Genomic DNA, 115,093 nt, shown 5'->3' with positions numbered 1-115,093 from the left:
ACTATTTTTAAGGGTAACAGTTTCCCTCCTAATAAGGAGGGAGTAAGGGAGGTGTAAAACCGTTTTCTTCAAACTTAAAATACAGTCCTCAATAGCTCTATATAATCAATTGATTTTCCTTATTAGAGTGGAGGCTCTTGCGAAATAGATTTTGCAGCAACATAAGCTCCAGTCCAAGCATTTTGAAAATTAAAACCTCCAGTAACCGCATCAATATTTAATACTTCACCTGCAAAATAAAGGTTTTTAATAAACTTGCTCTCAAAAGTTTTAAAATTGACTTCTTTAAGATTCACACCTCCGGCAGTTACAAATTCTTCTTTAAAAGTACTTTTCCCGTCAACATTAAAAACTGCTTGTGTTAATTGACTTGCCAAACTTTCTAATTGTGACTTATTTAAATCTGCCCATCGTGTTTCCTCATTTATATTGGACGCTAAAACCAATTTATGCCATAGCCGTTTTGGAAGTTCAAATTGTGTTGATTTGAATACTGTTTTTTTTGCTAAGTCTCGTTTCAGTGTTTTTAAAATTGCTAAACAATCTTCAAAAGACTTTTTAATAAAATTTATTTCTATCTGAAATTTGTAATTTCTCTTTGCTAACTCTAAAGCACCGAAAGCAGAGAGTTTTAAAATGGATGGCGCACTCATGCCCCAATGCGTTATTAGCAAAGGGCCTTCACTCCATAAATCGGTTTCCAAAATTTTTACTTCAACATTTTGTGCTACAACTCCCGGAATATCTTGTATCCGCTCATCTTTAATATTAAATGTAAATAATGAAGGAACCGGTTGTGAAATAGTATGCCCTAAATATTCTATAAGTTTCCAGATTTTCGGGTTGCTTCCAGTTGCTAATAAAACTTTTTTAGAAGAAAAATTATCTTGTGAGGTTTCTATATGAAAAACTTCTTTTTCTTTTGAAATAGACTTCACCGAGTGATTATATAATACCTCTACTTGATGCTTTTCAGCTTCATTTAAAAAACAATCGATGATAGTTTGTGATGCATTGGTTACAGGAAACATTCTCCCGTCTTCTTCAGCCTTAAGTTTAACCCCTCGTTTTTCAAACCATTCAATAGTATCACCTGTCATGAATTGATGAAAAGGTCCTAATAATTCTTTCTCACCTCTTGGGTAATTCTGAACCAATTCTTGGGGAATAAATTCTGCATGCGTCACATTACACCGTCCACCACCAGAAACTTTTACTTTGGCCAACCCTTCTTTCCCACGTTCTAATAAGGTTACTTTTAAACTCGGGTTTTGCTCAGCTATATTTATTGCAGCAAAAAAGCCTGCAGCTCCTCCGCCTATAATTATAACGTCTTTATGAATCATATCCTATCGGGGAAATCTGAAATCATCCCATCTACGCCGTAAGACTTTATTCGCTTTATGGGGTTTAAGTTGTTTACAGTATAAGCAATAACTTTATAATCCTTTTTTAATTCCTCAACAATCTCTTGGGTTAACATAGTGTAATCTGCATGTATAGCCACAGCTTTTACAGTTTTAGCAAAATTAACAGCAGTATCTATATTAGTTTCGGTAAGCACGCCTAAAGGTATTTTATCATTTATTTTATGGACAACTTCTAATAAATCTTTTTGATAACTTGAAACTATGATGTTATTATATTCCCAACCCTTTTTTTCAACAAAAAAAGCTATTAATCTACTCGCCTCTTTTGCTGTATCTTGTCCTTTTAACTCAATATTTAACAAACACTTGTTATTTACAAAAGTTAACACTTCTGACAAGGTTGGAATTTGGCAATGGCCTTTAACCACAAATCGTTTTAGTTCTTTAAGCGTGTGTTTTGAAATTTCACCAGTACCGTTCGTCATTCTATCTAAAGTAAAATCATGAAAGACCACCAACTGTCCAGAAGCGCATCTATGCACATCTATTTCAATACCATCAACACCTAACGCTATTGCTTTTTTAATAGACTCTAAAGTATTTTCGGCCATATGCCCTTTGGCTCCTCTATGGCCTATTTTTAAAACAGGTATATTCATTGAAAAAAAATTAATAAACTTAATAATATCTGTGTAAATTTAGCATTATAAATTTTGACTACCTAAATGAATAAACTTCTAATTTTACTTTTTTTGATTGTTTCTACTTGCGATACTGGAAATTTAAACGTTATAGCAGACTTACCAAAAACCCTTAATGAAGTTTCTGGAACTGAAACAACACCAAACACAGACTGGGTTTGGATGCAAAACGACGGTGGCAACAAAGCCATAATTTATGCTGTAAATAACAAAGGAAACATTAAAAAAGAATTAAAAATTAATGCTAAAAATATTGACTGGGAAGACTTAACATCTGACCAAAATGGCAACTTGTATATAGGTGATTTCGGAAATAACCTCAACATACGTAAAAATTTAGCCATTTTAAAAGTTAGTGTTGATTCACTAAAAAATAAAGGTAATATTAATATTGAACGTATTTCATTTAAATACCCAAATCAGACAAAATTTCCGCCTAAAAAGAAAAGTATGCATTTTGATTGTGAATCATTTTTTCATTTTAATGATAGCTTATATTTATTTACTAAAAGTCGTGTAAAAAACGATTTTGGAAAAACGCACTTATATAAAATTCCAGCAAAACCAGGAAATCATGTTGCTGAATTTATCAGTTCTTTTAACTCTTGTAACGGTTTAGGCTGTTGGATTACCTCGGCAGATATTAGTAATGATGGTAAATCTGTCGCCATTCTTTCTCCAAAATCTGTTTTTGTATTTACAAAATTTACTAATGATGACTTTTTTAGCGGAACAGTAAAGCAATATGATTTTACTTTTGAATCACAAAAAGAAGGTGTTTGTTTTAAAGACAACCAAACATTATATATTACTGACGAAAAAGCACATGGCGAGGGTGGAAATCTGTATGAATTTAAATTAGACTAAAACCCAAAACCAACTTTAAAAGCTAAACGCAAACCATCATCACTATTAAAAGCTGACAAATTAAACGTTGCCATTTGAGCTAGATTAGCAAAAACACCACCACCTATAGAGGTATTCCATTTATCTGAATCTTCAGCATCTAACCAAACTCGCCCATAATCAACACCTCCATAAATACCAATATTAAGTGGCAGCAACCCAGTTTTTACTTTGCGTAAATTTAAACGTAAATCGGTAGTTTGCACAAACGCATTTTTACCTGTAAAGCGTTCATTTCTAAAGCCACGCAAGCCATTATTTGCCCCAATATTTGCTGCTTGATAAAACTCAAAATCATCACCAAAAATAAGATGCGCTTTAACCTTTGTTGCAAAAACCAATTGGCCGCTTGCATCTATTTTATGATCAAATGCTAAATGTGGTATTAAATACCCAAAGCCTTTATTAGAACCTGTATTACTCTTATATCCTAGTGTTATACCTGTTTCCATACCTAATGTTGGAAATGCTGGGTTGTCTTTATTATCATACGTGTAATTTGCTTCTGTGCCAATAAAATCGTTGCTCTCTTCAATATTATTCCCTATTAATGTGTTGATAAAACGTCCTTCTGTTTTATTAATTTCATAAGACTCATATGAAAATCCAAATCTAAAACTAGCTCCTAATCGTCCTCGCCAAACAATGGATGGTTTAAATGAAAATTCTCGCAGTTTAACTCTATTATAATCTAAACCAACATCTAAACCATCATCCTCTTCAGATTCAGGATTTGATGTTTCATTTCCATATCCAAAGAAGTTAACTGCATAATTTGGGCTAGTAAATTTAGTTTGTAACCCAATATTTAAATTACGTAATGCTCCAACAAATTCAACATCATATCCAAAATCAAAACCATTAGTTGCAAGATAATACGAAGCTGCTAGTTTATGCTTAGATGTAAACGGGTTTCTAACAAGTCCATGACTCAAATAAGTTGCCGATGTTCCAAATTTAATACCATCATCTGGGTTGGCTCCTATAGTAGGAATGATACTAAATGTCTTACTTTTTAATTTCTTATAATCATAAACATTATTCGTATAATTATCGTTTAACTTTTTACCGCCCTTGTTAGTAAGGAATGTGTTTTTCTTGGATTTATAATCAAATATTTTAATACGATTACCGTTTTGTATATCATATATATCATTGTTTTGCCCTCCAATTAAAAAAACTTTTGTTAAGTTTTCTCCTGTACCGAAAACTTTAAATACATCTTCATCATCTAATCCATAAATCCATATTTCTTTAGTTTCATCATGGTTAAAATAATGATCGTAAAACACATCTGCTTTTTCTCCATCCTTTATTCTATAGCCTTTAATCCTTGTTACATTACCATCTCTTTTAATTTCAAAGTAATCATCTTTATTAGTCCCTCTTATCACAGAATAATTTACCATAATATCATAATAGCCGTCCGATATAAGCTGTAGGTTTGCTCTTCTGCCTTTTAACTTTCTTTTAATATCCTCAATATCTGCACCTTGTACTTCTTTTGGGAATAACTTAAAGGCGTCATCTATAACATCATCTGTAAGACCATCCACAATAATCTTAACTTGCTGATTCCATACACCCCTATCAGATTGATTTATCAAGGCCATATCTAACGGGTACGGCTCTAAATTAAAACCTACTAAATGATTAAGTTCTTCTTCATAAGACTTTAATAATCTCGCTGTTGATATAATTGAAGTACCAATACCAAGTAAAAACCCATCTCCCATAATTGAAAATGCTTGATCTCTATCCCTTGGTACCGGTCTGTAAACTGTTTGTCCATTTTCTTTAAATTTTGCCCAACGCCATTGATCTGTATGTCTATCCCAATCACCAATAAGCATGTCAAATAATCTAGCTCTTATGTAAAATGCTTGATCAACTATAATATCTTCATCCTTATTAATCTTAGAAAGCATTTCATCGGTGCTTATCATTTCATCAGAAAAACCAAAACTTGCTTTATCACCATGACCATCAGAAGTACGTTCTTCAATCATATACAATTCATCTCCAAATTCAGAATTAAATTGTTGAAGGGCATTTTGTTTTGGCACATAATATAGGGTTGGATTTGTATGATAAACATCTACGGCGTCTGACAACTTTCCAATTACGAAAGGCGCATAAGGGTGAGCTCCAGTAAACACGTCCATAACCAAGTCTTCAGTATAAGTATTATCAAACTGCCCTTCAATATATTGGTCTAAAAATAGCGTTGTTTGTAAATATTGTAGCGCTTGTTTCTTTAAGGCTCTCATGACATACTCGCGCCCTTGATTATCTTTTAATCTCAACGACTTTGATTGATGACCGCCACCTTTCCTTACTGGCTTAAGCCCACCTAAAAGCGTATCAAGATTTACTGTTGGCACAGTTACTTTTGTGCTGTAAACATCTCTATATCTTTCGCCCCAAAAAAACTTATATAAATTACCTTTAGTTGTTTCTTCTTCTGTATAGACAGAAGCTGTTTTTGTTTTTTCAAAATTAGAAGGATAATTAACAATTTCTTCTTTTTCATCTTGAGGTAAAACTTCGGTACTAAATACTTCTTTTTTGTCATCGGAAGAATAAAACTGAACAAAAGAAGACCCATCTTTATAAACACTTAATTTTGCATAACCAGGTGAAGCATAAGAGAATTTTCCTCCTCCAACGTTTCTTGTAGCCGTTAATTTGGATCCGGATCCGCTAATAATTTGAGGTATATTGTCTTGAACTAAGTATTGTAAGTTATGCTCATGGCCAGAAACGAATATTACTTTATCATTCTCTTGTGATAACGTAACTAACCTTTTCTTAAACTCATTATATATAGGGTTTTGAATATCGACGGTACTTAAACCTGCAGAATGTCTTAAAACATTTTTTAGAGTTCCTAAAACTGGTAATGGTGTCATGTGGCTCCCAAATGAATATTGTCCGCCATGGCTCCCATTGCTAAACATTGGATGATGCAATGCAATAATGGTAGTTTTATCCCTAGCTTTTTTTATTTCTCCTTCTAATTCTACAAAAAACTGAGTTCTTGTTTTAATATCACATTCATCATTAATGGTGGGATGCGTATCCCAATTTGTTAAATACCATTCAGAATCAATAATAATCAATACAACATCATCAGAAACTTTTACACGTCTTATCGGGCAACCATTTTCAGGCAAAAATGTGTTTTTCCCAAGCCTGTCTTCAATATATTTTTCTTGACGTTTAAGTCCTTTTAAGCCATTACTATACCAATCATGATTTCCAGGAATAAAAATAGTACGCCCTTTAAAATCTTTAGCTACATCTGTTTGTACATTTAATTGATGCTCTGCAAAGGCTCTTCCAGACTCACTTTTCTTTGGTAAGCCCTTCGGATAAATATTATCTCCTAAAAATATAGCAGTACTATTTTTAGTAGCTTTATCTAACTCCTTTTTAAAATCTTTTAATGCCTGAGTCATTTCTCCTTCCGAAGAATTACCTGCATCACCCATTAAATAAAAAGTATGTTCAACTTTTTTATCTGGGACTTCAATGGGTTTATAATTGTCTGTATATTGTGCTTTAAAAGTTGCACAAGAATTAATAATTAGGGCAAGAAAAAATAATGAGAGGGATAGTGCTTTTTTCATGTATGTTGGTTTTGTAAGAAAAATAAAGATAAGCAAATATATCTAAATTACAAACGAGATTACTTTTAAGACCTGTTTTTGTTACTTACTTATGGCATACATTTTGTATCCTTTTAAAATATATACTATATTAATGGAGTAATTTTTTTTAATATGAAAACCCTCTCTATATCAACATTTCACATTACATTTTTTATCTTACTATTTTGCACATCTGTTTTTTCTCAAAATTCATTTGCAACTTGGGAAGAAAATTACAATAATGGCATTAATGCTATAAATAGCAAGAACTATAAGGACGCTATATCTTTATTACAGCATGCTTATACTTTTGCTAAAGACACATTTGAAAAAAACAGTGAGGATTTGGGTATTAATGCATATTATTTAGGATTTACATACCAAAAAACGTCTGATTTTAAAAATGCAGTTAAGTACTATTTAGAAAGTTTAAATATAATTGAATCAAATCAAGGTAAAGATAGTGTAGATTATATTAATTTAACATCAAGAGTTTCTTTAATGTATCAAAAATTAGGTAAATATGAAAATGCTTTAAAATATAGAGAATCAGCAAACTTAGCGATCAAAAAAAATTATGGAGAAAAAAGCAAAGAATACGGAAAAGCGCTAAGCAGTTTAAGTCAAATTTACTATTATCAAGGTAAATATGATTTGGCAATACCAATTCAAAACCATGTCCTATCTCTTTATTCTAATCAAGACAAAAAAAGTATAGAATATGCTATAGCCATCTACACCATGTCTCTTTTGTATAGCGGTATTACTGAATATAACAAAGAAATAAAACTATTAAACCAGTTTATAGAAATTTTAGGAGAAGATCATAAAAACACCATAGACGCTTATAATAATTTATCCACAGCCTATAGTAAACTTGGTGATTATGAAAATAATTTAAAAACTTGCCTAAAAGTAATTAAAAACACACCTGAGAATGATCAGAACTATCCAACTAGGTTATTGAATTTAGCCTATGCTTATGGTATGCTAGGAGAGTTTAACAAATCTTCAGAAATTTTCAAAAAAGCAATAGAATCCTGTCGCTCTATATATGGTTCTGAGCATCAAAAATATATTGAAATCATTGATGCCTTTGGTCAACACAACTATAATCAGAAAAACTTTGAGGCTGCTAAAAAATTACAAGAGGAAGCTCTTCTTATATTTTTAAAAGTATTTGATGAAAACCATCCTAAATATGGATTCTATTTAAACAACTACACCAATACATTATTAGCTTTAAATCAATTTGATAAAGCTATAGAATTGATGAAAAAAAATATTACAATTTCAGAATCGAACTTAGAAACTGAAAGCGAATCTTATTATAGAAAACAATTAACCTTAGCCCAAGCCTATAATAAAATTAATGAATACAATAAAGCGCTAGCAATCCTATCAATTTATACTAAAAAATTAAGGTCAAAACTAGGCAGCCTTCATCCAGATTATGGAAATATGTTAAAGACCTTAGGAGAAACTTATTTTGGCTTAGGAAAAGTGGAAAAAGCGATTCCAATCATTGATTCCTCAAATCAAATACTTATTAGTCAAATAGACAAAGTGTTCAAATTTAGGAGTGAAAAAGAAAAACAAGCCTTCTTAAAAACCGTCAATAAAACTTTTGATGAAATACAATCTCTGGCTTTTAAACTTAACAACCCTAACAACCTTTTAAATGATATAAATCTAAACAATCAAATCATGTTAAAGGGATTATTACTAAATAGTTCAAAAAGCATCCTCACAAATTTATCTTCACTCGGCGACACCCTTATAAATAATAAAGTTCAAACCTACAGATCATTAAAAAACAACTATTCAAAAACTCTAAGCTTACCTTTCGAAGAACGTATTTTAGATATTGACAGTTTAAATGAACTAATAAATATTAAAGAGGGCGAACTTGTAACGATACATAATAAAAGGTTTGATGAAGAAAATAATTTCTTAAGTGATTGGAAAACATCCCAAGAAAAATTAAGAGATGATGATCTGGCCATTGAGTTTTCACATTTTGAACTAACCTCAAACAATAAATTAACCGACAGCATTATGTATGTTGCCTATTTATATAAGACTAATTGGGAATCATCAATTATGCTTCCCTTATTTGAAGAAAAACAATTGAGAAATATTACTCAAGGTACATCTCCGAACCAACTATATAATTCTATTGACTTATTTGATTTAATATGGAAACCTATAGAGGAATATACAAGAACTTCAGGCAATATTTACTATTCTCCTAGTGGTATGTTAAATCAAATTTCAATAGCAGGAATAAAAAGGGATAGCAATTCTACTTTATCGAATCAGTATAACTTAATTCAATTAAGCAGTACTGAGGTTTTATCGAAAGGACAAACTGAACCTCAAACTACAAATACACTATTTATGGGGGGAATAACTTATGACTATTCCGAGTTAACAGAAAGTGTTGCAGACTCAAGCTATGCTTATTTAAATTCAGAAATTTTAGTAAATAGTAGAGGAACAAAAACCAGAGGTGAAAGTTGGGACTCTTTACCTGGTGCAATGCAAGAAATAGAAACCCTAAACAAACTTTTCAACTCTAATAACAAAACAAATCATATTTTATCAGGTGAAAATGCAAACGAATCTGCATTTAAAAAACTAAGTGGTAGTAGTCCAAAGGTTCTGCATATTGCGACACATGGTTATTTTTATGAAAACATAGAATCTAAACCTCAAAACAGTTTTAATTTGAGCACTGAAGACAAATATCGTTTAGCTGAAGATCCTTTATTGCGCTCAGGACTTATATTAGCTGGCGCCAACTATTCTTGGAAATACGGATACAACCCTAACGAAGAAGAAGACGGTATTTTAACAGCTTTAGAAATATCAAACATGGATTTATCTAATACAGATATGGTTGTATTGAGCGCCTGCGAAACCGGTTTAGGTTATATTGATGGTAGCGAGGGCGTTTATGGCTTACAACGCGCTTTTAAAATGGCTGGTGTCAATATTATAGTTATGAGCTTGTGGAAAGTACCAGATTTCGAAACTGCAGAATTCATGAATTTATTTTACAGTAATTGGTTAGTTATTAATAATGTAAAAGAATCATTTAACGAAGCACAACTCACCATGCAAACCAAATATAGTACCGAGCCTGAAAAATGGGCAGCTTTTGTGCTGTTTGAATAACTTAGAACGTAGTTAATAGAAGTTCTAATACGCTTTATCGAGATTAAAAGAATACTATAGTATAAAGTTTGTAGATTTTATAAAACTTTAGTATGTTTAATTTAAATCTCTCTCTAATTCCTATATAAATAGCATTGTTATTGTTTTTTAACACCCTCTAGGATTCCCAAAATCTGCTCCTAATTTAGTCTTGTTTGTGGTATTAATAATTAATAGTATGAAAAATAAATTACACTATTTAGGATACACTTTCATTATTTTTATTTTTGGAATAATTAATACAAATGCTCAAATCTGTGATGCAGGACCAGATAGAACTTTAGAATGTATAAATAATGGAGTAACTGTAAACTTAGATGATCTTTTGGCTGATGCTGGTAAAAATGATACTAATAGTAATAGTTCCAAAGTATTTAGTAGGAGATGGGTACTTAAATCTGCTCCACTAAGCCCAAGAGGTCCACGTCGTATTCCTCCAGTGGAAAATGGCGACAAAGTAGATTTCCCTAATACAGGAGCAGGTCCTGAAGAATACTATGTTTTTGAATATACAGTATCAGATGATGGGTGTACAGACACATCTGAAATTACAATTTGTGTTTTAGGAGATGAGGCAGCTAGCTTTAACGAAAGCTCATTATATATATGTGAGGATGAAACAGTTACAAATAAAGATGAATTATTTAACGCATCTCCTTTAAATGAGATAAGAGATTTTTTTGGCTATTGGGAAGATGCTGACAATAATGAGCTAACTGAATCTTCTTTCCCATTAGGAGAAGGAGCTTATACTTATTTTGATAGTAGTGGAAATATTAATGACGTCCTTGTTTATGAAATACCTTGTAGCAATAAAGATATTAATTTATCCTTTGCTAATGCACAAAACACAAATGATGGTGTTAACGATTATTTTGAAGTTGATGTAATGATACAAACCATTAACTCAACTGGTAGTTTTAAATTACGTGATGGTAAATTATTTTTTCAATATAATGTTGCTGCTTTTGGTGAATATGTTAACGCAAATGACAGAATTGAAGTTACCCAACCAGATGGATATATTGCAGGGCAATCTAGTGATTCAGACCCAAGTAAAAAAAATTATTATGAGTTTAAAACTTATGATAATACAAACAATGGAAGTGTTAATAGAGTTTCATGGGGGTTTTCTGGTTATTTCACTTTGACGTCGAACAACGTAAATGAAACGCCAAAAAAATTGTGTCATTTAAAAATAAAATATGTTGATGCAACAAAACTTCCACTATTTACTTATGAATCAAATGGCATTTACGACGATCAATTTCGTGAATATTCTACAATCTACCCTTTTAATAATGGTAGCATAAGTAACGATTCTTTTGATAGTAACGGGGCAACATTATCTGATAATGATTTCGAAATATTAACAAACATTTCGTTATTTCCTAACCCAACAAAAAATACACTTTACACAAAAGGAGATATTTCTAAAATAAAAACTATACATATTTATTCTATAACAGGAAAACATGTTATGACTATTAAAAATAGTTTTGAAGAAATAAATATATCTCGTTTAGAGACTAGTATCTATTTTGTTAAACTTAACACAGAAAATACTTCAAAAACTTTTAAAATAATTAAAAAGTAGAAATAAGTGAGATTTCTGTTTAAAGAGTAGCTTTTTGTTTTATTTGAATAACAAAAAAAGTATTTAATAGACTTTCTCTACACTTTATCGATATTTAAAAAATATATTAATACTTAATTTGTACATGTCTTAATTCTTTAGTAGGTTTAACTTTATAATTCCCTGTCACCTAAATAAATAGCACAATTTTTGTTTTTTAAAACAAACCCTAGGGCCCTCAACATCTGCTCCTAAATTTAGTCTTGTTTGTGGTATTAATCATTTAATCCTATGGCAAATAAAACTCTATGCTTTTTAATTATTCTTCTAGGAATATTTAATACAAACGCACAAATAACATCATATCCTTATGTAGAAGATTTTGAAGCTGGTGAAGCTGGTTGGACGCCTGGTGGCACAAATTCAAGTTGGCAACTTGGGAATCTTGACGCTCCTTTTCTTGTTTCAGATGCACCTCTAAAGTATGCCCCCTTCGGTAAACGTGCTTGGATTACAAATGAAAATGGATTATATAATAATAATGAAAATAGTTGGGTACAGAGCCCAGTATTTGATTTATCTTCATTAACCACCCCATATATTCAATTAAAAATATGGTGGGATTGTCAAACAGGAAGTGACGGTGCTGTATTGCAATCATCAGTTAATTCTGGAGCTTCTTGGCAAAATGTAGGTGACATATCCCAAGGTACTAATTGGTTTAACAATGCAAGTATCTCTTCAAATCCTGGAGGTCAATCTAAAGGGTGGTCTGGAGAAAAAGATCAATTCGACCCTCTCTTATCAAAAGAATCTTTAGGTTGGGTTACCGCAATCTTTCCTATTTCAAACCTAACAGGTGAGAATAATGTTGTTTTTAGAATTGCTTTTAGCTCTAACAACACTATTGCAGGACCTGGTGTTGCTTTTGATTATATACAAATATCCAACACATCATGTTATGCTGGTGACAATTTTAAACCCGCAGACACTTATGCTAGACTACCAGGTCTTCCAGATTTTAACAGTCCCACACCGGAAATTGTTACCCTACCATTTTTTGATAACTTAAATACGTTGCTAGATGCTCTAATAGCAGAGTCCAGTAAAAGTAGAAACAGCAAAGTTAACAGTAGAAAATTCGTATTTAAAAAAGGTCCAAAGCGTGTTTTTGTTAAGGATGATGGCGATATCGATTTCCCCAATACAGGTCAAGGCCAACAGCAGGAGTATGTTTTTGAATATACAGATTCTGATGTCTCTTGTAATGGCATAAAAGATGTAGCCTTTTTGATACTAAAAGTTGGAGGAAATGATTATGGAGGAACAAACATAGAAGAGCAAGCTTGCGTTATTACTGATACTGAAGGCGTACAGGTAGCCAATGATCTTTATGATATTTTAAGCCTTGAAGCCATAAGATGTTATGAAGATCTTGATCAGGGCTTTTGGTATGAGATTAGCGGTAATAACGAAATACCACTTTCTGGATCTCCTCCTTCGAGTACTGAAGGAATGTTTAAATATGAAGGCTGTAGCAGTAACACGGCTATTATAACTATTACTACAGAAAATAATTGCACAGCAAAAGACCTTGGTTTTAGTTTTGATAATGCTATAAAATATTCTGACGGTTCAGGTTATTTCTTTGAAGTAGATGTTATGATGAACACTAATAATTCTGGCACTTTTAAACTAGGTTCTGGCAAACTACATTTTAGTTATAACACAGAAGCCTTTGGTGAAAATATAAATTTAAATGGGAATTTTCAAGTTATTAATGATGGTGGTATAGTTGAACAATCTATAGACAGTGACTCTGCTAAAGGAATTTACGGAGGCTTTTCAACTGAAGATGTTTCTACATCAGTTGTATCTTGGAGTTATTCACAAATTTATAGTTCATCAACTTTTAGTAATGATAACATAAATGGTAGCCCTACAAAATTATGTCGGTTGATACTAAAATATCAAGACGAAAGTAAAGACCCAATGCTTATGTTTCAATCTGATTACCCTCTAGACAATCAATTTTCTAGTGCTTGTGGACCTCAGGCAGGAGGGCCAACTGAATTTTCTGATTGTGAATCAGGCGAATCAGGATTCAATATAATAAATGATAACTTTAACAGTACTATTTCTCAAATAACATTATCAAATACAGAACTTCGATTAGTTTCAAAATTTTTATTGTATCCAAACCCAACAAAAAGTATATTGAATCTTAAGGGTGATATAACAAAATTAAAAGGTATAGATGTTTATTCTATTACAGGCCAACACATTATGTCTATTAAAAAAGATTTTGAAAAAATAAACATATCACATTTAGAACCAAGCATCTACTTCATAAAACTTAATTCAGAAAACGCCTCAAAAACTTTTAAAATAATTAAAGAATAAATACAGCCATTTATTGACAAATTTTATAAACTTCGCAAAGTGTTGTACGTATTTCACTTCTGCTTAAACCTTCTTGTTTTAAATAAGCAATTATTGGCTTAATGTCTTTATTTAAGGACTTAAACTCTGCTTCTGTTATTAAATGAAAACTATAAAAAGTTGTTTTTTTAAGGCTTTGATACTTATTTTCAGTTATGGCCCATTCATAACTGTGGTCTGCTTTCAAAAGAGAATCGTTAACCAATATAGTCAACGAAGTAGCCGGCGTACCTAAAATAGTTGTTTTATTTGTATTTATATCTTTTAGAATTAGATAATAATTTTTTTCTTTTCCTTCTTTTTTATTCCATTTAAAAGACACTTCTGCACCAATTACTTTTGCACTATCTACTGGGTATAACATTAGTAAAGCTTCGTCTCCTCTGTAAACAACTCCACTTCTACTTCTATTATCTACAACACGATTTGTAAACTTTCTCCATGTATAACTTAAAAATGTCTTCATATAGGGCTTAGTAGCTTCTATTACTGGAACTTCTAAAAGTTTAGAATGTGAATAGCTCCCTATTTCATCCAAAATATACTCATTACCTTCTTTATTTATAAAATGTACAACATCATTGTTATTTAAAGTTAAAAGAGCCTCTTTTTTGATAAGCATTCCCCTAGTGATCGGTTTTATAGAATCATTTATTTCTAAATATGGAATGCCTTCAAATTTATTAACATAAAATTGATCTTGCGAAAATAAATTTAAAGTAAATGCAAAAATCAATATAGATAAACATGCTCTTTTTATTTTACATATGTTTTCCATTTCCATTTTTTTCGATTTTTCTTAACGTATCTAACTAAATGTTTATAATACTTTACATAACTCCCCGCAAATAGTGTTCCAATAATTATTGGCACAATTTCAAAAGCTAAACCGTACTTAAATAACAAAAGCGCTAAACCTACTAAAACAATTGAAAACACAAATAAAAGAGTATGCTTTCTTGTTCTATAACTAACCTTATACTTCTTATCCATTTTTATTAAAAGCATAGTTGTAAAATACATTGATATGAAGGTGAGTATAGCCACCCAGAATAAAGGTAGCTCAAAAATAAAATCATCATTAATAAGCATGTTTATAATGTTAGCATGAATCACTGCTCCATACATATCTTTATCACTCTTACCAACTAGGTGTTTATTTAATGGTGTAAAAAACTTATCTTCAATATCAAATTCATTCCCAACTGGAACCCCTAAATAACCAACAATAACAATTTTATCTTTTAAAAATGGCGTGTTTTCATAATCTAAAAAGTCATCAATATCAAGTGTTATAAATTTGTCGTAGTCTCCATAATACTTTATAATCCTTTCTTTTTTTAATTTCTTATCATAATCATATACGTCCCACTTGTCTCCTAAATATTGTTTAGCTACTTGAGCTCCAAACGACATATAATCTAGCTCCTGAGAAACACCAACAAACTTACGTATAACATAGTTATAGGGAACAATATTAAAATTGAAGTTTACATACCCCTCTGTATTCCCATTTTGAAAATAAGAATGATTCTCTTTTATATTATTATCAACAATATTAAATGCATTGACAATTTTATTACTCTTTAGTGCTTTTGATAAAATAGAATCTGAAAAGGCTTCTTTTTTTTCTTCAAAAATCACATCTATCCCTATTACTTTTGGGTCTTGTTCAATAATTTTCTCTAAAAGGACTGCTAGTATATCTCTATCACGATGTTCTACATTAAAAAGTATTATATCCGTGTTAATTTTATCATTAGGCTTAAACCTTTCTGAGTAGTAAATATCATATAAGTTAAAATCTGTAAGTGCTTGAACAAATGGATTAAAAAAAGTAATGTTCTTTATTGTAAATATCAAGATAAGAACTAAAACACAACTAAGTATAGTTGATAAAAAGGAATCTCTAACTAAGAGTTTTGTCTTTTTTTTCATATTAAAATATAACTCAATATAGGGAATATTTTGAGTATTTAAAACTAAAAATTAATTCCACAACAAGAAACCACGTTCTGTCCAATATAATTCAGGGTTAACTTGAGATGCTTTTAATAGCTCTAATTCTTCCAAAGTAAAACTAAAATTTAAAGCTTTCAAATTTTGAGTTAATTGTAATTTGTTTGACGCGCCACTAAGCACATAAGTTGGCTGTAAACTATCCATTACAAAGCGCAAAGCAATAGCATCAAAACCGACTTCATACTTTTTTGATAATTGATTTAAGATTTTATATGCTTCAGAATAATGCTGAAAATTTTCATTTTGAAAAACGCGACCATTTGCCAAAGCTTCCTTAATAATCACTTTCTTTCCTTGTTTTAAAATAGCTTTTAAAATTGAAAAAGTAGATTGTTCGAAAATATTATAAGTTACCTGAAAACTATCAAATAATAATTCATTCTCTACTGAAACTTTTAACGCAGCGACAATCACCTCTTTTTGGTTTGAACCGCTCGTTGTGATTCCAATATGCAACCCTGTTTCCTTTTTTATTTGGGACAATTGATTTAAAACAGTTTCATTTTCTAAAATACCACTTTCAAAAGTTTCTGAATGCACTTGGTAGTATTTTAGTTTTGGAAGCATTTGCTTTGAAACTTGCCATTGTTCTACCAACTTTTTTAAAGAATGTTCTTTTACTTCATGTTTTCCTTCAAAACCTAACTCCCAATTAGCTACATAAGTATACCCCCATTTTGTACCTAAAACCACATCTGAATGACTATTTACATCATTCCATTCCTGTAAAAAAGCTTCGCCTTTTCCATAAGATGGTGCTGTATCGAAATACCGAACTCCCAATTTATAAGCTTCATTTAACACAGAAAAGGTGTTCTTTTTGAAGGCTTCTTCAGATTTATCAATCGAATTATCTGTTCTAATATTTATATATTCTGGTCTGCCTAAAGCTGCTAAACCTAATCCTATTTGTGTTTTCGAATTCTTTTTCATTAATCTATAACTTCTGTTTCAATAATTATATCGGATATTAATGTTCTGTGTACTGGACATTTTGAAGCAATCTCTTTTAATTTGGCTTTTTGTTGTTCATCCAAATCACCGACAAATTTTAATCTTTTTTGAAGATGGTCTATTCTTGTTGGTTTATCAACATCCAACATTAAATCGTCACTGTGCTTTTTAGAATAGGTAATATAGGCGTAAACCTCTTGTAAATCCCATTTTTTGCGTTGTGCATACATTTTTAGAGTCATAACCGTACATGCGGCTAATCCTGCACTTAAATAATCGTAAGGCGATGGCCCAAAATCGTCTCCTCCAATACTCGCAGGTTCATCTGCTATAAAATTGTGTTTTTTAGTTTGAATTGATGTCGTAAAATTATCTTCAACTAAGTTCAAATGCGCTACAAGTTGTTCGCCTTTGGTCTCTAACATAGTATTATCTTGCTGTTCAAAATAACGCTGTACCCAAGTACCAATCATATTCCCAACATACATACTATCTTTTGAATTTGATAGTAAGTGGTCAGCATCATCTAAACTCACAAAACTTTTAGGATGATGCGCACCATGATATAGTTTGTGTGCATTATCTATACCCACAATTTGATCAAAAGGGGCGTGCATAATCAATAATGGTTTTCGTAAATTTTTTGTGATTTCTGGCAAATCAATTTTACCAAAATCTTCTACAAATTCTTCATTAATTTTGAATGGTCTGCCACCAATATTCACTTCTACTTCACCTTTTTCATTTACCTCTTCAATTCCATGCGAAAACAAATGCGTTACATGACTTACCGTTGCAGGTGCGCCAACTGTAGCAACCGCTTTTATATTTTCTAATTTAGATGCAGCAACAATTACCGCAGCGCCACCTAACGAGTGTCCAACCAATAAACTAGGTGCTTGATAATGTGCTTTCAAATAGTCATTCACAGCCATTAAATCATCAACATTTGCAGAAAAATAACTTTCGGCAAATTCGCCTTCACTTCTTCCTAATCCCGTAAAATCAAAACGCACCACTCCAAATCCATGACTTGTAAGAGACCTGCTAATATTTTTCACAGCACCCAAAGCACTACTACACGTAAAACAATGCGCGAAAATAGCGTAGTACTGTGGTTTTTGATCTGCAGGTAGTTCTAAAAATGCTTGTAACTTATGTCCTTTTTTATTTTGAATATTCAGTTTGATACTGCTCATTTTTTAGATGTTTTAATTTATTCTGATTGGTATAATTTGAAAATCGTTTTAGCAATAGCACCAATTTGGGATTGATAAAACGTTCACAAAAAGGTTTTTCTGGATTATTATAATAATAATTTTGAATTTGCTCTCGTGAGGCTTTGAATGATTTAAAAGCTAAAACTTCTGTTATCAATTTATTTTCAAATTTATTTTGAAGCCATGCTAAAATTTGTTCAGCTTCCTGTTTTTGTGCTTCTGAAAACACATATACTGCCGAACGGTATTTGGTTCGCATAGAATGATTCGATTCACTTTTATGAGTATGTAAATGGATTTCAATAAGTATTCCCATTGATATGTCTTCAGCATTAAAATGGACAATAACCGCTTCTGAAAAGGTGTTATTATCTCCAGTTGAAGCCACAAAACCTTGCTCTACTTTTGAAACACCAATTAAGGATTGAAATACCGCTTCGGTACACCAATGGCAACCACCTCCAAGAGCTATTTTCTGTAACACTTCCATTACGAACTACAGGACAACATGGAACACCCTACTTTATCTCTAGCCCAATCTGGGCGCTTCACAAACCATTTTTGATACTCTGATTGTTCGTCATATGGTTTTTTAAGCATTTGAAACAATTCATCTATCAACTTATAATCTCCTTTATCTGCATCATCAATGGCTAATTGCGCCATATAATTGCGTAATACATATTTAGGGTTAACCCTATTCATTTTTGCTTTTCTTTCTTCGTCTGTAAAGGTCTCTTTTTTCAGTCTGTCAGCATAATTTTTAAACCAAGCTACCCAACGATTTTTTACATTGCCAATAACCTCATCTGGTTCATAAAATGCATTCTGAATTATTGTTAACCCATTAGATTTTTCGTTTTTTTTGAAATCACTTAAATTCCTGAATAAAATCGTCATATCCGTTTCTGTTAAATGCAAAATATCCTCCAATTCTTGAATGAGAGATTGATCTTTTTTATCTTTAGTATGTAATCCTAGTTTGGAACGCATCATATTAAGAGAGCCTTTTTCAATATCTGTCTTATATTGATTTAATATAGTTTCCAAAGGTTCTGCTTCTTCAATTAAGGGATAAATCGCATTTGCCAATTGTAATAAATTCCAAAAGCCAATATTGGGTTGGCTTCCATAACGGTAACGTTTATGTTGCCTATCCGTAGTGTTTGGTGTCCAACCATAATCGTAGCCTTCTAACCAACCATAAGGGCCATAATCTATAGTTAATCCTAAAATGGACATATTATCGGTATTCATCACACCATGCACAAAACCAACACGTTGCCAATGGATGATCATATCTAGAGTACGCTCCGAAACTTCTTTAAAAAACTGAATATATATCTCTTTTGAAGGCTTTCCTAAATGTGAAAAATGATGTTTTATAGTATAATCAACCAACGTTTTAAGCGTCTCTTCATCTTGTCTTGCTGAAAAAATTTGATAACTCCCAAAGCGTAAAAAAGATTCGGCTGTTCTACAAACAATTGCTCCTTTTTCGTAAGCAGAATTGCCATCATACATAACATCTCGCAATACTTGGTCTCCAGATAATGCCAAAGACAAAGCTCTAGTAGTTGGGACTCCCAAATGAAACATGGCTTCACTACACAAATACTCTCGAATAGAAGATCGCAATACCGCTAAACCATCGGCAGTTCTTGAATATGGCGTTTCTCCAGCACCTTTTAATTGTAATACCCAATTTTTATTGTTGTGTTCTACTTCAAATAAATTTATAGCGCGACCATCGCCTAATTGACCTGCCCAATTTCCGAATTGATGTCCGCCATAACACATCGCATAAGGGGTTGCGTCTTGCAGTACTTCATTGCCTGTAAAGACATTTAAAAAATCATCGCTTTTAGCATCAACATCAGTTAATCCTATGTTTTTGAGCATTTCTGGAGATACGTGTAATAATTCTGAGTTTGCTGTTTGTTTTGGTGTTACATAAGAAAAACACACTTTAGAAACTTGTCTTCTGGTATTTTCCAAAATGGGGTCTGCTGGTAATTTTTTGTTGAATTTATCTTTTATGTTTAGTTTCATTTTTTTCCTTAAAAGACCTACAAGGTTTTGGAAACCTTGCAGGTCGGTATAAATTAGGCCATTATTTATTAAGCCATTTCTTCGAATCTTTATCCGACGAGTTTCTTAACTTCTTTTCTCCAATAGTAATCGTTGGAAAATTAAGCTTTCCGTTTTCATAGAGACTTCTTAATTCTTTAGCATTTTCATTATTTAATTCTACGTCAAGAAACGCATATTTCAAATTCAAATCTTCCAAATGCTTTTTATAATATTGTGTTTTATGGCACCTTCCGGCGCCATAAAGTTTAATATCTATTTTCAAAATTACATAGTTTTCAGCAACTCAATTGACGCATCTGGATTCAAATGAAAATCTGAAAATACCACATTGTCATGTTTATCAATAAACAAAAACCAAGGTGTTCCTCCTGTTTGGTAGTTCTTCATAATATTAGAAATAGATTTACCATCATCGCCAGCATCATGCCCAAAGGGAATCATTAATTCATATTGCTTTTGAGTTTCAATCATCTTTTCATAAGTGTTTTCATGATGCCCTTCAAAAACAGTTTGAACTGCTAAAAAAACAACATTCTCATTGCTCTTTGAAGCCTCTACCATTTTTTTCAAATCAGGCAACCCTTTACTATGGCATCCTAGACACCAACTTTGAAAACAATACACAATTTTAAATTTTCCTTTAAAATCGGCAAGTTTTATTGGTTCTGTTTTACTTCCATGGGCATCAACCCATTGATTAATATCAAATTCTGGAGCTTTAAATACTTGTTTATGTTCTAATTGATTAGACATATAATTATCCCTTTCTTTAAATTTAATTTTCATTAGTTCTACTTCAATTTATCTGCATGAAGTTTTCTAAGTTTTGCCAATTTTGGTGTAATTACAAAACTGCAATAGCCTTGTGACTGATTATTTCTGTAGTAATCTTGATGTTCCTTTTCCGCTTCATAAAAAACTGCTAAAGGACTAATTTCAGTCACAATAGGGTCTTCATAATAAGGCGTAACTTCTTTTGAAACAATTTCAGCTATTTCCTTTTGCAACTCGTTATGATAATAAATCACTGAACGATATTGCGTGCCTCGATCTGCACCTTGTTTATTTAAGGTTGTAGGATCGTGCGTCGTCATAAAAATAACTAGAATATCTTCGTAAGAAATCACATCAGCATCAAATGTAATTTGTATTACTTCGGCATGCCCTGTTAAACCAGAACATATCTCACGATACGTGGGACGTCCAGGAACATTCCCTCCAGAATAACCCGACACTACTTTTTCAACACCTTTTACTTCTTGAAATACTGCTTCTGTACACCAAAAACAGCCACCACCAACTGTGGCAATTTGTAAATTGTTAGTTCTCATTTTTTTACCCTTCCGTCTTCAATTCTTATCAGAATTAAATCCACCTTCCCTTAAAAAAGGGAAGGATTTATTAAACTTAAAATTTCTTATTCTTTCTCTAATTGCATAGATTCTGAATTAATGCAATATCGCAATCCACTAGGTTCTGGACCATCAGGAAACACGTGCCCTAAATGCCCATCGCAAGTATTACATAACACCTCAACGCGTACCATTCCTAAAGCCGAATCTCTTTCATATTTAATAGCGTTTTCTTTAATGGGCTGTGTAAAACTTGGCCACCCGGTTCCCGATTCAAACTTAATAGTAGAATCAAATAATGGTGTATCACAACACACACAATTGTACTTTCCAGCTTCATGGATACTACAAAGCGCACCACTGTGTGGTCTTTCTGTTCCTTTAAGTCTTGTGATTCTAAACTGCTCTGGAGTTAACAGCCCTTGCCATTCGGCTTCTGATTTTTCAACTCGTTTATCTGGAGTTGGGTTTCCTTTTACGGAAAAGTTGATGACTTCTTTCCAAGTTAGCATATGCTTTGTCCTTTCTTTATTAAATTAATATATGCTTTCAACATTTTAGTAAGTCGAAATTACATTCAAAAACTTACAACCTCTAAATTATTTAGTATTACTGAAAGCATTAATGAAATTTACGACAAAATATGACGTTATCGTTACATTATTTTAATGTTGATAAAGTTTAGTATTTTTACTTAATAAACATTCTATAAATTCTAAATATGTTGATTGAAGAAGTTGAAAAATTTGTAGTTAACCAACTAATTGAAAAGTTAGACACCTCTTTTACGTATCACAACCTTACTCATACACAACGTGTTGTTGAAGATGCTAAAACCTTGGCTGAACTTTCTAAGATTGATGAAGCACAAAAAAGCCTACTTTTGATAGCCGCTTGGTTCCATGATACGGGCTATACTAAAGGTGAAAAAAATCATGAAAACGAGAGTGTTGCTATTGCAAAAGCTTTTTTGGAAGCTGAAAAATATTCTAAAACAGACATCAAAGTTATTTGTGATTTAATATTAGCCACTAAAATGGATGCTGTTCCTAATAATCAACTAGAAAAAATAATTAGAGATGCTGATTGCTCGCATATTGGAAGTAAAAACTATCTGGAAATTTCTGAGTTACTCCGAAAAGAATGGGAATTAAAATGTGACAGAACATTTACCGAAATAGAATGGCTAGATGAAAACATTAATTTTTTATCCAAGAAACATCAGTTCCATACCAATGAAGCTGCTTTAAGTTGGGATAAGCGAAAAAGCAAAAATTTATCAGAATTACTTAAATTAAGAAAGAAATTAAATGCCGATAATAAAAAAATAAAGCAAAAAAAGGAAGAATTAAATTTTAAAAAAAATAAGGTAGAATTACCCGAGCGTGGTATTGAAACCATGTTTAGAGTAACACTTAAAAATCATATAACCTTAAGTAATATTGCCGATACTAAGGCTAATATTTTATTATCAGTTAATGCTATTATCGTGTCTTTAGTGCTCTCTAACCTTGTGTCTAAACTAGATAATCCTTCTAATGATTATTTAATTTGGCCTACGGTTATTTTCGTTGGTTTTACTGTAGCATCTATTGTATTATCTATTTTAGCAACACGACCAAATGTAACAAGTGGCAAATTCACTAAAGAAGATGTTGCTAATAAAAAAGTAAACCTATTATTCTTCGGAAACTTTCATAAAATGAGTTTGAAAGATTTTGAATGGGCTATGGGTGAAATGATGCAAGATAGAGACTACCTGTATTCATCTATGAAAAAGGATTTATACTTTTTAGGCTTAGTGCTTGATAAAAAATATAAAATATTAAGACTTACCTATTCCGTTTTTATGGTGGGAATTATCGTGAGTGTTATTTCTTTTGCTATTGCTTTTAAATATTTTGGTGGAATTGCTTAAGCTTTAATCTCTTTCATTAAATCATTATAAGTATAGAAGGCTTTATCATCTTCATTTTTATGATATAGCACACTTACCCTGATGGCTTTAAGCCCTGTTACGGCTTGCAAATCCTGTAGTTCTACAATTTCAATATCGTTATCTAAATAATGTTTAGACTGTAAAAACTTGACATAACTTAAATATTCTACCTCGTCTAGCTTTTGAGAATAAACAATACTTATTTTCCCTTTTTGAGTAACACGTTCTTTGGTGCCTTTTATAAAAGCTTTATCTACTCGTTTTTTCACAATTTCATAACGTGCATTATAGGTTCCATCAACATCAAATTGCTTTTCATCCATTCTAAAGCTTATAGATAGAGGCTGACTAAACACCAAAATCATAGATGCCACATCAAGCGAAACAGGGAAATCAGATTGCATTTGGTAATATGCATTCTCCATTTCACACATCACTTGTAACTGCCATAAACGCAAATTGTACAAGTAAATTTGATTAAAACTAGCTTCTTTTGTAATGGATTCACCTATATACATGTTGTGCTCAACACCATCCGTTTTAAAACGCTCAAAATAGTGTGGATACATCTGTTGCGCTTCTACCTGCTTTTTATCTAACAAAGACGCCATTTCTGCATTAATTTTAGCAATAGTATCGTCGTAATCTTTTCGGTGCTTGTACAACACGTTTACCTTATCATCAATACTATCATAATATTCTTGAATGTCTTCTTTTAAACCCTCAATCTGATAAAGGTGTTTTAGAAGCGGCTCTATGTCTAGTTTGAAAAAACTTGAAATTTGTTGCTCACTATCTACCTGAAAATGCTCAGCTAATCCTTTTTGATAGGTATTAATCTGAAAAATAAATTGCTCATATATTGGTAATACTTCAATTTCAGAAGCTTTTTTTAAAACACTTTTTACCGCTTTTAGTTGAAGTGTTAAATCTTCTTTAGTTGCTTTATTTCGAGCTTCCGAAGACCCTTTAATATCAATCTGTCCATATAACGGATAAATATTATCAAAGGCAATTTTTTTAAATGAAGCTTCTTTTCCTTCCATTTCATCTTTAATGAAATTTTTAGCTTCTTTAGCAAAACGCCAATGTACACTTGGATGAATAGACGTGCATTCTTTTTGAATAATGGCTTCTATTAAGTTTTCTTCATCGTTCTTAGAGCGTTCAACAGCCGATACAATAAACGGCATAACATCTATTAACTTATTAGCATTAATACTATTAAGCATTTGAGGAGTGGGAGAAACAATTTCTATAATCCCCATTAAACCTTTGTCATTTGCAATAGGAGCAAAAATAGCACTCTTAATGCCTTGTTTCTTTAAGTTTACAATGTGAGGTGCTTTCCCTTTTGACTTTTCAAAATCGCGATCTACATCAGACACAGAAAAATAATTGTTCTCTTTCAATAACCTATTATATGACCAACCACATAAAGCGTCTGAGCACTTTCTGGTTTCCATATCTCCAAGAAGATAACTATGCATTCCTACACCGTAAACACGTTCAAAAACATCTTCTTCCTGGTTATAAATTGAAAACCCTACTTTGATATCGTTTATACCCAAGAGCGATCTAAAGATTTCATGAAACCCTTGTATAAAGTTTTCATCTTTACGTTTATCCTCTCCAATTAAACTGGATTTTATATTTGAAATGGATTGATCTTCGGTAACATCAAAAATATTTGAAATCACAAACCCATTGAAGATATAGCTATCAGGAGGAAATTTTTCTTTCCAAAGTGCAAGGTTATCAAAGTTATCTAAAAGTTGGTTGTAATCCTCATGAGTAATTTTTTTCGCCTTATCTGTTGCCTCTATTTCGCAAAAATCAGCATTATAAAGAATTTTATAATATCTAAGAACCCCATTAGCATCGGGGATTTCATAGTAAAACGGACGCTTAAAATTCAGATTATAACCGTAACAGTAATTTAAGATAATGGTACAAGCAATAATATACCGATGATCATCAGGCATATTTTTGATATTCAATTCAAATCCCCCACCAGCAATTTCAATGATGTTTTTAAAACGTTCAGATGAATTAAAAATCAAATCGTGGAAGGGTACTGAAGCCGTTTTAATCTCATTTCTAGATAAAATAGGAGCAAAAGAATCTTGTAGGATTAAACGAATCTCTTTTTCCCTGTCTTTTAACACTTGAGTATCACTAAAACCAGCTCTTAACTCTGGATATGATTCAGCAGATTTTAAAACACGCTTTGCGTTAGCTGATAAAAATTCATCATTACTTTTTGCCAAGTTTTCGTAATGCTCAAGTAGTTTATTAAAACCAACTTTCAAAATCATTGGTGTTTCAACATTATCATTAATATCCATACTAAGAAAATTTTTGTATAACAAAATTACGAATTATTGCGTTAGTCGATAGTAACTAGACTACCTAACTATAAATTTGTTACTAAAAAATAAGGTTTTCTTATATCTTTTCTAGCAGTATCATATTAAATTTAGAATCAATAGCGATTTTTCCATCGACTACTTTATTCGAAATACCAGAATATGCATCGTGAAGTGTGTCACCATTTTCAAATACCTTTGAAACATCTAACACTTTTTCTCCAATTGGTAAATCTAAACCAACAACAACTAAATCTTTGAAATCATCTTTTGAAAAACTTCTGTAGAACAAATAAGGAGACTCCGTTATCATTTGATGAACACCTGCACCAACAGCTGGATGGTTTGCCCGAAACTGACCTAATTTTTGCCAATGTTCTAAAACTGCTTTTGTTTTGGGAGTATTTTGAACAGCGTCCCAATTCATAAAGGAGCGTAATGTTGCATCACCTACAGTACCTTCTATAACAAGCGATCGTGCCGACTCATCACCATAATACACTTGAGATACGCCAGGACATAATAATAGTTTAGTAGCTGTTTCAAATGGTTTTTCTCTTGTGGGATCAAATGGTTCACTATCATCATGAGAACTTAAATAATTTAACACGCTATATCCTTTTAATTCTGAATTTAAAATATCAGAATATTTTTTGAACATGTCCTCGGTTGGCATTTGAGCGGCATCCCATTTTATTTCAAAATTAATAAGTCCGTTAAACGCTTTATCAAAATAATCTACTTTTTTATCGCCAAAATCAAATGCTTTGGCAGCTGAAATTCCGTAGTTATAAACCTCACCAACTAAATAAAAATTATTATCATCGAGCACTTTATCTGGATTATTTTTTTTGAATTGTCCGAAAGTAAAATCACATACCACCTTAAACTCTTGCCAAACACGCTCTTCAACATGTTTAACCGTATCAACGCGATAACCATCAATTCCAAATTCTGTGATATAATCTGTAAGCCATTTCATAATATAAAAACGTGGTGCTCTTGGATGCCCTGTTCGTTTAAAAAACGCATCTAATTCCGCTACTTCTTGCTCGTATCTGCCTTCGGTTTTCCATTTTTTAACTAGTTGTGGTGGTAAGGCAACAGCTTCATCACTTTCAGTTTTAATATCTGGAAGGTTTTTAACTAGCGTACAGGTAATTGTTTTATCATAAGATTGATAATCGCATTGTGGTTCGGTGCGTATCCATTTCTCTGGCCATAGAGAATCTTTCTCAGTTACTGGCCCTGTATGATTTATGACTGCATCAAGTAAAATACGAATACCATGCTTATGAGCAGTTTCAACCAATTTATGCAAATCTTCTTTAGTTCCAAAGTTTGGATCTACTGCTGTCCAATCACTTGCCCAATACCCATGAAATCCATAACTTAAACCAGTGCCCTCGTCTGTACCTCCATGAATTTGCTCTACAATAGGTGTCATCCAAATGGCATTGATTCCAAGATCAGTAAAATAGCCCTCTTTTATCTTTTTTGTAATTCCTTTAATATCTCCACCTTCAAAACCGCGAAGCTTTCCTGTTTCTAAATTTCTATCAAAATTAATGTCGTTAGAAGTATCGCCATTATTAAAACGATCTGTTAGTAAGAAATATATATTTGCACCTTCCCAAACAAAAGGTGTTTTTGGTTTTTCTTGAAGAATATCCTTTTTGTCTTCACAATTAAAAAAAACTAAAAACGAGATTAAGACTAAAAAATACTTCATATTTCTATTTAATTTTTAAGATGAAAGATTGTAATGCATCTAGCTTTATTTTTATAGTTCCAATACCATTTTCAACTATTAAAGTTGTATTAAATTGATTGTATAATTGGTCTTCAACATCGTAAGTCTTTTCAGCCAACTTCCAAGGTTCGATTACATGCTTAGGTATTTTCAATTCAAATCCATAACTCTTTTTATTATCAAAATTTGAAACAATGATGAGTTTTTCATCATCACTCCAACGCACAAAAGACAGTACTTTAGCACTGTAACCTTCTGTATGTTCTCGATTATACAAATGAATATCTTGATAATCTCCTACCAAAGCACTACTGCTTATTGTGAAATTTAAAAGTCTTTTGTAAAAGTCTCTTAAATCCTTTTCTTCGTTCGTTAATTGCCCACCATCAAACTGTTTGTTATTCACCCAACGCTGATGTGCTGGCACACCAACATAATCAAAAATAGATGTTCTTGTAGGATCTCCAAATCCTGTTTCTTCAGATCCGTCTTCACCTACTTCCTGACCGAAATAAATCATAGTTGGTGCTGTTGTGGACGTTGCAGAAACGACCATAGCTGACTTCCCCTTTTCAGCATTTCCTGCAAACTCTGGACTAGCTAAACGTTGTTCATCATGGTTTTCTAAAAAATGAAGCATGTGATGTTCTATGTCTTTTAAATCATCTAGAATTGGCGGAATATAATCTGTTTTTCCTTTGCCTTGCATCACACTTTTTATGGTATCATACAATTGGACTTTATCATACAGATAATCCATTTTTCCTTTCTTGATATAATCTCTGTAAAGAGCGGGATTATAAACTTCAGCCAGTAAAAAAGCATCTGCGTTTTTCATTTTTACAGATGAATTCATAAAACTCCAAAACTCCACAGGCACCATTTCTGCCATATCATAACGAAAGCCATCAACACCCATTTCTAACCAATATAGGGCTATATCTCTGAACTTTATCCATGAATTAGGAACGGTTTTATCCTTCCAAAAGTTAAAATGTTTTTCATAATTTTCATTCTCAAAGCCTTCTGGAAGTTCGTCAAAATCTTTTTTACCTTCAGGTGAAATGCCATAATTAATTTTTACAGTTTCATACCAATCATTCATATCTGGTTGAGATAATCTTGACCCATTCCCCGTCCATTTTGCCGGCATTTCTGGAAACTCTCCATCTTCAAGTGGATGTTTTTCATTTCCTAAGGGCGAATATCCATTTTTCCATACGGGCACTTTAAACATTTCATTCGGATTGTAATAAAAATTATTATTCACATGGTAAATGACCGATGTATCATCATCTTCACCAAAATCTTTTATGCCTTCGGGCTTTGAAATACTTTTATAGTTTCGTGCCACATGGTTAGGAACAATATCTATAATCACTTTTAATCCAGCTTCGTGTGTACGCTTTATTAGGTCTTGAAATTCCTCTAATCTGTGCTTAACATTTTCCGCTAAATCGGGATTTACATTGTAATAATCTTTTACCGCATAGGGTGAACCTGCGCGCCCCTTTACCACATCGGGGTCGTCATTTGAAATGCCAAACGTGGTATAATCTCTTATAACGCCATGATGAGGCACTCCGGTAAACCATATATGAGTTACGCCTAAATCTTTAATTTCTTTTAAAGCTTTTGCGGTAAAACCATTGAATTTACCAACACCATTTTCCTCGATAGTTCCCCAAGGTTTATTAGTAGTATTGGTGTTACCAAACAAACGGGTAAAAACCTGATAAACAACCTCCTTTTTTTTTATAACCATTTCCTCATTAGTAGTTACTTTTACTACTTTTTTTTTCTGATTACAGCTTTGTCCAAACATCATTAATCCTATAAATATGTATTGTAATGATTTCATTCTTTATCATTATTTATTTTAAATAACCATTTAATAGCTTCCTTAAATTCTGATTTCCAAAAAGATTCACCATGGGTTCCATTGGGAACAACTTTTTCAAAAACCTCATCTTCAGTAAAATCTTTGTCTTTCAATAATAACACCATCTGTCCGATAGATTTTACCATAGCATCTCCTTCTTTTGCACCAACTAAATAATAAATCTTACTGTGATCTAAGTTTGTTGCTTTCTCGGTAAATTCAAAACTATCTTTTGCATACCAAAATGAAGGTGAAAACACACCAGCTTTCCCAAATATATCAGACCGTTTAATAGCTGCATAATGGGCAAATAAACCACCTAAAGACGATCCCATTACAACGGTATTTTGGCTGTCTGGTTTTGTTCTGAATGCTTTATCTATTTCAGGTTTTAAAGTATTTATTAAAAAGTCTAAATATAATTTCCCATCTCCTTTTCCATACTTCTCAGTATCCCAAGCTGAATACTCGTTTAAACGTTTTTCTCCGCCATGGTCTATAGCTACAACTATAAGTCCGAAACCTGACTCTTCATATAATGTGTTTAAAGTTTCATCAACTTCCCATTCGCCACTGTAGGATGTGGAAACATCAAACACATTCTGACCGTCTTGTATGTATAAAACTGGATAATTTTCATTTGATGCGTTATAATTTGGTGGTAAATAAACGCTGATACGACGCTTGCGATTTAACTGCGGAATTTCAAAACGCTCTGCAAATACTCGAACATTTTCTGCTGCTGTTGATGGTTTATTTTGTTGCCTTTTATTAATCCAATTTAAAATACTGATTTTAACTGTATCCTTCAATTTAGAAAATGAATAGGTTCTGTTCTCGATAGGATTGCCATCTTTTTCACATTCCTCACTACCCCATTTACCTTTAGTAAACTTGAAACTTATATTTTCTCGGTATTTAGGAATTGTAATCATATACTCCTGATTCTTCTTTTTTAATTTGAATTGCTCGCTACCACCAGACCAACCTTCAAAATCTCCTGAAATATAAATATCTTCGTCAAAATCATGAGCTTCTGGAAAATTGGTTATTACGAAAGTTACAGACTCATTATCCAAAATCGCATCAGCACCCTGTTGCTTATTGTTTTTGCAAGACCACAGAATAACTAGACTACATATGATAAGATGATGCTTATTCATTATTTTTATTTTGTAGAAGTCTTTAAGATTTTCCTTTCAGAAAGATGTTTTTTCGTTTAAAAAGGTTTGAGTTACGACTTAAAAAAGACCTACAAGGTTTTTAAAACCTCGCAGGTCGATAAGGATTTATTTTTTAGTTCAGTTTAGTAGTTAACATGACACTTCCCTTCTCTTCTAGAGTCATATTATCTCCCCAGAAAAATTGATGGTCTGTAATTATGTTTTTAACTGCTTTTCCCTTTAAACCAATTTCTTCAAATCGCTTTAAATCCAATTGAACTTTGTCTTGATTCTTATTTATAATGTGTACTAGAATTTCGTCCTTATAAATTCTGAACAACATATAAATTCCATTTTCTGGTGCAAAATGAATGGTTTTACCTTCATGAATAGCTTTACTACTTTTCCTGTAATTCAAAAGTTTTTTTACAAAGGATTGCATATCCTTTTGCTCATCATTCAAACCTTCTCCAGTAAAAGCATTAATGGCATCTCCTTCCCAACCTCCAGGGAAATCAGTACGGATTAATCCGTGATCCCCAGGCTTATCAAAGTCATTCATTAAAATTTCTGTACCGTAATATATTTGCGGAATGCGAGGTACCACTGAAATATAACTCAGTGCCATTTTGGTGTTTGCGATGTCACCATCAAGTTGCGTAAAAATGCGACTCATATCATGATTATCAGGGAAAATCATAATGTCTTTTGGTTTTACATAGGTAAAGTCGTTTGCTAGTCCTCTGTAAATATCAATTAAACCAGCCCCCCAAGATTCTTCTTCATTTAAACCATTGACGATGTGCTCTTGCATAGCAAAATCCATTGGCGATTTTAAATTTGATTTATACCCGTCTTTATTAGGATTTCCTTGTTGCCAATATGCAATCAACAACGGGTTGTTAGTCCATTCTTCGCCAACAATACTAAAATTTGGATATTCATTCATAATTTCACCTGCCCAACGACTCATAAAATTTTTATCAGGATAAGGGTATGTATCTTGACGTATGCCACCCAAATTCGCCGTTTCAATCCACCAAATACTATTTTGAATGGTGTATTGAGCCATAAAAGGGTTGCGTTGATTTAAATCTGGCATCGACGAAACAAACCAGCCTTCGCTCAAACTTTTTTTATCAATCTCAGCGGCGTACAGATCTTGATTGGTAGTACGACGGTGATTAGTAATTATACTTTTGCTACCATCCCAAGAATCAATATTGTTCTCATAATTCTCTTGATGGTTTATCCAATCTTTAAATGGTAAATCTTTCATCCACCAATGCTCTACACCAGAATGATTAGCCACTTGATCCATGATTAACTTCATTCCCTTTTCAGACATTTTAGTAGACAACGTTTTGTATTCTTCTAAAGTTCCAAAGCGAGGATCTATTTCATAAAAATCTGTCATAGCATAACCATGATAGGATCCTTTTGGCATATCGTTAGTCAGCAACGGACTCGGCCAAACAGCAGTAAACCCTAAATCTTCAATATAATCTAAATGATTTGTGATACCTTGTATATCGCCACCATGACGCGCATAGTCATCATTCCTATCGATGGTTTTCTCGTTAAGGGTTTCAACAATGTCATTCTCAGGATTTCCATTGGCGAATCTATCTGGCGTAATCAAATAAATAGCATCGCTACTATCAAAACCAATATATTCTTCTGAGGTTTTTTCTCTTGATTTAAGTTCATAAGTCTGCACCAAATCATCTTTATTTTCTTCTTTAAAAATGATATTGAACTTTCCTGCCTTGGTGACTTCTGAAATAATTAAATCTATGAACAAGTAATTTGGACTATCCGCTTTATGCACCTTTTCAATGGAAACACCTTGATGCGACATCTCAGGAGTGCTTTCTGAAATATTAGGATGCTGCACTAAAAGCTGAAGTTTTGGGTTTTTAAAACCCACCCACCAATTTAGAGGCTCAATACGTTTAATATCCTGTTTTTCAACTATTGAATATTTTTCACCAACTTCATCTGCAGTCATATTACTATTTTTTTTGCAAGATAAATTTAAAGCAAATACACATAGCAACCCAATGAAAATATAATGTTTGTCAATTTTTTGTTTTTGAAAATAATCTCTCATAATATTGATTTATTTAACCTCCATAATACTAATAGCATAACCACCTCCAGGGACAGATACCTGAGATAATTTTGATTTACTCGTTACCTTCTTCGTCTTAATAGTATAAGCTTGAGGATTTGTTTTATAATGTGCATCCTTAGCATCGGCATAAATAGTAGCGCGATATTTTTTTCCTTTTTCAAGGAAATTTAATTTAATGTTTGAAGTTCTAGAATTATTGCCATTTACGTTACCTATAAACCAATTATTGCTTCCTTTTTCTTTACGAGCTACCGTGATGTAATATCCAGGTTCTGCCTCTAAATATAGGCTTTCATCCCAATCAATAGCTACATCTTTTATAAATTGAAAGGCGTCCATAAATTGCTCATAATGTTCTGGTAAATCTGCTGCCATTTGCAACGGACTATACATCGTCACATACAATGCTAATTGATTGGCAATGGTACTATTTACATGAGAATTATTATTAGGATTGAGTTTACTGATATCCATTTCAAAAATCCCTGGCGTATAATCCATTGGTCCACCAATGAGTCTTGTAAAAGGCAATACGGTAACATGATTTGATTTTGAACCACCAAACGCTTGAAACTCGGTACCTCTTGCAGATTCATTTCCAATTAAATTGGGATAGGTTCTACAAATCCCAGTTGGTCTAACCGCCTCATGGGCATTGACCATAACCTTATAATCTGCTGCTTTTTCAATAGCATATTGATAATGATTTACAATCCACTGACTATAATGGTGTTCGCCTCTTGGTAAAATATTGCCAACATAACCGCTTTTCACAGCGTCATAACCATGATCCTTCATGAATTGATAGGCCTTATCCATGTGGCGTTCATAATTTCTTGTCGATCCAGAAGTTTCGTGATGCATAATCATTTTAACACCTTTTGATTTTGCATACTTATGAATGTCTTCAACATCAAAATCTGGATATGGCGTTACAAAATCGAACACATAGTCTTTAGATTTTCCAAACCAATCTTCCCAACCTTCGTTCCAACCTTCGACTAAAACACCATCAAAATCGTGCTCTGAAGCAAAATCAATATAGCGTTTTACTTTCGTATTGTTTGCCGCATGGGTTTTATTAGGTTTAACTTTTGAATAATCTGTTATGCCTAATTGAATTGCAGCTAATTCATCAGTATAAGCCCAAGAGCTTTTTCCTGTAATCATTTCCCACCAAACACCAATATATTTTACTGGCTTTATCCAAGATGTGTCTTCTATTTTACAAGGGTCGTTCAGGTTTAATGTTATTTTTGAAGTCAATATATCTCGTGCATCATCACTTACCATAATGGTTCGCCACGGTGTATTAAATGGTGCTTGCATATATCCTTTATCACCATTTACATCTGGCGTTAACCACGATTCAAAAACCATGTTTTCATCATCTAAATTAAGGTGCATACAGGCGTAATTAATTAATGCGGCTTCATGAAGATTGATGTATAAACCTTCAGCAGTTTTCATCATTAAAGCAGTTTGTACACCTGTTTTAGAAAATTGCTGTTGTGACGCATTACTTGTAACAGCCTCATTAAATTTTGAGCTTATTTCTGAAAGTTTTGATTCGGTATAATCGTATTCCTGCGTATCATAATCTCCTGGAATCCAAAATGCAGTATGGTCTCCTGTCATAGCAAATTGTGACTTCTCTTCTTTGATTACGAAATAAACCAGATTTTCTTGCTGTGGAAATTCATAACGAAAACCTAATCCTTCGTTGAATAATCTAAAACGGATAACGACAATTCGATTGGTTTCGTTTTGTTTTAAGCTTACCGCTAATTCATTATAATGATTTCTAATTTCTTTTTCCTCGCCCCAAACTGGTGTCCAAGTATCATCAAAAGTTGAATTCTCCGTTTTAATAATATTAAAGTCATTTAACAATGATTTTTCATCATCTTTTAACTCTAAACCTAGATGACTTGGCTTTATAACTTCTTTATTTTTATAAGATAATTCATAAGTTGGAGTGCCATCATTCTCCAAAGAAAATGTCATAGTTAATTCACTATTAGGTGAATTTAGCTCTTGTGAATTAGCAAGATTCAAAAATGATAATAATACAGTAAAACTTAATATATATAGAAATTTCATGGTTTTGATTTTAGCATTATAATGGTTACAAAAACGTCATTAGCTTACCGCTCTTAATACTTTATTTTTTAGCGATAACGGTTTGTTATTCACAAGAATTTCAAGATTACTACCACTAAGTATTTCAAAATGTGTCTGCTCTTGAGTAACATTAACCTTTATAACATGGTTTCTAAAGTTCACTTTAAACGAATAGGCTTTCCATTGTTTTGGAATTTTTGGTGTGAATGATAATTTATTATCTTTAATTCTCATACCGCCAAAACCTTCAACAATGCTCATCCAAGTTCCTGCCATGGAAGTAATATGCAAACCTTCGTGTACTTCGTGATTGTAGTCATCCAAATCTAATCTTGAGGTACGCAAATAGAAGGTATAAGCTTGCTCCATTCTATCTAATTTCGTGGCTTGAATACTGTGAACACAAGGTGATAATGAACTTTCATGAACAGTAAATGGCTCATAAAAATCAAAATGACGCTCTAAGGCTTCATCAGAAAATTGGTCCTCAAAAAAGTAGAAACCTTGTAAAACATCGGCTTGTTTTATGTATGGTGAACGTAAGATTCTGTCCCAACTCCATTTTTGATTTATAGGTCTTTGTGTTTTTGGTAAGTCTTCAACTGAAATCAATTCTTTATCTAAAAACCCATCTTGTTGTAAATACACTTGATGTTTTTCAGAGTAAGGGAGATACATATTATCTGCAACCGCTTTCCATATTCCTAATTCTTTCTTAGATAATTTTACTTTTTTTGCAATTCTTGAAAAGTCTGAAGCATATTCTATTTCAATTTTTTCAATTTGCTCAAGCGTATAATCAATACACCATTTTGCTAAATAGTTAGTGTACCAATTATTATTGACGTTATTTTCATATTCATTTGGTCCTGTTACACCAAGAATAACATACTGATTTCTATCCGTTGAAAATGTGGCGCGTTGTTGCCAAAAACGAGCAATTCCAATTAAAACTTCTAATCCTTTTTCTGGTATATAACTGTAATCTCCTGTATAGCGATAATAGTTATAAATAGCGAATGCTATGGCTCCATTTCTATGAATTTCCTCAAAAGTAATTTCCCATTCATTATGACATTCTTCACCATTCATTGTGACCATTGGATATAAAGCTGCTCCATTAGTAAAACCTAATTTCTCAGCATTTTCAATGGCTTTTTGCAAATGATTATAACGGTATTCCAATAATGCTCTAGCTACCTTTTGGTCTTTAGTCGCCATATAAAAAGGGATGCAATATGCTTCTGTATCCCAATAGGTACTTCCTCCATATTTTTCACCTGTAAAACCTTTAGGCCCTATATTTAATGTTGAATCTTTACCTAAATAGGTTTGGTTTAATTGGAAAATATTAAATCGAATACCTTGTTGCGCTTTTATATCACCTTCAATAGTAATATCAGCCATTTCCCAAATCGTTGCCCAAGCTTGTTTTTGTTCTTCAAGTAATTGGTTGAAACCTTTTTTAGTGGCAATTTTTAGAACTTCTTTTGCCACTTTAACTAATTTCGATTTGTCGTGATTTCTATCTACGGTATAACCGCCAAGCTTTTGAATACTGTACGTATCTCCTTTTTTTACTGGGTAAGCATAACTAAAAGACACCTGATTTGAATCGGCTTTTATATTATGTTCAACCAAAATGGGCTTATCAGCAATGTAAACTTTTGATTCCATGAATGTACAGGTATGGAAATCGGTTTTCATCGTTTTAGCTTCTATAAAAGCTTGGTTATTTACATGACTTACATCAGTTGTATCCCAAAACTTATCATCCCAATTGGTATCTTCATTTGTAATACCAGAATCTAAATACGGTTGAAATATAATTTCAGCGTCTTTATTTACTGGTTTTATTTCATATTTAATAGCACCAACTGCATCTAAATCTAAGCTTAAAAACCGTTTCACAGATACCTCAACCTGAATATCATTTGGTAAGGTTGCTTTAAAATTTCTTGACAACCAGCCTTCTTTCATATTAAGTTCGCGCTTGAAACCTTCAACAGATTTACAGGTGTTTAAATCCAATGGGGCACCATCAACTATTACGTTAATCCCAATCCAATTTGGCGCATTTAATACCTTTGCAAAATATTCTGGATAGCCATTTTTCCACCAACCTACACGTGTTTTATCAGGGTAGTAAACCCCAGCAATATAGCTTCCTTGAAAGGTTTCACCTGAATAGTGTTCTTCAAAATTAGCACGTTGCCCCATAGCACCGTTACCAATGCTAAATAAACTCTCTGAAGATTTTACTCGACTTGCATCAAAACCTTCTTCTATGATGGACCAATTATCTGGTTTTATATAATCTTGATTCATTATTATTAAGATGATAGAGAATAGACATTAGACCGCTTCGCTGTTAGACCTCACTAACTAATGACTCTATTTCTCGATTATTATTTTTTATTTTAATCAGATAAACTCTAGAAATTATCAATCAAGAATAAACTTGAGATTTGCTTCTATGTTCTCTTTTCTTTTTTCTCTTCTCTATATTCTTTGTTCTTTTTTCTCTTTTCTATTCATTAATTCCTTGATAAAACTTGAACTAATTTCAGTTAAATTGTTAAAATTAAAATCGGCTTCATGAAGTGTTTGTTCATCTCCAATTCCGATTGATATCATATTTGCTTTATTTGCAGCCTCTACACCTGCAATCGCATCTTCAAAAACAACACAATGTTCTGGTTGTAAATTCAATTTTTTTGCTCCAATTAAAAAGACCTCTGGATCTGGCTTAGCTTTAGAAACACTGTTTCCATCAACAATACCAGCAAATCTTTTAATCAAGTTAACTTGCTTCAAAATTAAGGGTGCATTTTTACTTGCAGAACCTAATACATATTTAATACCTAAATTGTCCAAAGTATCTAAAAGCTCGATTACTCCTGGCAGAATTTCTTCAGATCCCATTTTGTTGATATACTCAAGGTAATGGGTATTCTTACTGATAAGATATTCTTGTTTAATTTCATCTGAAAGTTCCACTTTCCCGATATCTAAAAGAATCTCTAAGGACCTGACACGACTAACACCTTTCAAAAGTTCGTTATGCGTTTCGGTAAACTCAAAACCTAAATCATCTGCAAGGTCTTTCCAAGCTAAAAAATGATATTTAGCGGTATCTACAATAACGCCGTCTAAATCGAATATGACTCCTATTTTGTTCATTCCTCTCCCTAACCCTCTCCAAAGGAGAGGGGATTTTTATTATTGAATTACATCGTCAACATCTTTAACTTTATATACTAAAGACGCTGCAATTAAAAAACTAACACCACTCATCATTAAAGCAAATATGGCTTGATTACCATACGCATATTTTACAAGTGGCCCGCCAATTAAGGCATTGATTATTTGAGGAATTACTATAAAAAAGTTAAATATCCCCATATAAACTCCCATTTTTTTAGGGGAGATAGAACCCGCTAGAATCGCATAAGGCATTGCTAAAATACTTGCCCAAGCTATTCCCACACCTATCATAGAAACAATAAGCCAGTTTTTATCTGGCATAATGTAGATAGACAATAAACCTAAACCACCAATAATAAGTGAAATGGAATGTGTTTTTTTACGTCCAATTTTCTTCGCAATGTAAGGCAGCGCAAAGGCATAAAACGCAGAGATTAGGTTGTAAACACCAAAAAGAATTCCTATCCAATCTCCAGCATCTTGATAGGCAGAACTGCTACTATCCGTATGTGGCAACCCATAAATATGTTGTGCAATTGCTGGTGTGGCAAACACCCACATACCAAAAAGCCCAAACCATGAAAAGAATTGCACCCAACTTAATTGACGCATGGTTGTTGGCATTTTTTTGAAGTCTTCAAAAATATCCAACAAGCTAGATTTTTCTTCTTCACCTTCTTTAACTATGGTATCAGCATGTACATAGCCATCTTCAAAACTTGCTAGTTCCTCAGGTGAATATTCCTTAGTAGTTAAAACGGTAACTAAAATTGAAACGATTAATATAATAGCTCCAATAATGAAAGATAATATCAAATTAAACGGCACAGTACCGCCAGCAGTTTCGTTAGATATTCCAAACCAATTAGTTAATGCGTAAGGTAACCATGAACCGATTACTGCCCCAAAACCAATGAGTGCTGTTTGTACACTAAAACCTGATGTACGTTGGTCGGTTCTTAAATTATCGCCAACTAATGCACGGAAAGGTTCCATAGCAATATTGAAAGAGGCATCCATTATCATAAGCATGCCAGCACCAACCCAAAGTGCTGGTAAAAAAGCTATAAAAATATCTGCTTGTGGCATTAAAACTAAACCAATAGACGCTAAAATAGCTCCTACTAAAAAATATGGTTTTCGTCTGCCAAATCTTCCCCAAGTTTTATCGCTATAATGTCCAATAATTGGCTGAACAATTAAACCCATTAAAGGCGCAATGATCCAAAACCATGATAGTTCGTGAACATCGGCTCCAAAAATTTGAAGTATTCTACTTGCGTTGGCATTTTGGAGTGCAAACCCCATTTGAATCCCCAGAAATCCGAAACTCATGTTCCAAATTTGCCAGAAACTTAATCTGCGCTTTTCCATTAAATAGTATATTAATTAATACTATTTGATAAGCGGTATTACTTATCAAAACTTATTGTGAGAAGTGAAAATATAAGTTTTGATTTCGAATCAAAGATATAAAAGAATATTGTTTTTCCTAATAAAAATTTTTATCGAGATTTTTCCACGAAACTATTTAGTGGATTCTCTTTCAATAATTTCGGTCTCAATTACCACCTTTATGAAGTCATGTTTTTGGTCGTTATTTGTGAAGTATTGCTCGGGTTCAGCGTCTTCAGCTTCCAATCTGTCAATCAATAAATTCGCAGATTGTTCGCCCATTTTTTGACCATGCTGACTTACTGTTGTTAAACTTGGTGTTGCATGTTTTGAGAGTACACCATCTGTAAATCCAATAACTTGCATATCATCTGGAATCTTTAATCCGAGCATCCTAGCAACTTTCATAGCTGAGACCGCATAAAGTTCGTTTACAGCAAATACAGCATCAATATTTTGGTTTGACTTAAAAAACTGAGCTATTTCTGTCTCTAAAACCTCCAAATGATTTTCAACATCTAAACTATCATCAATTTTTAATATTAAATTAGAATCAGCGACAATTCCACTATTTTGTAAAGCTTCTAAGTATCCCTGGGTTCTTAACCTACCTACACTTACATAGTCTAACGTGGTAATTAAAGCAATATTTTTACAGCCATTTTCAATAAGTTTCTTTACTGCTTTTACAGCACCATTAAAATCATCAACAATTACCTTATCGCAATCAACCTCATTTACAACCCTGTCAAACATCACGATAGGCATGCCTTGATTTATTGTGGCGTTAAAATGGTGATAATCTTGCTTGAGTAAAGTCTCTTTGGAAATAGATAAAATAAACCCATCAATACTCCCATTTGCAAGCATTTCCATGTTTATAACCTCTTTGGTGAAGGATTCATTTGAGAGTCCCACAATAACATTGTAACCTCTTCTATTTGCAACTCTTTCTATACCGCGAATAACCGTTGAAAAAAAATGATGTACAATTTCTGGTATTAAAATACCTATGGTTTTAGTCTTTCTATTCTTTAAACTAAGCGCAATATTATTGGGCTTGTAATTATAGAGTTTAGCAAATGCTTGAATTTTTTGTGTGGTATCTTCACTAATTTCCTTGCTGTTGCTAAGTGCCTTAGAAACCGTTGAAACCGAGACATCTAGTTCCTTCGCAATTTGCTTTAATGTAATCTTTCTTTTCATCTTTTTAAATCTTATCGTTCTTTATAAGTCAGACCTGTCTGCCGACAGGCGGGTGTAATTCGCTATTAAACATCTCCAAAAATATTAAGAATTTTTACAACTCATTTCATTTGTTTATATCTACTTTTTTTTATCGGACACATGGTACATCCATATAATCATTGTCCTTGGGTATCAAAGTTTTAGTTATGGATGTATCATAATCTATAAATGCACCCTAAAATAGCAATAATTCTCTTGTTTCTGTAAAGATAGAAGATTATTTAGAACAGTTTTTTATTGCGACTTTCTCATAATTTAGCCTAAAAACTAAAAAGTTGTCAACACGAAAACGTTTTCGTAAAATATTTCGTAATCCTTAATGGTTTGTTTACAATTACTTTATATAGTTTTGAAATGAGAAGTGAAAATATAACTGAACTAAAAATGACTAATTCTTTAAACTAATTTGTATGAAAACAATTATTAATAGTTTACTGTTTTTTCTGCTTTTGGCACCCGTCTACATATTCGGACAAACGTCATTAACAGGAACGGTAACAGAACAATCTACTTCAATTCCACTCCCCGGAGTTAATGTTGTTATAAAAGGCACCAGTACTGGTACCGCAACAGACTTTGACGGGAATTACCGTATTGATGTAAATAACGGAGACGTTATTGTATTTTCCTATGTAGGATATCAATCTCAAGAGATTACTTATACAGGACAATCAAAACTAGAAGTCCAATTAACTGAAGATGCTGCTCAATTAGATGAGATTGTTATTATTGGTTATGGTGTTCAGAAGAAAAGTAAAATTCTTGGAAGTGCTGTGCGTGTAAATGGTGAAGAATTAAAAGACAATCCGGTATCTTCTATTGATGCGGCACTGCAAGGAAAAGCAGCTGGAGTACAAGTAATTCAAGGATCTGGATTAGCAGGTTCTTCTAATGTTGTTAGAATAAGAGGTATTTCTTCTATCTCGGCAGGTGGCGATCCGCTATATGTTATTGATGGAATACCTATTACACAAGATTATTTTTTGCAAGGAGATTCTAACGGACAAAACAATAACCCGTTGGCTTCTTTAAACCAAAATGACATTGAGAGTATAGAGGTTCTAAAAGATGCTGCAGCAGCTGGGATTTATGGGTCTCGTGGTGCGAATGGTGTTATATTGATTAAAACCAAACGAGGTAAAGAGGGATTAAAATTCTCATATACTGGAAGTGTTACAACTTCAGAACCAACATATACACCTAAAATATTAGATAACAAGCAATTATTGCAAGTGTATCAAGAAGCATGGGAAAATGACGGCAATGTTGGTCTAGCCCTATTGCCTCGAAATATTTCATGGGAAGATGCACTAAATACTAATACTGACTGGATAGATTTAGTGACTAAAACAGGTATATCCAACAGACATAGTTTTTCTGTAAATTATGGAACTGAAAAATTAAAAACTTATTTTAACTTGTCGTATGATGATACGGAGTCTTTCATTAAAAATGATGAATATACGCGATTAAGTGGAAGATTTAATTTAGATTACCAGTTACTTAAAAACCTTAAAATAGGTCTTAACTTATCGTTAACAAGAGGTATTTATGATAAGGTTAATATTAACGATACTTGGAGAAATGCCCAAAGTTTTACTTTGCCATTTTACTCGCCTTATCTAGCGAATGGGGATGTTGACAATTCGTTTGGTAATCCATTAGAAGAACTACTATATAGAGATCGAAGATCAGAAGAAATGAGATCAATAAATTCTATTGCTATAGATTACCAGCCTATAGAAAACCTATACCTAAGAGCAACTGGGTCTTTAGACTATATGGATTTTAGAGATTTTTACTGGCAATCTTTAGAAGTAGGTAGGATTAGTGGAACGCCTGAAGAAGAACAGAATACATTTGCATCTGCAAATCCATTTTTTGTAATTAATTACAATACAAACTTTACAGCATCATATTTATGGGATGTTGACGACAAAAACTCTTTTAACTTTTTACTTGGAACAGAATATCAAAGAAGTGAAAGATTGTTATATCGTTTTGGAGACCCACAAGGTTATACAAATAGCCCTGTGCCACTTTATGAATCGAACGCACCTGATTATACTCGAGAAAGTACAGGTAAAACAGCCTATTCTTTTGCTTCTTATTTTGGACGTGTTAATTATTCATTTAATGATGCGCTTGATTTAATGGCGCTTGCGAGAGTTGATGGTTCATCTCGTTTTGGAGAAAATAACAGATATGGATTTTTCCCAACAGTCTCTGCTGCATATAACTTTTCTAAGCATGGCTTTATAAAGAATAGCAATACTATAAGTCTATTAAAAATTAAAACATCTTATGGTATAACTGGTAACTCGGAAATAGGAAACGATTCAAGGTTTGGTGCTTATAGTATTCCAAACTCTGGAACTGATTATTTAGGAAATCCTTATAAATCTATAATTAGATTGGACAATCCAGATTTAAAATGGGAAACTGCTCAAACGGTAGATTTTGGAATTGAATTAAACCTTTTTAATAACCGTGTAGAAACTGAACTATCTGGATATTACAAAAAATCAAAAGATGTATTATTGGATTTATTTCAAATTCCATCTTCAGGATTTGGTGAAAGTTTATGGATAAATGCTGCTGAAATTGAAAACAAGGGTATTGAATTTAATTTCACCTCTAAAAATATTGTTAGCGATAATTTTTCATGGACAACTACTTTTAATATAGCACATAATGCAAATAAATTGATTAGCTTAGGAGGTGTAAGCCCAGATTTATTAGAAGGCGGGTTCAATGATACACGTGTTATTGAAGGGCAACCAATTGGAACCAATTATTTAGTTCGGTTTGCAAGAGTTGATCCTACAGATGGTTTGCCAATTTTCTTGGATAAAGAAGGCAATGAAACAAAAACTTTTGATTTAGCCAATAGAGTTTCAGCAGGCTCTGTTATACCAGATGCAACTGGCGGATTTGGTAATAAATTCAAGTATAGAAACTGGGGATTGGATACTGATTTTGTATTCACTATCGGAGGTAATATTTACGACAGTTATGCAAAAAGAGCACTTGGAACTTTTATTGATGGAAATAATTCATCAAACGTGAGAACTGATATATATGATAGATGGAGAAATCCAGGTGATATCACAGAACAACCTAGGCTTTTTTACGATCATACCGAAGTAAAAGAACTTTCAGGTGTATGGCAGTATAACCATACAGGTTTTTTATATGATGCTTCTTATTTGAGATTAAGGAATGTAACACTTAATTATACATTACCAGCAGAATTTTTAAGAGGCACAGGCATAAGCTCGTTAAAATTATCTTTAACTGGGTCGAATTTATTCACTTGGACCAAATTCCCTGGTGGTGACCCTGAAATTGCTAGAGATTTCCAATTTCAAAGAGATAGAAACTTATCACCGAATGTGTCGTACTTAAGTATTCCACAGGCGAAATCATTCACATTTAACATTAATGCAACTTTTTAAAATGGAAACAATGAAAATGAATTTAAAATTAATACTAGGGTTGTTTTTCTCTATCTCATTATTTGTTTCTTGTGATTTAGAAGAACTCCCTGAAAATGTAGATATAGTTGGCCCAACAAATTTGGCCGATTTAGAATCACTATTAAACGCAGGATATAATAATTTAGGCTGGCCTTTAGGCGGAAACGCTCAACTTTATGCCGAAATTAATGGGGACAACATTGATGGACCAATTGGAATTAACTCCGATGAAACCGAAATTTATAATAGAAGCACCTCGTTTTTTAATAACACGATTAGAGATAATATGTACCGAGGGTTTTATAGAATTGTCCTAGATGCCAATGTTGTATTGGGTCATATCGAAAATAACCTCGAAGTTTTGGGCTTATCTGCTACAGATGAAAGAGTGCAAGAAATAAAAGGCGAAGCGCATCTTTTAAGAGGTATGGCACTTTTTGAAATTTCAAGATTCATGTCACACTCACCTGGTTATAGCACAGACAATTCACATCTGGGGATTCAGTATATTACTTCAGTCGATAATGCTTTAGGGCAAAACAGAGGCACTGTAGCTCAGAATTATGCGAACCTAATTAGTGATTTAAAGGAAGCAGAAAGCTTATTGAATATGACTAATTCCAAAAATCAGTATTATGCTAATAAGGCAGCGGCACAAGCATATTTAGCTAAAGTGTTTTTTCAAGCAGGGTTTGGACCTGATATTGACACGGCTGAATCAAATTATGAACAAGCTTTTAATTATGCGAATAGTGCATTAACAAACACGTCGGCTGTTTTTGATGTTAACTTATACCAAGGAGGAGATACAGGTACCGAAAGATTTGCAGGAAACTTGGTTGATGATAACAATACCGAATCGCCAAATGTGGAAACAATTTTCGGAATCGTTTCAGAATCTAATGCCAATAGCAAAGGAGGTACTTTTTCAAGATATCGTACAGATTTGGCAATCTCTAATACCACTATTAGAATGATGCAAGATTTGTATAATTCGATTCCCTCAACAGATAAAAGAAAAACCTTGCTTGAGGAAACTGATGGGGAATATTTCTTAAAGAAATTTAATAAAGGAATTTTCCACGTACCGTTGGCACATTATACAGAATTACTTTTGATTAGAGCCGAGGCTGCTGCTGAAACTAACAGTCTTTCTCAAGCAGAAACTGATATTAATTTAATTTTAGACAGAGCTGGATTGTCAACAATTAGTGGACTTACTAAGCCACAAATGATTACATTAGTAAGAGAGCAAAGGCGCATCGAATTACTTGGAGAGGGAAACAGAATTAACGACTTAAAAAGAATTGGAGTAAACGAAACATCGCTTACTATAAGAAACGCACCCTGGAATTGCAATGGAATTGTATTTCAATTTCCAGCAACTGAAGTGTTTACAGGATTTATTCAAAACCCAACAGGTGGTTGTAACTAAAAAAATAATACTATGAAATTAATTAAATACAGCTTTTTAATAAGCTTGTTAGTCATGTTCACCCAATGTAGTCCAGATAATGAAGGCAAGTTTGGTGATACTATAAATAGAAGTGAGCAAATAATGGGAACTTGGATCATAGAAAGCGCTACTCAAGTAGATTTAGACGCCGAAAAGAAAAGTTTTCCAGACTTTGCGACTAAGATAAATATTACCAATGCTATTGCTGGCATGCCATTTTCAGATTTCACTTTGCAAATAGATAATGGTGCTTTAACAACAAGTATTGGAAATTCTCCAATGGCTTATGTTGTATCTGAAGGTACAGGATCTTGGTCTTGGGTAACCAGTGATGCGATTAACCTAGTAAACAAAGAATTGGGAATTAATGCTTCATCTGGTATAGAAACTCAAATTGATGGTGAAAATATCATTTTTTACATTAGAACATTCGCTGGAATTGTTGGGGATGCGCCTAAATTATCTTTGAATTACGAAAGGTTTGATTCCGATAACAACCCTGTTACCAGATACGAATACATATTAGCTAAACAATAAAAACTGAATTATGAAAAATATATTTTTTAGTATTTTCTTTTTATCCATATTAACCGTTCAAGCTCAAAACCCTGTAGTTACAGGCAACCCTGCAAGTTATACGGTAATTGATGAAAACATTGAAATATTTTTTAATGTGGTAGGCGCAAAGGATAATCAAGGAAATTCATTAGAGGGCAAAGATTTATATATCTGGAGTTTTTCCAGTGCTGGAGATGCCAAAACCAATGGTTCTTGGACCAATATAAAACCAGCGGCTAGATTAACGAAAGTGAGCGATACAGAGTATAAACTTATATTTCCTATTGTAGATGGGAACAATACCTATAAAACATTAGCCGAATTATATGGAGCAGAGGCGGCGCCAGGGTCTATAACATCCATTGGGTATTTGCTAAGAGATCAAGCACCTACATTTCAAACAGGTGATTTAACCATACCGTTTTCACCTTTTAAGTTTATTCCAGATGAGGTGAGAACATTTCCATCTCAGGCAACAACTAAAGATGTTGTAACACTTCGCTTTAATAAAAACTTTACTGGTTTAAGTAACCCTGCAATAACAGGTGCACAAAATATAAGTGTACGTATTGAACCAACAGTAGATCCATTATTAGCTATTGAAATGCCAACTACTTTTAGTGGATTATATTATCAAGCATCCATAATACCCGCAGCTAGTTTTCCTAGTTTGTATAATTCAGGAAATTTAGTGGAGTTGCAGTATTATTTTTATGATGCCGATAATCCAACAATAAAATCTGCAACAGGAACCATTCGTTTAAGAGCAGCTAGTAATTAAAATTATATATATTATGAAAAATATACTTTACAAAATATCAATAATTCTATTAGCACTTTTTGTATCATGTACAGAAGATGTAGAATTTAGCTCCGATACTGAAGCTTTAAATAGTTTTAGCATTGTTGAAAGTACAGTTTCAAGCTATGTGTTAAATTCTGGAACACCAGAAAACATCATAGAACTGACTTGGAATAAGGCCATACCGGGGGTTTCAAAAACGCCGACCTATAAAGTTCTTTTCTTTAAAGCAGGATCTGAAACTCCTGAGTTTGTAATTTTTCCATCGAATAATGATGGTAAAGAAAACAAATTAACCTTGACTTTTGCAACCCTTGATGAAGCATTGAGTGCTGCTGGTTATGCTGCTGGTGAAACGGCTGAATTACAATGGCAAGTCGTTGCGAGTAATGGTGATGTTGAGGTTTCAACAAGTAAGAATAACGTTGAAATTGTGCGATTCTCTGCAAATGGAATTAAAAATTTCAATTTATTATCACCTACTAATAATAATATTATAAAGGCAGATATTTATGGCGATCCTAATGGAGAAGTTACTTTTTCTTGGGAAGAAGCTGCTACAACTACTGGAAGTGGAACTATTGAATACACCTTATTATTTGATGAATTAGGAGGAGACTTTTCAGAGCCATTGAAATCGTTTAATGTGCCTTCAGGGACTTCTTTCACAATGACGAATACTCAAATTGGTCAAGAATTTGCTGATAATGCTAATGTTATATGGACTGTAAAAGCTAAAATTAGTGATGACGTTTCAGAATTGAAAGCAGAAAAAAAATACTTGAACTGGGATGTTTTTGTTATTAACGAATTATACTTAGTTGGGAGCCACAATGGTTGGGATAATGCTACAGCAAATGCCTTTACTAGTAATGGAAATGGTGGCTTTGAATTACAATTAGATCTATCTGCTGATGACGAGTTTAAGTTCCTGCCTACTTTAGGCTCATGGGATGGCGATTGGGGTGAAGATCCTGATAATCCAGGTAAGATAGTTCAAGATGGAGAGCAAAATATAAAAGTTGCTAATACAGGCACTTATGTGATTACTGTAGATTTCCCAACACTTTCAGTAACGGTTAAAGAATTTACTGCGCCTGATGATTTATTTATGGTTGGTTCCATAAATGGATGGAATAATGCAACGGCTATTCCATTTTATAATGATGGTAACGGGGTTTTCTCTCTTACTTATGATTTTAGTGCTAATGACGAGTTTAAGTTCTTGCCAACTTTAGGAGCTTGGGATGGTGATTGGGGTGAAGATCCTGCAAATGCTGGAGGCTTAATTCAAGATGGTGAACAAAATATTAAAATAACTACTGCTGGTAAATATGTTGTAATAGTTGATTTTAATAACTTAACCGTTAATGCATCAGCAATTAATAATCTGTATTCAGTAGGTTCCCATAATGGTTGGAATAATGGTGATGCTACGCAACAATTTTATTCATCGGGAAATGGGGTATTTACAAGAGTACAAACATTTGATGCTGGAGCTGAGTTTAAACTAATCCCTACATCGGGCTCATGGGATGGTGATTGGGCAGAAAATCCAGAAAGCGCAGGTAAGTTAGTACAAGATGGAGAAAGTAATATTCCCGTTACTAATGCTGGGACTTACATGATTAATATCGATTTTAATACGCTGTCTTTCACACTTACCGAAATACCAGATAATTTATTTTTAGTTGGTTCTCCAAATGGATGGGATAATGCTACAGCTCCAGCTTTCACAAAATTGTCAGAAGGTGTGTTTGAAATATCTCAAACGCTTCTAAGTTCAGATATATTTAAATTTTTACCTACGCTTGGTAGCTGGGATAACGATTGGGGAGAGAATCCTGCATATCCTGGTATGCTAGTAAGAGATGGGGAGAACAATGTAAATTCTCCTGGAGATGGTACGTTTAATATAACTGTCGATTTTACTAAAGGAACTGTAACTGTTTTATAAACAATAAATAAATATATGTAATTGTAAAAGGTTGTTTGTATTATTATAAACAACCTTTTATTTCTTAAATTCAATACCCAAAACGAAATAAAACTCAGCAAATGAACAAGATTACCATTTTATTCGCTTTTTTAATTTCTTCGTTAGCCTTTTCACAACAGCAAGAGGTGAACTATGTAGTAAATCCTTGTACATTTCTGGAAGATGATACCATTACATTAACATTTGATGGCGCAAGTATAGTTGAAGCAGATTGGGGAATTAGTAATAATGCACTCTATTTTTGGTCCTGGTCTTATGATATTAATGGTGAAAATCTAGAAGATGCCCCTAATAATGGAGGTTGGACAAACTCTAGCACACAATTAACATACAATAATGGGACAGATACCTATAGCATATCCTTTGTGCCATCTAATTTTTTTGGCAGAACAGGCAGTATTGGAAGAATAGGGTTTTTAATTAAAGCTCTTGATGGAACAGGCGACAAAAAATCTCAAGATATTTTGTTAGATGTTGGTGTTAGTACATTACAATTGGTATTAATATCTCCAACGGCTAACTCTATTGCTGTAGTTAATTCAGGAGATAATTTAAATATTGCTGCAACAAATACTTGTGAAAATAATGCCAATTATATTCTAAAAGCAAATAATATCCCCATTGACACACAGTCAAATATTTTATCATATTCATATACAGATATCAATATTACAGAAACCAAAAATTATGTTTTAGAGGTTACTACTGATGGTGTAACCAAAACCAAAACATTTACAGTACTTGTAGATCCAAATACTCAACATGGCGCTTTTCCTGCGGGAATGGTCGAAGGCATAAATTATGATAGTGGTGACCCTACAAAAGCGACTTTAGTCCTTGATGCTTTTGAAAAAGATTTTGTATATGTTGCTGGAAGTTTTAATAACTGGCAACCCGATGCTAATTATGCCATGAAAAGAGATTTTAGCAAACCTGGAAGAGTATATTGGTTGGAGATTACCGGCTTAACTCCAGGGCAAATAGAAACCTATCAATATTGGGTGGTTGACAAAACCCCTATTGCTAACTCTCCTGCTTTAGTAAAAACAGCCGATCCCTATTCAACTCTGGTTTTATCGCCGTTTGATGATCCTGGAATTCCAGCCTCAACGTATCCTAATTTACCTCCTTACCCAACAGGACAGGAAAGAGAGGTTACGGTGCTTCAAACCGGTAAAACAGCTTATTCATGGGTCGTTCCTAATTTTACAAAACCCAAAAAGGAAGATTTGGTGGTGTATCAAGTTTTAATGAGGGATTTTGACCAGGACCAAAATTACCAAGACTTAATAGATAAGATAGATTATTTTAAAAACTTAAATGTAACGGCCATACAACTACTTCCAAACATGGAGTTTGAGGGCAATTTAAGTTGGGGCTATAACACCTCGTTTCATATGGCACTAGATAAATATTATGGTACCGAAGCTAAGTTTAAGGAATTTATAGACTTGTGCCATCAAAACGGTATCGCTGTTATTTTGGACGTTGTCTTAAACCACGCTTTTGGTAGAAACCCGATGAACAGAATGTGGATGGACGATCCAGATGGTGACGGTTGGGGAAGCCCAAGTTCTGAAAATCCTTACTTCAACCAAGTTGCAACCCATAGCTATAGTGTTGGTGAGGATTTTAACCATCAGCAAGCCCGAACTCAAAATTATGTACAACGTGTTCTTAAGCATTGGATCGAAGAATTTAAAATTGATGGTTTCCGTTGGGATTTGACCAAAGGATTTACTCAAAATTGTTCTCCAAGTAACGAAGGCTGCACAAACAGTTACCAACAAGACCGAGTGGACATTTTAAAGGAATATGCCGATTACGCATGGAGTTTAGACGAAACCCATTATGTAATCTTTGAGCATTTGGGAAGTGATACCGAAGAGCAGCAATGGGCAAATTACCGCATTGACGAAGGCAAAGGGATTATGATGTGGGGTAAAATGACCGACCAATACAATCAGTTGACCATGGGCTACGCTTCAAACACCAATATTAGTAGAATGGGGCATCTAAGCCACGGATTTACAGGTAAACGGGTTATGGGCTACCCTGAGAGTCATGATGAAGAACGCTTAATGTATAAAAATTTGCAATTTGGAAACAGTAGTGGCAGTTATAATGTAAAAGACTTAAATACGGCCCTATCCAGAATGTCTGCTTTAGGTGCGGTAAGCTTGACAATTCCTGGGCCGAAAATGATCTGGCATTTTGCCGATTTGGGTTTGGAAAACTCTATTTTCACTTGTAATGATGGCAGCGTAAACGTACCTGGTGGGAGCGATGGCGATTGTAAATTAGACACCAAACCACAACCACAATGGGTAAATAATTGGTTGGGCAACCCCAATAGAAATCAAATTTATAACGACTGGTCCCGATTAATAAAACTCAAGACCGCTGAGGCTGTTTTTGAAGGTAATTATTCCATCGAAACAGGATCTTCCAACTTAACCCCAAAAATTTACATTTGGGATGATGCTTTGCAATCAACAGATTTAAAAAATGTGGTAATCCTATCCAATTTTGGGCTGTCTGCTCAAAACATCACACCTAATTTCCCTTATATAGGTACTTGGTATGATTTAATGGACAATACCACTATGAATATTACCAGTACAACTGCTTCTATTTCATTGCCCGCAGGACAATTCAGGATTTTCGGAAACAAGGCATCTACCTTGAGTACCGATGATTTTAAAACGGTTTTAGACGTAGCTATTTACCCCAACCCCACTTCAACATCATTTCAGATAAATAAAGCAGTTGAATCTGTATCCATTTTCGATTTAACAGGTAAACTCCTTAAAACTTATAGCGGCAGCTTTACTAAAGAGCACACTTTTGATGTTTCAACCTTACCCAAAAGCTTATATTTAGTAAAAGCTATTAATAATTTAGGTGAAGTAAGCACCATAAAACTTATAAAAACTTAGTTTAGTTTAGTTTGTTTAATCAAAAAGCTTCTCAAGTTCCAAACAGGAATTGAGAAGCTTTTACACTTTAAGAGAATAGTTTTCTAGTTATTCCCTTTTTTATAATCTTCTAAAAATTTAGCTAAACCACTATCCGTTAAAGGATGTTTTAATAAGCCTTTTATAGACGATAAAGGGCCAGTCATCACATCACTTCCCAATTTAGCACAATCAATAACATGCATGGTATGACGCACTGATGCGGCTAAAATTTGAGTTTCAAATCCGTAGTTATCATAAATTTGTCTTATTTCAGCAATTAGGTTTAAACCATCCGTTGAGATATCATCTAATCTTCCAATAAATGGAGACACATAAGTAGCTCCTGCTTTTGCCGCTAAAAGTGCTTGTCCAGCAGAAAAAACCAAGGTTACGTTAGTCTTAATTCCTTTATCTGAAAAATATTTACAAGCCTTAATTCCATCAGCAATTATTGGTAATTTCACAACAATTTGCGGGTGTAATCCTGCGAGCATTTCGCCTTCATCTACCATTCCTTCAAAATCTGTTGAAATCACTTCTGCGCTAACATCACCATCCACTAAATCACAGATTTTTTGGTAATGTGCTAATATATTTTCTCCACCTGTAATACCTTCTTTTGCCATTAAAGAGGGGTTTGTTGTTACGCCATCTAAAACTCCTAAAGCTTGAGCTTCTGCAATATCATCAAGGTTTGCTGTATCTATAAAAAATTTCATTTGTTTGTTTTTATTGTTTTTTATTAGTCAAATGTAATTCGCATATATTCATTTTCAATTAATATGAAAAATCTTGTTATGCTCATTTCATATATTTATTTTTTTAGTACATGACAAAAATATAAAAGTGTCACATTGAGCGCAGTCGGAATGCTTTTGAATACGATATTTCCAATGTCTTCGACTGCGCTCAGATTGACATCCGATATATTATCAATTTTTGTCATGTACTCAGATTTATTTTATTAAAACGTTTGCATTTAAATATTCCATTACATTTTGGCATACTTGTTCTCCAGTAAAACCAAATTTTTCATCTAATACACTCGCTGGTGCTGAGTAACCAAAATGATCAACTCCAAAAACTTTACCGTTATCTCCAACAAGGCCTTCTAAATTTACGGGTAATCCAGCTGTTAAACCAAATAATGGCTTGTTTTTTGGAATCACACTTTCTTGATAAGATTTAGATTGCAATCTGAACAATCCTTCAGAAATTATCGAAGCGATATTTACTTTCAATCCTTGTCTTTCTTCAAGTAATTGAGCTGCGTCAATCAACGTTGAAACTTCCGATCCGTTAGCAACTAAAACAACATCAGGGTTTTCAATTTCTTTTACTAAGTACCCTCCTTTTTGAGCAGCTAAGGCCTCTTGATATCTTGATTCACCTTGTGCAGGAATATCTTTAATCCCTTGTCTTGATAAAATTAAACCAGATGGTGTATCCGTGTTTTCTAAAGCCATTTTCCAAGCGACGCTTGTTTCTGCAGAATCTGCAGGACGCATCGCTAAGAAACTATTTTTACCGCTATGGTTCTTCAATTTTTCTAATAAGCGTATTTGTGCCTCTTGCTCAATTGGTTGGTGTGTTGGTCCATCTTCACCTACTCTAAAAGCATCGTGAGTCCAAACATATTTTACACCCAATTCTTGAATACCACTTAAACGAATAGCTGGTTTCATATAATCTGAAAACACAAAGAATGTTGCTACAACAGGAATAATTCCACCATGTAATGCGATACCATTTGCAATACATGACATGGTTAATTCTGCTACACCGGCTTGTAAGAACGAACCGCTAAAATCGCCCTTTTTAAGCGCCTGTGTTTTCTTTAAGAAACCATCTGTTTTATCACTGTTAGATAAATCGGCAGAAGACACAATCATGTTTTCTACATTTTCTGCTAAATATGCCAATACATTTGATGATGCCACTCTGGTAGCTAAACCAGCTTTATGTTCGATAGATTCAAAATCTAATTCAGGAAGTTTTCCTGATAAGAAGAAATCCAATTTATGAGCAAGTGCTTCATTATCTTTTTTCCAAGCATTAATTTCTGATTTCTTTTCAGCGGCTTGTGCCGTTTTCTTTTCTAATAAGTCTTTATAGAAAGCATTTACATCGCCATAAATATCAAACGGAGATTCTGGATTAGCGCCTAAATTCAATAACGTCTTTTCGTAATCTGCTCCGGTTGCTCCAATAGGTTGACCATGTAATTCGCAGTACCCTTCAAACATGCTTCCATCTGCTGTTACTGCACCTTTACCCATTATGGTTTTTCCAACAATAAGGGTTGGTCTTTCAGTTTCATTATTAGCATCAGTTAATGCTTGTCTAATTTCATCATGATTATGTGCATCAATGGTAACTACTTTCCAGCCCCATGCTTCATACTTCATGGCTGTATTTTCACTTGTTACCTCATCGGTTGAAGTTGATAATTGTATATCGTTAGAATCGAAGAACATAATAAAATTACTTAATCCTAAATGACCTGCAATTCTACCAGCACCTTGAGAGATTTCCTCTTGAATACCTCCATCAGAAATAAAACCATAAATTTTATGATTCATCCAATCTCCAAATCTTGCTTGTAAAAACTTTGCTGCAATAGCAGCTCCCACACCCATAGTATGACCTTGCCCTAATGGACCAGATGTGTTTTCTATGCCTCGGGCAACATCAACTTCTGGATGTCCCGGAGTGATTGAACCCCATTGTCTGAAATTGGCAACATCATCTTTAGCATAGTTTCCTAAAAGATAATACTGAGCGTACATTAAAGTAGATAAATGACCCGCATCCATATAGAAACGATCTCTAAATGGCCAAGTCATATCTGAAGGATCATAATTAAAAAATTCTGAATATAGAATGTGCATAAAATCTGCACCTCCCATAGGACCTCCTGGGTGTCCTGAATTTGCTTTTTCTACCATAGCTACAGCTAATGCTCTAATATTATCTGCTGCTTGTTGATCAATTTGTTTGTTCATTTTTTTAATTATGATTTATATTTAATGGCTTTAAAACGTCCTATTTAAAAGAAAAAAAATCTTCCAAAAAATACATTTTTTGCAAATATATAATCTTTAAGTTGTTAGGGATTAAGAAATGCCAAAATAATTTAATAACACCTGTTAACATCTCTTGATAAAGGCCGTTTATCGAATGATAAATAGTACAAATAAAAAAGCCAACTCATATAAGTCGGCTTTTCCTTTACAGTGCGGGCGGGGAGACTCGAACTCCCACACCGCGAGGCACTAGATCCTAAGTCTAGCGTTTTGAATCTATTTAAATCCAAATTGTTTGATTTTTAATTATTTACATAATTTTTAATTTCATTTGATATCATCTAATATCAATTGATTTCAGTATTTGTTGTACCTATGTTGTACCTAAAAAAAAGAAGGTCTATTCTAAATCACCCACTTATCGTTGTATACATAAGCGAATTCAATATGACTTATAATTCTGAAAAATAAAAATACGCTAGATGTGCAATCTAGTAAATCAATTAAAAGATGATATTTTGACAATCAATATTAACATATGAAACTCCGGTTCTGTCGTATTAATTCCTTCTTTTTCAAATATGCTTACTTTTGAAATTAAAAAAATCTGCTCGATGCACAAACACCACCAATACCCTACTATTACAATAAACAAGCTGCCTATTTCAAACTGAGATTCACTCTAAACTAGAGAGATGTTAGCTATTAGAGGTGATAAAGTGGATTATTCTACCATTCAAAGATGGGTCTTTAAGTTATCTAAACAGAATGAGTACAATATGAATCAGCTTAAAAAGCAAGTAACTATTAGTTGGAGATTAGATGAAATTTATATTAATGTCTCTTGTAAAGACAGGTTCTTATATATAGAGCTGTTGACAAACAAGGAAATACTATAGACTTCCTACTAACCAAAAGAAGAATGAAAGGTTCTGCTCAGAAGTTCTTGAATAAAGCTATTAGAAACAATGGTAAACCTAGAATCCTAAATACAGATAAAAGAGGTACTAATATTATACGAGCTAAATACTTGAACAATATTATAATGCAAGACCATAGGAGTATTAAAAAAAGAATAACAATTTCAACAGGGTTTAAAGAATTTGAGGCAGCACAAAGAACATTAGCAGGCATAGAAGTAATAAATATGATTTGAAAGGTCAAATATTGAAACCTAAATCTTCTACGTTCAAAACTTTCTGTGCGCTAGCTTCTTGAAATCTGATACTCTTTTAAAAATACGGCTCTTCCTAATTAATGCGACAGAACCAATATATATGACTTGCATATCATTATTAAGTAAGTTCAGTTCTTGTTATTACCTAAAAATAGACTCAAATATTACAGATGCGACAAAACCTTTATTAAGGTGAAGTATGAATAAGTTTAGTTATTATATCGAGTCTGCTCAACCAGACAGAAATAGAAACATAAAACCTCGAAGCTAAATTTTGTGCTTCGAGGTTTTTAATTAAAATAGGTTTAGTAATATCTAATTATTCTGGAAAATTCATTTTGCTCATAATCTCTACAAATCTTTTATCCTTTCTAATTGGGTCATACCAATGTTCTATTTGCATAAAAATAAGGAACCAAGATTTTTCTTCATAAGCTTGCTCTAATAATTTAAGAGCTACTTCATTTTCACCTAAACCTAGGTGAATAAATGAGCGTTGACAAGGGGGTAAATAACGATCTTTAGCAGCCTTGGTATAATAATCTGTCATTTTTTTTGCTAATTCTATTTCTCCTGCCTGCGCTAAGGCATGTCCTAAACCACCCCCCACTTCGACAGTTCCATCAGATAACTCAAAGCCCTTGATGTATGTTTTTATAGCATCATCATGTTCGTTTAATCCATTATATGCCATTCCTAACCAATCATAAGCCCAAGGTGTTTCGGGGTTAGCCTCAATATCTTTAAACATTAATGGTTTCATTTTTTCAAATTGCTGTAGAAAATAGTAGATAGAACTTCTTGCAATTAAATAGTCGTTATTTTTATCCATAGACACAACAATATCAGACTGAGCAACACCTTCATCTATTCGATTCATTGCCATTAAATAAAGCGTGTACCAATGGCGCACACCTATATCTTCCGGGTTTGCTTCAATAGATTTTACAAATAATTCTTCGGTGTTCTTCCAATCTCTATTTAAGAAACTTATTAAGCCAGCAATTTTTAATACGCCGGCGTTAGTTGGGTTTAATTGACTTGCTTTTTGATATGCTTCATTTACATGAGGCATGGTTTGGGCATTAGATAGGTAACCAAATGCATGCAGAATAATATAGGTTTCTGCGAGTCCAACATAGGCGTCAACATTGGTTGGATTTTCAGCAATCTCTTTATTTGAAAGCGCTATGCCTTTAGCAAATTTATTTTTATGCTTCGTACCTAAAGAGGCTAAAATCTCCTTATTTATAAGGGTTTCTTTAGCTTCCTTTTTTTTATTAGGCTTATTCTGGCAAGCAACTAGTAAAATGACCGTTAATAAAAGTGTGATTTTTGATTTCATTATTTTTCCAGGTTTGTTCTGTTTCTTCTAATGTTTTTCCTTTTGTTTCTGGAATCAATTTATAAGTAAAGATTAATAAAATGATAGCGCTTACCATAAATAACCAGAATGTATACCAGTTGAAAATCTATTAAAGGCGGCATGCCTATCATCCAATAACAGCCCCATTGTTGCAAGTCCTCTTTAAATTTATTTCCAATTACTTACACGAATAAAATAGGGTCTATAATTATCTGCATTTGACAATATATCAGAAAAATTAAAACTATTTGTATTATACGATATCAATAAATCGCCATTTTCACTAAATTGAGGATGCACAAAAGAATTGTATGTAAAGATATTTGCAACAGTTTCAGGCGTACAGTAAATAGTGCGTTGATTATCCCAAGGACCTTCTGGATTTGGGGATTCCCAAAGATAAATTTCACAGCCAAAAATAAAATCATGGGTTACCATATAATACATATCATCTTCTTTAAATACAGCAAACTGCTCTGAAACATCACTAACAATTCCTTGAGCTTTAGAAATATCAGGAACCCATTCAGTTCCATTAAAGTACTCCCACACATTTCTTAAGTCACCATTAGCTGCTCTCGCGATATTGGATTGTTTCCCAAGTGGTTGAGTTCTCTCTGCTCCATAAATATAAATATAATCTGAATCTTCCACAACGCAAGAGCCAAAAGCAATATTAGGTTCTGTAAATAGTCGCTCTTTAGAGATGAGTTCAATTTCAGGTAGTTTGAATAAGGCAAGATCAATTGCTGCATATTCAAAGCCAAACGAGCCTCCTCCAGTAGATCTAAAAGCCGGTAGTATAACTTGCAGAGTATCATTATAAATAGTGCCATCTGTAGGCCAATACCACCAACCTGGTTCGTCTGGCGATACAAAATTAGAACCATTTGGTTTAACTAAAGTTGTAAGATCTTCTCCATCTTGAACCACAAAGGTATTACGCGCAAATTGCCAACCAGGCGGTCTTACCCTGTCTGGATTAACTGTTCCTAAAAAGGTGTCTCCAAAAAGCCATAAGGTTCTGCCATCAGGAAGGAGAATAGAATACGCAGCATCTCCTCCAGTCCAACCATCACCATAACGTGTAAATAAATTTATAAATTCATTATCTCTAGAAATAGATAAACTATTTGTAGGCGTATTTGTAGTTGTATCATTAGAACCATTGCTTGCATTAACAGAATCATCTGTACTACAGCTGAACAAAAATAACACACACACTAAAAAACCATAAATTCTATATCTCATCACTTTCTTTTTATTTCATATACATTATTCTTTTATTACCCATTCTAAAAACCGTGGGCGATATAAATTTGGATGATTCAAAATATCAGTCCAAAAGTTAAATGAATTCACATTATAACTAATTAACAAGGTGTTAGGTGATGATAGATGAGGATAGGCTTTTGCATTATAGGTAAAATAGTCTTTATGCCTCTTAAATTCTGACGTTTGATAAACAAGCTGTTTTTCATTAAACGGGCCAACGAGTGATTCACCTATTTGGACAACTACATCAGAGCTCATCGTCTTATCTTGATATGTAAGTATTATTTTCCCATTGGATAATGGTGATACACTCATCTCATTAGAAACGTCATCTGCTATATAAGTTGCGTTTTTCATGTCTTCTACCCAGTTACTTCCATTCCAGAAACGCCATTTATCAAATGTGATGAAATCTTCTGATGAAACTCTAGCAACCAACAGCCCTTTTAACTCTTTTTGGTTGGAAACAGCATAGCTATAAATGTAACCATCAGGATGAGGTGCTCCTGCTGTTTTTGTGTTCACAAATATTGCACTGCCGAATGAGGTTTGTGTTTCTGCATTAAAAAATGGTGTTTCTAATTGTTTGTGATTCAAATAGGGCGGTTTGCTCCCTTTTGGTATCATTAAAAGGTTTACACCTATCTGTTGAAAATTAAATCCACCAATACCTGTAGTGTCCTTCTCTTGTACAGGATAAGCAAAAATATACAAGTTATCATCACCCTCTGCATTAACAAAACCATCTCCAAGCCAATAATAATCTTTAGGTTTTGAGTTAGGTGTATTGGGTTTAAAAAGCTCCATAGCCTCTCCATTTTCATCTTTTATCCAATGGAATTTTATCTTTTTTACAATTGGATGCCTACCTTTTAAGACACCAACTGAATTATTAATCATTTTAAAATCTTTTTTTAAAAGCGTGTCTCCATTATGATGACCAATCATAGTATCTCCAAAGGTAAACAAGGTAATAGTGCTATCTGTGGCAGGAACAAATTCTTTGCCATCCATAGGAATGCCAAATATGCCGTCACCACCAAACCATCCTTCCTTTTTTATAAAAAGTTGATTCCATTGATTTGATACTACTGCAAAATCTAGTTCCTTTTTGATTTCTTCTTGACTACCTTCTTTTCCCTTCTTTTTGCCTTGACAACTTGTAATTGTAGATACGACAAAAAACAAAGCGAAAAAAAAAAGATATGGTTTAATTTTTTTTAGAAAAAATGATTTGTGATTAAATGATTTCATATAATGTTTCTTTACTATTCGTATTTTACTCTAATAAATCTAGGATGATATATAGAAGCGTCTTTTTTGATATCTTCCCAAAAATTCAATGTAATCGTGTTATAACTAATCAATAACTCACCTGGTTTAGATAAATGGTAATGCGCCTTGGCATTGTAAGGAAAAAGTCCTTTTTCTTTGTATTCTGGACAGATATAGACTTCATTGATATCTCCAAATGGACCAAAAGGGCTTTCACCAATGCGTATTCCAATTTTTTCAGATAGTCCGAGTACGGTAAAAGTAAGTAAATATCTTCCATCTTCGGTTGGGCTAATGCTAAGTTCGTTAGAAACTGAATTCGTAATAATGGCTACGTTTTCCTTATCCTTCACCCAATTTTGTCCATCCCAAAAACGCCATTTATCAAAATTTTCGATATCTTTAGGAAGCACCCTTCCAGCAATCAACGATTTTTGACGTTCCATAATACCATAGATATACACATACCCATCAGGATTTGGTGCACTAGCAGCTTTGGTATTTACAAAAATTCCGCTTCCAAAATATACACGTCCTTCAGTAGGGTGGACAAACCCTAAACCGGTTGCTATCTGCGAATAGTTTTTAATGCCTTCTTTGGTTGGGTTTTCCGCCTTTAAAAGCGCTACATCGGTTTGCTCAAAATCAAAGACATTAGGTCCCGTTTTATGTACGTGATAGGCAAATAGATAAAGGGCATTATTTTTTTCGTGATTGATAAAACCATCTCCTAACCAAAAATATTCATTGAGTTTTGCATTACTATTGGTAGGCATAAAATAAGAGGAAGGTTTACCAGATTTGTCTGTATTATATTCAAACGTAATGGCAGATTTTAAAGGTTCATTATCGTTCATCCAAGCTGTAGTATTGTTAACCATAATGTTTCCTGGTTGTGGCACATTATCTATAACTTCACCAACATAGGTGTCACTAAAAATAAATAGTGTTTTTTTATCTTTAACACCTTGTTCTTCTCTGCCATCTAGTGGTATAGAGAAGATACCATCCGCAGCAAACCAACCTGAAGTGCGTTCCATTAAAGCCGTCCATTCTGGTGCAGCTTCTGCCGTAAACTTGAGCGTTTTTTCAACTGTAGGAGCTTCTTTTTTTTGAGTTGTATTTTGACAATTGAAAAAACTTGCATAAAAAAGTAGTAAAAGAACATTTTTAAAAAGCACCTTGTTTTTTCTTTGAAAATAGTTGCCAATTATATTTTTAAAACGCGTATGGGTCATAACTATATTTATTTTTTGTAGTACTAAGTTCAAAATCATCAGTTCTAAACGGAAAAGCGGGAAGCCCTTCTGTGTTGACTAAATCTAATTTTCCGGGATTATCTGACCATGCATAACGGACATATTCGGGATTTTGGATATCCTTGTGATATACTTTTATTTTGTTTTTTGCAATAATTCTGGCTTTTGCCCACTTAAAAATCCCATCACTTCCAGCAATTGCAAAACCTCTTAAATAACCGTACTTATCTAAACTTTTTAATTCACTTCCATAGGTTTCAAATTCGATAGTAATACGCTTTCCAGATTTAATACTGCTTTTATAACTTGGTCCTTTTGTCAACTCCCCTTTATAAACATAATGTTTGGCCAATAAAGACAAACGCCTACCTACTTCTTTTTTGTTATAGGGGTGAATGTCATTTGCACTACCAATGTCTATAGCTGTTACCATATCAACATTTTCTAGTTGAGTGACTTTCATTTGAGATTCGCGTAACTCTGCCCATTTACTATCTTTAGGTTGTTCGTCTTCTTGTTTATAATTTGCTAATTGCACAATAAAAAACGGCATTTTTGAACTGTTCCACTTTTCTCGCCAATCTTGAATCAGAGCCTTTAATAAAGCACCGTATTCTACGGCTCTTGTTTCATTGGCTTCCCCTTGATACCAAAGCACTCCAGTAATTGGTATTTTATGAAGAGGTGCAATACTAGCATTGTAGAGTAGCATAGGGTGCGAAAACGGACTGCCATTAGAAACTACTGGTTTTGGAAATTTTTTAGGGTCAATACTTACGCCTTTTTTATATTTCCAAGTACCATTAAGTAAAGGATTACCCCAAAAAGGATTGGTATAAATACCTCCTTTTCCTCCTATATCAAAAACCCTAACAGTTAAAATATTATTCTTCTGACGAAGAATTTCTTTTGAAACGGTATAATTCCGAAAATTACTTTTCCCAAAAGATTCACCAATTTTCACGCCATTTACCCATGCAATATCATAATCATCTATTTGATTAAGAACTATTTTTAAATCCTGATCCAATTGGGCTGGATCCAGATTGAATGTTCTTTTAAACCACATACTTCCGTCGTGGGATGCATATCCAAAATCATCCCAAAAAGCAGGCAAGGTGCATTCCTTCCAGTTTGAGTAATCATAATCCGCTTTGTGCCATTCTTCTTCAATTCCTGGGCCTTTGAGATAATGTTTTTTGTCCCATTTTTTTCTGAATACTTTTAACCCAGCATCTAATTCTTCGTAGCTCTTATTAATTGTAGTAATCTTTTGAACAACTTCATTAAACTGTGGAAATATTTTTAAGGCATCCATACTCATCCAGGTTTCAATAGCTGTGGCTCCCAAGTTACTACTAATAAGGCCTATAGGAACATCTTGCTCATCTGATAAGTATTTACCAAAAAAATACCCTAAAGCACTGAAATTTCTAGCAGTTTCTTTAGAGATTTCTTGCCAAATGGCATTAGACACTTCATTTCTTGGTAGGTAATCTGTATCTACCCATACAGAACATAAGCGAAGGTTACTGGCGTTATAATTATCATCTGGCGTTTCTTCATAACCCAACATATTAAGTGTGTATTGCATGTTAGACTGACCAGCACATAGCCACAAATCACCCACTAAAATATTATCCAATTCCAACTTTTCGTCATTTTCACCTGTAATTAAAAGTGTATAAGGACCTCCTGCCTTGATTGGGTCAATTTTTACACGCCATTCACCAACTTTATTGCTCTCAATAGTATATTGTTGTTTTCCTATAGAAATAATGAGAGTGGTTTTGGGCGAAGCCTTACCAGATATTGGTATAATTTTGTTCCTTGGCAAAATCATATTAGAAGAAAAAATAGGAGGTAACTCTATTTGCCCCAAAAGTATACTTGGAACAAAAAGAAAAACCACCCATATCACTTTAAAAAAAACTTTCATTTGAACAATAATTTTATTTTTTCCAACTCATTTCTATTTCTTCTAGAGTCTTTCCTTTGGTTTCAGGAATAATTTTATAAGTAAACACCAAAAGAAAAATAGCATTTATCATAAATAGCCAAAAGGTATAAGACGGTCCTAAGTCATTTAATAAAACAGGTGTAAATTGAGAAATTAGCATCGCTCCAATCCAAAGTACCATAACACATAGTGACATAGCAATCCCTCTTGTTTTTGTTGGGAATATTTCTGATATCATCACCCATGGGATAGGACCCAAAGAGGACGCGAAACACGCTACAAAACCTAAAATAAAAATAAGAAGCCACGGTCCTGTAAGAGAATTGAACTGATATAGCATTCCAATAGCAAATAAGCAGATTATCATTCCTGAGACTCCCCATAACAAAAGCTTCTTTCTCCCAGCTTTATCAATATATTTTATGGCCACAAACGTGAATATGGCATTGATGGCTCCTATCAATACGGTTTGTATCAATGCTGAATCTACTCCAAAGCCTGCTGATTTTAATATTTCAGGGGCATAATACATTATGGCATTGATACCTGTGATTTGTGAAAACAACGCTAGTACAACCCCAACTATAATAGCTGTTCTGTATCCTTTTTTAAATAAATCACCTATTCTCCCTTTTTCTTGTCCTAGAGCTTTTTTTATTTCATTATGGATTTCTAGAGCTTTTTCTTTTGTATTTATTTGCTCTAGAATTTCTAAAGAAGCAGAATCTTTACCTTTTTTGGCAAGCCAACGTGGGCTTTCAGGAACAAAAAATAAAGCTATCATAAAAATGAATGCGGGTAGTGTCTCGGATCCTAACATATAACGCCAACCATATTCAATACCCCATAATTCATCACCAGCTTGAGCAACCAAATAATTACAGAAGTAAACAATAGTAATTCCAAGAACTATACCCAATTGGTACAATGACACTAAAGCTCCTCTTTTATCGGCTGGAGCCATTTCAGAAATATATAGAGGTGAAAGCATTGAAGCGCCTCCAACTCCAACGCCTCCAATAATTCTTGCTATTACTAAAAAAGTAAAATCAGGAGCAATTAGACAACCAATTGCCGAAATAGCAAATAATATGGCAGTAATGATGAGTGCTTTCTTTCTGCCAATTTTATCGGCAATATAACCAGCTACAAGTGCTCCAAATATACAGCCTACAATAGCACTCGAAACTGCCCACCCTTTTAAAGATGGTGTCAATGAAAATTTAGTTTCCATAAAACCGATAGCTCCAGAAATTACTGCTGTATCGTAACCAAATAAAAAACCACCCAATGCCCCAATAGCGGCCATTTTAAATAAAGTTTTTTTTGTTTGTTTGTCCATAATAATATATTTTAGAATCTGGTATCACAGAATTCAGATTTAACATTAGACTGTATAATTTTAGCCTCTTGACTACCTAGGTTAAGGATTTTGTACTCACTAACCGCTGCAGGAATTACGAATGTTTCAGCATAGTGAATTTCCATTGTTCGATTGTTAGTTACAACTTTAACTTTAGTGCCTTCCACTAAATTTAGAATATGACACTGATTATTCATTTGTACCGATATTTCGTTATCAAACTCAAACCTGTGTACTTCGTAAAAATGTTTTGGGTGTGTACTTAACTTCACGATTTTCCAATTTTCTCCAGTATTAATCACTTCCTGTTTAGAAATATAATCACTAACCACTGTGTCGCCTTGGCAATCCATATTTAAGTTAGCAACTCCTCTTTCTATATTAAGCGGTCTTGGTTTGCCATCTAAATCCATGCGCATCCAATCATACATCTTAAAAGTAAAAATATATGGGGTGCTACTAATTTCAAGGACGAGGTTTCCTGTTCCCGAGCAGTGAATAGTCCCGTTGGGTATAAGAAAAAGGTCATGCTTTTTGGCAGAGTGAATTTGTATATAATCTTCAACAGCCATTGGTTTTGCCTCTGAATTACTTTTTTCTAATGCTTTACGAAAGTCTTCTTTTTTTACACCTTCATTAAAACCAAGATATACTTCAGCACCAGGGTCTGCATCTAGAATATAATAGGTTTCATCCTGGGTAAAAGTTTCCCCAAAGTTATCTCTAATATAACCAAGCGTAGGGTGGCATTGTAGAGATAGGTTTTGTCCATTTATGGTATCTAAATAGTCAAAACGTATTGGGAATTCTGTTCCAAAGGTATCGGAGGCGGCTCCTAAAATAGCTTTATTATCTTGGAACATTAAAAAATCAAAAGAGACTTCTAATAAGTTACCATTTTTAGATAATACAATTCCATTTTCAGGAACGATGAGCTCAAAAGACCAAGCATAATTTGGGACATCTTGTGGAAGCCCTTTTATTTTGTTTTTCATCCAATTTCCTCCCCAAATCCCAGGTTCAAACCAAGGTCTTACTCTAAAGGCATTTGATGAAACTTCTTGTAACCCGTTTCTAAACGTCTCTCCTGAAGCCCAAGAAAATGAGCTTCCAAATTGGCCATCAACAATATAATCAATCTGGTTAAGTAATGCTTGTTTGTGCTTGTTTAAGGCTGGCCAGTCAATAAAATACATTCGTTTATATTGCTGTTTCTTATCTTTTACAAAGATGTTTCCTAAATTCAGTAACTGATGCGCTCTTGCACAAAATTGAATTTCATTTTTAGGCATATCCATATAAACGATTTTACCATCCCAACCGCTCAAAGCAGCACCTGGACCGTAAAGTATGTTTAAGACTCCATTTTCTGTTTGTATTTCGTTTAACTTTTCTAAATCAAAGAAATCGTTTAATTCACCTGTAAATATTTTTCCAAACACAGGGTCATCACCTCCTAAAAAAGGTGTAACCATTGTTTCAATGTCCTCCGAACTTTTGTAGGCTGATGTTGTTGAATAAATTATGTGGGTTACATTATTTTCATTTAATTGTTGAGTGATTTTTTTAATTAAATCATCCCAGTACGCTCCTAAATAACCATCTATGATTACACATCCTTCATTTGGGAATTCATCAACTAAACTATCTATTCCAGTGTGAATTACTCCTTTAGATACCTCGAAAGCAGGATATACTTCATAACTGTTATTTGCTTGAATGTCTTTTGTGTGTAGAGGCATAATATACTGCTCTGTCTTTCTTTTTGCACTCAATGTATTTTGGTTTTTGGTTAAATGAATTACGGCACCTAAAATAGCAGCTTTGGCTGTACCTTTTGTGATATGAATCTTGGGTGTATTAGAAAAGCATTTTTCAAAATTATCTTTAAATAAAAAATAACTTTTAGCAATACTTCCGCCTATAATGATAGCATCCGGGTTGAATTTTTTTGCGATAACACATAGTATTTCACCCAAATGTTGGCCATAGCTTTCAAAAATTTTATTTGCCTCTTGCGATGCACTTGCTTTTTCTGCAATTTCTTTTACGTTACTTATGGATTTATTAAAAACTTCAGAATAGGCATCTAAAAACCACTTGGTAGATATCCAATCTTCTACTTTTTTATTTTTGAAAGGTAAATTGTAAACATTGCCTTGATTTGGGATATTAGGATCATCTGTGACAACTTTACCGTTTCTGGTAAAACCAGAACCAATTCCGGTACCTAGTGTAACTCCTATTACCTTATGATTCATAAAATCATTGTTATAGGTTTCTCCTAAAACAAAACTATCTGCATCATTAAAAAAGGATATTTCATCTGGGTTTACTAAAATTCCTTTAAGGTTTGATTGTAAAAACAGCTTGATGTTTACACCAAAAAGACTGTCGTATTTATTGAGACCATAAATCTGCGAAATTCCATTATCGTAATCAAAAGGTCCTGGTATGGAAACGCCTAATCCATATACTGGTTTATGGAATTTAGCGACACATTCTGTTATGGATAATAACAGTTGATTCAATATGTTTTGGGCAGACATTTTACTATTTACGGGATGTCTTTCTAAAGTTTCTTCCAATAAACACGTTTCTTTAGTATCTACTATTCCAGTAGCAAAATGGGTTCCTCCTATATCAATTCCTAAATAATATCTTTTATTATTAATATTAGTAATCATATTTTGTTTTTTAATTTAGGGGCTTTACTTTAGCAGTTATAGGTAATTGTAAACTCTTAGATGATTGTGAAAGATATCCTTCACCAAGATAAAATTCCGTTTTTCGTTGCTTCCCATTTTCTAGTATTACCGTGATTGATTGGTTTTTAGAGTCAGCTATAATTTCATTATCCGTGGAATGATTTTTTTTAAAGACTTTGAGACTACCGTTGTTAACAGAGGCAGCATATAATTCTCCTGTTGAGGATCTTATTCTAACCAAAGCTCTAGCATCTCCACTCACAAAAAAATCAGAATCCTTTGAGCTTAATGGTATAAAATGACCTTGGCCATCACCCTTTAAAACCAAACCTAAGGAAGCATCATTTTGACCGTAACCAACTTCATTGGGATAAAAGTTTCCAACTAGGATTACGTCTAGGTTTCCATCTAAATCAATATCAGAAACCGTACTACCCATAATTGGTGCCCATTGCGCCTCTCTAGGTAATGCTTTTAATTTTAATTCTCCGTTCCCCAAATTTTCTAGGTAAGCACTTTCCAGATAGTTGGTTTGAAGTGTTATGGAATTCTTTTCCATAGTATCCGATAAGAGGTCTTCTATTTTTGCATTAGCGTACGCGCGATAATTTTTAAATTTAGTTTTAGTGAAAATCATATGATCTGCCAATAGGTCTCGAGACACAAAAGGATATGATTGCATTGTGCCATCAGCTTCCAAATAATATTGAGTGATTATTGGGTCTGTACGATTGTCTTTATCAAAATCGCCTAGAAATAACTGCATTGGATAATCAATGGATGCATAATAAGGGCTGTTTAATCCAATATTCCCTAGGATATAGTCTATATCACCATCATTATCAAAATCGCCGCCATTAATGCTATTCCACCAACCTGAAGAATTGGATAAAGACTCTTTTGAAAAAACACCTTTTTGGTTCATATAGATGGTAACAGGCATCCATTTTCCTACTACGATTAAATCCATCCATCCATCATTATTAACATCAGTCCAAAGTCCTCCAGAAACCATTCCTAATTTATTTTTACCTAACTTGGATTTGGCGACGTCTGTAAATTTTCCATTATTGTTTTCCAATAAGTAGCTTTTTGGTGAAATACCGTAACTTTCACGAATGACCATACCGCCTACAAAAAGATCTAAATCGCCATCTTTATCATAATCTGAAGCTATTACACAGCTACCACTAGTATTTATCATAGGTAAAGCCAAAGTATCCACTACAAAGTTGCCTTTACCATCGTTTTTATATAATCTATCCTGATAATAGCCTGACTTCATCAATGAAATCTCTGATCCACCACTTACCACATAAAGATCATTATCACCATCGTTATCAGCATCAAAAAATAAAGCGCCCATATCTTCTTTTTCAACATCATTAGTAGAAAGTTCTGTACTCTTAAAATCTCCATTTAAAGATTGTAGAAACAACTTACCTGAATACATGTGTGAACCTCCTATAAAAACATCATCTAATCCATCACCATTGATATCGGCGACTGCTATAGATGGGCCATTGTTCGAAAATTTATGAGGAATGAGCGGTTCTATATCAAAATCTGAAAATGGGACTTCTTGCTGTTGAAACGAAATAACATTGTTAACTTGCTTAAAGAGCTTTTCATCTTCATTATTGGGACGCTCATGGTCTGGATCAATAGCATCAAAATAGTTAAGACTTACTGTTGTATCAACAGAAAGATTAATATATAATTTGGTTTTTCTATCTGACCAAACTACCTTTAAACTGTCTATCTTTTTAATACTATCAAACGCAAAATATATATTACTTGAGATACTGGATTGAAATCCTCTGGTTGTGTAATTTTCGGCAAACTGAACTTTTTGGTTATTATAGACCCAAACTTTAGCACCTATCCCATCAGGATTAGCTGTGTTTCCTTCAAAATCAAGTCGTAGAAAGTGTTTTTTACCATTTGATGTTTCTGTAGAAGTATTTTTTAAAAGTGTTGATTTTTCATTGATGTTATTGGTGACAATATCTAAATCGCCATCGTTATCTAAATCGGCATACACAGCGCCATTTGAAAATCCAGGCGAAGAAGGTGTCCATTTGAGAGAAGTGTCTTCAAATTTTAAATCACCATTATTTTTATAAAAATAATTTTGCTGTGGTACTTCGGGTAGTTTGTTGACACTAACTAAATACAGACTATCGGCTTCTTCTTTAGTTCTAAACTTAAATTGTTTTCTTCTATAAACGATAAAATCCAAATCGGTCATATCTTTTAGATATCCGTTTGTAATGAATAAATCTTTTTTTCCATCCTGATCATAATCAGCCATAATACCACTCCAACTCCAATCGGTACTGCTAATACCCATTAATTGTCCTACTTCACTAAAAGGGACTTGACTTCCATTATTTAGCTGAAAAGTATTTCGCATATACTGTGGTTGATACCCTTTACTTTTGCTATATTCAAAAAGGTTATAATTAGGTTTGCTGAGCATTAATTTTCGTTCCCTATTTTTTGAAGGCAACATATCTAGAACCAAAATATCGGTAAATCCGTCATTGTTAATATCGGCAATATCATTACCCATACCATTATGACTTTGGTGTTTTAAAAAGTCTTTAGATTTATCCTTAAACGTTCCATCTCCTTGATTGATATACATAATATCGTTAGAAATAAAATCATTGGAAACATATATATCGGGATAACCGTCTTGATTTAAGTCGCTTATGCCAAGCCCAAGTCCAAACCCTTCAATAGTAATACCAGCGTCTTTAGAAACATTTGTGAATATTGGGTATCCTGATTCACTATTCCCTTCATTACGGTACAATTTGTCTGTATTTTTAGATTCTCCTTGAAGCTTTTTCGATACTGGATTATTCATTCCGGTAACTTGCTGCATATGGTTAAGTAAATACATATCTAAATCACCATCGAAGTCGTAATCAAAAAAGGCGGTTTGGGTAGAGTAAGAATCGTCAGCAAGCCCATAGTTTTGAGCCATTTCTGTGAATGTACCGTCACCTTTATTTATATACAACAGATTCTTTCGTGAGGTTGCATTTGAATATCCGGACTTACAGACATAAATATCCATCCATCCATCTGCATTGATATCTACCATTGTCACACCTGTTGACCATCCTTTAGATTGTACACCAGCGTATTGAGTGATATCTTTAAACTTAAGACCTCCCAAATTAAGATACAACTTGTTAGAGACTTGATTTCCTGTAAAAAAAAGATCTTCTAATCCATCATTATTAATATCACCAACCGAAACACCACCACCGTTGTAGTAATAGATGTAATTGAGAATATTAAGATCGTCATCTAACTTTAGGTTATTTGAAAAATCGATTCCTGATACTTCTGATGAAATAGGTTGAAAAAGATAATTTTCCTGTTTTTCAGGCTTGCAAGATGTTACTATTACAAACATTACTACTGAAGAACAAAATATTAATATCTTTTTTTTCATTGGTATCTATTCCTATTTAGTGTTTTACGCCCCAATTTTTATTTGGCTCTGGACCGAGTTTCAAAATTAGATCTCCTCCTTTTTGAAAAGCATCGTGAGTAAACCAAAATGTATTAAAAGGGGTACCATTCCATGTAGAACTTTGGATATATATATTCTCTTGGGAATTGTTTTTGGTTTTGATGGTAAACTCATTGCCTTCGTAATAAGTAGGGTTTAACTTGATTATAATTTCATCAAAAACAGGACTAGTAAGCTCATATTTTGGCGTAGCTGAATTATTTCCTTTAAGGCTGAATAAGCCCATAGACATTAAGGCACTTATACCGCTCATTTGTCCTTGATCCTCATCATGACCTCCATAACCTTGATCTACGGTAATAGCACCATATGCTTGCTCATTTACTCTGCGTACCCAATATTGGGATAGCCAGGGTTTTTCAACATGGTTGAATACATGTGCATTAGAACATCCTGGTTGATTGGCATAACTTACATAACCATTAGAGTATCCAAATACAAAATCGTTAGATGCAGCTTGCTCAAAAGCGTAATTTAATTTTTTACTCAACGTATCATTGCCTCCCATCAATGTAGATAACTCTGCAATACCATGAGATACAGACCAGGTTCCTTGCCAAGCGTTTGATTCTACCCAACCTTGTCCAGAAAGAGGATTAGTATGCAACCAATTACCTTCCTTGTCTTTGGGTAAAATTAACTTCTGTTCTGGGTGAAATAGTTTATTCCATCCTTTTGTTCTTTTAGAAAAATAATTGTAATCTTTTTTATTTTTGAGTTTTTTTGCCATTTGTGCTAATGACCAATCTTGAAAAGCCCATTCTAATGTTTTTCCTGCATTTCCAGGACAGTAGCCATTAGCGATGTAAAACTCAAGATTTTTCACATCTATGCTCATCATCCCTCCAGGCATATGGTTGCTTTTCATTACCTCAAAAGCATGTTTTGGGTTGGTTTTAGTCATTAAACCTTTCATGTAGGTACTTACAAGCATATTTGTTGCTGGATTCCCTGTCATAATATATGAATAGCCACCAGCAACAGCACCTCTCGGTAATAAGCCTCCATTATCTGCGTATTGTACTAATGATGATGAGAAATCATCTAATATTTCTGGCCATGCCAATCCCCAAATAACATTTAAGTTCCATTGGGTTAACCAAAGCGCATCAAAACTGTACATGTTAAACTTTGGATTACCATTTTGATCCTTAGGTACAGTTCTTACTTTTAAAGAACCTCTAGTAAAACTAGTGTTTACGAGTTCACCTTGGGTATAATCAGGATAATCTCCACTTACATCATTCAATATTCTTCTCCCCAATAAAACGTGCCATAAATCGGTATAGAACTTTATTCTTTGTTGTTCTGTACCTCCTTTAACTTCTATTTTTCCTAATTTTTCTTTCCATACCTTAAAAGAATCCTCTTTGTAACGGTCGAAGTCCCAATGTTTAGCTTCAGTTTGCAAATTTTTACGAGCATTCTCTATTGAGGTATAGGAAATGGCAATTTTCATTTGGATTTCATCACCAGGATGTACTGTATAGTTAGCCATTACGCCAGCAGTTGGAGCATCCCAATAGCTTTGGATTATTGGACCAAGTACAAAGGCATCCTGCCGTTTCATGGTGCCTGTTCCTTGTAATGAAGAAATATTTTTAAATTTCTTTTTATCAGACCAGCCATCCAAGCTTTCAAAGGGTTTATCAAACTGTATTACAAAGTGAATTTTCACTTTTTCTGGCCCTCCCCAAAATCGTCCTGCAGAATCAAAAGAACCTTCCAATTCGGTTTGGCTAACTTTTTTTACATCGGCATTAATCATGGTAGAGTTACCTAGATAACCTCCTAGATTAGTAAGAATTTGAGCTTTATTCTTTTTAGTATATTTAAAACGATAGATGGTTGCTCGTTTAGTGCTGGTTAACTCTGTCCAGACATCATGTTTATTCAAATATAAACGCTGATATCCTGGCATAGCAATTTCGTCATCATGGCTAAATCCTGATTTCCATGCTTGATCTCCAGCGGTAGGGTCTATGGTTCCAGAAGTGGGCATGACTTGTATTCCAGAAACACACCAGCCATGAATTTGTTCGAACCCTAGAACTTCTGTAGAATTGTAATTATAGCCACCCCCATATTGATTTTTATTTCTTGTAACAGGTGCCGCAGCTACCATTCCCATAGGATATGCTGCAGGAGTAAAAAAGAAATAGCGCCCCTTGGCAGATTCTACAAAAGGGTTGACATAGTTAATAGGTTGATTCGTGTCTAAAGGTGCTACAAACACCTCAATTTCTGATAACCCTAGGTTTAAGCCTTCGCCGTCTGTTGTATCAAACTTTACCCATTTTATTGTTTTAGATGGGAAAGTAACCTTTTTGGGTCCACCATTATTTGGAATTGTATTTACCCTAATGATTGACCCGTCACTAAACTTAAGAACTCCACCTGCTGTATGCTCCTCCAAACTAGGACGATCATAAAGTACAATTGAGTTTATAGTTCGTTCTTTGTTCCAGTCCAATTGAATCCAAGGCAATTTATTTGCCCCCCAAGCTTTTCGTTCACCTACACAAGCCCATTCACCTTTACCATCTAATCTTATAATTCCATCTACTACTTTTTCTCCTTCATTTCCATCTAAAGATGATGAGGTACTTATAATAGCTTCTTTAGCTATATTCTGAAATGCTAGTGTTGTGTTTGTGAATGTTATAATAAACAAAGCCGCTAAAGCGGCCCTAAAATTCCAATGTATATCACTAATACCCATACAAATATTATTTTATATTATTAATAGTCTAGATTTTGAGTTAAACTAGGATTTAAATCTCTTTCTCTTTGTGGTATCGGCAATAAATTATGCCTAGGTGTAGTAATAGATACATTTGGTTTGGCTAGAGAAACCTTTTCTTGTAATTTTCCAAAACGTACTAAATCAAACCAACGATGACCTTCCCAAGCAAGTTCTTTTCTTCGTTCATCTAAAATGGCGTCTTTAAAATCTTGATATCCCATTGTTGTGAGATTTGGTAGAACATTATTTTCTACACCATTTGAATATCTAGCACGTCTTCTAACGCGATTAATGGCCACTAACGCATCTGTACTAGAGCCATTATTTAATTCGTTTAAAACTTCTGCATACATTAACAAAATGTCTGCGAATCGTATTAATTGCAGATCGTTATTAGTGTTGTTGACTTCTGGTTCTGCTTGTTGATCCCAATACTTTACAACATATGGTCTTCCAAAATCAACAGTTTCTCCATCTATGACATCCTCGCTTAAAAAGGTAACTTCTTTTCTTCTATCTAAATCATCGAAAGAATCAAATAAGTTTTGTGTAGGCGTTTCAAAACCTTGCCCATTAGGTCTACCACCATACAAATTAGGAAGTGTTCTAAATACCAAGTGACCTCCTTCCCAGAGGGTAGTAAATAAATCTTCTCCTTCTAAAAAACTTATACTAAATAGAACTTCTTTACCATTATTATTACCAATTTTGAAAACATCTGCATAATCTTGCCACAAACCAAATGGACCGTTTATAATGTCTTCAAGTCTGGTCTGTGCTAGTGTTAAGTTTACACCTTGTTGAAGTGCTGCTTTAGCAGTGTATGCTTTCGCAGACCATGACGTGGGTCTCCCATTATCTACTCCTGTTTGCTCTGTGGGCAAACTGTTTTCGGCAATTACAAGATCTGATAAAATTTGGTTGTAGACCTCTTCTTCAGTTGATCTAGGTAAGTAGCTGTCTGTTGTAAATTCTGTTTGTGCCACTAATTGTAATGGTACTTCTCCGAAGAAACGCACGAGCTCAAAATATAAAAGACCTCTTAGGAAATAAGCCTCACCTAATAAATTGTCTTTTATATCTGCATTCATATCAATATCAGGAATATTAGCAATAGCTAGATTGGCTGCATTAATTCCTAAATATAGGTTAGACCATATTTGCAACGCTATATTACTTTGCGGGGTATGTGTCATTGTTGATAATTCAAAATATCCTCTACCAAAATCACCATCGCTTTCACCTTCATCAGACAACAAAGCATTTGCTGTCCAATAATTGGCAAAGTATATACCTTCGGCATTTAAAGCGCCATCAAAGTTTGCTCCAAGGTGACCATAAATTCCATTAATTGCTAGTCTAGCATCTTGTTCGGTTTGATAAAAGGTGTCTTCTGTAAAAAAGGTTTTTACTTCTTCATTTAAAGCTTCTTGACAGCCCAAACCCAATAATAAGACGACAAAACAAATGTTATATTTTAATACTGTTTTCATAGCTATAGCTTTTTAAAAGTTTACATTTAAGCCAAAGAGAAATGATTTTGTAGTAGGATACCCACCAAAATCAGCACCAGCACTTAGGTTGTTATTTTGTCCTCCATAGCTTACTTCTGGATCAACGCCATTATAATTAGTAAACGTTAATAGATTGGTGCCTGAGGCATAAATCCTTAATTTATTAATTTTTAGTTTAGATATGAACTTGCTCGGGATAGAATATCCTAAAGTTAGGGATTTTAACCTAAGATACGATCCGTCTTCTACATAGTTGTCTGCAAACCTAATAACACGAGGGCCATTAGAAGCTCTCACATGTGTATTACTTGGGTTGTTTGGTCTCCATCGGTTAGAAAATGCTTCTAAAAGTACATTTCCTCGTCCGTTTAAATTTTCAAGATTTACCCTGTTGAAGTTAGCAATTTCGTTTCCGTAGACTCCTTGGAAAAAGATGTTTAAATCAAAATTATTCCACTTAAATGTATTGTTTAAACCAAAAGTGTATTCAGGAATTGGATTTCCTATAACTGTTCTATCGTTATCCGCATCAATTACACCATCTCCATTTAAATCCTTGTACTTTCGTTCGCCTGGTGTAAAAGTATCTGTTGCGAATAATGGTGTCGTTGCTGGGGTGTCATCTAACTGAATAATTCCATCTGAAACGTAGCCGTAAAACGCACCTATTTCCCCTCCAATTTCTAACAATTGCCAGTTAGTAATTCCTAAAATCCCAAAACCTGAAGGAATATTATCTAAACCTGCTAAATCTATAACTTTATTTTTATTGTAAGCTCCAGTTACATTTAGATTCCATTTAAGGTCGCCCTTTAATAGTTCTGCATTAATGGCTAATTCGATTCCTTCATTTTGAACACTACCTGCATTCACAACACTTTGCAAATAGCCTGTTTGTGAAGGCACTTGTAAATTTAATAATAGGTCATTAGTGTTTTTTCTGTAAGCATCAATTGTTAACCCTAAACGGTTATTAAAAAAGCCAAGATCTAAACCAATATTAAATTGCTCTGTGCTTTCCCATTTAAGATCTCTATTAGCAGGAGTACTTGGTAGTAGTCCCACTACTTCATTATCATTAAAAGAATGATAAGTAGGTCTAAACGTGGATTGTGAAGAATAAGGAGCGATAGATTCATTACCATTAATTCCATACCCTAAACGCAATTTAGCATAGAGATTAGACTCTTTAAGAAAATCTTCTTCAGAAATATTCCAAGCAAATGCACCTGATGGGAAGAAACCAAACTTATTGCCATCTCCAAACTTTGACGAACCATCAAAACGTCCTGTAAGTGTAAATATATATTTATCACTTAAAATATAATTAAGGCGTCCAAAAAATGATATTAATCTAGATTCGATAATATTTGAACTAATTCCAGTATTTTCTCCTAGACCTAGATTATTAAAGTCAAAGTTTTCTGTAGGAAATCCTAATGCGTTTGCAGTTAATGATTCTAAAATAAAATCTTGCCATGAAGTTCCTAATAATGCATTAAATCGATGTTTATCATTAAATGTATTTGAATAGTTTAACGTAGATTCTACTAAATAACTTGTTGATGTATTCTTTGCTTGGGCAGCAAAAGCACCTGGTGTACCGCCAAAATCTAATTCTTTAGTGCGAAAAAGAAATTGCTCATTAATATTATAGTCGATTCCTAGAGTGGTCTTTAGCTTTAATTTATTTGCTATGTCCCAGTTTATATTAAGATTCTCTAACACTCTAGTTCCTCTACCTTCACTTAAATTAAGCCGTTGAAAAGCCACAGGACTAACAAAATCTGGTATCTGTTCTGATGAATTACTCACTTCGTTAACAAAAGTTCCATCTTCTTGCACAATAAAGTTACCTTTTACAAAATTTCCATCTGGGTCTAGTACTGGGAGTAATGGGTTAAACTGATACGCTCCAGTAATAATACTACTTGCCACTTCTAAACCTCCAGTAGTTTCTGTTCTAGCTGTGTTAAAATTTGTTCTACTTAAGGTCAAAGAGTTCTTTATGGTTAATTTGTTGTTTGCTTTAAAATCCAAATTTGCTCTTAAATTATAACGTTCAAAATCGGTTTCAATAACCACACCTTCTTGGTTTAAATAAGAACCAGAAATAGAATATTTTACGCCTTGATTACCTCCCTTAATAGACAACTCGTGATTTCTTGTAAAAGCTGTTCTAAAAATTTCATCTTGCCAATTAGTGCCTTCTCCAAATGAATTAGGGTTGTCGTATAATCTAGGGAGTCCAGATCCATTAAATCTAGCCTCATTGGCATAAAATGCAAATTGAGAAGCGTTGAGAACATCTAGCTTTTCAATAATTTTGTTTACACTAAAATAAGTATCGAAATTAATCTGTGCATCTCCATTAAAGCCTCTTTTTGTAGTTATTATAATGACCCCATTAGCTCCTCGTGAGCCATAAATAGCTGTTGCAGAAGCATCTTTTAAAACGTCTATTGATTCTATGTCGTTTGAACTTAAAGTAGAAAGCGCATTAATAGAAGGGCCTTCTGTTACACCTGAAGATAAATTATCACTATTATTATCCACAGGAAAACCATCAATTACATAAAGGGGTTCATTACTTGCGTTAATAGAACTACTCCCTCGAATTCTTACTGATGTAGATGCTCCAGGTTGTCCAGAAGTTTGCGTTAATAGTAATCCTGATACTCGTCCTTGAACAAAGGCATCTGGAGTCACAGATCTAACCGATTCTAAATCTTCAGCCTTAATCGTAGAGATTGAGCCTGTTAAATCTTTCTTTTTAGAGCTCCCATAACCAACTAGTACAATCTCATCTAGACTGTTGACATCTGTTTCTAAAGTTACATTTATTGTTTCTTGATCTTCTACAATAATTTCTTGAGACTCAAATCCTTGATAACTAAAAACTAAAGTTACGTCCTTATTGGGAACCCCAAGAGTATATTGCCCCTCAAAATTAGTTGAAGCGCCAATAGATTTACCTTTAACCAAAATATTTGCTCCTGGAAGTGGTAGACCATCACCTTTTGATGTTACAATTCCAGTGATTGTTCTATTTTGAGCAAAAATAATAAAACTGCTAAAAATCAAAAAGACAGTTATAATACTTTTTGTTCTATTTTTCATATTTATTTGCAGAGTTAGCTTAATTACAGTTCTCAATAACTTGAAAATCTACTCCAGTCCCTGGATCTTTTACTTCAATATCACCACTTACATTAGTAATATTGAAAGATATATTTGTGATATCTTGACTAGGTTGAGAATTAAAAAATTGTTGTGGCCAAATTGTGATTTCCCACAAGTTATCTCCTATATCTCGAAATTTAGTCAAATCATTAATCTGACAAACATCTACCATATCACCATCAATTATGGCCGAAGCACAAAGATAAACTTGATCTACGTCTAGTAATTCTGTAGGATTGCCCCCCGGCCCTCTAGTAGCGTCAAAACGGATATTTAATATATCACCAAAAGTAAAAACTTCTGGGCTGTAAGTTATTGAATTGGGGATAGGGCCGCATAAATTTATTAATGCATTAGTCCCTCCTGTAACTTCCATACAATCTGTAAAAAACACATCATGCCATCCATCTGCCGTATCAACTCCATAAGCAGTATTAGCTAGCGCGTATCCCAATTGGGTTTTTATATTATCTGAACCAACAGTTACACTAAATTGAACTTGCCCTGTAATGGTCTCATCTGATGCAACAGATAATTGTTGTTCAGATTTATAAACTACCCATTTCACTAATCCATAATTTTCTCCAATTCCAAGCTGATTTTTCATATCATCTGCCCAAGTCAAACCTAAATCTGAATTTGGTGCAATTTCATCTAGTGGAACCAAACTCATAGTTCCATTACCAACCGATGTAGTGTAGACGGCAACACCCGTTCCTTCAACATCCCATGTTGATGGAGCTAAAAAGCCAAATACAAGATTTTGAGAATCACCAATTTCTCCCAACAAATTCGCATCAATTGTAATATTTATGGTTTCACCTGTTGTTGCTGATGTTGGTTGAGAAACATTTGTAATTGTTATACACATCGTTAGTAATAAAAACATAGAAAACATTAATCCTCTAGCTATTATTTTTTTCTTCATTTTAATTCTTTTTATTATTAAAGGAATACCAAAGATGTGTTATGATTAATATTATTTTTTAATAAGTTTTTTAGTAATAGAACCTTTGTCAGACAATACTTTAACTATATAAAATCCATTAGAAAGATCATCTGTTGAGATTGTTTTAAAATTAGAACTAATTTCTTTTATTTTTTGTCCTGTAATCGAATAAAATTCAACTTTTTTAAGTGCCGTTTGCGAATCTATACTTAAAGTATTATTAAAAGGATTAGGATGAAAATGCGCATCAATAGAAGCTACCTCTTCAGTACTTAATGTAATTCCTTTAACTCCTGTAAATTCAAGATCCCAACGATCTGAATTTTCAAAATCATAATTACCGATTAAAACCCCATATCCCAATTCAGTTGTCACTGCAGCTGCTCCAACATTTATAGTAAGTGTAATACTCCCAGCAAGTTCCTCAGTATTAGCAACAGGTATTTTAGCGCCTTCAGATCTTAAAACCACCCATTTTACATCCCCTGGGGTATTACTTGCAAACCCAAATGCCGCATTACAAGATTCTTCCCAAGTTTGACCAGCAGTTGGAGGGTTTTGAGGACCAGGATCATCCATTGGAGGAAGCGCAAGAGTACCCATGCTTTGAACCATAGTAACATCACTTGTAAATTCATAGGTACCAGTTAAGTTACCGTTATTTTCAAGATCCCATGCTGCAGGTGCTAAAAAGGCAACATATAGCCATTGTCCCGCATCATCAACTTCTCCGAGAATTGTAGTGTTTATTGTAACATCAATAGTTGATCCTGCCGTAATATTTGGTGGTTCATTAATACTATTGATTGTTACACACATTGTCAATAACAAAAATGAAAACAATAGAAATACTTTTGCAACTCTTTGCTTTGTTAGTTTAAAAGTAATTTTTTTCATGTTAATTAAGTTTTAGTTTTATGTAATGAATATATATATGTATTTGAATCACATCCCAAAGGGGCTTTTATTTTTAGTTCTTTTCCGTTTGAAAGCACAGCCCCCTCAATACCTATACTGCTTCCTTCAGAAAAGTTAATCTTTGTTGGGTAGGTCTCATCATCAAAAGACCAATTACCATTTGCTTGACTTAGAATAAATGGCAACGTCAAGTCTGATATAATATAAGACGAAGGTTGTCCATTTTCGTAATTAAATTGTAATGAGAAAGATTGAAAATCTAAAAGACTTGTAATGTCAGTTCCGTTTTGTGTTACTTGGCTAATTTTCCATTCACCACTAATATCAACCACAAATTCAGTAAATGTTTCCGGATTTAGTTGGGGATCCTCCTCACAAGAGAAAAAAGAAATAATCAAAAAGAACATGATTAATCTTGCGTGTTTCATAGGATTAATTTTAATAAAAAGTTTGTTTAGTGAATATAACTTACATAAAAACAATATGTTCATATGTTCATACATTCACAAATGTAATTATAAAATACGAATCTCACAAAAAAAAAGTGTGTTTGTCGAAGAATTTTAAATTAAACAAGAAACTTATAAAGAATTTCTTAAAACCAACTATCCTCGAGGTAATCCCGATAGCTATCGGGACATTGATGTATTTCGCAGGTTTTATACCCAATCATGTTTAGTACAAGCTTTGGACTAAAAAGGTTAGAAGCCAAAACTCTGTATTTAGATTCCTCTTTCCATAGGAATGACAATTTCAATGAAAACCTCGACACAGAGCGAAAAGGAATTCTTTTCGATTAGAACTTATACTATAATTATTGAAAAAGCAATTTAACCTGTCGACATTGAATATTCTTTTAAAACAGAAAAGGAATAATAGATAGTAATTTAGTTACTTTTGAAACCTGACAAAAACTTTTGAATTAAAAAATTGAGCAATATTTACAAAAAAATTGAACGTGTTTTTATTATTTATTAATTTGTTTTAGGATGGCATACATAACAAAAAAAAATAGTTTTATAAAGAAAATTAGAATTCTACTTATCTGTGCAGGGTTATTAATTATATCATGTAATAAAATAAATAAGATAGATATTGAGGTTGGTGCTGATGAATATTTTGGCACTATGGATAAGTTAACGGAAATTATGGTGCATGATATTTTTTCTCCACCAGTTGCTAGCAGGGTTTATGTTTATCCAAATATCGGGGCATATGAAATTCTTACTCAAAAAAATGATTCATTTATCTCATTAAGTAAAAAAATTAAAACCTTAAAACCTATCCCTAAAATCCCAAAAGAAGTAAATGCAAAGGTAGCAGCACTGGTGGCATACATAGAAATTAGTAAAACACTTATTTTTTCAAAGGACAAAATCACTATTTACCGTGACAGTTTATATACGACATGGAAAGCTTTAAATAAGTCTCAGTTTAACAAATCGAAAACTTACGGGCTAAAAGTAGCTGAGCATATAAAGCGGTGGTTATATAATGACAACTATAGGGAAACTCGTACGATGCCTAAATATTCAATAAAGGTTAACGATTCCTCTAGATGGCAACCTACACCACCATCATATATGGAAGGAATAGAACCTCATTGGAATAAAATAAAGACACTTGCTTTAGATTCTGCATCGCAATTTAAACCTATGGCACATCCAAAATTTTCTTTGGACAAAAAAAGTGATTTTTATAATGAATTATTAGAGGTTTATACTATAAGCAATGGTATTCTAAAAAAAGGAGAGCATTCTGAAGAAAAAGAAATTGCTAAGTTTTGGGATTGTAATCCATACGTTTCTGTAACACGAGGGCATTTAATGTTTGCAACAAAAAAAATTACACCAGGCGCACATTGGATGGGAATAGCAAAAATTGCTTGTAAACAGAGTGAATATAATTTTGAAAACACGGTTTATGTTATGACTAAAACAGCGATTGGAATTTTCGATGCATTCATAAGTTGTTGGGATGAAAAATATCGCAGTAATCTCATTAGACCAGAAACTCTAATTAATAATCATATTGATGAGAATTGGAAACCTATTTTGCAAACCCCTCCGTTTCCTGAGTATACAAGTGGTCATTCTGTAGTATCAGGAACTGCGTCGGCTATATTAACATCAATATTTGGCGATAAGTTTTCTTTTGACGACGACACAGAAGTTCCTTACAAATTACCTATCAGGTCTTTTTCTTCTTTCAAAGAGGCAGCAGAAGAGGCTGCAATTAGCAGACTTTATGGAGGCATACATTATAAATCTGCGATTGATAAGGGTTTATCACAAGGAATGCATTTGGGCCATTATGTTATTAAAAGAATTGATATAAAAAAATAAGCTTTTACATTTTTATTAAAAGTGTTAATTTATTATTATACTAATAATTTTGTAACTTTGGAATATGTATGAACAAAAGAACATAAGTAATCATAACTTTCCTAGTGTTGACCAAGATAGCCCAATACCTTTACATGTACAAGTTGAGAAAATACTTAGAGATATGATTAATGACCCTGAATATCAAAACGGAAAGTTTCTTCCAAAAGAAGTAGAGTTTTCTAAAAGATTAGGTATTTCTCGTAATACGATAAGACAGGCAACCAATAGGCTAGTTCAAGAAAAATTATTAATACGAAAGAAGGGAGTGGGTACTAAAGTTGCGAAAAAACAGGTTGAAACAAAACTTTCAAATTGGGTGAGTTTTAGTCAAGAAATGCATGCTCAAGGAATTGACTTTAGGAACTACGAAATAAAAGTTTATAAAAGTAAGGCTGATAAAGAAATATCTGAACATCTTGAAATTAATGAAGGGCAAGAGGTTTATAAATTAGAGAGACTGAGAGGGCTAGATAAAGGTCCTTTTGTTTATTTTGTTAGTTATTTTCATCCAAGAATTGGTATCACAGGTAATGAAGATTTTAAACGTCACCTGTATGATATATTGGAAAATGATTATCACGCTATTCCTACACTTTCAAGCGAGCAAATAAAAGCAATTTTGGCAGATAAGTTTCTGTCAGAAAAGTTAGGAATTGATTTAAATTCTGCAATTCTTCAAAGAAAACGTGTGGTTTATGACCCCGGTAATAGACCTATTGAATACAATATTGGCTTTTATAGGGCTGATCAGTTTACCTATAGTATAGATATTAAACGATAGTTCTTTATTAAATGAATTACCTTCTAAATTTACATTATAATTTAAAAGACGGCTAATAGAAATGACCAAATTAGGACTGGGATTATATAAAAGCTTGTTAACTAAAAACAACTTCGAATTTGCGCGTCAAGCAGGTGCCACACATCTTGTTATTCAACTCGTCGATTATATAAAAGGAGGGGTAAACCCGTCACTTTCTCAAAATTATTTAAATGGATGGGGAGAGACAAAAAATCAAGAAAAACTTTGGGAATATGATGACCTATTTCGATTGAAAAAAGAAGTAGAATCTCATGGACTTACTTGGGAAGCCATCGAGAATTTTGATCCGTCACATTGGTTCGATATTTTATTAGATGGCCCAAAACGTGCTCAACAAATGAACGACCTAAAATACATGGTTGCGAATATTGGAAAAGCGGGTATTCCTATGATAGGTTATTACTTTAGTATTGCGGGTGTTTGGGGGTGGAGCAGTAAAGCTTTTGGACGTGGAAAACCTATGACAGTGGGGTTTAATGCAAATGAAGTGAATCTGGATACCCCAATAAAAAATGGCATGGTTTGGAATATGACTTATGATACTAATGCACCAGAAGGAAATTTACCAATAATTTCTAGAGTCGAAATGTGGGAACGCATCACTTGGTTTTTAGATGAAATTATGCCAGTTGCCGAAGAGCATGGCGTAAGAATGGTGGCGCATCCAGATGACCCACCAATGCCAGAATTGCGTAAATCGGCACGATTGTTTTACAGTATTGAAGAATACGAAAAATTACTCGCCATAAATAAAAGTCCGAATAATGGATTTGAATTTTGCATGGGAACGTTACAAGAAATGCCAGGAAGTGATGTGTTAAAATCTCTTGATAAGCATAGTTCCGAAGGCAACATAGGGTACATTCATTTTAGAAATGTAAAAGGAAAAGTACCTAACTATCGTGAGGTTTTTGTAGATGAAGGTGATTTAAACATGGTAGAAGCCATTAAGATTTTAAAGAAAAATGATTACCAAGGTATTTTAATTCCAGATCATAGTCCAGCAATGAGTTGCGATGCACCATGGCATGCAAGTATGGCTTATGCATTGGGTTACATGAAAGGCTTAATAGATGCTTTATGAATCAACAATGCACCATAAATGATACGCACACCCATAATGACATGAAGGTTGTTTTTATGGAGAATGAATTTCTCAAAATCGGAATATTGGCTGGTCGAGGGAGTGATATTTTTCAGTTTATTTATAAACCTGTGGGTGTTGATGTCATGCTGAGAATAGATAAAGACATTATCAATCCTAATCAAATATTCTCTCAAATGCGAGATACATCTTCCCAATTTGAAGATTACTATTATGGCGGATGGCAAGAAATACTTCCCAATAGTGCCCCCATTAATTATCGAGGTGTAAAATTAGGTCAACATGGAGAAGTATCTTTAATTCCGTGGGATTATAAAATAATTAATCAATCTGAAGATGAAGTTAGTGTGAAATTATGGGCACGCCCTTTACGATTCCCCATCTTGATTGAGAAAACGTTAACCTTAAAAAAAGGAAGTCCAAAATTATATATTGATGAAACACTTACCAACGAATCAGACACTCATCTACATTTAATGTGGGGACATCATATTGCTTTTGGCTTACCATTTTTAAAAGAAGGAGCAACCATAGAAACCAGTGCAACTCAATTTTTAGCAGAAGATGTCATGCCAGAAAACAGGGTGTTTATGCCCAATGAAATTCAAGATTGGCCAATAGTTAAAGGAATAAATGACAAAAAAATAGATGCCCAAAAAATTCTAAAAGCATCAGACAAAAAGTTTAGTGACTTAGCATATTTGAGTAATTTTAAGGAAGAAGCTTATTATTCGGTTAAGACCGATGTCATGTCATTCTCCATTAATTGGGACAAAGCTATTTTTAAATCATTGTGGTATTGGCAAGAACGCTATGCCACACAAGATGCTCCTTGGTGGGGCAAGACATATGCCACTGCTTTAGAGCCTTGGTCGTCTAAATGGGTACCAAACCCAGATATGAAACTTATGGAAGAAGAGTGGATAAAGCTACAACCTCGTCAAGTGATAAAAACAACATTAACAACAAATTGTTCGCATTAAATATGATATCTGAACGGACTGCAAAACCAATTTTTGATATCAAACCACAACATGGAGAAGGCCCTGTTTGGTGTCCCATCACACAAACATTTTATTGTGTCGACCTTTTAAAAGGCTCTTACTACAAAGTTGATTGGAAAACTGGAGCTTCCAAAGAATTTAACATGGGTCAAGAGCTTGGCGTCATGGGATTATGTGACAATGGGAAAGTGGTTGCCGGAGTACGAGATGGTTTTGGCTTTTTTGACGAGCAAACCAATGAGCTGAAAATAATAGAGAACTCCCCTGAATTAGAGGTGAAGGAAAGACGGATGAATGATGGTGCGATTGATCCTGCCGGACGTTTCTTTGCTGGAACTATGGAATATGATGGTGGTACTGACACTGGAAAATTATACCGATTGGATGCTGATAAGAGTTGGGAATGTTTAGAAGAAAACATCTTCATCACCAATGGTATGGGGTGGAGTCCAGATAAGAAAACCTATTACATGATTGATACGTTTAGAAATGTGATGTATGCCTATGATTATGATATTAAAAAGGGAGGGATTTCTAATCGCCGTAACCATATTGAATGGTCAAAAGAAGAGTATCCAGATGGCATGACCATGGATATAAATGGAGGATTTTGGGTTGCCATGTGGTTGGGGAGTAAAATTAGCCATTTTAATGCTTCAGGAACATGGGTGAAAGATATTGCTGTTCCAGCACTTTACACCACCAGTTGTTGTTTTGGAGGTAATGCCATGAAAACGTTATTAATCACTACCTCCAACCTCAATCTAACTGAAGAAGAAAAACAAGAAAATCCATTAGCAGGACGATGTTTTGCTATTGAAACGGATACCATAGGGCAAGTTGAACCAAGATATAAAGGATAATTATGGCAAATAAAAATGTAATAGTAACAGGAGCAGCCAAAGGCATAGGTAAAGCTTGTGTAGAATATTTTCTAAACAGTGGTGATCACGTCATTGCTTTAGATATTGATGAAACTGCCTTAAATAATTTAGAGAATATTGAAGGTAGATTACATATATATGATTGCGATGTTTCCAAAGAAACTATGGTTAAATCGTCTATCCAGAATGCCATAGCAACTTTAGGAGAAATCGATATTTTAATAAATAATGCTGGGATTCAACGTTATTCAACGATTACTGAAACCACCGAAGAAGAATGGGATTTAGTAATGAATGTCAATTTAAAAAGTGCATTTTTATGTTCTAAATATACTATCCCGTCTATGCAGAAAAAAGGTAAAGGTGTGGTTGTGAATGTATCTAGTGTTCAGGCATTTATTAGTCAGAAGAAAGTAGCACCATACACCACCTCAAAAACAGCCATGTTAGGATTAACCCGAAGTATTGCAGTTGATTATGCCCCAAAAATAAGATGTGTTGCGGTTTGTCCAGGGACGGTAGAAACACCAATGTTGCTAGAGACTTTGAAAGCAAGTGATGACCCTGATAAATTGTATCAAGAATGTGTGGACATGCATTTAAGCAAACGTATTTGCCCGCCAAGCGAAGTTGCTGCCTTAGTTGGGTTTTTAAGTAGTGATAATGCTGGGTCAATTACCGGACAAGCCTTTCGAGTTGATGGCGGCTTGGGTATTCATATTGCAGGAAATTAAAAAATTACTATACTTGGTATAAATAATCATATCAATTAACTGACTATGCTTTTTGGTTTAGTTTATGTATTCAACGTTGTAAATCCACCATCAATTGGGTAATAACTACCTGTTGTAAATGCTGCTTCATCAGAACATAGATAAGCAATCAAATTTGCTATTTCAATAGGTTTTCCCATTCTTCCAATAGGTTGTGTTTTAGACAAGGTGTCAAACATTTCAACTTCCCTTTCTGGATAGTTATTCTTTAAATAGTTATCTACAAATGAGGTGTGAATGCGCCCAGGTCCCACAGAGTTACATCTAATGTTTTCATTCACATAATCCTTGGCAACCGCCAAGGTCATAGAATAGATTGCTCCTTTACTCATGGTGTAAGAAAAACGGTCAGCTAATCCAACCACTGATGCTACCGATGCTACATTAACAATCGCGCCACCATCTGATTTTCTCATGTGTGGAATGCCAAAATGCAAACAGCTATATACTGTTTTTACATTCACATTAAACAATCTTTCCATATCTTCGGGAGTTGTTGTTTCAACATTTCCAATATGTGCAATTCCTGCATTATTAACTAAAATATCTAGACTTCCTGATTGTTCATTAATCTGCTGAAAAAGTTCACCAACAGCTTCATGTTGTGTTAAATCACAATAATGAAAAAAAGCTATACCATTAGAGTTTTTAATAGTATTCGCAGTGCTTTTGCCGTTTTCTTTGTCAATATCTAAAATATGAACAATAGCTCCTTGTTTTGCAAGTACCTTGCAAACACTTTCGCCAATACCTTTTCCGCCACCAGTAACTATAGCGACTTTATTTGTTAAATCTATCATTATATAAACTTTTGATGTTGAGAGCCAAGTCCTTCAATGGTTAAAACAACCTCATCTCCTCGTTTTAAGTATACCTGAGGATTCATTCCTAAACCGACTCCAGGAGGTGTACCAGTAGAGATTAAATCTCCTGCTTCTAGTTGCATAAATTGGGATAAATAATAGACAACATAGGCTGGTTTAAATACCATAAACTTGGTATTTCCTTGTTGCATTTTTTGTCCGTTAACACTTAATTCCATGCTTAAATTTAAAACGTCGGCAATATCTTCTTTTAAAACCAAATATGGCCCAACTGGACTAAACCCTGGACAGGACTTTCCCTTAACCCATTGCCCTTCTTTTTCTAATTGAAATTCGCGTTCGGACACATCATGTACTAATGTGTAGCCAGCAATGTGCTCATTTCCTTCGGCTTCATTTTTTAATTGATAAGAATCATGATTGACTATAATTCCTAATTCAACTTCCCAGTCGGTTTTTATGCTGCTAGGCGGAATTACTATATCATCATTAGGACCAGATAAGGTATTAGTTGCTTTCATAAATAGCACGGGTTCTTTAGGTAATTCCATCCCTGATTCTTCTGCATGATCGGAATAATTTAAACCAATACACATAATCATTCCAGGTCTAGCAATTGGGCTCCCCAAACGAATAGAATTATCTACTTCTGGTAATGAGTTTCTATCACTTTCTAAAAATGCTTTTAGTTTATCTAGTCCGCCATTATTGAAAAAATCTCGATTCCAATCATTAAAATGAGCTGAACAATCTAATCGTTTTCCATTAAGTTCTACTCCTGGTTTTTCTGAATCTTTTGCTCCAAATCTTATTAATTTCATGTGTGTCTATATATTTATTTTTTTATTAAAGATAATGTTGATTCAAAATTTCGCTTTGGCTGTCCTTAATGGTGTATTGCATGTTTGACTGCCCATAACAAACCAGAAATCGTGAATCAAAATATTGTCTAAAGTTAAAATTCATGTGTTTTTCAATATGTTCACACATTCATACAAATATAATTAATATTTCATAAAAGACATTTTATTGAATATGACTACCAGCAGATAAGCATTTAAAATGCTATTGACTTTTTAAATGAAATAGGAATAAATTCAAAATAAAAAAAGAAAAGACCCAAACACAAAATGTACTTGAGTCTGGTTTAGTAACGGGAACTGGACACGAACCGGTGGCCTTCGGGTTATGAGATAAAACCTTCAATTAGTTATTTAAATCACTTATAAACCAAGAAATATTAATAGTTGAACAAAATAATAGTTTTTGATGTCAAATATATTTAAAACTAATTATTCTAAATCTAATTCATCAAAATAGTAAAATGTTGTACCTATGTTGTACCTGAGTAAAAAAAACACACCCTTTAGAAACGAAAAAAAGCCGAAGATTCATCTTCGGCTTTTGTACAGGCGGGGAGACTCGAACTCCCACACATTGCTGCATTAGATCCTAAGTCTAACGTGTCTACCAATTCCACCACGCCTGCATTTTTAATAATTTAACACTATAAATTAGGTTAAATCCTAAGTCTAGCGTGTCTACCAATTCCACCACGCCCGCTAAAGGACTGCAAATATAAACAACATTTTTAAATTGCAAACTTTATAGTATCAAAAAACAATCTTTTTTATACTTTTGAATACATCCTAATAAAAACTACTATGAACCACATCAAATCGTATATTTCAGAACACAAAGACAGATTTTTAAACGAATTAATAGAACTCTTAAAAATCCCATCCATAAGTGCCGATTCAGCATACAAAAATGATGTTTTAAAAACAGCAGATGCTATTAAAATTAGTCTAGAAAAAGCAGGTTGCGACACCGTTGAAATTTGTGAAACCGATGGCTACCCGATAGTATACGGCGAAAAAACAATTGATAAAAATCTACCTACTGTTTTAGTTTACGGACATTATGATGTGCAGCCACCAGACCCACTAGATTTATGGCACTCGCCCCCATTTGAGCCTGTTATCAAAAAAACAGAAAAACATCCAGACGGGGCTATTTTTGCTCGTGGTGCCTCTGATGACAAGGGTCAAATGTATATGCACGTAAAAGCTATGGAGTTTATGACTTCAACAAACCAATTACCTTGTAATGTCAAGTTTATGATTGAAGGTGAAGAGGAAGTAGGGAGTGCAAACCTCGCCACATTTGTAAAAAATAATCAAGAGAAATTAAAAAATGATGTCATTTTAATTTCAGATACTGGCATGATAGCTAACGATGTCCCATCAATAACAACAGGACTCAGAGGGTTAAGTTATGTTGAAGTAGAAGTTACTGGTCCCAATCGAGATTTACATTCAGGTTTATATGGCGGAGCCGTAGCCAATCCAATTAATGTACTAACCAAAATGATTGCATCGCTTCATGACGAAAACAATCATATTACCATTCCTGGATTTTATGACAAAGTGGAAGACCTCTCAAAAGATGAGCGCTCCGACATGGCAAAAGCCCCTTTTAGTTTAGAAAATTACAAAAAGGCTTTAGACATTGACGCTGTTTATGGAGAAGAAAGTTACACCACCAATGAAAGAAACTCCATCAGACCCACTCTAGATGTTAATGGTATATGGGGCGGATACACTGGCGAAGGTGCTAAAACCGTTATCGCAAGTAAAGCCTACGCCAAAATATCCATGCGCTTAGTACCGCATCAAGATTGGGAAGAAATAACCCAACTATTCAAAACGCATTTTGAGAACATTGCACCAAAAGGCGTTAGCGTAAAAGTAACACCGCATCACGGAGGTCAAGGCTACGTCACCCCAATAAACAGCATCGGTTATAAAGCTGCAAGTAATGCCTATCAAGACACATTTGGCAAATCCCCTATACCTCAGCGCAGTGGTGGCAGTATCCCTATTGTAGCCCTTTTTGAGCAAGAATTAAAGAGTAAAACCATTTTAATGGGCTTTGGTTTAAATAGCGATGCCATTCATTCACCAAACGAACATTTTGGCGTATGGAACTACCTAAAAGGCATTGAAACCATTCCGTTGTTTTATAAATATTTTACAGAATTATCAAAATAATACCGATTATGTATTCAATACAATCAATAAATTAGAATCGTTTTCATACTATATCGGCATTACACCAAACCATATAATATATTAATAACTTTAATTAGTGTAATTTGGGTGTTACCACAAGGGTCGCGCTTTTCATTATATCTTTTCTTGTGCTAAACTAGTTTCAGTAGCTTATTAAACAAACGGATTTCATTTTAATTACGTTTCAAACTAAAATCTAGTAAGCACAAAAAAAGGATGCCATTACAATCGCTAACACAAGTTAGCAACACACAATGAAAAACCAACACAGCAATCAACTTTTATTACTCACATTTGCCACTATACTAATTAGTACTTCTGGTGCTTTAGGAAAATTTATAGACTTACCAGCTCCCGTAATTATTTGGGGCAGAAGCGCATTAGGTGCTTTATTTCTTTTCATTTTTTGTCGCTACAAAAAGTTGAGTATCAAGATTAAATCCAGTAAAGACTTCCCAACCATTCTTTTAAGCGCCTTATTATTAGGCACACATTGGGTTACTTATTTTTACGCCTTAAAACTATCAAACGTAGCAATCGGTATGCTCTCACTATTTACATTTCCAGTAATTACAGCATTATTAGAACCACTGTTTACAAAAACTAAATTAAATCGGATACATATCCTTTTAGCTTTAATGGTATTGCTAGGAATTTATATTCTTGTACCAGATCTTAATTTTGAAAACACTTACATAAAAGGGATCCTTATCGGGGTTTTTTCCGCTCTGTGTTATGCATTAAGAAACCTTATTTTAAAGCGGCATGTACACAAATATAATGGCACGGTGCTCATGATGCAGCAAGTTTTAATAGTTAGTATCTTTTTACTACCAGTTATGTTTAAAATGGACATTAGCAACATCCAAGCACAAATTCCATACTTAATAATATTAGGGTTAGTAACCACTGCTATCGGGCATTCTTTATTCATTAACAGCTTAAAACATTTCTCGGTAAGTACGGCAAGTATTATTGGAAGTGCTCAACCTATTTTTGGAATAATCATAGCCTTCCTTTTCTTAAATGAAATCCCAACATTAAACACCTTTTTTGGTGGATCTTTAATCATTGCAACCGTAGTTATTGAAAGTATTCGGTCTAGAAATAAATAAACCTTTTTCAACTCTACATTTGTAGAATACAAATATTTGTTCTACATTTGTAGAGAACATTCTAATTTTGTAGAACAATGCAATTATCAAAAACTGAAGAAGAATTAATGAATCACGTCTGGAAGCTCGAAAAAGCTTTTATGAAAGATTTACTCGACGTTTATCCAGAACCTAAACCAGCAAACACTACCGTGGCAACACTATTAAAGCGTATGACCGACAAAGGTTTTATAGATTACAAGCTCTTTGGCAAATCCAGAGAGTACTATCCGTTAGTAAAAAAGAAAGACTATTTTTCTAAACATGTTAATGGGTTAATCAAAAACTTTTTCAATGATAGCGCTTCACAATTTGCATCATTTTTCACAAAAGAAACCAATCTGACCAAAGCAGAGTTGGAAGATTTAAAGACTCTAATTGATAGTGAAATTAAAAACAAACCGCAGTAATCCAATTTATTGAAATTATTCTAGCTTTAAAATCACAAGGTTCAATGAGACCTTTATAAAAAATAAATATTCACGAATTAAATAATTATGCTTTTAATACTGCTAAAATCTAGTGCTTGTTTAGCTGTTTTTATCCTGTTTTATAAACTGTGTTTAGAACAAACAAGCGCACATACTTTTAAACGCTTCTATTTAATAACTGTTATCCTAATATCCATCAGCATCCCTTTTATTGTATTTACAGAATATGTTGAAACAGAATCTTTAAATTTAACTATCACTACAGGTATTGACAATGCAGAAAACACAAATACTCTTGAGAGCAAATCATTTTTAGATTACGCACCCACTGTATTTTGGAGTATTTATGTATTAGGAGTCGTATTGTTTTCGTTTAGGTTTTTCAAAAATCTTTACCAAATATTTCAAAAAATAAAAGCAAACCCTAAGTATAAAAACCAAAACTATATAAATGTTTTACTGAAAGATTTAATACACCCTCACACCTTTTTCAACTACATATTTCTCAATAAAAACAAGTTTGAACACAACCTTATACCTCCAGAAGTTTTATTGCATGAACAAGTTCATGCAAAACAAAAACATGCTATAGATATATTATTTATTGAAGTGCTTCAAATCGCTTTTTGGTTCAATCCGTTGCTTTATTTCATTAAGAAAGATATTAAGCTTAATCACGAATTTTTAGCAGACCAAGCTGTTATAAACAAAGGCGCAAATACAAAACATTATCAACAATTATTATTAGCATTCTCATCTCCCGATAGCTATCGGGATGCCAAAACTAATCCATTGGCTAATGCCATAAATTATTCATTAATCAAAAAACGATTTACAGTCATGAAAACAAAAACATCAAAAACAATTATTTGGTTTCGCAGTCTCATTATTTTACCATTGTTAGCTATTTTAATTTATAGTTTTAGCAGCAAGCAATATATAGAATCTGATGATTTTCCAAACGAAATTATCATTCAAGAAAAAGCGACCCCAAAACAAGTTGAGGAATACAACACGCAAGCAAAAAAATATAATACACAACCAGAAGACAGGCGCATCATTAAACTAAAGGATGTGAAACGTTTGGAGTACTTATACAGCTTAATGAGCGACGAACAAAAGGCTAAATCTCAACCTTTTCCAAATTGCCCGCCTCCACCTCCTGCTCCTCCGAAAGTAAAAAAAGGTGAAACCTCAGATATTCCGCCTCCTCCACCTCCAGTAATGTATCAATTGGTTGACAATTTGAATAATCAATCTAAAGAATTACAAAAAGCATGGAAAGAATTTAAAACTGAAGGCGATAATTATGGAAATGCTGTACAAAATTATTACTCTAACAAAAAAGGAACATTAAAAGCATTAAATGAACAATACAAAGACGTTATGAATTTTTATAATGCCTACCATCAAATTGCAGAAAATGAAAAAATAAATACTGTACCACCTCCGCCACCTCCAGCTCCAAAACCACCGTTAGACCATGTTATTGATATGGCTAAAAAAGGCGCTACATTTTATTACAATGGCAAAAAAGTATCATCAGATAAAGCTATTGAGTTGTTAAAAAACAATAAAAGCCTGAATATCTCTTCAAATACGAACAATGGCGTAAATGTTGTAAAAATTCAAACAGAACCAATAACTAGCTCACATTAAGACGTTTTAAAGTAGAGAAGACCTATAAACTAAAACCTTATAGGTCTTTTTTTTGTTAAAACATGTAACAAACTACACCATTTAGCGTTCTAATAGTCAATCAATCAAAAAACAATCATATTATGTTAAAGCACTTTTTTATAATCTGCTCAGGAGCAGATACTGATATTTTAGAGGATTGTTCTATAGGAGAACAAAACAAATACGCTGGTATTGGAGCTACCGTTTTCTTTACTGCAGTTATGGCTTTTATTGCTGCTAGTTATGCATTATACACGGTTTTCGATAATCTATATTCGGCTATTTTATTCGGGCTCATTTGGGGTTTACTTATTTTTAATTTAGACCGATATATTGTTTCCACCATTAAAAAAACGGGGAACGTTATCGATGAATTAATTCAAGCATCACCTAGAATCGTTTTAGCAGTCATTATTGCAGTTGTTATTTCAAAACCTTTAGAGCTAAAGATTTTCGAAAAAGAAATCAATCAAGTATTATTAGAACAGAAAAACGAATTGACTTTAGCGAATAAAACACAACTTGCAGAACAATTTACACCAAGTATCGCTGCGCTTCAAAATGAAATAACTGATTTACAAAATGAGGTAGACATCAAAGAAAAAGAAGTTAATAATCTTTATAACACCTATATCACTGAAGCAGAAGGAACTGCTGGCACTAAACTTTTAGGAAAAGGCCCCGTTTATAAAGAAAAACGTGAAAAACATGATGCTTTATTGGCAGAATTGCAGCAGTTAAAAATTGATAATAAAGGAAAAATTACTGCTCTTGAAAATGAAATAGTGAAACTTAAAGGAGATTACGATACACAAGTTGCTACTACACAACCCATTATTAATAATTTTGATGGTTTAATGGCGCGGGTTACCGCTTTAGGAAAGCTGCCTTGGTTTCCATCATTTTTTATATTCTTATTGTTTTTAGCCATTGAAACTTCTCCTATTCTTGCTAAACTTTTATCGCCTAAAGGCGCTTATGATTATAAATTGGAGGATCAAGAAACAGCATTAAAAACAAATGTGCTTCAAAATAAAAACCAGCGCGAAGCCCTATTAAAAACAGATTACGCTATTAATGACCGTATTTATAACGATATAGAAAACGAGGAGGAATTATATACCTACAAGCGCAAAAAAGCGAGGGAACTTATGCAATTGCAGGCAGATGCCTTTTATAAACAGCAAAAAAACATATTATAATTAAGCTGCTATTTCTGTTTTAAAATGATCATATAGTTCTTTACAACCAAAACCAATTATAGATAATTTTTTGTTTTTAGCTAATGCTCTTTCATGAAGTTTTGCAATAGCATCAACACCGTATTTATCCATACTTACAATGTCTTGAATACTAATAGTAAGGTTGTTTACTTTTTCAAAAATGTTGTTAAATTCATCATTAAATAAACTCACACTCTTCTTGTTAAGAATACCTTTTACTTTAAAGAAGTTGTTGCAATTTGTAATTTGAAAATCCATAATAAATTGATTTTTAAGGGTTAAACAATACATCTGAGGGAGCGCAATCATTTTGACCACAAGTTAAAAGTAGGAAAGTAATGCCATTTATACACTATTTTTTCGACCAATAGATTTTAACTTTAGATGAAAAAATATTTGATGTCAATTTCATCGACGAGCAACCTTTTTTTAATATAAGATTTTGTTACATTTACGTTTATTAAATCAATTAATAATATAGCAAATCAAAGTTTGCCATACAAATAATTAGGATGGTATGGCTTTTGCTTCTAGATTAATCATACTAAAATTATGATTATAAAAACAATAAACACCTACACATGAAAAAACTAATTGTATTACTCTCCATGGTATGCTTTTTTAGCAGCTATGCTCAATCCAATGATGAAGCCGACATAAAAGCCATCAATAAAGTTTTAAAAAAACAAAGAATTGCTTGGTCTAATAATAACTTGGAAGAATTTATGGAAGGTTATTGGAAGAGTGATTCACTAAAATTTTATGGAAGTAATGGTGTTACTTATGGCTGGGAAAATACTTTAGAACGTTACCAAAAAGCCTACCCTACAAAAGGGCATACAGGAAAACTCAGTTACAAAATTAATGATGTTACAAAAATAAGCGAAGGCGCCTATTTTGTTTTAGGTGAGTATCATCTTAAAAGAGACGTTGGAAATGCTGATGGTATTTTTATGATTATCTTAAAAAAGATTAATGAGGAATGGAAAATTATTGCTGATACATCTTCTTAATTCATGACACCAATAATTAGAATAGCTACTTTAAAAGATTTAACTGTTTTATTAAGGTTTGAACAAGGTGTTATTGAAGCAGAACGCCCTTTTGACCCTACAATAAAGGAATGCGAAATTACATATTACGATATTTCAGAATTAATAACAAGTCCATACTCTGAAGTTTTTGTTGCCGAAATCGAAAATGAAATAGTAGCTTCTGGTTATGTAAAAATTAAATCTGACAGACACTACTTAAAACACGAAAAACAAGGCTATTTAGGATTTATGTATGTTTCTGAAAAGCATAGAGGGAAACAACTGAATAAACATATTATTGATGCTTTATTACAATGGTGTAAATTGCGTAATATTTTCGAAGTAAGGTTGGATGTTTATGACGACAATATTCCGGCCATAAACGCCTACCAAAAAGTTGGTTTTAAAAAGCATATGATTAATATGCGTTTAGATATTGAAAACTTAGATTTATAATCATTATTGTCTGATAAAAGAACCAAGAGCACTTCGCTGATAGAATATAGTTCCGATAGCTATCGGAAAAGACTTGATTTTAACGCATTGATTTTAGTACATGACAAAAATATAAAAGTGTCAGATTGAGCGCAGTCGAAATGCTTTTGAATACGATATTTCCAATGTCTTCGACTGCGCTCAGATTGACATCCGATATATTATCAATTTTTGTCATGTACTCAGCTAATTGATAATCAATTTACAATAGATTTGTCATTTCAGAAAGCTTTTGATTTTTTAATTGTTGTAAAAGTAAGGGGCATATCTGAAAAAAATCTTTTAGCCTATACCCAATCTATCCTTCGGACTATCTTACAAATTTTAATCGGACACTATTGTATTTTTATAATTTGAAATTTGAATATATCGCATAATTTAAAATTTTCTATCTGGATTAAAATGATCTAATTCTAATGACCGTTTTTGTTCCGAAATGATTTCTGACACTAATTTTCCTGTTGCTGTGCCCATACTCCAACCCAACATAGCATGACCTGTAGCAATAGTTAAATTTTTACATTTTGAAGATTTACCAATATACGGCAATCCGTCTGGTGACAAAGGGCGTAAACCACATGCCGCATTATTTTTTTCTTCTGCAGATAAATTAATTTCTGGATAATATCCTTTAGCCGCATCGGCTATAGCTTGAACTCTTACTTTATTTATATTAAGATTAATCCCAGCAATTTCCATAGTACCAGCAAATCGTGTAAAGCCATTCATAGGTGTTACCGCTACTTTTGCCTCACTTAAAATTGCTGGAATTAAAATATTGGTTTGGTTTGTTGTATTTATTCTGTACCCTTTTCCGGCTTGAAGCAATAAATTCAATCCTAATTTTTTATTTAAAAAAGTACTCCAAGATCCTGCTGCTAAAACAAACTCGTCTGCTTTTAAAACTTGTTTACTGGTTATGATTGTTGAAATTTTTTGGTTCTCAACTTCTATGTCTTCAACTTTCTCATTGATATAAAAAATAACACCTTTCTTTTTTAAATGTGTTTTCATTTCCTCCATAAACTCATGTGGTGTGGTATGAGAATCACATTTATAATAAGTCGCTCCTTTTACATTTAACTCAATATTTGGCTCTAACTGCTTTAATTCTTTCAGGTTAATTTCTTTTGCATCTAAACCTTCTTTTTTAGCTAAACGAGCGGTTTTTATTTCATCTTCTAACGCTTTATCGGTTTGGCATAACATGAGTAAACCTTTCTTCTCGTAATGAAATGAAAAGTTTTCATCTCGCTTGATATCCTCATATAAATCTTGACTTAAAAGGGTAATATTTTTAATAGTAGGAATTACTTTTTTAACATGTTTTGAGTTGCACGATTTGTTAAAAGCTAAAGTCCATTTTAAAAAATCTAAATCTAGCCGTGGTTTCATATAAAATGGACTTGACTTATTAAACATCCATTTCAAGCCTTTTTTCATGACGCCTGGCGCAGATAAAGGAATAATATGACTTGGAGATAAGTAACCTGCATTGACATAAGAGGCACCAGAATCGAGATTTGACTGATCTATAACGGTAACTTGATGTCCTTCTTTTTGAAGATAATACGCAGAACATAACCCTATTATTCCACCACCAATAATTATAACTTTTTTTGACATTCAATATAATTTTAAAAGATTATGAAACAAATTTAGGATGATTATATTTTTATAAATCAAATCACCTGAAAACCATGCGCATAAGGATCATCGTCGCTATCAATAATAATAGTATTATATCCAAATATTTTTGCCCAACCCTTAATACTAGGAATAATAGCTGGTTTTCCATCTATAGTCGTTTCTTCTTCAACACGACCAGTAAATTTACTCCCAATATAACTTTCGTGAATAAAATCGGTTCCTTTTTTAAGTTTTCCTTTAGCATGTAATTGTGCTAAAACCGCGGATGTTCCTGTTCCACAAGGACTTCTATCAATGGCTTTATCACTATAAAACACAGCATTTCTTGCGGTTGATGTTGAGTCTAAAGGTTTTCCTGTCCAAAGTAAATGTGTTACATCACGTATGGTGTCATTTTCAGGGTGAATAAACATATTAGTATATTTCTCATTGATTCTATTCCTAATTACTTGAGAATATTGAATGATTTGTCCTGCTGAAAAATCATGCACTCCTGAAAAATTTTGTTGAGGATCTATAATCGCATAGTAATTGCCACCGTAAGACACATCAAAGTTTAGCTCTCCTAATTCTGGACAATCAATAGTTAAATCTTGAGCCGCTAAGAAACTTTTCACGTTAACTAAACGGACCCAATCTACTTTATTTCCTGTTTGTTCATATTCAATTTCTACCAAACCAGCGGGAGCTTCCATTAGTATTTTTCCTGGGGTTTTGGGTGTTATTAATCCTTCTTCAATAGCTATAGTTATGGTGCCTATTGTTCCATGACCACACATGGGTAAACACCCTGATGTTTCAATAAATAATATAGAAAAATCATTTTCTGGGTTGTGTGGTGGATAAAGCATACTACCACTCATCATGTCGTGTCCTCGAGGTTCAAACATTAAACCTGTTCTAATCCAATCATAATTTTTCATGAAATAAAGGCGTTTGTCGTTCATGGTATTTCCATTTAACTGCGGAGCACCTTGCTTTATTACTCGCACAGGATTACCACAAGTATGAGCATCAATACATTCAAATATATGTCTAGACATTCTCCATGCTAAATATTATCATTATGAAATCTTATCAGCAGTTGCATGATTATTTACCAATCTGGAAATCCCTAAAGGGTTTTCGTTTTTAAGCGCATCTGGAAGCAACTCATTTGGCCAATCTTGATAACTAAATGGTCTTACAAATCGCTTAATCGAATCTACACCAACTGCAGTGAATCTTGAATCTGTTGACGCAGGATAGGGACCTCCATGATGCATTGAAGGACAGACCTCAACGCCAGTTGGTACACCGTTAAAAATAATGCGTCCAACTCTATTTTGTAAGGCATTAACAATTTTTGAATGTTTAACAATTTCATTATCATCAGAAATTATTGTTCCCGTAAGTTGGCCTTCTAAATTTGAAATAACGTCTTCTAGTTGTTCTATATTTTGACATTGAACAACTAATGAAAATGGCCCAAATACTTCGTGATGCAATGTTGGATTGTTTAAAAATGTTTCACCTTCAACGGTAGTTACCACTTGTCTTGCAAAATTAGGTTCTACTTCATTTTCATAACCAGCCAATACTTTTAATCCGCTTTGAGCTATTGCATTGGCTTTATTGGTTTCATAAGCGCCTGCAATATTTGGATGCAACATGCATGAAGGTTCAATTTTTACAATTTCTTTAGCTAAAGTATTTACAAAATTGGTTAATCCTTCAGATTTTACACCAATAATCAAGCCTGGATTTGTGCAAAATTGTCCAGAACCTAAAGTAATCGAGCCTGCATACGTTTGAGCAATTGTTTCTGCCCTATTTTTCAGTGCTTTTGGTAACAAAACGACGGGATTAATACTTCCCATTTCTGCGAATACGGGAATTGGTTCTTTACGTTTTGCGGCTAAATCGTATAATGCACGACCACCATTAATACTTCCTGTAAAGCCAACTGCTTTTACTTTTGGATGCAGCACCAAAGCTTGTCCTATTTCAATACCACTACTATTTAAATTTGAAAACACACCATTTGGCATGCCTGTTTTTTCTACTGCTTTTATAACAGCACTAGAAACCATTTCGCCAGTTGCTGCATGCATTGGATGTGACTTTACAATTACGGGACAACCTGCTGCTAAAGCCGCTGCGGTATCGCCACCTGCTGTTGAAAATGCAAAAGGAAAGTTTGATGCTCCAAAAACGACAACGGGGCCTAAAGCAACATTCATCTTTCTTAAGTCCACCTTTGGTAATAGCTGTCTATCTGGTTGTGCCGTATCAATTGAGGCATCTACCCAATTACCTGCCTCTATATGGTTTGCAAAAGCACGTAATTGCCCAAGTGTTCTTCCGCGTTCGCCCATGGCTCTTCCATTTGGAAAGCCACTTTCTGAGGAATATACTTGTAATAATTCGTCGCCCAAAGCTTCAATTTCTTCAGCAATGGTTCTTAGGAATACTGCTTTTTTTTCTCCTGATATTTTAGAATAGGTTCTATACGCTCCGGAAGCTAATTCTGTGGCTTGATTAACCTCATTAGTTGATGCTTCTGTGATTTCCCATTCGTTTTCAATATTCAGCAAAGGATTAAATGTTTTAAACGTTTTGTTTCCTGTTGCTGATAGTTGATTTCCGATGTAATTTTTTCCTGTTATCATAAGCCTCCCTTAATCCCTCCATAGGAGGGAAATATTTAGTTTTATTTGTTATTAATTCTTTCTATATGTTTTTCTATATCAACTTGTTTGTGAACCACTTTTGTTGATACTGGATATTTTTCTAATAATTGCTCTGGACGAATTGGTCTTTTCTCAAATCCTCCTCCGCAATTAGAGCAAACATGCTGTAATACGGCGTTTACACAATTTTCACAAAAGGTACATTCAAAGGTACAAATCATTGCCTCTTGAGAATCAAATGGTAATTTTTTATTACAATGTTCGCATGTTGGTCTTATTTCTAACATGTTGTTATTTTCTTAAACTAACACTAACTAATCCTGATTTAAAACTGCCCTTAGCGGATAGTCCCGTGTTAGGGATTGCAGCGGCATCCTTTTTTATTAAGAAGGTCTGAACTTAGTTTATAACTAATATTAAACAGATAGCCACGTCCTTTGTCCTCGCTATGACGTTAAAAAAGATATAGCGAAAAGCCCGACCGCTTTTTGGAGCGGTAACACCCAAATTAATTATACTAAAGTACTTAGATTTTTATAATCTGGCAATATTGGTCTAACGGCTAAAGCATCTTCGATAATTTTTGTTATGCGAACTCGCTCATCACCTTTTAAGACTAATCTTGGAGCTCTAACAAATTCTGAACCAATATTTGTATGCGTTGCAGCTAGTTTTATATACTGTACTAATTTTGTGTGTATATCTAACTCTAGAAGTGGCATAAACCATCTATAAATAGCAATGGCTTCTTTTATTCTACCAGCTTTTTGAAGCTCGTAAATAGCTACAGTTTCTGCAGGAAAAGCATCTACTAAACCAGCTACCCAACCATCTGCTCCGATAAGTAAACTTTCTAAAGCCAAAGTATCTACTCCACACATAATGGCTAAACGATTGCCAAAACGGTTTTTTATTCGTGCAATATTGGTTGTATCTCTGGTAGATTCTTTAACAGCTTGGATATTAGGACAGCTTTCTAAAAGCGTTTCAAACATATCTAAAGTCACTTCAATTTTATAATCTACTGGATTATTGTAAATCATAATTGGTAATGATGTGCTATTTGCAACGGCTTTAAAGTATTCTACAACTTCTTCGTCGCTTGCTTTGTAACGCATTGGAGGCAGCATCATAAGTCCTTTTGCGCCATCTTCTTCAGCCGTTTTTGCTAAGACGATTGCGGCTGCGGTAGTTTGTTCTGCAATATTCATTAACACTGGAACTTTGCCTTTTACTATTGCAACGGTTTCTCTGGTTAAAATACGTCGTTCTTCATCCGTTAAAGTACTGGCTTCCCCTAAGGTCCCTCCTAACACAATACCATGTACACCTGCATCTAACTGTGCTTGAATGTTTTTTCTAAATAATTGTAAATCCAACTCGTCATTTTCATTGAATTGGGTTGTTACTGCTGGCATGACACCTTTCCATTGAATACTCATAATCTTTAATTTTTGATTTTTGAACTCATTTTAGGTTACACAAAAAGTCCAGATGAATTCTAGTGTAAAATTACACCAGCATTTACATTTTAAAGAATGGTTTATTAATCACAATGAATACTATATTATCCATTTTATGATAAACTACTTAGTATTTGAGTATTATTTGTGTAATTTTGTGTTCATCAGTTTCAAAAGATGATGAAAAATGATTTAATGAGATACTGAAATAAATTCAGCACAAGTGAAAGCTCTACCATTCAAAATTCCCAAACCAGAACAAGATGCGCTTGTTTTTCAAGTTGATTACGGGGCTTCTTTCTATGACAAACTTCATCAACATAAAGAAATTCAGATAAGTCTGATTGTTGAAGGAGAAGGTACACTTCTTGTTGGAGATTCAGTGAACGATTATGCAAAAAATGATGTGCTTATTATTGGCAGTAATATTCCGCACGTTTTTAAAAGTGATCAGTCTGCTTCTAAAAACTTCCATATGATATCCTTATTTTTTACAAGACCTTCTTTTGGCTCAAACTTTTTTGACTTAGAGGAATTAAAAGAAGTACAAGCTTTTTTTAAACGTGCTAAACATGGCTTTAAAGTATCTTCAAAGCTAAAACAGATTAATACTTTGTTTTTTCAACTTGCTGAAGGCACCAAGTTAAATCGCTTTTTAATACTTCTTCAAATTTTAAAAATCACATCGAAGTCCAATTATAATAGCCTATCATCCTTTATTTATGATAAAACGTATTCGGATAATGAAGGACAACGCATGCGGAATGTTTTTGAATATACCATGAATAGCTTTCAAGGCGACATCTCATTAAAGACCATTTCTAACGTCGCTAATATGACAAAAAACGCCTTTTGTAAGTATTTTAAAAAACGCACGAATAAAACCTATGTTCAGTTTTTAAACGAGCTTCGTGTAGAACACGCTTGTAGATTATTACAATCAAATAACGATTTATCTATTATACAAATTGCAGAACGTGTTGGCTTTAATAACATGTCTAATTTCAACAGACAATTTAAAGCCACTAAAAGCTGTAACCCAACTGAATTTAAAAAGATGTCGCATTAAATTTTCTTAACGTATTCTGTAATAATAACGATTTGTTGCGCACCAACTTTACCTTCTATAAACTTATCATTCTCATAATCTACACGAATATTTCGAACCGCAGTACCTTGTTTAGCTACCATACTTGAGCCTTTAACTTTTAGATCTTTTACAAGCACCACATGGTCTCCATTTTCTAAAATAACACCATTAATATCTCTGTGAATAATTTTTTCGCTTTCGTCCTTATCTTCTCCAGTAGCTCTTGCTAAAGCCATAGCCTCGTCATCTAAATACATCATATCTAGTAAGTCTTTCGGCCAGCCTTCGTTACGAAGTCTTTGAAGCATTCTCCAAGCCATAATTTGAACCGCTTTATGTTCACTCCACATACTATCGTTCAAACAACGCCAGTGGTTTGGGTCCATATCTTCATGCTCTTCAATTTGGTCTAAACAGGATTTACAAACCAAAACATCGTTAGATACATTTTCATTTAATGATGGCGGGATGGTGTACTGTTTTAAATCTTCTGTAGAAATACATAATTCACATGTATTATTGCTTCGTTCTTGTAATGTTTGTAAAACGCTCATAACTGTTATTTTGAAGTTCATTTGGTATTACAATGATACAGCTAAATAGGAGGTTCTACAAGTTAAGATTTGTAAGATATCTTTATTGAAACTAGCTTTATGTATTCGAAAATCTATTACATAAACTGGTTTAAACAAGAAAGAGGCTGTCTAAAAAGTTTTTCGTGTTGTCAGTTTGAGCGCAGTCGAAAACGTTATAATATTGATTTCCAATCCATATCGACTGCGCTCAATGTGATAATTTACTCCAAAATTGACTTTTCAGACAGTCTCTTTTTATAGCATTGAAATACTTTTATTTGGTAAGGTCGTGTATAAATGTATATACATAATCGCCATGAACACCCGTAAAATATTTCCCATAAGCTTTTCCTTTTGCTTTATTAGCTTCGGTATCTGGAAATGCTTCTTTCATCAATTCATCATCTCTATCAAACATTTTATCTAAATCTGCCATTGAATCTAAGAAAAACGCTTCAAAATACTCTGTTTTATCTGAACCCCAAGCATGCACATTTGGATAGTATGCTTTTACGTATTGATTTTTTTGAACAATAGCAGCATTGCCTTCCATTCTTAATTTATTAAATTCCTCATTGGTCCCATCTTCAGGAAAAGCAAAATGACTTTTTCTTATGTAGCACACCATATCTTTGGTTGGTTTTTCGGCCATAATTTTAGCACCTGGTATTTTGGCATAAATTTCGTCAGAATGCTCATTAGCAGAATATGAATCTAAATTTTTAAAGAATGCTTTTCTCTTAGCTTCATCGGGCCATCCCTCTTTTATTAATTCACCACTTCGCTCTGCAAACTTGTCCATATCTTCCCAAGATGCAAAGACTTGTACTGAAAGAAACTCCGTATTATCAGGAGTCATATTATGTAGATATGTGGAAGCGCCCATTATGTATTCATTCTTCATTGTCACTTTTTCATGGTACTCTTTTGCAGCAGCTTTCCATTCAGACAGTTTAAAGTCTTCCTTATCCATATTCCAGTGATTGGTAGTCACAGTAATAAATTTTGGCTCTTTAGGAGCATCATCCTGCGCTAAAATTGTAGTGTTACTAAATAACAATAGCGCTAGAACTATTGCTGAAAATAATTGTTTGGTTGTTTTCATAATCTGTTAAAAATTAAAGTTTATAATGGTTAAAATTAAATACTACTTTAAGATTTCGGGCTATTCGATTATGCTATTAATATAATTAAGAGATTATAAATGTACAACAAAAAAAACTGGTTATCAGATAATTTGATTGTCTTAAATTACAATAAAGTTTCTCTTAGTTTTTTAGACATACCTTTTATAACCATATCGTACGAGTGGTCTATTAATGCTTTTATAAATTGTGGCTGTAATTCGCCTTCATGAAGATAAAGTGTGTTCCAGTGTTTTTTGCTCATGTGATAGCCTGGGCGAATGCAGTTATATTCGGCGCGAAGTTCTTCAGAATATTCAGGATCTGCTTTTAAGTTAATGGCTGCTTCTCCGCGTTCCCACCATTTTAAAGAAGCTAGTGCAAACATTTTGCCTAAAACTTTAAAAACGAGGGTGTCTTGATCAAAAGGAAAATCTTCAGTTGTTCCTTTTTTACTTAAACAATATTCTCTAATTTGTTCAATATGCATTACTGAATCTTCTTAGTTTCAGAAGTTCCAATTTCCAAAGTTGAATAATCCAATTTCCAGCCTATAGTTTGGACTATAGTTTCGATAAGTAGAATAGTTTCTAAAGCTTCTTTTTGAGCCGCTTGAATCAAACCACTTTCTGGAATTTTATCCTGAATATGTTGTTTGGCTTCCTTGTGCAAACCTGTTAAATCGTTTGCCTCAAACCTATTAAAGTAACCTTCGGTTTTATCGTAATAATTCAAATTAGTTTCGATTGATAATACTTCGGGCTGCGGAAAATGTTTTAATATAATTTTCTTTTTATCAATATCTGCTTCCAAATCTATTTTAGACAAATCATAGCCAACATGAGCCTTAGCATTTATTACAACAAGTACTTTCTTTCTGCTAGAAAGGAGTTTTAAAAAGCGCTCTTTAACATCTTCATAATGATAAATTTCAGCAAAATCACCTTCAACGGTAATAAACTTACACACCCTTTTTATCTTATCTAAAAGTATGGCAGATTGCGTATTAACAAGCTGTTTTTTCTTAATAGACTTTAATACGGTAACAACGCCTAGCGTTACTAAAATTGCAATAATTACGGCTAAAAAAACTTCCATTTAACTGATAACTTTATATAAAATAGGTTTACTTGGTGATGCATCATTCTCAAATGGCGCTATTTGTAAATTTAAAAAATACTCACCATCTTCTATCTTATTTGACACGTAAATTAATTCGGTAATTGTAGCATCTAATCGTAATTTTCCTTTAGTGTTCCAAAAAGCATTATGCCCAAGTAACTCACCACCATCTTCTTCTTTATCAATACTTGGTAAATCAATTAGCAAATGTTTTACACCTTTACTAACTAAAAACTTCACCGCGTCTTCTTTTAAATAGGTCCAGTTGGTATGTGAATATTGTCTTGATAGTTTATCTCTAGTATTTGGTATTGTTCTTAAAATAATAGCATCCCTCTTTTTGTTTCCCAAGGCAAATTGCAATTGCTTTTTTGAAATAATTTTATCTTCCTTATCATTTTCAGGTGCTACAGTAATAACTTCTGCAAGGAAAAAGAATGTTTTTAAGTTTTGATTAATAGAATGTACTTTTTCAGTAATATGGCCAGCACATTCGGTATGTGTGCCATGAGCATGTGGATTAAAATGAATATTATTAAAATTGACACTAGCACCTTCGCTTACCGCTGCTGTCCACTCACCATCCTTAACAGGTTCTATTTTAGGTTCATCAATGTACCATACATTTACATTTTTTTTTGATGAAATGATTGGCATCGAAATATCTAATGGTTTTGATAAATCTATTTGAAGTTTTCTAGAGTTGTATTGTATTGTTGCAATCAAGATAAATTAATTTTAAAAAGGTTTGAAGCAATACCATCGCTTAAAAATTTGCCTTTTTTTGTAGTTAACAATTTGTCATCTTCAATATACAATAAATGTTCCTTAATATAAATCTCCGATTGTTGTAAAAGCTGTTTTTTATAATTTTCACCAAAATCATCTTTCACTTTTTCAAGAGAAATACCCCAAATAGTTCGTAAACCTGTCATTATATATTCGTTAAATTTATCAGTTTCAGAGAGTGTTTCTGATTCTGAAGGCAATTCGTTTTTTTGAATGGCTTTAATGTACTTTGTATTATTAGACACATTCCAACGCCTTTGGTCACCACTATATGAATGTGCTGAAGGTCCTATACCCAAATACGGCTTCCCTTGCCAATAGGCTGAATTATTTTTGCTAAAATAATTGGGTTTTCCAAAGTTTGAAAGTTCATAATTAACAAAGCCTGAGGCCTCTAATTTATCAACCAGTATATTGAATTGTTCTTGCGCTAAATCGTCATCTACAGCATCAATAATACCTTTTTTTATGAATGTTTCTAAAGCTGTTTTAGGCTCTACAGTTAGCGCGTAACAGGATATATGTAGCACCTTAAATGATAACGCTGTTTCTATATTTTCAATCCATTCGTCATTACTCAGTCCTGGAATGCCATAAATTAAATCAATGGAGATATTATCGAAATGTTGAGTTGCTAGAGTCAAACATTCCAGAGCTTCTTTGCTGTTATGAGCACGATTCATGAGCTTTAAATCACGTTCAAAAAACGATTGAATTCCTATACTGAGTCTATTGATTCCTATGTCTTTATAATTTTCAAAAATAGTTCTCGACTGCGCTCGAACAGCCAATAAATCGTCTGGATTTGCTTCTAGAGTTATTTCTGGGTTTTCAACGACTTTGAAATTTTCATAGACGGTATTAATCAAAAATAGTAATTCGTCGATCGTCAATAAAGAAGGTGTGCCACCGCCAAAATAAATAGTTTCAATGGTTTGATTTTGAAGCTCATTTTTTCTTAGTTCTAACTCATTTGCTAAACATTGAATAAGCTCTTCTTTCTTTTTTAATGAGGTTGAAAAATGAAAATCACAATAGTGACATGCTTGCTTGCAGAATGGTATGTGGATGTAGATGCCAGCCATTTAGTATTCAGTATTCAGTAGCAGTTTGCAGTCAGCTAGAAATTCGATTGATATCTTATAACATGAATTTTTCATACAGAATATTAAACTTACGCTTTTTTGAAATTAGGATTAAATTTTCTTTTAACAATTAATCGTCTTCTGAAAACTAAATAAAATGAATAACCATAGAAACCAAAAACTAGCACTATTAAAAACCAAATCCATTTATCTCTAGAATACTTAAATTTTGTTTGATAAATTTCTAAAATAAATAGAAATAAAAAAATAACTCTCAAATAAATCATGTCACTAATTTAAAAGTGGATTCCTGCGTTCGCAGGAATGACAAAATTACTTCTTAACCCTTCCTTCATTCTGTTTAACAAAAGCATCCCATCCTGAATAACTCTTACCAACAGTAATTTTCCCTGAGTTATAAAAATGGCAAACGGCAGCAGCAAGACCATCCGTAGCATCTAAATTTTTTGGAAGTGTTTTTAATCCTAATAAACTTTGCAGCATTTTAGCAACTTGTTCTTTACTGGCATTTCCGTTTCCAGTAATAGCCATTTTTATTTTTTTAGGAAGATATTCTGTTATAGGTATTTCTCGACTTAAACCCGCTGCCATGGCTACACCTTGCGCTCTGCCTAACTTCAACATACTTTGTACGTTTTTACCAAAAAATGGCGCTTCAATAGCTATTTCATCTGGGTTGTGGGTATCAATCAGTTCTACAGTGCGCTCAAAAATGAGTTTTAGTTTTAAATAATGGTCGCTATATTTTTTTAAATCGAGTTCGTTAAGCTGAACGAATTGCATCGTCTTCCCAACCACCTTTATAATTCCAAAACCCATAATAGTTGTGCCTGGATCAATTCCTAAAATAATTCTTTCTTGCTTCATTAATCTCCACAATAATAACAACCGCTTAGCGAAATAGATGCGCCAAAAGTTATGGTTAATAAATCTCCGTTAAACGACCCAAAACCATCAGAAATAGGATTGAAATCTTTACCAAAGCCAAAAATATATGAGGTATCTAAATAGACGGATAGCTTATCAGAAATACCATAATGAAACTCAATACCGCCCATAGCATTCAAATACGACATTTTATTTTCTCCGTAATTACCTAAAGGTTTTACCATTGAAAATCCTGGACCAGCATGAATAAAAGTTCCCATTTTATTTGAAAAACTTAATATTCTTGAAGTGTCAAATACCAATTGCGCATTGATCCGTGAATAATTCACTTTAAATTCTGGTGAGTTATCTAGATTAGACATTCTATTAAAACCAAAGTCTAATTTTGCTCCAAGATTAGTTTTAAACATGTATTGCAGACCTAGATTAATAGTTGGAAAATTAATTGCATTCGATTCAAAATCACTTACAAAACCATTTGATGATGGACTATTAACCCCTAAAGCAAATTGCGCTTTAATGGTGCTTGTATCGCCTTGAGAAAAACTTGAAAAACCATAAAAAAGGAAAGCTAATGCAAACCAAAATTGGGTATTCAATTTAAAATTCAAGGTCATGTGGTAATATTGATTTAATTTGCAGCACGAATGATGTACTCGCTACCATACAAAACTAAACAATTCTTTTTTGTGCTTATTAAATTAAGCATTGTAGTTGGTGCATTTTATTTTATCTATCAAAAATTAGCAAATAATGACGCTTTAAACTTTTCTGATTTTACTAGCTTTTTACTAAAAAACAACATTTTTTCGACTAAAAACATCTTTTTTTTACTGATTTTAAGCTTTTTTAACTGGTTTTTTGAAATTCTAAAATGGCAACATTTAGTAAGTTTTATCAAAAAAATAAGTTTTAAAAATGCTATGGAGCAAAGTTTGGGCGCATTAACGGTCTCATTATTTACACCAAATAGAATTGGTGAATACGGTGCCAAAGCTATTTATTACACATCAAATTTAAGGAAGCGCATCATGTTAGTTAACTTAATGAGTAACCTGCTACAAATGAGTGTTACAACAATTTTGGGTGTTATCGGGTTACGTTTTTATATACTAGAATACGACCCTGAAATAAATTATTATAAACTGTCACGGTTTTTAGTTTTGGTGTTGTTAACATTACTATTAGTAGGCTTTGGAATAACCAAAAGCAGGTTTACTATTAAAGGGTTTTCATTAGAAAAGGTAAAACGTTTTGTTGTAGAATACCCAAAAAGCAAACTCCTTTTAGGGTTTCTGTTTTCAGTAATTCGGTATCTTATTTTTTCCTTTCAATTTTGTATGTTGTTACAAATATTTCAAGTAAATCTTAGCTATCTAAATGCTATGACCATTATTACATCCATGTATTTATTAGCGTCAATAATTCCAACTATTTTTATTTTTGATGTGATTATAAAAGGAAGTGTTGCGGTATATGTATTTTCGTTAGCTGATGTAAACGAATTGGTTGTGCTCTCTATAATTACTATCATGTGGCTGCTCAACTTTGTAATTCCAAGTCTATTTGGAAGTTACTATGTTCTTGATTTTAACTTCCAAAAAAGTCAAGATAAGATATGATTTTAATTAGCCTCGTTATAACGATTACGTATTTGATATTAATCGGGAGTTTTGTTTTTGGGATTGATAAAATTGCCGTATTTAAACTAGAAGATATCCCTTCGAAAACCAGATTTTCAATAGTGATTCCTTTTAGAAATGAGGCTGAAAATTTACCAGATTTATTAAAGTCTATCGAAACTCTAAACTATCCAAAACATCTTTTTGAAATTATTTTTGTTGATGATGAATCTGAGGATAATTCGGTTGAAATTATCCAGAAAGTTCTCGATACATCCCGATTGCATCAGGACACTCGAACTGACATCAGTATCATTTCAAACAAAAGAAAAACAAATTCCCCAAAAAAAGACGCCATAACCTCAGCAATAAAAAAAGCAAAATACGATTGGATAATTACTACCGACGCTGATTGCCAATTACCTATATTTTGGCTAGATAGTTTTGACGAGTATATTCAAAAAAACAACGCCGTTTGTATCGCCGCTCCTGTAGCTTACCATAATGACAATTCATTTTTAAACCAATTTCAAATACTAGATCTGTTGAGTTTACAAGGTGCAACCATTGGCGGTTTCGGAATCAACAAACCCTTTTTGTGTAATGGTGCTAATTTTGCTTATAAAAAATCAATATTCATTGAAGTAAACGGTTTTGAAGACAACACCAATATTGGCAGTGGAGACGACATTTTTCTACTTGAAAAAATCTCAAAAAAACAGCCTAAATATGTTCATTATTTAAAATGTGAACAGGTTATTATAAACACACAGCCACAACCAAATTGGGCTAATTTAGTGTCACAACGTGTACGTTGGGCAGCAAAAACAAGCACCTATAATAATTGGTTTGGTAAACTTACAGGTTTGGTTGTTTTGTTAATGAACACTTTAATCGTTATTGGTCTAGTACTTTCTATTATTAGCGTTTTAAATTTTAAAATCCTCCTTTATATTTTAGTTATAAAGTTTAATATCGATTTCTTTTTAATCTACAAATCAGCTTCCTTTTTTAATCAAAAAAACATTTTAAAAAATTATATTTTCGGGTTTATTATCTATCCGTTTTTTAGCGTTTACATTGCTTTTATTTCAAGCTTTTCTGGTTATAAATGGAAAGGACGCAACTTCAAAAAGTAAACAAACCTCTAAGCAAAATTTCGAGGCGCTCTTTTTCAAATAATTTCAGTAGTTTTATCTCTTATGGACTTATTCAACAAAACTTCAAACCCAGCCTTTAATAATTACTTTTTTGGCGATAAAAGCACGTCATCAAAAACCATGTCGGTGAGTGGTGTTTTTATAAAATCTATGCTATCCATAGCCCTTATTGTTATCATTTCAATTGGTATGTGGAAGCTTCACGCCAATGGAGCAAGCATTAAATGGTATGCTTTAGGCGGTATGCTAGTCGCTATTATAATAAGTATTATCATTTCTGTTCGTCAACATTGGGCACATATTTTAGTACCACTTTATGCCCTTGCAAAAGGTTTTTTTCTTGGTGGCATGACCGTATATGCGCATGCACAATTTCCTAATTTACCATATCAAGCTATTGGGATAACCGTCGTTACTTTTATCGTTATGTTATTACTCTATCAAATGCGAATTATTGTGGTTACCAAAAAACTACGAAGTGTTATTATCACTGCGGCAACCAGTATTTTTGTGATTTATATTATTTCATGGATTTTAGGCTTCTTCGGCATAAAAGTCTTTATCTGGGGTACTTCATGGCCCGCTATTGCATTCAACATTCTTGCTGCCATTTTTGCTTCATTATCCTTGCTTCTTGACTTTGATTATATAGAGCGTCATAAAAATAAATCGCCTAAGTATAAAGAATGGCTGGCTACTTGGGGGCTTCTAGTAACCTTAGTTTGGTTATATATGGAAGTGTTAAGACTCATGCGGAAATTGGCTATTCGATTTTAAAATTTATAGCACACAACTCTATTCATAAATATCTATCCAAAAGTTTCACAAAGACACACGGAGAACCGCAGAGTCACACAGAGAGATCACAATAAAATAATAAGCATTTGGGTTTTAATTTAAAAAACAAGATTTTAAAAAATAACAAAATCTCTTTGTGAATCTCAGTGAAAACTCAGCGAATCCCAGCGTAACAACCTTTCCTCTGCAATCCCTTACGCACCTGCTCGCCATGGAAATTGCATTAGCAGTCTTATCAAGGCTAATTTACATGAATAACTATAGGAAGTTTAAATTCGATGGTTACTTGCTGTCCGCGTTTTATAGCTGGAAATATTTTTGGCAATGAATCTAGACTATTATTAAGAAACTGCCTAATATTAGGTATTTCTTGAGTAGTAAGCGAATCTATTTTTGCTTGCAACAATAACAACTCCCCTTTTTTGGACACTTGAAAATGCAACATTATAGTATCGTGAATATCTTGAGTGACAACAATCCGTTCTTTTAGTAAATAACTGGTAATATTTTCGGTTATGGTTTGCTGAAAACATAAGGTTTTGTCTTCTTTTGAGGTAGCAGAATCACATATTGTAAAACTGGGGTATTCATCAACGTCATTCCAATTAAAAGTTTGTAATTCTTCCTTTAAAATAGCTTCAGACGATGTTTTTTTTACATTGAAATACTCACACGATGTGAGCAATAAAATGAAAATAAAAACTAAAAGATTCCTCATGGATTTCAACTGAAACCGAAAAATACAATTTTTTTAGATTTTAAATACTCAAAAAAGTAAAAACCGAAGTTTGAGCTTCGGTTTTAAATAGTATTACTGAGTACATGACAAAAATTGATAATATATCGGATGTCAATCTGAGCGCAGTCGAAGACATTGGAAATATCGTATTCAAAAGCATTTCGACTGCGCTCAATGTGACACTTTTATATTTTTGTCATGTACTAAAATAGTATTCATAAAAATAGCAATGCTATTCGATTCATTTACTCTGCAACTTTAAAAACTATAGGTAATGAATAAGGCACAGTTACTTTCTTCCCTTTATGTTCTCCAGGTGTAAACTTTGGCAGTGTTTTAATAACGCGTATAGCTTCAGCTTCTAAATCAGGATGTGGTGCTCTAGAGCGCACATCTACAATATCTCCTTCATTATTTATTTTAAAAATAACATTAATGCGTTGTTTGCCTTTCAATTTAAGGCTATGGGCTAATTTTATGTTGAAATTTTTATTGACATGCATAGCAGTCTTTTTAGACATACAGTCTCTTTGTTCCTCATTGCTCATGCCTTCGCATCCTGGAAAAACTGGAACCTGATCTATAACTCCAAAAGGAATATTTACATACTTTAATACATCAGTAAAAAACGGATCATTAAATCCATCATCACTAGTTAAAATAAGTAAGCCTTTTAGTTCTTTAATTTCTTCATTATTTAAGTTTCCTTGAATCTGAATTTGCTCAAAAACATTAGATATTTTTTTAACTAATTCTGATTCTGATTGCTGAGACGTATAGACTCTTACTTGATCTACCAAGTCTTGATCAAAATTTTCTCCTTTAACAATTTTCAATAGTAAAGTCAGTCCTTTTTCTTCATTCTCATTTAAGTTTCCTTGAACTTGAATTTGATTCTTTACAGATTTAATCTTATTAATTAAAGGTGTTTCTTTTTGTGTTTCTTTAGCAATATTATCAGTGCTGTCTTTAACATTAGTATCTTCAATACATGAGGTATAAACTAACATGCCTAATATTATGGGTATAATTAAAACATATTTAAATAAATTAACTTGTTTTGATTTCGATTTTTGTAACATAATAATTCGTTTTTTGATTAATGATTTTTTGAAAAATGGATTGATGAATGATATGTTTTTAGTCTGAAAA

General features: G+C 33.3%; 87 protein-coding genes and 1 tRNA gene. 30 read left to right on the top strand and 58 right to left on the bottom strand.

The annotated features are described in order from the left end of the window. Nucleotides 1-122: 122 nt before the first annotated feature. Together AAC024_RS02160 and AAC024_RS02155 are read right to left on the bottom strand one after the other, a co-directional pair. On the bottom strand, nucleotides 123-1,346 hold the full coding sequence (locus tag AAC024_RS02160; protein ID WP_339893535.1) for an NAD(P)/FAD-dependent oxidoreductase: 1,224 nt from the start codon (nucleotides 1,344-1,346) through the stop codon (nucleotides 123-125). Further along, nucleotides 1,343-2,029, bottom strand: a complete 687-nt coding sequence (locus AAC024_RS02155; protein ID WP_339893534.1) for a glycerophosphodiester phosphodiesterase family protein — start codon at nucleotides 2,027-2,029, stop codon at nucleotides 1,343-1,345. The genes AAC024_RS02160 and AAC024_RS02155 overlap by 4 nt, the downstream gene beginning before the upstream one ends. A 66-nt stretch (nucleotides 2,030-2,095) precedes the next feature. Here AAC024_RS02155 and AAC024_RS02150 point away from each other — a divergent pair, with 66 nt between their 5' ends. Then, entirely contained in the window at nucleotides 2,096-2,938 is an 843-nt protein-coding gene (locus AAC024_RS02150; protein ID WP_339893533.1) for a hypothetical protein, read from the top strand. On the opposite strand, the gene AAC024_RS02145 is transcribed toward AAC024_RS02150, so the two are convergent. After that, nucleotides 2,935-6,609, bottom strand: a complete 3,675-nt coding sequence (locus AAC024_RS02145) for a metallophosphoesterase (protein WP_339893532.1) — start codon at nucleotides 6,607-6,609, stop codon at nucleotides 2,935-2,937. The two genes, AAC024_RS02150 and AAC024_RS02145, sit on opposite strands and share 4 nt — an antisense overlap. 153 nt (nucleotides 6,610-6,762) lie before the next feature. Here AAC024_RS02145 and AAC024_RS02140 point away from each other — a divergent pair, with 153 nt between their 5' ends. From AAC024_RS02140 to AAC024_RS02130, 3 genes are all read left to right on the top strand, one after another. Then, nucleotides 6,763-9,810: a CHAT domain-containing tetratricopeptide repeat protein gene (locus AAC024_RS02140; RefSeq protein ID WP_339893531.1), complete on the top strand. Its 3,048-nt coding sequence runs from the start codon at nucleotides 6,763-6,765 to the stop codon at nucleotides 9,808-9,810. A 217-nt stretch (nucleotides 9,811-10,027) separates the two neighbouring features. After that, on the top strand, nucleotides 10,028-11,446 hold the full coding sequence (locus AAC024_RS02135; protein WP_339893530.1) for a T9SS type A sorting domain-containing protein: 1,419 nt from the start codon (nucleotides 10,028-10,030) through the stop codon (nucleotides 11,444-11,446). A gap of 270 nt (nucleotides 11,447-11,716) precedes the next feature. Beyond that, the gene (locus AAC024_RS02130; protein WP_339893529.1) at nucleotides 11,717-13,828 is read left to right on the top strand and encodes a T9SS type A sorting domain-containing protein; all 2,112 of its coding nucleotides are present in this window, start codon (nucleotides 11,717-11,719) and stop codon (nucleotides 13,826-13,828) included. 10 nt (nucleotides 13,829-13,838) lie between these two features. Here AAC024_RS02130 and AAC024_RS02125 read toward each other — a convergent pair whose 3' ends face one another. The 10 genes from AAC024_RS02125 to msrB form a co-directional block, all read right to left on the bottom strand. Beyond that, nucleotides 13,839-14,645: a hypothetical protein gene (locus AAC024_RS02125; protein WP_339893528.1), complete on the bottom strand. Its 807-nt coding sequence runs from the start codon at nucleotides 14,643-14,645 to the stop codon at nucleotides 13,839-13,841. Continuing rightward, nucleotides 14,624-15,805: a CHASE2 domain-containing protein gene (locus AAC024_RS02120; RefSeq protein WP_339893527.1), complete on the bottom strand. Its 1,182-nt coding sequence runs from the start codon at nucleotides 15,803-15,805 to the stop codon at nucleotides 14,624-14,626. Before AAC024_RS02120 ends, AAC024_RS02125 begins: the two co-directional genes overlap by 22 nt. Before the next feature lie 51 nt (nucleotides 15,806-15,856). Continuing rightward, entirely contained in the window at nucleotides 15,857-16,822 is a 966-nt protein-coding gene (locus AAC024_RS02115) for an aldo/keto reductase (protein WP_339893526.1), read from the bottom strand. Next, on the bottom strand, nucleotides 16,822-18,042 hold the full coding sequence (locus tag AAC024_RS02110; RefSeq protein ID WP_339893525.1) for a bifunctional alpha/beta hydrolase/OsmC family protein: 1,221 nt from the start codon (nucleotides 18,040-18,042) through the stop codon (nucleotides 16,822-16,824). The genes AAC024_RS02115 and AAC024_RS02110 overlap by 1 nt, the downstream gene beginning before the upstream one ends. After that, on the bottom strand, nucleotides 18,011-18,553 hold the full coding sequence (locus AAC024_RS02105) for a peptide-methionine (S)-S-oxide reductase (protein ID WP_339893524.1): 543 nt from the start codon (nucleotides 18,551-18,553) through the stop codon (nucleotides 18,011-18,013). Before AAC024_RS02105 ends, AAC024_RS02110 begins: the two co-directional genes overlap by 32 nt. Further along, nucleotides 18,553-20,115 (bottom strand): YdiU family protein, encoded by a 1,563-nt coding sequence (locus AAC024_RS02100; protein WP_339893523.1) that lies wholly within the window; start codon nucleotides 20,113-20,115, stop codon nucleotides 18,553-18,555. Before AAC024_RS02100 ends, AAC024_RS02105 begins: the two co-directional genes overlap by 1 nt. A gap of 61 nt (nucleotides 20,116-20,176) precedes the next feature. Further along, on the bottom strand, nucleotides 20,177-20,419 hold the full coding sequence (locus tag AAC024_RS02095; protein WP_339893522.1) for a glutaredoxin domain-containing protein: 243 nt from the start codon (nucleotides 20,417-20,419) through the stop codon (nucleotides 20,177-20,179). A gap of 2 nt (nucleotides 20,420-20,421) precedes the next feature. Further along, nucleotides 20,422-20,943 (bottom strand): redoxin domain-containing protein, encoded by a 522-nt coding sequence (locus tag AAC024_RS02090; RefSeq protein WP_339893521.1) that lies wholly within the window; start codon nucleotides 20,941-20,943, stop codon nucleotides 20,422-20,424. Between the two features lie 5 nt (nucleotides 20,944-20,948). Continuing rightward, nucleotides 20,949-21,488, bottom strand: a complete 540-nt coding sequence (msrA, locus tag AAC024_RS02085) for a peptide-methionine (S)-S-oxide reductase MsrA (protein ID WP_339893520.1) — start codon at nucleotides 21,486-21,488, stop codon at nucleotides 20,949-20,951. Nucleotides 21,489-21,574: 86 nt separating this feature from the next. Beyond that, nucleotides 21,575-22,021 (bottom strand): peptide-methionine (R)-S-oxide reductase MsrB, encoded by a 447-nt coding sequence (gene msrB, locus AAC024_RS02080; RefSeq protein WP_339893519.1) that lies wholly within the window; start codon nucleotides 22,019-22,021, stop codon nucleotides 21,575-21,577. 209 nt (nucleotides 22,022-22,230) lie between these two features. On the opposite strand from msrB, the gene AAC024_RS02075 reads away from it, so the two are divergent. Next, complete coding sequence (locus AAC024_RS02075) at nucleotides 22,231-23,427, top strand: Pycsar system effector family protein (protein WP_339893518.1); 1,197 nt, start codon at nucleotides 22,231-22,233, stop codon at nucleotides 23,425-23,427. Here the strand turns inward: AAC024_RS02075 and AAC024_RS02070 are convergent. The 10 genes from AAC024_RS02070 to AAC024_RS02025 all read right to left on the bottom strand — a co-directional run bounded on the left by AAC024_RS02070 (nucleotide 23,424) and on the right by AAC024_RS02025 (nucleotide 40,684). After that, entirely contained in the window at nucleotides 23,424-25,796 is a 2,373-nt protein-coding gene (locus tag AAC024_RS02070; protein WP_339893517.1) for a GAF domain-containing protein, read from the bottom strand. The genes AAC024_RS02075 and AAC024_RS02070 overlap by 4 nt on opposite strands. Before the next feature lie 100 nt (nucleotides 25,797-25,896). Then, a complete protein-coding gene (locus AAC024_RS02065) occupies nucleotides 25,897-27,549 on the bottom strand; it encodes an alpha-amylase family glycosyl hydrolase (RefSeq protein ID WP_339893516.1) in 1,653 nt (550 codons plus the stop codon). A 4-nt stretch (nucleotides 27,550-27,553) separates the two neighbouring features. After that, nucleotides 27,554-29,431 (bottom strand): alpha-amylase family glycosyl hydrolase, encoded by a 1,878-nt coding sequence (locus tag AAC024_RS02060; RefSeq protein ID WP_339893515.1) that lies wholly within the window; start codon nucleotides 29,429-29,431, stop codon nucleotides 27,554-27,556. Further along, nucleotides 29,428-30,615 (bottom strand): alpha/beta hydrolase-fold protein, encoded by a 1,188-nt coding sequence (locus AAC024_RS02055; RefSeq protein WP_339893514.1) that lies wholly within the window; start codon nucleotides 30,613-30,615, stop codon nucleotides 29,428-29,430. The genes AAC024_RS02060 and AAC024_RS02055 overlap by 4 nt, the downstream gene beginning before the upstream one ends. A 133-nt stretch (nucleotides 30,616-30,748) precedes the next feature. Next, complete coding sequence (locus tag AAC024_RS02050) at nucleotides 30,749-32,728, bottom strand: glycoside hydrolase family 13 protein (protein WP_339893513.1); 1,980 nt, start codon at nucleotides 32,726-32,728, stop codon at nucleotides 30,749-30,751. Nucleotides 32,729-32,737: 9 nt separating this feature from the next. After that, entirely contained in the window at nucleotides 32,738-34,855 is a 2,118-nt protein-coding gene (locus AAC024_RS02045) for a glycoside hydrolase family 97 protein (protein WP_339893512.1), read from the bottom strand. 39 nt (nucleotides 34,856-34,894) lie between these two features. After that, a complete protein-coding gene (locus AAC024_RS02040) occupies nucleotides 34,895-37,204 on the bottom strand; it encodes a glycoside hydrolase family 65 protein (protein ID WP_339893511.1) in 2,310 nt (769 codons plus the stop codon). Between the two features lie 174 nt (nucleotides 37,205-37,378). Beyond that, nucleotides 37,379-38,059 (bottom strand): beta-phosphoglucomutase, encoded by a 681-nt coding sequence (pgmB, locus tag AAC024_RS02035; protein ID WP_339893510.1) that lies wholly within the window; start codon nucleotides 38,057-38,059, stop codon nucleotides 37,379-37,381. A gap of 39 nt (nucleotides 38,060-38,098) precedes the next feature. After that, the gene (locus AAC024_RS02030; RefSeq protein ID WP_339893509.1) at nucleotides 38,099-39,457 is read right to left on the bottom strand and encodes an MFS transporter; all 1,359 of its coding nucleotides are present in this window, start codon (nucleotides 39,455-39,457) and stop codon (nucleotides 38,099-38,101) included. A gap of 153 nt (nucleotides 39,458-39,610) precedes the next feature. Then, nucleotides 39,611-40,684: a LacI family DNA-binding transcriptional regulator gene (locus AAC024_RS02025; RefSeq protein ID WP_339893508.1), complete on the bottom strand. Its 1,074-nt coding sequence runs from the start codon at nucleotides 40,682-40,684 to the stop codon at nucleotides 39,611-39,613. A gap of 452 nt (nucleotides 40,685-41,136) precedes the next feature. Here AAC024_RS02025 and AAC024_RS02020 point away from each other — a divergent pair, with 452 nt between their 5' ends. The 6 genes from AAC024_RS02020 to AAC024_RS01995 all read left to right on the top strand — a co-directional run bounded on the left by AAC024_RS02020 (nucleotide 41,137) and on the right by AAC024_RS01995 (nucleotide 51,959). Beyond that, the gene (locus tag AAC024_RS02020) at nucleotides 41,137-44,184 is read left to right on the top strand and encodes a TonB-dependent receptor (protein ID WP_339893507.1); all 3,048 of its coding nucleotides are present in this window, start codon (nucleotides 41,137-41,139) and stop codon (nucleotides 44,182-44,184) included. Nucleotides 44,185-44,194: 10 nt separating this feature from the next. Then, on the top strand, nucleotides 44,195-45,640 hold the full coding sequence (locus tag AAC024_RS02015; protein WP_339893506.1) for a RagB/SusD family nutrient uptake outer membrane protein: 1,446 nt from the start codon (nucleotides 44,195-44,197) through the stop codon (nucleotides 45,638-45,640). Between the two features lie 12 nt (nucleotides 45,641-45,652). Next, entirely contained in the window at nucleotides 45,653-46,198 is a 546-nt protein-coding gene (locus AAC024_RS02010) for a hypothetical protein (RefSeq protein WP_339893505.1), read from the top strand. Nucleotides 46,199-46,208: 10 nt separating this feature from the next. Further along, nucleotides 46,209-47,000 (top strand): hypothetical protein, encoded by a 792-nt coding sequence (locus AAC024_RS02005; protein WP_339893504.1) that lies wholly within the window; start codon nucleotides 46,209-46,211, stop codon nucleotides 46,998-47,000. A gap of 13 nt (nucleotides 47,001-47,013) precedes the next feature. Next, on the top strand, nucleotides 47,014-48,978 hold the full coding sequence (locus AAC024_RS02000) for a SusF/SusE family outer membrane protein (protein ID WP_339893503.1): 1,965 nt from the start codon (nucleotides 47,014-47,016) through the stop codon (nucleotides 48,976-48,978). Nucleotides 48,979-49,079: 101 nt separating this feature from the next. Beyond that, nucleotides 49,080-51,959 (top strand): alpha-amylase family glycosyl hydrolase, encoded by a 2,880-nt coding sequence (locus AAC024_RS01995; RefSeq protein WP_339893502.1) that lies wholly within the window; start codon nucleotides 49,080-49,082, stop codon nucleotides 51,957-51,959. A gap of 83 nt (nucleotides 51,960-52,042) precedes the next feature. On the opposite strand, the gene fsa is transcribed toward AAC024_RS01995, so the two are convergent. Together fsa and AAC024_RS01985 are read right to left on the bottom strand one after the other, a co-directional pair. Next, on the bottom strand, nucleotides 52,043-52,699 hold the full coding sequence (gene fsa, locus AAC024_RS01990) for a fructose-6-phosphate aldolase (RefSeq protein WP_339893501.1): 657 nt from the start codon (nucleotides 52,697-52,699) through the stop codon (nucleotides 52,043-52,045). Nucleotides 52,700-52,936: 237 nt separating this feature from the next. Next, the gene (locus tag AAC024_RS01985; protein ID WP_339893500.1) at nucleotides 52,937-54,985 is read right to left on the bottom strand and encodes a transketolase; all 2,049 of its coding nucleotides are present in this window, start codon (nucleotides 54,983-54,985) and stop codon (nucleotides 52,937-52,939) included. Nucleotides 54,986-55,701: 716 nt separating this feature from the next. Here AAC024_RS01985 and AAC024_RS01980 point away from each other — a divergent pair. Continuing rightward, on the top strand, nucleotides 55,702-55,905 hold the full coding sequence (locus AAC024_RS01980; RefSeq protein ID WP_339893499.1) for a hypothetical protein: 204 nt from the start codon (nucleotides 55,702-55,704) through the stop codon (nucleotides 55,903-55,905). Between the two features lie 23 nt (nucleotides 55,906-55,928). After that, entirely contained in the window at nucleotides 55,929-56,162 is a 234-nt protein-coding gene (locus tag AAC024_RS01975) for a DDE-type integrase/transposase/recombinase (protein ID WP_339893498.1), read from the top strand. A gap of 340 nt (nucleotides 56,163-56,502) precedes the next feature. Here the strand turns inward: AAC024_RS01975 and AAC024_RS01970 are convergent, their stop codons facing one another. The 14 genes from AAC024_RS01970 to AAC024_RS01905 form a co-directional block, all read right to left on the bottom strand. Then, nucleotides 56,503-57,528 carry a hypothetical protein gene (locus AAC024_RS01970; RefSeq protein WP_339893497.1) on the bottom strand — a complete coding sequence of 342 codons (1,026 nt, stop codon included), beginning with the start codon at nucleotides 57,526-57,528 and terminating at the stop codon, nucleotides 56,503-56,505. 189 nt (nucleotides 57,529-57,717) lie between these two features. Further along, nucleotides 57,718-58,800, bottom strand: a complete 1,083-nt coding sequence (locus AAC024_RS01965) for a DUF5005 domain-containing protein (RefSeq protein ID WP_339893496.1) — start codon at nucleotides 58,798-58,800, stop codon at nucleotides 57,718-57,720. Nucleotides 58,801-58,824: 24 nt separating this feature from the next. Further along, a complete protein-coding gene (locus tag AAC024_RS01960; protein ID WP_339893495.1) occupies nucleotides 58,825-60,078 on the bottom strand; it encodes a DUF4185 domain-containing protein in 1,254 nt (417 codons plus the stop codon). Between the two features lie 14 nt (nucleotides 60,079-60,092). Next, nucleotides 60,093-61,337, bottom strand: a complete 1,245-nt coding sequence (locus AAC024_RS01955; RefSeq protein ID WP_339893494.1) for a DUF4185 domain-containing protein — start codon at nucleotides 61,335-61,337, stop codon at nucleotides 60,093-60,095. Next, nucleotides 61,318-63,297, bottom strand: a complete 1,980-nt coding sequence (locus tag AAC024_RS01950; RefSeq protein ID WP_339893493.1) for a sialate O-acetylesterase — start codon at nucleotides 63,295-63,297, stop codon at nucleotides 61,318-61,320. The genes AAC024_RS01955 and AAC024_RS01950 overlap by 20 nt, the downstream gene beginning before the upstream one ends. 13 nt (nucleotides 63,298-63,310) lie before the next feature. Beyond that, nucleotides 63,311-64,660 carry a sugar porter family MFS transporter gene (locus AAC024_RS01945; protein WP_339893492.1) on the bottom strand — a complete coding sequence of 450 codons (1,350 nt, stop codon included), beginning with the start codon at nucleotides 64,658-64,660 and terminating at the stop codon, nucleotides 63,311-63,313. Nucleotides 64,661-64,671: 11 nt separating this feature from the next. Further along, entirely contained in the window at nucleotides 64,672-67,368 is a 2,697-nt protein-coding gene (locus AAC024_RS01940; protein ID WP_339893491.1) for an ROK family protein, read from the bottom strand. Nucleotides 67,369-67,378: 10 nt separating this feature from the next. Then, on the bottom strand, nucleotides 67,379-70,861 hold the full coding sequence (locus tag AAC024_RS01935; RefSeq protein WP_339893490.1) for a VCBS repeat-containing protein: 3,483 nt from the start codon (nucleotides 70,859-70,861) through the stop codon (nucleotides 67,379-67,381). A 16-nt stretch (nucleotides 70,862-70,877) separates the two neighbouring features. After that, the gene (locus AAC024_RS01930) at nucleotides 70,878-73,664 is read right to left on the bottom strand and encodes a GH92 family glycosyl hydrolase (RefSeq protein ID WP_339893489.1); all 2,787 of its coding nucleotides are present in this window, start codon (nucleotides 73,662-73,664) and stop codon (nucleotides 70,878-70,880) included. 20 nt (nucleotides 73,665-73,684) lie between these two features. After that, the gene (locus tag AAC024_RS01925) at nucleotides 73,685-75,181 is read right to left on the bottom strand and encodes a RagB/SusD family nutrient uptake outer membrane protein (RefSeq protein WP_339893488.1); all 1,497 of its coding nucleotides are present in this window, start codon (nucleotides 75,179-75,181) and stop codon (nucleotides 73,685-73,687) included. 12 nt (nucleotides 75,182-75,193) lie between these two features. Continuing rightward, nucleotides 75,194-78,322, bottom strand: coding sequence for a TonB-dependent receptor (locus AAC024_RS01920; protein WP_339893487.1), 3,129 nt, complete (start codon nucleotides 78,320-78,322; stop codon nucleotides 75,194-75,196). Between the two features lie 19 nt (nucleotides 78,323-78,341). Continuing rightward, on the bottom strand, nucleotides 78,342-79,313 hold the full coding sequence (locus AAC024_RS01915; protein ID WP_339893486.1) for a DUF4961 domain-containing protein: 972 nt from the start codon (nucleotides 79,311-79,313) through the stop codon (nucleotides 78,342-78,344). 51 nt (nucleotides 79,314-79,364) lie between these two features. Further along, complete coding sequence (locus AAC024_RS01910; protein WP_339893485.1) at nucleotides 79,365-80,231, bottom strand: DUF4961 domain-containing protein; 867 nt, start codon at nucleotides 80,229-80,231, stop codon at nucleotides 79,365-79,367. 5 nt (nucleotides 80,232-80,236) lie between these two features. Next, nucleotides 80,237-80,680, bottom strand: coding sequence for a DUF5004 domain-containing protein (locus AAC024_RS01905; RefSeq protein WP_339893484.1), 444 nt, complete (start codon nucleotides 80,678-80,680; stop codon nucleotides 80,237-80,239). Between the two features lie 561 nt (nucleotides 80,681-81,241). On the opposite strand from AAC024_RS01905, the gene AAC024_RS01900 reads away from it, so the two are divergent. From AAC024_RS01900 to AAC024_RS01875, 6 genes are all read left to right on the top strand, one after another. Next, nucleotides 81,242-82,597: a vanadium-dependent haloperoxidase gene (locus AAC024_RS01900; RefSeq protein WP_339893483.1), complete on the top strand. Its 1,356-nt coding sequence runs from the start codon at nucleotides 81,242-81,244 to the stop codon at nucleotides 82,595-82,597. A 64-nt stretch (nucleotides 82,598-82,661) separates the two neighbouring features. Next, entirely contained in the window at nucleotides 82,662-83,420 is a 759-nt protein-coding gene (locus AAC024_RS01895; RefSeq protein WP_339893482.1) for a GntR family transcriptional regulator, read from the top strand. Nucleotides 83,421-83,481: 61 nt separating this feature from the next. Beyond that, nucleotides 83,482-84,546: a mannonate dehydratase gene (locus AAC024_RS01890; RefSeq protein WP_339893481.1), complete on the top strand. Its 1,065-nt coding sequence runs from the start codon at nucleotides 83,482-83,484 to the stop codon at nucleotides 84,544-84,546. Next, nucleotides 84,543-85,550 (top strand): DUF4432 family protein, encoded by a 1,008-nt coding sequence (locus tag AAC024_RS01885; RefSeq protein WP_339893480.1) that lies wholly within the window; start codon nucleotides 84,543-84,545, stop codon nucleotides 85,548-85,550. Before AAC024_RS01890 ends, AAC024_RS01885 begins: the two co-directional genes overlap by 4 nt. Continuing rightward, a complete protein-coding gene (locus AAC024_RS01880) occupies nucleotides 85,448-86,434 on the top strand; it encodes an SMP-30/gluconolactonase/LRE family protein (protein ID WP_339893479.1) in 987 nt (328 codons plus the stop codon). The genes AAC024_RS01885 and AAC024_RS01880 overlap by 103 nt, the downstream gene beginning before the upstream one ends. Nucleotides 86,435-86,436: 2 nt before the next feature. Then, complete coding sequence (locus tag AAC024_RS01875; RefSeq protein ID WP_339893478.1) at nucleotides 86,437-87,189, top strand: SDR family oxidoreductase; 753 nt, start codon at nucleotides 86,437-86,439, stop codon at nucleotides 87,187-87,189. Nucleotides 87,190-87,251: 62 nt separating this feature from the next. Here the strand turns inward: AAC024_RS01875 and AAC024_RS01870 are convergent, their stop codons facing one another. The 3 genes from AAC024_RS01870 to AAC024_RS01860 all read right to left on the bottom strand — a co-directional run bounded on the left by AAC024_RS01870 (nucleotide 87,252) and on the right by AAC024_RS01860 (nucleotide 89,541). Further along, nucleotides 87,252-88,028, bottom strand: a complete 777-nt coding sequence (locus AAC024_RS01870; protein ID WP_339893477.1) for a glucose 1-dehydrogenase — start codon at nucleotides 88,026-88,028, stop codon at nucleotides 87,252-87,254. Continuing rightward, nucleotides 88,028-88,873, bottom strand: a complete 846-nt coding sequence (locus AAC024_RS01865) for a fumarylacetoacetate hydrolase family protein (protein ID WP_339893476.1) — start codon at nucleotides 88,871-88,873, stop codon at nucleotides 88,028-88,030. The genes AAC024_RS01870 and AAC024_RS01865 overlap by 1 nt, the downstream gene beginning before the upstream one ends. A 586-nt stretch (nucleotides 88,874-89,459) precedes the next feature. Next, nucleotides 89,460-89,541, bottom strand: a tRNA-Leu gene (locus AAC024_RS01860). Between the two features lie 175 nt (nucleotides 89,542-89,716). Here AAC024_RS01860 and AAC024_RS01855 point away from each other — a divergent pair. From AAC024_RS01855 to AAC024_RS01835, 5 genes are all read left to right on the top strand, one after another. Beyond that, nucleotides 89,717-91,105, top strand: coding sequence for a dipeptidase (locus tag AAC024_RS01855; protein WP_339893475.1), 1,389 nt, complete (start codon nucleotides 89,717-89,719; stop codon nucleotides 91,103-91,105). A 275-nt stretch (nucleotides 91,106-91,380) separates the two neighbouring features. Then, complete coding sequence (locus tag AAC024_RS01850; RefSeq protein ID WP_339893474.1) at nucleotides 91,381-92,241, top strand: DMT family transporter; 861 nt, start codon at nucleotides 91,381-91,383, stop codon at nucleotides 92,239-92,241. A gap of 77 nt (nucleotides 92,242-92,318) precedes the next feature. After that, a complete protein-coding gene (locus AAC024_RS01845; protein WP_339893473.1) occupies nucleotides 92,319-92,690 on the top strand; it encodes a BlaI/MecI/CopY family transcriptional regulator in 372 nt (123 codons plus the stop codon). Nucleotides 92,691-92,777: 87 nt separating this feature from the next. After that, nucleotides 92,778-94,370, top strand: coding sequence for a M56 family metallopeptidase (locus AAC024_RS01840; RefSeq protein ID WP_339893472.1), 1,593 nt, complete (start codon nucleotides 92,778-92,780; stop codon nucleotides 94,368-94,370). A gap of 122 nt (nucleotides 94,371-94,492) precedes the next feature. Beyond that, the gene (locus AAC024_RS01835; protein ID WP_339893471.1) at nucleotides 94,493-95,593 is read left to right on the top strand and encodes a DUF4407 domain-containing protein; all 1,101 of its coding nucleotides are present in this window, start codon (nucleotides 94,493-94,495) and stop codon (nucleotides 95,591-95,593) included. Here AAC024_RS01835 and AAC024_RS01830 read toward each other — a convergent pair whose 3' ends face one another. Further along, complete coding sequence (locus AAC024_RS01830; RefSeq protein ID WP_339893470.1) at nucleotides 95,594-95,872, bottom strand: hypothetical protein; 279 nt, start codon at nucleotides 95,870-95,872, stop codon at nucleotides 95,594-95,596. Between the two features lie 323 nt (nucleotides 95,873-96,195). Between AAC024_RS01830 and AAC024_RS01825 the strand changes: the two genes are divergently transcribed. Both AAC024_RS01825 and AAC024_RS01820 read left to right on the top strand, forming a co-directional pair. Continuing rightward, nucleotides 96,196-96,627, top strand: a complete 432-nt coding sequence (locus tag AAC024_RS01825) for a nuclear transport factor 2 family protein (RefSeq protein ID WP_339893469.1) — start codon at nucleotides 96,196-96,198, stop codon at nucleotides 96,625-96,627. A gap of 3 nt (nucleotides 96,628-96,630) precedes the next feature. Further along, a complete protein-coding gene (locus AAC024_RS01820; protein ID WP_339893468.1) occupies nucleotides 96,631-97,104 on the top strand; it encodes a GNAT family N-acetyltransferase in 474 nt (157 codons plus the stop codon). 417 nt (nucleotides 97,105-97,521) lie between these two features. Here the strand turns inward: AAC024_RS01820 and AAC024_RS01815 are convergent, their stop codons facing one another. From AAC024_RS01815 to AAC024_RS01795, 5 genes are all read right to left on the bottom strand, one after another. Beyond that, entirely contained in the window at nucleotides 97,522-98,769 is a 1,248-nt protein-coding gene (locus AAC024_RS01815; protein ID WP_339893467.1) for an FAD-dependent oxidoreductase, read from the bottom strand. A 56-nt stretch (nucleotides 98,770-98,825) separates the two neighbouring features. After that, entirely contained in the window at nucleotides 98,826-99,836 is a 1,011-nt protein-coding gene (locus AAC024_RS01810; protein ID WP_339893466.1) for a 4-hydroxyproline epimerase, read from the bottom strand. Nucleotides 99,837-99,857: 21 nt separating this feature from the next. Beyond that, nucleotides 99,858-101,444 (bottom strand): aldehyde dehydrogenase (NADP(+)), encoded by a 1,587-nt coding sequence (locus AAC024_RS01805; RefSeq protein WP_339893465.1) that lies wholly within the window; start codon nucleotides 101,442-101,444, stop codon nucleotides 99,858-99,860. A gap of 41 nt (nucleotides 101,445-101,485) precedes the next feature. Further along, nucleotides 101,486-101,752 (bottom strand): DUF1272 domain-containing protein, encoded by a 267-nt coding sequence (locus AAC024_RS01800; protein WP_339893464.1) that lies wholly within the window; start codon nucleotides 101,750-101,752, stop codon nucleotides 101,486-101,488. A 225-nt stretch (nucleotides 101,753-101,977) separates the two neighbouring features. Further along, complete coding sequence (locus tag AAC024_RS01795) at nucleotides 101,978-102,907, bottom strand: dihydrodipicolinate synthase family protein (protein ID WP_339893463.1); 930 nt, start codon at nucleotides 102,905-102,907, stop codon at nucleotides 101,978-101,980. A 244-nt stretch (nucleotides 102,908-103,151) separates the two neighbouring features. Here AAC024_RS01795 and AAC024_RS01790 point away from each other — a divergent pair, with 244 nt between their 5' ends. Then, a complete protein-coding gene (locus tag AAC024_RS01790) occupies nucleotides 103,152-103,997 on the top strand; it encodes a helix-turn-helix transcriptional regulator (RefSeq protein WP_339893462.1) in 846 nt (281 codons plus the stop codon). Here the strand turns inward: AAC024_RS01790 and AAC024_RS01785 are convergent. From AAC024_RS01785 to AAC024_RS01750, 8 genes are all read right to left on the bottom strand, one after another. After that, on the bottom strand, nucleotides 103,994-104,572 hold the full coding sequence (locus AAC024_RS01785; protein ID WP_339893461.1) for a PhnA domain-containing protein: 579 nt from the start codon (nucleotides 104,570-104,572) through the stop codon (nucleotides 103,994-103,996). The two genes, AAC024_RS01790 and AAC024_RS01785, sit on opposite strands and share 4 nt — an antisense overlap. Before the next feature lie 295 nt (nucleotides 104,573-104,867). Then, nucleotides 104,868-105,698: a hypothetical protein gene (locus AAC024_RS01780; protein ID WP_339893460.1), complete on the bottom strand. Its 831-nt coding sequence runs from the start codon at nucleotides 105,696-105,698 to the stop codon at nucleotides 104,868-104,870. A gap of 146 nt (nucleotides 105,699-105,844) precedes the next feature. After that, entirely contained in the window at nucleotides 105,845-106,207 is a 363-nt protein-coding gene (locus tag AAC024_RS01775; RefSeq protein WP_339893459.1) for an MmcQ/YjbR family DNA-binding protein, read from the bottom strand. Then, a complete protein-coding gene (locus AAC024_RS01770; protein WP_339893458.1) occupies nucleotides 106,207-106,815 on the bottom strand; it encodes a DUF4230 domain-containing protein in 609 nt (202 codons plus the stop codon). The genes AAC024_RS01775 and AAC024_RS01770 overlap by 1 nt, the downstream gene beginning before the upstream one ends. Beyond that, nucleotides 106,816-107,565: a cyclase family protein gene (locus AAC024_RS01765; protein ID WP_339893457.1), complete on the bottom strand. Its 750-nt coding sequence runs from the start codon at nucleotides 107,563-107,565 to the stop codon at nucleotides 106,816-106,818. Further along, nucleotides 107,562-108,713, bottom strand: a complete 1,152-nt coding sequence (gene hemW / locus AAC024_RS01760) for a radical SAM family heme chaperone HemW (RefSeq protein WP_339893456.1) — start codon at nucleotides 108,711-108,713, stop codon at nucleotides 107,562-107,564. The genes AAC024_RS01765 and hemW overlap by 4 nt, the downstream gene beginning before the upstream one ends. 333 nt (nucleotides 108,714-109,046) lie before the next feature. Further along, nucleotides 109,047-109,601 (bottom strand): crossover junction endodeoxyribonuclease RuvC, encoded by a 555-nt coding sequence (gene ruvC / locus AAC024_RS01755; protein WP_339893455.1) that lies wholly within the window; start codon nucleotides 109,599-109,601, stop codon nucleotides 109,047-109,049. Then, on the bottom strand, nucleotides 109,601-110,239 hold the full coding sequence (locus AAC024_RS01750; protein WP_339893454.1) for a cell envelope biogenesis protein OmpA: 639 nt from the start codon (nucleotides 110,237-110,239) through the stop codon (nucleotides 109,601-109,603). The genes ruvC and AAC024_RS01750 overlap by 1 nt, the downstream gene beginning before the upstream one ends. A gap of 30 nt (nucleotides 110,240-110,269) precedes the next feature. Here AAC024_RS01750 and AAC024_RS01745 point away from each other — a divergent pair, with 30 nt between their 5' ends. The 3 genes from AAC024_RS01745 (at nucleotide 110,270) to AAC024_RS01735 (ending at nucleotide 113,181) form a co-directional block, all read left to right on the top strand. Further along, nucleotides 110,270-111,244, top strand: coding sequence for a lysylphosphatidylglycerol synthase domain-containing protein (locus AAC024_RS01745; protein ID WP_339893453.1), 975 nt, complete (start codon nucleotides 110,270-110,272; stop codon nucleotides 111,242-111,244). Next, nucleotides 111,241-112,383 carry a glycosyltransferase gene (locus tag AAC024_RS01740; protein ID WP_339893452.1) on the top strand — a complete coding sequence of 381 codons (1,143 nt, stop codon included), beginning with the start codon at nucleotides 111,241-111,243 and terminating at the stop codon, nucleotides 112,381-112,383. Before AAC024_RS01745 ends, AAC024_RS01740 begins: the two co-directional genes overlap by 4 nt. Nucleotides 112,384-112,446: 63 nt before the next feature. Further along, nucleotides 112,447-113,181 carry a Bax inhibitor-1/YccA family protein gene (locus AAC024_RS01735; RefSeq protein ID WP_339893451.1) on the top strand — a complete coding sequence of 245 codons (735 nt, stop codon included), beginning with the start codon at nucleotides 112,447-112,449 and terminating at the stop codon, nucleotides 113,179-113,181. 262 nt (nucleotides 113,182-113,443) lie between these two features. On the opposite strand, the gene AAC024_RS01730 is transcribed toward AAC024_RS01735, so the two are convergent. Both AAC024_RS01730 and AAC024_RS01725 read right to left on the bottom strand, forming a co-directional pair. After that, on the bottom strand, nucleotides 113,444-113,920 hold the full coding sequence (locus AAC024_RS01730) for a hypothetical protein (protein ID WP_339893450.1): 477 nt from the start codon (nucleotides 113,918-113,920) through the stop codon (nucleotides 113,444-113,446). A 266-nt stretch (nucleotides 113,921-114,186) separates the two neighbouring features. Further along, the coding region (locus AAC024_RS01725) for an energy transducer TonB (protein ID WP_339893449.1) at nucleotides 114,187-115,093 on the bottom strand (907 nt) is incomplete at its 5' end.

The organism is uncultured Algibacter sp., from assembly GCF_963976535.1.
In the GTDB taxonomy this organism is placed as follows: Bacteria; Bacteroidota; Bacteroidia; order Flavobacteriales; family Flavobacteriaceae; genus Algibacter_B.
This window is presented reverse-complemented; position numbering and strand designations above follow the sequence as displayed.

Bases quoted from the DNA above. Each gene is read 5' to 3' on its own strand.
- AAC024_RS02160 (WP_339893535.1), bottom strand. From the start codon at position 1,346: ATGATTCATAAAGACGTTATAATTATAGGCGGAGGAGCTGCAGGCTTT.
- AAC024_RS02155 (WP_339893534.1), bottom strand. From the start codon at position 2,029: ATGAATATACCTGTTTTAAAAATAGGCCATAGAGGAGCCAAAGGGCAT.
- AAC024_RS02150 (WP_339893533.1), top strand. From the start codon at position 2,096: ATGAATAAACTTCTAATTTTACTTTTTTTGATTGTTTCTACTTGCGAT.
- AAC024_RS02145 (WP_339893532.1), bottom strand. From the start codon at position 6,609: ATGAAAAAAGCACTATCCCTCTCATTATTTTTTCTTGCCCTAATTATT.
- AAC024_RS02140 (WP_339893531.1), top strand. From the start codon at position 6,763: ATGAAAACCCTCTCTATATCAACATTTCACATTACATTTTTTATCTTA.
- AAC024_RS02135 (WP_339893530.1), top strand. From the start codon at position 10,028: ATGAAAAATAAATTACACTATTTAGGATACACTTTCATTATTTTTATT.
- AAC024_RS02130 (WP_339893529.1), top strand. From the start codon at position 11,717: ATGGCAAATAAAACTCTATGCTTTTTAATTATTCTTCTAGGAATATTT.
- AAC024_RS02125 (WP_339893528.1), bottom strand. From the start codon at position 14,645: ATGGAAAACATATGTAAAATAAAAAGAGCATGTTTATCTATATTGATT.
- AAC024_RS02120 (WP_339893527.1), bottom strand. From the start codon at position 15,805: ATGAAAAAAAAGACAAAACTCTTAGTTAGAGATTCCTTTTTATCAACT.
- AAC024_RS02115 (WP_339893526.1), bottom strand. From the start codon at position 16,822: ATGAAAAAGAATTCGAAAACACAAATAGGATTAGGTTTAGCAGCTTTA.
- AAC024_RS02110 (WP_339893525.1), bottom strand. From the start codon at position 18,042: ATGAGCAGTATCAAACTGAATATTCAAAATAAAAAAGGACATAAGTTA.
- AAC024_RS02105 (WP_339893524.1), bottom strand. From the start codon at position 18,553: ATGGAAGTGTTACAGAAAATAGCTCTTGGAGGTGGTTGCCATTGGTGT.
- AAC024_RS02100 (WP_339893523.1), bottom strand. From the start codon at position 20,115: ATGAAACTAAACATAAAAGATAAATTCAACAAAAAATTACCAGCAGAC.
- AAC024_RS02090 (WP_339893521.1), bottom strand. From the start codon at position 20,943: ATGAAAATTAAATTTAAAGAAAGGGATAATTATATGTCTAATCAATTA.
- msrA (WP_339893520.1), bottom strand. From the start codon at position 21,488: ATGAGAACTAACAATTTACAAATTGCCACAGTTGGTGGTGGCTGTTTT.
- msrB (WP_339893519.1), bottom strand. From the start codon at position 22,021: ATGCTAACTTGGAAAGAAGTCATCAACTTTTCCGTAAAAGGAAACCCA.
- AAC024_RS02075 (WP_339893518.1), top strand. From the start codon at position 22,231: ATGTTGATTGAAGAAGTTGAAAAATTTGTAGTTAACCAACTAATTGAA.
- AAC024_RS02070 (WP_339893517.1), bottom strand. From the start codon at position 25,796: ATGGATATTAATGATAATGTTGAAACACCAATGATTTTGAAAGTTGGT.
- AAC024_RS02065 (WP_339893516.1), bottom strand. From the start codon at position 27,549: ATGAAGTATTTTTTAGTCTTAATCTCGTTTTTAGTTTTTTTTAATTGT.
- AAC024_RS02060 (WP_339893515.1), bottom strand. From the start codon at position 29,431: ATGAAATCATTACAATACATATTTATAGGATTAATGATGTTTGGACAA.
- AAC024_RS02055 (WP_339893514.1), bottom strand. From the start codon at position 30,615: ATGAATAAGCATCATCTTATCATATGTAGTCTAGTTATTCTGTGGTCT.
- AAC024_RS02050 (WP_339893513.1), bottom strand. From the start codon at position 32,728: ATGAGAGATTATTTTCAAAAACAAAAAATTGACAAACATTATATTTTC.
- AAC024_RS02045 (WP_339893512.1), bottom strand. From the start codon at position 34,855: ATGAAATTTCTATATATATTAAGTTTTACTGTATTATTATCATTTTTG.
- AAC024_RS02040 (WP_339893511.1), bottom strand. From the start codon at position 37,204: ATGAATCAAGATTATATAAAACCAGATAATTGGTCCATCATAGAAGAA.
- pgmB (WP_339893510.1), bottom strand. From the start codon at position 38,059: ATGAACAAAATAGGAGTCATATTCGATTTAGACGGCGTTATTGTAGAT.
- AAC024_RS02030 (WP_339893509.1), bottom strand. From the start codon at position 39,457: ATGGAAAAGCGCAGATTAAGTTTCTGGCAAATTTGGAACATGAGTTTC.
- AAC024_RS02025 (WP_339893508.1), bottom strand. From the start codon at position 40,684: ATGAAAAGAAAGATTACATTAAAGCAAATTGCGAAGGAACTAGATGTC.
- AAC024_RS02020 (WP_339893507.1), top strand. From the start codon at position 41,137: ATGAAAACAATTATTAATAGTTTACTGTTTTTTCTGCTTTTGGCACCC.
- AAC024_RS02015 (WP_339893506.1), top strand. From the start codon at position 44,195: ATGAAAATGAATTTAAAATTAATACTAGGGTTGTTTTTCTCTATCTCA.
- AAC024_RS02010 (WP_339893505.1), top strand. From the start codon at position 45,653: ATGAAATTAATTAAATACAGCTTTTTAATAAGCTTGTTAGTCATGTTC.
- AAC024_RS02005 (WP_339893504.1), top strand. From the start codon at position 46,209: ATGAAAAATATATTTTTTAGTATTTTCTTTTTATCCATATTAACCGTT.
- AAC024_RS02000 (WP_339893503.1), top strand. From the start codon at position 47,014: ATGAAAAATATACTTTACAAAATATCAATAATTCTATTAGCACTTTTT.
- AAC024_RS01995 (WP_339893502.1), top strand. From the start codon at position 49,080: ATGAACAAGATTACCATTTTATTCGCTTTTTTAATTTCTTCGTTAGCC.
- fsa (WP_339893501.1), bottom strand. From the start codon at position 52,699: ATGAAATTTTTTATAGATACAGCAAACCTTGATGATATTGCAGAAGCT.
- AAC024_RS01985 (WP_339893500.1), bottom strand. From the start codon at position 54,985: ATGAACAAACAAATTGATCAACAAGCAGCAGATAATATTAGAGCATTA.
- AAC024_RS01980 (WP_339893499.1), top strand. From the start codon at position 55,702: ATGTTAGCTATTAGAGGTGATAAAGTGGATTATTCTACCATTCAAAGA.
- AAC024_RS01975 (WP_339893498.1), top strand. From the start codon at position 55,929: ATGAAAGGTTCTGCTCAGAAGTTCTTGAATAAAGCTATTAGAAACAAT.
- AAC024_RS01970 (WP_339893497.1), bottom strand. From the start codon at position 57,528: ATGAAATCAAAAATCACACTTTTATTAACGGTCATTTTACTAGTTGCT.
- AAC024_RS01965 (WP_339893496.1), bottom strand. From the start codon at position 58,800: ATGAGATATAGAATTTATGGTTTTTTAGTGTGTGTGTTATTTTTGTTC.
- AAC024_RS01960 (WP_339893495.1), bottom strand. From the start codon at position 60,078: ATGAAATCATTTAATCACAAATCATTTTTTCTAAAAAAAATTAAACCA.
- AAC024_RS01955 (WP_339893494.1), bottom strand. From the start codon at position 61,337: ATGACCCATACGCGTTTTAAAAATATAATTGGCAACTATTTTCAAAGA.
- AAC024_RS01950 (WP_339893493.1), bottom strand. From the start codon at position 63,297: ATGAAAGTTTTTTTTAAAGTGATATGGGTGGTTTTTCTTTTTGTTCCA.
- AAC024_RS01945 (WP_339893492.1), bottom strand. From the start codon at position 64,660: ATGGACAAACAAACAAAAAAAACTTTATTTAAAATGGCCGCTATTGGG.
- AAC024_RS01940 (WP_339893491.1), bottom strand. From the start codon at position 67,368: ATGATTACTAATATTAATAATAAAAGATATTATTTAGGAATTGATATA.
- AAC024_RS01935 (WP_339893490.1), bottom strand. From the start codon at position 70,861: ATGAAAAAAAAGATATTAATATTTTGTTCTTCAGTAGTAATGTTTGTA.
- AAC024_RS01930 (WP_339893489.1), bottom strand. From the start codon at position 73,664: ATGGGTATTAGTGATATACATTGGAATTTTAGGGCCGCTTTAGCGGCT.
- AAC024_RS01925 (WP_339893488.1), bottom strand. From the start codon at position 75,181: ATGAAAACAGTATTAAAATATAACATTTGTTTTGTCGTCTTATTATTG.
- AAC024_RS01920 (WP_339893487.1), bottom strand. From the start codon at position 78,322: ATGAAAAATAGAACAAAAAGTATTATAACTGTCTTTTTGATTTTTAGC.
- AAC024_RS01915 (WP_339893486.1), bottom strand. From the start codon at position 79,313: ATGAAGAAAAAAATAATAGCTAGAGGATTAATGTTTTCTATGTTTTTA.
- AAC024_RS01910 (WP_339893485.1), bottom strand. From the start codon at position 80,231: ATGAAAAAAATTACTTTTAAACTAACAAAGCAAAGAGTTGCAAAAGTA.
- AAC024_RS01905 (WP_339893484.1), bottom strand. From the start codon at position 80,680: ATGAAACACGCAAGATTAATCATGTTCTTTTTGATTATTTCTTTTTTC.
- AAC024_RS01900 (WP_339893483.1), top strand. From the start codon at position 81,242: ATGGCATACATAACAAAAAAAAATAGTTTTATAAAGAAAATTAGAATT.
- AAC024_RS01895 (WP_339893482.1), top strand. From the start codon at position 82,662: ATGTATGAACAAAAGAACATAAGTAATCATAACTTTCCTAGTGTTGAC.
- AAC024_RS01890 (WP_339893481.1), top strand. From the start codon at position 83,482: ATGACCAAATTAGGACTGGGATTATATAAAAGCTTGTTAACTAAAAAC.
- AAC024_RS01885 (WP_339893480.1), top strand. From the start codon at position 84,543: ATGAATCAACAATGCACCATAAATGATACGCACACCCATAATGACATG.
- AAC024_RS01880 (WP_339893479.1), top strand. From the start codon at position 85,448: ATGGGTACCAAACCCAGATATGAAACTTATGGAAGAAGAGTGGATAAA.
- AAC024_RS01875 (WP_339893478.1), top strand. From the start codon at position 86,437: ATGGCAAATAAAAATGTAATAGTAACAGGAGCAGCCAAAGGCATAGGT.
- AAC024_RS01870 (WP_339893477.1), bottom strand. From the start codon at position 88,028: ATGATAGATTTAACAAATAAAGTCGCTATAGTTACTGGTGGCGGAAAA.
- AAC024_RS01865 (WP_339893476.1), bottom strand. From the start codon at position 88,873: ATGAAATTAATAAGATTTGGAGCAAAAGATTCAGAAAAACCAGGAGTA.
- AAC024_RS01855 (WP_339893475.1), top strand. From the start codon at position 89,717: ATGAACCACATCAAATCGTATATTTCAGAACACAAAGACAGATTTTTA.
- AAC024_RS01850 (WP_339893474.1), top strand. From the start codon at position 91,381: ATGAAAAACCAACACAGCAATCAACTTTTATTACTCACATTTGCCACT.
- AAC024_RS01845 (WP_339893473.1), top strand. From the start codon at position 92,319: ATGCAATTATCAAAAACTGAAGAAGAATTAATGAATCACGTCTGGAAG.
- AAC024_RS01840 (WP_339893472.1), top strand. From the start codon at position 92,778: ATGCTTTTAATACTGCTAAAATCTAGTGCTTGTTTAGCTGTTTTTATC.
- AAC024_RS01835 (WP_339893471.1), top strand. From the start codon at position 94,493: ATGTTAAAGCACTTTTTTATAATCTGCTCAGGAGCAGATACTGATATT.
- AAC024_RS01830 (WP_339893470.1), bottom strand. From the start codon at position 95,872: ATGGATTTTCAAATTACAAATTGCAACAACTTCTTTAAAGTAAAAGGT.
- AAC024_RS01825 (WP_339893469.1), top strand. From the start codon at position 96,196: ATGAAAAAACTAATTGTATTACTCTCCATGGTATGCTTTTTTAGCAGC.
- AAC024_RS01820 (WP_339893468.1), top strand. From the start codon at position 96,631: ATGACACCAATAATTAGAATAGCTACTTTAAAAGATTTAACTGTTTTA.
- AAC024_RS01815 (WP_339893467.1), bottom strand. From the start codon at position 98,769: ATGTCAAAAAAAGTTATAATTATTGGTGGTGGAATAATAGGGTTATGT.
- AAC024_RS01810 (WP_339893466.1), bottom strand. From the start codon at position 99,836: ATGTCTAGACATATATTTGAATGTATTGATGCTCATACTTGTGGTAAT.
- AAC024_RS01805 (WP_339893465.1), bottom strand. From the start codon at position 101,444: ATGATAACAGGAAAAAATTACATCGGAAATCAACTATCAGCAACAGGA.
- AAC024_RS01800 (WP_339893464.1), bottom strand. From the start codon at position 101,752: ATGTTAGAAATAAGACCAACATGCGAACATTGTAATAAAAAATTACCA.
- AAC024_RS01795 (WP_339893463.1), bottom strand. From the start codon at position 102,907: ATGAGTATTCAATGGAAAGGTGTCATGCCAGCAGTAACAACCCAATTC.
- AAC024_RS01785 (WP_339893461.1), bottom strand. From the start codon at position 104,572: ATGAGCGTTTTACAAACATTACAAGAACGAAGCAATAATACATGTGAA.
- AAC024_RS01780 (WP_339893460.1), bottom strand. From the start codon at position 105,698: ATGAAAACAACCAAACAATTATTTTCAGCAATAGTTCTAGCGCTATTG.
- AAC024_RS01775 (WP_339893459.1), bottom strand. From the start codon at position 106,207: ATGCATATTGAACAAATTAGAGAATATTGTTTAAGTAAAAAAGGAACA.
- AAC024_RS01770 (WP_339893458.1), bottom strand. From the start codon at position 106,815: ATGGAAGTTTTTTTAGCCGTAATTATTGCAATTTTAGTAACGCTAGGC.
- hemW (WP_339893456.1), bottom strand. From the start codon at position 108,713: ATGGCTGGCATCTACATCCACATACCATTCTGCAAGCAAGCATGTCAC.
- ruvC (WP_339893455.1), bottom strand. From the start codon at position 109,601: ATGAAGCAAGAAAGAATTATTTTAGGAATTGATCCAGGCACAACTATT.
- AAC024_RS01750 (WP_339893454.1), bottom strand. From the start codon at position 110,239: ATGACCTTGAATTTTAAATTGAATACCCAATTTTGGTTTGCATTAGCT.
- AAC024_RS01745 (WP_339893453.1), top strand. From the start codon at position 110,270: ATGATGTACTCGCTACCATACAAAACTAAACAATTCTTTTTTGTGCTT.
- AAC024_RS01740 (WP_339893452.1), top strand. From the start codon at position 111,241: ATGATTTTAATTAGCCTCGTTATAACGATTACGTATTTGATATTAATC.
- AAC024_RS01735 (WP_339893451.1), top strand. From the start codon at position 112,447: ATGGACTTATTCAACAAAACTTCAAACCCAGCCTTTAATAATTACTTT.
- AAC024_RS01730 (WP_339893450.1), bottom strand. From the start codon at position 113,920: ATGAGGAATCTTTTAGTTTTTATTTTCATTTTATTGCTCACATCGTGT.